Annotated in this window: 89 protein-coding genes, 3 pseudogenes and 3 riboswitches (2 of these 95 only partly in view); of the genes and pseudogenes, 84 read left to right on the top strand and 8 right to left on the bottom strand. The window is 38.7% G+C overall.

Annotated features, from left to right (window positions below; translation table 11 throughout):
* The 10 genes and pseudogenes from EM4838_RS11345 to EM4838_RS11295 form a co-directional block, all read left to right on the top strand.
* Positions 1-2,028 carry the 3' portion of an ATP-dependent nuclease gene (locus EM4838_RS11345; protein ID WP_071866916.1) on the top strand. 42 nt of this gene lie to the left of the window's left edge, so the window shows 2,028 of its 2,070 coding nt (coding positions 43-2,070); the start codon falls outside the window, past its left edge; the stop codon is at positions 2,026-2,028.
* Positions 2,010-3,926, top strand: a complete 1,917-nt coding sequence (locus EM4838_RS11340; protein WP_071866917.1) for a UvrD-helicase domain-containing protein — start codon at positions 2,010-2,012, stop codon at positions 3,924-3,926. The genes EM4838_RS11345 and EM4838_RS11340 overlap by 19 nt, the downstream gene beginning before the upstream one ends.
* Positions 3,927-4,607: 681 nt before the next feature.
* Complete coding sequence (locus tag EM4838_RS17005) at positions 4,608-4,967, top strand: reverse transcriptase domain-containing protein (protein WP_081367434.1); 360 nt, start codon at positions 4,608-4,610, stop codon at positions 4,965-4,967.
* Positions 4,968-4,989: 22 nt separating this feature from the next.
* Complete coding sequence (locus EM4838_RS11325; protein ID WP_071866920.1) at positions 4,990-5,220, top strand: hypothetical protein; 231 nt, start codon at positions 4,990-4,992, stop codon at positions 5,218-5,220.
* A gap of 1,420 nt (positions 5,221-6,640) precedes the next feature.
* The gene (locus EM4838_RS11320; protein WP_019723676.1) at positions 6,641-6,988 is read left to right on the top strand and encodes a hypothetical protein; all 348 of its coding nucleotides are present in this window, start codon (positions 6,641-6,643) and stop codon (positions 6,986-6,988) included.
* Complete coding sequence (locus tag EM4838_RS11315) at positions 6,979-8,331, top strand: T7SS effector LXG polymorphic toxin (RefSeq protein WP_071866921.1); 1,353 nt, start codon at positions 6,979-6,981, stop codon at positions 8,329-8,331. The genes EM4838_RS11320 and EM4838_RS11315 overlap by 10 nt, the downstream gene beginning before the upstream one ends.
* A 12-nt stretch (positions 8,332-8,343) precedes the next feature.
* Positions 8,344-8,829 (top strand): DUF2247 family protein, encoded by a 486-nt coding sequence (locus tag EM4838_RS11310; RefSeq protein ID WP_071866922.1) that lies wholly within the window; start codon positions 8,344-8,346, stop codon positions 8,827-8,829.
* A 397-nt stretch (positions 8,830-9,226) separates the two neighbouring features.
* Positions 9,227-9,847: a bis(5'-nucleosyl)-tetraphosphatase (symmetrical) YqeK gene (yqeK, locus tag EM4838_RS11305; RefSeq protein ID WP_071866923.1), complete on the top strand. Its 621-nt coding sequence runs from the start codon at positions 9,227-9,229 to the stop codon at positions 9,845-9,847.
* Complete coding sequence (locus tag EM4838_RS11300) at positions 9,832-10,035, top strand: hypothetical protein (protein ID WP_071866924.1); 204 nt, start codon at positions 9,832-9,834, stop codon at positions 10,033-10,035. The genes yqeK and EM4838_RS11300 overlap by 16 nt, the downstream gene beginning before the upstream one ends.
* 3 nt (positions 10,036-10,038) lie before the next feature.
* A pseudogene (locus EM4838_RS11295) lies at positions 10,039-10,164 on the top strand (family 1 glycosylhydrolase); the annotation flags it as partial.
* A 94-nt stretch (positions 10,165-10,258) separates the two neighbouring features.
* Here EM4838_RS11295 and EM4838_RS11290 read toward each other — a convergent pair.
* Complete coding sequence (locus tag EM4838_RS11290) at positions 10,259-10,894, bottom strand: VanZ family protein (protein ID WP_071866925.1); 636 nt, start codon at positions 10,892-10,894, stop codon at positions 10,259-10,261.
* Between the two features lie 461 nt (positions 10,895-11,355).
* Between EM4838_RS11290 and EM4838_RS11285 the strand changes: the two genes are divergently transcribed.
* The 15 genes and pseudogenes from EM4838_RS11285 to EM4838_RS11220 all read left to right on the top strand — a co-directional run bounded on the left by EM4838_RS11285 (position 11,356) and on the right by EM4838_RS11220 (position 29,372).
* The gene (locus tag EM4838_RS11285; protein ID WP_071866926.1) at positions 11,356-12,918 is read left to right on the top strand and encodes a hypothetical protein; all 1,563 of its coding nucleotides are present in this window, start codon (positions 11,356-11,358) and stop codon (positions 12,916-12,918) included.
* Positions 12,915-13,808 (top strand): hypothetical protein, encoded by an 894-nt coding sequence (locus tag EM4838_RS11280; RefSeq protein ID WP_071866927.1) that lies wholly within the window; start codon positions 12,915-12,917, stop codon positions 13,806-13,808. Before EM4838_RS11285 ends, EM4838_RS11280 begins: the two co-directional genes overlap by 4 nt.
* Positions 13,809-14,232: 424 nt before the next feature.
* Positions 14,233-14,409, top strand: a riboswitch (cobalamin riboswitch).
* A 186-nt stretch (positions 14,410-14,595) separates the two neighbouring features.
* The gene (locus tag EM4838_RS11275; protein ID WP_472312141.1) at positions 14,596-15,567 is read left to right on the top strand and encodes an ABC transporter substrate-binding protein; all 972 of its coding nucleotides are present in this window, start codon (positions 14,596-14,598) and stop codon (positions 15,565-15,567) included.
* Complete coding sequence (locus tag EM4838_RS11270) at positions 15,560-16,558, top strand: FecCD family ABC transporter permease (RefSeq protein ID WP_071866943.1); 999 nt, start codon at positions 15,560-15,562, stop codon at positions 16,556-16,558. Before EM4838_RS11275 ends, EM4838_RS11270 begins: the two co-directional genes overlap by 8 nt.
* 13 nt (positions 16,559-16,571) lie before the next feature.
* A complete protein-coding gene (locus EM4838_RS11265) occupies positions 16,572-17,096 on the top strand; it encodes an ATP:cob(I)alamin adenosyltransferase (RefSeq protein WP_071866945.1) in 525 nt (174 codons plus the stop codon).
* A 13-nt stretch (positions 17,097-17,109) separates the two neighbouring features.
* On the top strand, positions 17,110-17,886 hold the full coding sequence (locus EM4838_RS11260) for an ABC transporter ATP-binding protein (protein ID WP_071866928.1): 777 nt from the start codon (positions 17,110-17,112) through the stop codon (positions 17,884-17,886).
* Positions 17,887-18,164: 278 nt separating this feature from the next.
* The gene (locus EM4838_RS11255) at positions 18,165-19,157 is read left to right on the top strand and encodes a virulence RhuM family protein (protein ID WP_202976741.1); all 993 of its coding nucleotides are present in this window, start codon (positions 18,165-18,167) and stop codon (positions 19,155-19,157) included.
* A 595-nt stretch (positions 19,158-19,752) separates the two neighbouring features.
* Complete coding sequence (locus tag EM4838_RS11250) at positions 19,753-21,249, top strand: TIGR02677 family protein (protein WP_071866929.1); 1,497 nt, start codon at positions 19,753-19,755, stop codon at positions 21,247-21,249.
* Complete coding sequence (locus EM4838_RS11245; RefSeq protein ID WP_071866930.1) at positions 21,239-22,399, top strand: TIGR02678 family protein; 1,161 nt, start codon at positions 21,239-21,241, stop codon at positions 22,397-22,399. Before EM4838_RS11250 ends, EM4838_RS11245 begins: the two co-directional genes overlap by 11 nt.
* Positions 22,389-26,468 (top strand): TIGR02680 family protein, encoded by a 4,080-nt coding sequence (locus EM4838_RS11240; RefSeq protein WP_071866931.1) that lies wholly within the window; start codon positions 22,389-22,391, stop codon positions 26,466-26,468. The genes EM4838_RS11245 and EM4838_RS11240 overlap by 11 nt, the downstream gene beginning before the upstream one ends.
* A gap of 1 nt (position 26,469) precedes the next feature.
* The gene (locus EM4838_RS11235) at positions 26,470-26,973 is read left to right on the top strand and encodes a TIGR02679 domain-containing protein (protein ID WP_071866932.1); all 504 of its coding nucleotides are present in this window, start codon (positions 26,470-26,472) and stop codon (positions 26,971-26,973) included.
* Between the two features lie 18 nt (positions 26,974-26,991).
* Positions 26,992-27,153: pseudogene (locus EM4838_RS17070) on the top strand (hypothetical protein); the annotation flags it as partial.
* Entirely contained in the window at positions 27,136-27,723 is a 588-nt protein-coding gene (locus tag EM4838_RS11230; RefSeq protein ID WP_307725286.1) for a DUF2399 domain-containing protein, read from the top strand. The pseudogene EM4838_RS17070 and the gene EM4838_RS11230, both read left to right, overlap by 18 nt.
* Positions 27,724-27,873: 150 nt before the next feature.
* The gene (locus EM4838_RS11225; RefSeq protein ID WP_081367436.1) at positions 27,874-28,812 is read left to right on the top strand and encodes an exonuclease domain-containing protein; all 939 of its coding nucleotides are present in this window, start codon (positions 27,874-27,876) and stop codon (positions 28,810-28,812) included.
* Between the two features lie 14 nt (positions 28,813-28,826).
* Positions 28,827-29,372 carry a hypothetical protein gene (locus tag EM4838_RS11220; RefSeq protein WP_071866934.1) on the top strand — a complete coding sequence of 182 codons (546 nt, stop codon included), beginning with the start codon at positions 28,827-28,829 and terminating at the stop codon, positions 29,370-29,372.
* A gap of 102 nt (positions 29,373-29,474) precedes the next feature.
* On the opposite strand, the gene EM4838_RS11215 is transcribed toward EM4838_RS11220, so the two are convergent.
* Positions 29,475-30,467 (bottom strand): LacI family DNA-binding transcriptional regulator, encoded by a 993-nt coding sequence (locus EM4838_RS11215; RefSeq protein WP_071866935.1) that lies wholly within the window; start codon positions 30,465-30,467, stop codon positions 29,475-29,477.
* 182 nt (positions 30,468-30,649) lie between these two features.
* Here EM4838_RS11215 and EM4838_RS11210 point away from each other — a divergent pair, with 182 nt between their 5' ends.
* From EM4838_RS11210 to EM4838_RS11165, 10 genes are all read left to right on the top strand, one after another.
* Positions 30,650-31,969 carry an ABC transporter substrate-binding protein gene (locus tag EM4838_RS11210; RefSeq protein ID WP_071866936.1) on the top strand — a complete coding sequence of 440 codons (1,320 nt, stop codon included), beginning with the start codon at positions 30,650-30,652 and terminating at the stop codon, positions 31,967-31,969.
* Entirely contained in the window at positions 31,969-32,844 is an 876-nt protein-coding gene (locus tag EM4838_RS11205) for a carbohydrate ABC transporter permease (protein WP_065097084.1), read from the top strand. Before EM4838_RS11210 ends, EM4838_RS11205 begins: the two co-directional genes overlap by 1 nt.
* Positions 32,831-33,667 (top strand): carbohydrate ABC transporter permease, encoded by an 837-nt coding sequence (locus tag EM4838_RS11200; RefSeq protein ID WP_065097085.1) that lies wholly within the window; start codon positions 32,831-32,833, stop codon positions 33,665-33,667. Before EM4838_RS11205 ends, EM4838_RS11200 begins: the two co-directional genes overlap by 14 nt.
* Before the next feature lie 12 nt (positions 33,668-33,679).
* A complete protein-coding gene (locus tag EM4838_RS11195) occupies positions 33,680-35,185 on the top strand; it encodes an alpha-amylase family glycosyl hydrolase (protein WP_071866937.1) in 1,506 nt (501 codons plus the stop codon).
* Positions 35,140-36,093, top strand: coding sequence for a DUF1861 family protein (locus EM4838_RS11190; protein WP_233433734.1), 954 nt, complete (start codon positions 35,140-35,142; stop codon positions 36,091-36,093). The genes EM4838_RS11195 and EM4838_RS11190 overlap by 46 nt, the downstream gene beginning before the upstream one ends.
* A gap of 12 nt (positions 36,094-36,105) precedes the next feature.
* Positions 36,106-37,173 carry a BtaManbiosPhlase gene (locus EM4838_RS11185; RefSeq protein ID WP_071866939.1) on the top strand — a complete coding sequence of 356 codons (1,068 nt, stop codon included), beginning with the start codon at positions 36,106-36,108 and terminating at the stop codon, positions 37,171-37,173.
* Positions 37,170-38,888, top strand: a complete 1,719-nt coding sequence (locus tag EM4838_RS11180) for a phospho-sugar mutase (RefSeq protein WP_071866940.1) — start codon at positions 37,170-37,172, stop codon at positions 38,886-38,888. The genes EM4838_RS11185 and EM4838_RS11180 overlap by 4 nt, the downstream gene beginning before the upstream one ends.
* Before the next feature lie 876 nt (positions 38,889-39,764).
* A complete protein-coding gene (locus EM4838_RS11175) occupies positions 39,765-47,423 on the top strand; it encodes an isopeptide-forming domain-containing fimbrial protein (protein WP_100917280.1) in 7,659 nt (2,552 codons plus the stop codon).
* A 476-nt stretch (positions 47,424-47,899) separates the two neighbouring features.
* The gene (locus tag EM4838_RS11170) at positions 47,900-49,390 is read left to right on the top strand and encodes a glucosaminidase domain-containing protein (protein WP_071867226.1); all 1,491 of its coding nucleotides are present in this window, start codon (positions 47,900-47,902) and stop codon (positions 49,388-49,390) included.
* A gap of 346 nt (positions 49,391-49,736) precedes the next feature.
* Positions 49,737-52,766 carry a hypothetical protein gene (locus EM4838_RS11165; RefSeq protein ID WP_130029164.1) on the top strand — a complete coding sequence of 1,010 codons (3,030 nt, stop codon included), beginning with the start codon at positions 49,737-49,739 and terminating at the stop codon, positions 52,764-52,766.
* Between the two features lie 195 nt (positions 52,767-52,961).
* Here the strand turns inward: EM4838_RS11165 and EM4838_RS11160 are convergent, their stop codons facing one another.
* Positions 52,962-53,678 (bottom strand): UTRA domain-containing protein, encoded by a 717-nt coding sequence (locus EM4838_RS11160; protein WP_071867224.1) that lies wholly within the window; start codon positions 53,676-53,678, stop codon positions 52,962-52,964.
* 290 nt (positions 53,679-53,968) lie between these two features.
* Between EM4838_RS11160 and EM4838_RS11155 the strand changes: the two genes are divergently transcribed.
* Together EM4838_RS11155 and EM4838_RS11150 are read left to right on the top strand one after the other, a co-directional pair.
* The gene (locus tag EM4838_RS11155; RefSeq protein ID WP_071867223.1) at positions 53,969-55,252 is read left to right on the top strand and encodes a PTS sugar transporter subunit IIC; all 1,284 of its coding nucleotides are present in this window, start codon (positions 53,969-53,971) and stop codon (positions 55,250-55,252) included.
* Positions 55,253-55,264: 12 nt separating this feature from the next.
* Positions 55,265-56,167: a DUF7916 family protein gene (locus EM4838_RS11150; RefSeq protein ID WP_071867222.1), complete on the top strand. Its 903-nt coding sequence runs from the start codon at positions 55,265-55,267 to the stop codon at positions 56,165-56,167.
* Between the two features lie 114 nt (positions 56,168-56,281).
* Here the strand turns inward: EM4838_RS11150 and EM4838_RS11145 are convergent, their stop codons facing one another.
* On the bottom strand, positions 56,282-57,475 hold the full coding sequence (locus tag EM4838_RS11145; RefSeq protein ID WP_071867221.1) for an ATP-binding protein: 1,194 nt from the start codon (positions 57,473-57,475) through the stop codon (positions 56,282-56,284).
* A 338-nt stretch (positions 57,476-57,813) separates the two neighbouring features.
* On the opposite strand from EM4838_RS11145, the gene EM4838_RS11140 reads away from it, so the two are divergent.
* The 25 genes from EM4838_RS11140 to EM4838_RS11020 all read left to right on the top strand — a co-directional run bounded on the left by EM4838_RS11140 (position 57,814) and on the right by EM4838_RS11020 (position 79,671).
* Positions 57,814-58,251 carry a EutP/PduV family microcompartment system protein gene (locus EM4838_RS11140; RefSeq protein ID WP_071867220.1) on the top strand — a complete coding sequence of 146 codons (438 nt, stop codon included), beginning with the start codon at positions 57,814-57,816 and terminating at the stop codon, positions 58,249-58,251.
* A complete protein-coding gene (locus EM4838_RS11135) occupies positions 58,248-58,829 on the top strand; it encodes a cob(I)yrinic acid a,c-diamide adenosyltransferase (RefSeq protein ID WP_071867219.1) in 582 nt (193 codons plus the stop codon). The genes EM4838_RS11140 and EM4838_RS11135 overlap by 4 nt, the downstream gene beginning before the upstream one ends.
* Positions 58,830-58,877: 48 nt before the next feature.
* A riboswitch (adenosylcobalamin (AdoCbl) riboswitch) is annotated at positions 58,878-59,027 on the top strand.
* A 287-nt stretch (positions 59,028-59,314) separates the two neighbouring features.
* Positions 59,315-60,439 (top strand): 1-propanol dehydrogenase PduQ, encoded by a 1,125-nt coding sequence (locus EM4838_RS11130; RefSeq protein ID WP_071867231.1) that lies wholly within the window; start codon positions 59,315-59,317, stop codon positions 60,437-60,439.
* 159 nt (positions 60,440-60,598) lie between these two features.
* The gene (gene eutS, locus EM4838_RS11125; RefSeq protein ID WP_023520162.1) at positions 60,599-60,946 is read left to right on the top strand and encodes an ethanolamine utilization microcompartment protein EutS; all 348 of its coding nucleotides are present in this window, start codon (positions 60,599-60,601) and stop codon (positions 60,944-60,946) included.
* A gap of 26 nt (positions 60,947-60,972) precedes the next feature.
* A complete protein-coding gene (locus EM4838_RS11120) occupies positions 60,973-61,545 on the top strand; it encodes an ANTAR domain-containing response regulator (RefSeq protein ID WP_071867230.1) in 573 nt (190 codons plus the stop codon).
* The gene (locus tag EM4838_RS11115) at positions 61,545-62,972 is read left to right on the top strand and encodes a sensor histidine kinase (protein ID WP_071867218.1); all 1,428 of its coding nucleotides are present in this window, start codon (positions 61,545-61,547) and stop codon (positions 62,970-62,972) included. The genes EM4838_RS11120 and EM4838_RS11115 overlap by 1 nt, the downstream gene beginning before the upstream one ends.
* Before the next feature lie 82 nt (positions 62,973-63,054).
* Positions 63,055-64,479, top strand: a complete 1,425-nt coding sequence (gene eutA / locus EM4838_RS11110) for an ethanolamine ammonia-lyase reactivating factor EutA (RefSeq protein ID WP_071867217.1) — start codon at positions 63,055-63,057, stop codon at positions 64,477-64,479.
* A 16-nt stretch (positions 64,480-64,495) separates the two neighbouring features.
* Positions 64,496-65,860, top strand: coding sequence for an ethanolamine ammonia-lyase subunit EutB (locus EM4838_RS11105; RefSeq protein ID WP_071867216.1), 1,365 nt, complete (start codon positions 64,496-64,498; stop codon positions 65,858-65,860).
* A gap of 18 nt (positions 65,861-65,878) precedes the next feature.
* Positions 65,879-66,796 carry an ethanolamine ammonia-lyase subunit EutC gene (eutC, locus tag EM4838_RS11100; RefSeq protein WP_071867215.1) on the top strand — a complete coding sequence of 306 codons (918 nt, stop codon included), beginning with the start codon at positions 65,879-65,881 and terminating at the stop codon, positions 66,794-66,796.
* Between the two features lie 14 nt (positions 66,797-66,810).
* Positions 66,811-67,464 carry an ethanolamine utilization microcompartment protein EutL gene (gene eutL, locus EM4838_RS11095; RefSeq protein ID WP_071867214.1) on the top strand — a complete coding sequence of 218 codons (654 nt, stop codon included), beginning with the start codon at positions 66,811-66,813 and terminating at the stop codon, positions 67,462-67,464.
* Between the two features lie 13 nt (positions 67,465-67,477).
* Positions 67,478-68,017, top strand: coding sequence for a BMC domain-containing protein (locus EM4838_RS11090; protein WP_071867213.1), 540 nt, complete (start codon positions 67,478-67,480; stop codon positions 68,015-68,017).
* Positions 68,007-69,482: an acetaldehyde dehydrogenase (acetylating) gene (locus EM4838_RS11085; protein WP_100917279.1), complete on the top strand. Its 1,476-nt coding sequence runs from the start codon at positions 68,007-68,009 to the stop codon at positions 69,480-69,482. The genes EM4838_RS11090 and EM4838_RS11085 overlap by 11 nt, the downstream gene beginning before the upstream one ends.
* Before the next feature lie 48 nt (positions 69,483-69,530).
* Entirely contained in the window at positions 69,531-69,815 is a 285-nt protein-coding gene (locus EM4838_RS11080; RefSeq protein ID WP_010734677.1) for a BMC domain-containing protein, read from the top strand.
* 136 nt (positions 69,816-69,951) lie between these two features.
* Complete coding sequence (locus tag EM4838_RS11075; protein WP_071867211.1) at positions 69,952-70,530, top strand: hypothetical protein; 579 nt, start codon at positions 69,952-69,954, stop codon at positions 70,528-70,530.
* 3 nt (positions 70,531-70,533) lie between these two features.
* A complete protein-coding gene (gene eutD, locus EM4838_RS11070) occupies positions 70,534-71,166 on the top strand; it encodes an ethanolamine utilization phosphate acetyltransferase EutD (RefSeq protein ID WP_071867210.1) in 633 nt (210 codons plus the stop codon).
* 12 nt (positions 71,167-71,178) lie between these two features.
* Positions 71,179-71,787 carry a hypothetical protein gene (locus tag EM4838_RS11065; RefSeq protein ID WP_071867209.1) on the top strand — a complete coding sequence of 203 codons (609 nt, stop codon included), beginning with the start codon at positions 71,179-71,181 and terminating at the stop codon, positions 71,785-71,787.
* A 13-nt stretch (positions 71,788-71,800) separates the two neighbouring features.
* Entirely contained in the window at positions 71,801-72,061 is a 261-nt protein-coding gene (locus EM4838_RS11060) for a EutN/CcmL family microcompartment protein (protein WP_071867208.1), read from the top strand.
* A 12-nt stretch (positions 72,062-72,073) separates the two neighbouring features.
* Entirely contained in the window at positions 72,074-73,216 is a 1,143-nt protein-coding gene (eutH, locus tag EM4838_RS11055) for an ethanolamine utilization protein EutH (protein WP_071867207.1), read from the top strand.
* Positions 73,217-73,229: 13 nt separating this feature from the next.
* Complete coding sequence (locus tag EM4838_RS11050; RefSeq protein ID WP_071867206.1) at positions 73,230-73,673, top strand: cupin domain-containing protein; 444 nt, start codon at positions 73,230-73,232, stop codon at positions 73,671-73,673.
* 389 nt (positions 73,674-74,062) lie between these two features.
* Positions 74,063-74,947, top strand: coding sequence for a diacylglycerol/lipid kinase family protein (locus EM4838_RS11045; protein ID WP_071867205.1), 885 nt, complete (start codon positions 74,063-74,065; stop codon positions 74,945-74,947).
* Positions 74,948-75,297: 350 nt separating this feature from the next.
* Positions 75,298-76,320 carry a phosphate/phosphite/phosphonate ABC transporter substrate-binding protein gene (locus EM4838_RS11040; RefSeq protein WP_071867229.1) on the top strand — a complete coding sequence of 341 codons (1,023 nt, stop codon included), beginning with the start codon at positions 75,298-75,300 and terminating at the stop codon, positions 76,318-76,320.
* A 19-nt stretch (positions 76,321-76,339) separates the two neighbouring features.
* Positions 76,340-77,092, top strand: a complete 753-nt coding sequence (gene phnC / locus EM4838_RS11035; RefSeq protein ID WP_071867204.1) for a phosphonate ABC transporter ATP-binding protein — start codon at positions 76,340-76,342, stop codon at positions 77,090-77,092.
* 11 nt (positions 77,093-77,103) lie between these two features.
* The gene (locus tag EM4838_RS11030) at positions 77,104-77,901 is read left to right on the top strand and encodes an ABC transporter permease subunit (protein WP_071867203.1); all 798 of its coding nucleotides are present in this window, start codon (positions 77,104-77,106) and stop codon (positions 77,899-77,901) included.
* A gap of 1 nt (position 77,902) precedes the next feature.
* Positions 77,903-78,793: a PhnE/PtxC family ABC transporter permease gene (locus EM4838_RS11025; protein ID WP_071867202.1), complete on the top strand. Its 891-nt coding sequence runs from the start codon at positions 77,903-77,905 to the stop codon at positions 78,791-78,793.
* Positions 78,794-78,834: 41 nt separating this feature from the next.
* Positions 78,835-79,671, top strand: coding sequence for a PHP domain-containing protein (locus EM4838_RS11020; protein WP_071867201.1), 837 nt, complete (start codon positions 78,835-78,837; stop codon positions 79,669-79,671).
* A 310-nt stretch (positions 79,672-79,981) separates the two neighbouring features.
* Here EM4838_RS11020 and EM4838_RS11015 read toward each other — a convergent pair whose 3' ends face one another.
* Positions 79,982-80,671: an N-acetylmannosamine-6-phosphate 2-epimerase gene (locus tag EM4838_RS11015; RefSeq protein ID WP_071867200.1), complete on the bottom strand. Its 690-nt coding sequence runs from the start codon at positions 80,669-80,671 to the stop codon at positions 79,982-79,984.
* Between the two features lie 240 nt (positions 80,672-80,911).
* On the opposite strand from EM4838_RS11015, the gene EM4838_RS11010 reads away from it, so the two are divergent.
* The 16 genes and pseudogenes from EM4838_RS11010 (at position 80,912) to EM4838_RS10935 (ending at position 98,862) form a co-directional block, all read left to right on the top strand.
* On the top strand, positions 80,912-82,105 hold the full coding sequence (locus EM4838_RS11010) for an MFS transporter (RefSeq protein ID WP_071867199.1): 1,194 nt from the start codon (positions 80,912-80,914) through the stop codon (positions 82,103-82,105).
* Positions 82,106-82,502: 397 nt separating this feature from the next.
* On the top strand, positions 82,503-82,835 hold the full coding sequence (locus EM4838_RS11005; protein WP_071867198.1) for a nucleotide pyrophosphohydrolase: 333 nt from the start codon (positions 82,503-82,505) through the stop codon (positions 82,833-82,835).
* A 28-nt stretch (positions 82,836-82,863) separates the two neighbouring features.
* Positions 82,864-83,577 (top strand): class A sortase, encoded by a 714-nt coding sequence (locus EM4838_RS11000; protein WP_071867197.1) that lies wholly within the window; start codon positions 82,864-82,866, stop codon positions 83,575-83,577.
* A 713-nt stretch (positions 83,578-84,290) separates the two neighbouring features.
* A complete protein-coding gene (licT, locus tag EM4838_RS10995; RefSeq protein WP_071867196.1) occupies positions 84,291-85,139 on the top strand; it encodes a BglG family transcription antiterminator LicT in 849 nt (282 codons plus the stop codon).
* A gap of 118 nt (positions 85,140-85,257) precedes the next feature.
* Positions 85,258-87,129, top strand: coding sequence for a beta-glucoside-specific PTS transporter subunit IIABC (locus EM4838_RS10990; RefSeq protein ID WP_071867195.1), 1,872 nt, complete (start codon positions 85,258-85,260; stop codon positions 87,127-87,129).
* Positions 87,130-87,145: 16 nt separating this feature from the next.
* Positions 87,146-88,591 (top strand): glycoside hydrolase family 1 protein, encoded by a 1,446-nt coding sequence (locus tag EM4838_RS10985; protein ID WP_071867194.1) that lies wholly within the window; start codon positions 87,146-87,148, stop codon positions 88,589-88,591.
* Positions 88,592-88,880: 289 nt separating this feature from the next.
* Positions 88,881-89,582, top strand: coding sequence for a GntR family transcriptional regulator (locus EM4838_RS10980; protein WP_010734698.1), 702 nt, complete (start codon positions 88,881-88,883; stop codon positions 89,580-89,582).
* A gap of 278 nt (positions 89,583-89,860) precedes the next feature.
* Complete coding sequence (locus EM4838_RS10975; RefSeq protein ID WP_071867193.1) at positions 89,861-91,195, top strand: PTS sugar transporter subunit IIC; 1,335 nt, start codon at positions 89,861-89,863, stop codon at positions 91,193-91,195.
* A 24-nt stretch (positions 91,196-91,219) separates the two neighbouring features.
* Positions 91,220-92,308 carry a DUF871 domain-containing protein gene (locus EM4838_RS10970; protein WP_071867192.1) on the top strand — a complete coding sequence of 363 codons (1,089 nt, stop codon included), beginning with the start codon at positions 91,220-91,222 and terminating at the stop codon, positions 92,306-92,308.
* 9 nt (positions 92,309-92,317) lie between these two features.
* Complete coding sequence (locus EM4838_RS10965) at positions 92,318-93,430, top strand: amidohydrolase/deacetylase family metallohydrolase (RefSeq protein ID WP_071867191.1); 1,113 nt, start codon at positions 92,318-92,320, stop codon at positions 93,428-93,430.
* Positions 93,414-94,514, top strand: a complete 1,101-nt coding sequence (locus EM4838_RS10960) for a DgaE family pyridoxal phosphate-dependent ammonia lyase (protein ID WP_071867190.1) — start codon at positions 93,414-93,416, stop codon at positions 94,512-94,514. The genes EM4838_RS10965 and EM4838_RS10960 overlap by 17 nt, the downstream gene beginning before the upstream one ends.
* A 5-nt stretch (positions 94,515-94,519) precedes the next feature.
* Complete coding sequence (gene dagF, locus EM4838_RS10955) at positions 94,520-95,269, top strand: 2-dehydro-3-deoxy-phosphogluconate aldolase (protein ID WP_071867189.1); 750 nt, start codon at positions 94,520-94,522, stop codon at positions 95,267-95,269.
* A gap of 2 nt (positions 95,270-95,271) precedes the next feature.
* A complete protein-coding gene (locus EM4838_RS10950; RefSeq protein ID WP_071867188.1) occupies positions 95,272-96,279 on the top strand; it encodes a sugar kinase in 1,008 nt (335 codons plus the stop codon).
* 835 nt (positions 96,280-97,114) lie between these two features.
* Positions 97,115-97,689: pseudogene (locus tag EM4838_RS10945) on the top strand (LOG family protein).
* The gene (locus tag EM4838_RS10940) at positions 97,689-98,129 is read left to right on the top strand and encodes a nucleoside 2-deoxyribosyltransferase (protein WP_071867187.1); all 441 of its coding nucleotides are present in this window, start codon (positions 97,689-97,691) and stop codon (positions 98,127-98,129) included. The pseudogene EM4838_RS10945 and the gene EM4838_RS10940 overlap by 1 nt, the downstream one beginning before the upstream one ends.
* Before the next feature lie 16 nt (positions 98,130-98,145).
* Positions 98,146-98,862 (top strand): deoxynucleoside kinase, encoded by a 717-nt coding sequence (locus EM4838_RS10935; protein ID WP_071867186.1) that lies wholly within the window; start codon positions 98,146-98,148, stop codon positions 98,860-98,862.
* Positions 98,863-99,034: 172 nt separating this feature from the next.
* On the opposite strand, the gene EM4838_RS10930 is transcribed toward EM4838_RS10935, so the two are convergent.
* On the bottom strand, positions 99,035-99,217 hold the full coding sequence (locus EM4838_RS10930; RefSeq protein WP_071867185.1) for a hypothetical protein: 183 nt from the start codon (positions 99,215-99,217) through the stop codon (positions 99,035-99,037).
* A gap of 352 nt (positions 99,218-99,569) precedes the next feature.
* Entirely contained in the window at positions 99,570-99,986 is a 417-nt protein-coding gene (locus tag EM4838_RS10925) for a hypothetical protein (RefSeq protein ID WP_071867184.1), read from the bottom strand.
* A gap of 304 nt (positions 99,987-100,290) precedes the next feature.
* On the opposite strand from EM4838_RS10925, the gene EM4838_RS10920 reads away from it, so the two are divergent.
* The 4 genes from EM4838_RS10920 (at position 100,291) to EM4838_RS10905 (ending at position 105,971) form a co-directional block, all read left to right on the top strand.
* Entirely contained in the window at positions 100,291-101,685 is a 1,395-nt protein-coding gene (locus EM4838_RS10920) for a glycoside hydrolase family 1 protein (protein ID WP_071867183.1), read from the top strand.
* A 192-nt stretch (positions 101,686-101,877) separates the two neighbouring features.
* Positions 101,878-102,426, top strand: a complete 549-nt coding sequence (locus EM4838_RS10915; RefSeq protein WP_080674330.1) for a hypothetical protein — start codon at positions 101,878-101,880, stop codon at positions 102,424-102,426.
* A 312-nt stretch (positions 102,427-102,738) separates the two neighbouring features.
* Entirely contained in the window at positions 102,739-104,817 is a 2,079-nt protein-coding gene (locus EM4838_RS10910) for an LTA synthase family protein (RefSeq protein ID WP_071867228.1), read from the top strand.
* Between the two features lie 287 nt (positions 104,818-105,104).
* Positions 105,105-105,971 (top strand): helix-turn-helix domain-containing protein, encoded by an 867-nt coding sequence (locus EM4838_RS10905; protein ID WP_071867182.1) that lies wholly within the window; start codon positions 105,105-105,107, stop codon positions 105,969-105,971.
* Between the two features lie 181 nt (positions 105,972-106,152).
* On the opposite strand, the gene ndk is transcribed toward EM4838_RS10905, so the two are convergent.
* A complete protein-coding gene (gene ndk / locus EM4838_RS10900; RefSeq protein WP_010734714.1) occupies positions 106,153-106,587 on the bottom strand; it encodes a nucleoside-diphosphate kinase in 435 nt (144 codons plus the stop codon).
* A 143-nt stretch (positions 106,588-106,730) separates the two neighbouring features.
* Positions 106,731-106,903: riboswitch (M-box (ykoK) riboswitch) on the top strand.
* A gap of 341 nt (positions 106,904-107,244) precedes the next feature.
* Here ndk and mgtA point away from each other — a divergent pair.
* Positions 107,245-109,893 (top strand): magnesium-translocating P-type ATPase, encoded by a 2,649-nt coding sequence (mgtA, locus tag EM4838_RS10890; protein ID WP_071867180.1) that lies wholly within the window; start codon positions 107,245-107,247, stop codon positions 109,891-109,893.
* Between the two features lie 1,492 nt (positions 109,894-111,385).
* Positions 111,386-115,343, top strand: the 5' portion of a protein-coding gene (locus EM4838_RS10885; protein ID WP_081367444.1) for a WxL domain-containing protein. It continues 887 nt past the right edge of the window; the window shows 3,958 of its 4,845 coding nt (coding positions 1-3,958); the start codon lies at positions 111,386-111,388; the stop codon falls past the right edge of the window.

The raw sequence follows: 115,343 nt of genomic DNA, 5'->3' as shown, positions 1-115,343 counted from the left end.
AAGGATTTTGAAATTGATTTGAAAGAAGGTCTTTCATTAGTAGTAGGTAAAAACAATTGTGGTAAGACTTCTGTATTGACAATCATGGATAATTTACTCAATTGCAATAATAGTGTTTTCAAATGGGAAGACTTCAATTTAGAATTTCAAGAATCTTTTAGGCAAAAAATTTTCAAGTACGTGAAAAGAGAAGATGGAATCCAAGATTTTGGTGGGATAAAGATGACTATCTTTATAAATTATAATGAGAAAGACTCATTTCTGAATATTAAAAATTTTATGATGGATCTGGAAGAAGATAATAATTATGTTGTATTAGAGTTTTACTATTCTTGTAAGGAAGATAAGATTCAACAACTACAAAATGATTTAGAGATGATCAATATATCAAACACTGAAAATGATCAAATAAAATTTACTAAGTTTATGAAAAAGCATTCTTCGGAATACTTCACTATGCAAAGATATTCGAGAGGATATAATTGCTCAACCAAAGAACTTACAGATGAGATATCTGAGGAAATTAGAATGAATGAAATAAATAAACTTATTAAATTTAAGCATATTAAAGCTAATAGAGATGCTACAAACAAGGCTAACGATCATTCTTTATCAAATTTATCAGCAAAATATTACAAATTAAAGAATGATCCAGATACTTTAGTTGTAGATGAATTTCAAGAAGTAATTATGGAAATGGATGATCAACTTAATAGAGTTTATAACGGAGATAACAGCAAACAAGGGATTTTCTCGGACATCATAAAAAGTGTTAATGATTTCGGTGGGCAATCCAAAGAAACAAAAATTACTATACAATCTTCGATTGGAGATAAGGAGCTCTTAAAAGAAAATACAACGCTGTACTATGAACATTCAGGTAAACATCTGCCGGAAAGTTATAATGGATTGGGATATTTGAATCTAATTGGTATGATTTTTGAAATAGAAACAATAATATCTGAATTAGGGAATGAGGATAACGGCGTTTCGGATATCAATATATTATTCATTGAAGAACCTGAGGCGCATACTCATCCCCAACTTCAATACATTTTTATAAAGAACATAAAAAAACTAATTAAAACAAGATGCATGGAAGACAAGAAAATAAAATTAGTTTTGCAAACAGTTTTGAGTACACATTCTTCGCATATTGTTTCTGAGTGTGATTTCGACGATATTCGATATTTGAAGCTTGGTTCTAATGGGATTGAGTCAAAAAATTTCGAAATTTTGAAAAAAAAATACGAAGGAGATACACAAGCTTTTAAATTCGTGAAACAATATCTTACATTAAGTCGGTCTGAATTATTCTTCGCGGATAAAGCGATCTTCATTGAAGGTGATACAGAAAGAATTTTATTACCTTTTATGATGAAAAAAATTGATGAAGTGATACATGAAAATGGGGCAAAGGAGGATGATGAAGGGGTTGAGAATAACTATCTCCCACTTTCGTCACAAAATATCTCAATAATTGAGGCAGGGGCTTACGCACATAAATTTAAACACCTAATAGATTTTCTCGGCATAACGGTACTAATTATTACTGATATAGATGCTGCCAAAAAGAATAAAAACAATAGATTGGAAGGTTGTTCACCTTGTGATGCTACACATACGACCAATGCTTCACTAAAAGATTTTTTTAACTTAGATGATGATCCTGAACAGTTTAATAACCTCAGATCAAATGATCTCTCCAAAAAAATTTTTAATAATCAATACTGCGTTGTATACCAGACTTGCGAGAATGACTATCAGGCTAATAGTTTTGAAGATGCATTTATTTGCACTAATCTAGATTTTGTTATTGCCAACAAGGTTAACTTTGAGCAAGGTTTAAAAAATTGTACGAAAATTAATAATGGAAATCAAGACTATTACCTTATTGCTAAGGATTGTATAAATAAAAAATCAGCATTTGCCACAGAGATTCTTTATTTTGATGGAGTTACAGATGAGATAGAGTGGAAAGTTCCCGAATACATTAAGGAGGGGCTGATATGGTTGAAAAATCGTTAGAAGTTGAAGTTGAATCAGCTTTGAATTGTATTGAAAATAAAGAGAATTTTATTTTAACTGGAGGTGCAGGCAGTGGTAAAACATACTCATTAATTTCACTAATTGAACAGATTGGATTAATCTATCCTCAAAAGTCTATGGCGTGTATTACCTATACGAATAATGCTGTTGGTGAGATTCGCTCAAGAATCACTAATGATAAATTGTGGGTATCAACAATCCATGAATTTATTTGGAATATGATTTGTCGGTTTCAAAAAGAAATAAAAGAAACTTTAGTGGAGCTTATAAATGATTCGAGTGATGAAAGAAAAATGTTTAAAAAACCTCGAGAGTTTGATGAATCTGATGAGATTGACGTTAATTACTTTAAAAGAAACAAAATTATTTATGACGAGTATTATAATTTAAATTCCGATAAAGAGAGCAAAATAAGTCATGATCATATTCTTGTTCTAGCAGAAAGAATGTTTAAAAAATATCGAAAGTTATCCGACATATTGAAAGATAGCTTTAATTACATTTTTGTTGATGAGTATCAAGATACAAGCCCCCTGATAAAAGAGATTTTATTAACTCATGTAAGAAAAAATAGTAAAAAAGATTTTGTAGTTGGTTTTTTTGGGGATTCCATGCAAGCAATCTATGATACTGGTGTTGGTTCAATTGAGGATGAATCGGTGAGAAGAATTTCTAAAGTTCAAAATAGAAGAAATCCACAAACTGTTATTACTTTAACCAATAAGTTGAGAACAGATGAGATTGAACAGGTACCGTCTAATGATATTAGTGCTCCCAATATGAAATTCGGGAGGGTAATAGAAGGTACTACGAAATTTGTTTTTGGAGAAACACTAGATACACTTGAGGAAATGAGGCATAATACTTTCTTTTCGAATTGGGATTTTAAAGATGGTAAAACTGTAAAGGAATTATGGCTAACTCACAAATTAAATGCTGAAAAAGCGGGATTTCAGAATCTGTATGAACTTTACGATTCTGATCTGATTTTTGAGTTAATAACTAAAATTAATAAGAAAGTAAATAATGGAAATATTGATCCAGATTTCAAAACTTTTGAAATGATAGCTAGTGAAGCACAGATTCCAAAAGGGAGAGGTGTTTTACTATTAGAAGTAATTAGAATGCATAAAGTATATAGCAACCTTTATTCTTCATTAGCATCACGTTCATGGGAACAAGTAGTTGAAATTTATATTGACAAAGATTCTTTGCTTTCGTACAAATATAATGGATTAACAGGACAGTTTGAAGTCGGATCCAAAAGAGATATTATACTAAGAAAACTTGATATAGTTTATGAATTATTGGAGTTATATCATGCTAAAAAGTATAATTCATTTTTGAGAACAGCAAAAATTAGTATTGAAAAACATGATCAAAAAGTACTTTTAAATAAGAAAATGAATGAATTATCTGAGTCTGCAAAAAGGACAATTGGTGATGTAATTCTAACAGCAGATGATTTTTTGCCCATCAGAGATGAGATATTCAATAATTTTATTAATGGAAAAGGACATTATCAGTGGAATCGAATTAAAAATTTACCATTTGAAGAGTATACAAACTCAATTATGTACCAAAAGGAATTTTTACCTTTTGGAACACAGCATAGTGTTAAAGGGAGTGAATACGATAATGTTCTGGTTGTTTTAGATAATGGAAAATGGAATAAGTATGATTTTCGTACACTCTTTAATGCCGGTAGTACAAATGAATCTGTAAAGCAAAGAAGTGCAAAATTGTTTTATGTTTGCTGCACAAGAGCAAAAAGGAACTTAGTTGTTTTTATGCCAACTCAGAACAGTGATATTATTAGCAAGGCAATAGAATTGTTTGGAGAAGATAGTGTATTTGATGGCGACAAGTTAATTTGATAGTTTTATAGTGGACATTTTAAACATAAACAGAAAAAGGATTCACATTATATAACAGCTGATATAAAATTATGTGTGTGCCAAACTGAAATTTTCTAGGTGCAATCGCCTAGGTAGTAACTTTTGTTATGTTTATATTTATGACTTCACAATAAAGAAGTATTGTTGAGCAGCTCCAAGTAGAAAGAGGCCGTTGGCAGAAGAGATAAGACAGGTAGAGTTTGGCACACATATATTGATTGAGGTTTATTATGACTGAAAATAGCAAAGTAAAAAAATTTAAAGTTTAAATGGTTTCGAGAGTATCGCCAATTTGTTCAGTATTCCAGAAGTATCTCTATGGGATTTATTCATAAACCAAATGCCAAATCAATATGAACAGTTTGAGATTCCGAAAAAGGATGGTACGACCCGAATAAATTACTCTCCTAAACCAGTTCTAAAAAGGATTCAACGGATACTGGCTGATATTCTCAACGAGACTTATCGCGTGTATCCCATGGCTATGGGATTTGTTAAAAAACGTAATCTAGTTATGGGTGCCGAGTTTCACTTAAATCAGAAATCAGTGTTATCTATCGATTTAAAAAATTTCTTTCCAAGTATTAATTTTGCACGAGTTCGCGCGATGTTTAAACCTATTTTAAATTTAATACTAATGATGCCACTACATTAGCAAGTATTTGCTGCCATCCTAATGGGGAGTTACCTCAAGGAAGTCCAGTGTCACCGATTATTTCAAACATAATTTGTCATAAAATGGATCAACAAATAAATCGTTTTTGCCGAAAATATAAATGTGTTTATACTCGATATGCTTACGATATTTCAATTTCATATCACTATTTGAAAATTCCTCACCAAATTGCTAAAAAGAGCTCCGATCTTGTGGAAATTGCTACTGCTCTTGAGCAAATAATAAACGAAAATGGTTTTGAAATACAAAATATGAAAAATGAAATAACTGCCTATGGAATTGATAATTTGCTTTTTGAAAAAGATACTATATTACTTTACAGAGAAAATATAGTGATATTTTGAAAGCAAAGATTGGAATTATGATATGGATGTAGCAATCCTAATACCTGAAGAAAACCCAGAAATTGGTTTTCATTATAGTGAAAGATATTCTAAGAATGATGGAATCAAATTACTTGGATTTCCTGAATATAGACTTGGAAATACAATTCGAGGAGAAGAAGTAAAAGTTGATGGTAAAAGAGAGGGGAAAAGATTAACAGCATTTGAATTAATACTTGCTAAAATCCATAGTGGAAATTGCGGTGGCCAATAATTGATAAATCTAATAAAGTTATCGGAATTGCTGCAAAAGGATTTACTAAGGATGAAATAGTTCTAAACCAAGTTATTCCAGTAAAATATGTTTTGGATTTAGTTAATAATAATGTCTAATTTCTTAATGGTGATTTATTTTCGTTTAAAGCAATAATGAACTTTAATTTCGCTTCCTATATGCTCCATTTTTTACACCGAAATATACACCGAAAACACTTATAATATGTGATTTTAATTGAAGAAACTGTACTTGATAACTATTTCTTTTTATTAGTATGACAGTAAAAACCACATAATGATACCAGAGACTCTAAGTGGAAGAGCCAGTGGGGTAATAACTATGGCTCTTTGTCAATAAGAACTGCTGATGAGTTCAATCAAATAAAGAGTGTGGGACAATCATCAGAAAATATCTGATGACTGTTCCACTTTTTTTCGTTTTTTTTAATTTAAGGAACGAAAATTTTTTGAACTCATGATAAAGTTGAGCAAGAATGATATCGTTGATGTCAGTTAAATATATGAAATAATGATCATTTTAAAAATGTTAAAAGGTTTATTCTTTTTGTCAAAAAACTAATGCAGAACCTTGTGTATAAGAGTTTAAGCAACTCGTCAAGGAACGTTTGGGAATAAGTCGTTGTTGATGTCGTAATGGGATACTGTTGCGTATCAAGTGAGTATTCTTGGTGACAAGAAGAAAGCCAGTGTAAAAGCATTGGAACACAAAGAACGTGTGCAAAGTGTGACCAAATGTAAGGTAGCGAACTTGTCGGGACGACAATAGAAAGCTAAGTTGATAAGACTTAGCCTCTCCGTGAAGAGATTTGCTAAGGGATTGGCATTTCACACTGGCGGAAACATCCAAAGAAGTCCTTCGCCGTGAAGGGATTAGAAATAATCTATAAGACAAGAAACGCGTGAGAGTAGCAGAAGGCGGTATATGTTGATACTATTAATAATCAAAATATACCGAATGCTCCTGTGGAATTTGTAGGCTGTCATGCCTGACCACATCTCGTAAAGCTGCAATATGCCAGCGGTCGCTCCGACTGGTACGGTATTGTAGAATGTGTGACTGAACAACATTGCAATCGCATGGCGTAGAGAGAGACACTCCGCATAGTTTTTTGGTAAAGGGCGTAAGCCTTTTTCTTTTGCATTTTTATATATTCAAAAGAACAATTACAAAGACTTGCACGATTATGATATCAAAACTATATTTTATGAGATTTTTTATTTTTCGATTTGTATATTTGGTAAGCTTTACGTAGAATTCGCTTTCTTTGTAAAGATCGATAGTGATACGATTTATAGATTTATATCTTGGAAGTAGCGAAATGTTCTCTAAAGCGGTAAAAATCATTACTTCTAGGAAGGTTCAAATCAAATGTATGAGATGGAATGGAGGTAAGTAAATGAATGATGAAATTCTAAAAAATCAACAAGAAATTGTCAAAGTGGAACAACATCAAGAAAAATTATCGAATGAAAAACGTGTATTAGAAGAAAAACTGCTTCAGTTGCAAGAGGTACTTCAGAGAGGTTTTCGTCAATTAGCTGAATCAAACCATGAGGCATTGCAACGAGGTTATACCTCAACACAGTGGTTACATAAAAATAATGAAACAAAACAACATATTTTTCAACGTCAATTAAGACAAGCCAATGAGGAATTAAATGCTACATATAATAAAGCGATACAGAAATTAGAAGTAGAACGAGAAGAATTACAGGCGCAGAGGAGAAACCTCTCATGGGATTGATTTATGTCAGTAGTGAATCTTCGGACTTTATGTCTGCGCTTAAAAGTAATTTAGGAAGTGGTAAAGAAACTGTTAGTCAATTGAAGTCGGGTAGTCAAAAAGTTGTTTCAGCCGTGGACGGACAGCAATTATCTGGTGCGGCGTACACAGCAGGCAAAGGCTTGTTTGCGGACTTGATCATTCCAACGATTACACGCACAACAAATGCCATTGAACAGATTGAACAAGAATTGAAAAAATACCAAAATACCGATAAAATAGTGGCAAGTGAAGGCGAATTGAATGAAGATAAATTAAATCAACAAATACAAGTCACACGTACAATGAAAAACTCAGTAGACCAGACCTTATTTTTCGTCCGATTACAAACGACACTGAATCCAATTGCAAGTGTACTAGATACATTGTTGAATGTTCAAAGAGATTTGGAACGAATGACTGATAGCTTTCAACAAGATATCGATCATTTACAAAATCAACTAAGAAAACTACAGGATTTCAATACACAAACAAGCGGTTTATTTGCTAATAGTCTAAATGAGTTGAAGATAGCGATGCAAGGCGTATTAATATTAAATAATACGACAATCAAAAGTGATGGCTCATACTCATTACCAAAAGGTACAAATAAAAGTTATTTTGAGAAAAAAAAAAAAGACGTATCTTTGGTTATTGAATCAGGAGATCAAGAGATTGAGTTAATCAAAGGTACAGATAGTCTAGAAGAAATCAATCGCAAAACAATTGCTTGTGCGAATATAGGAATCAATCCTTATACAGGAAAGAAGATCAGCCAGGAAGAAGCAAAGAAATTCAAATATGCTGCATGGTCAGGAACTCTTACGAATATTGGCGATACTGTGATGGGTGCATATTATGGAAACAAAGGTGCTTCGAGAATAGATGGCATGGATGATGTTGGTAGTGTCAAGAAAAAATCTAATAGTGAGAGTACTGGTGGGGCTACTCAGAAAGTTATTTCTGAATTTAAGAGTCCTGTGTTAGATGGCAAGCGAGTCGGGGGTGGAACAACAGTTGATGATATAAAACCAATTTGGGGAAAAGATCCTTTAGACAAACCAATTATAGACAAGGAATTTCCACATGTTCCAAAAGAACATGGATTTAGCAACATTGTTGACAATTATCCAACTATTGCAAATGAGTATTCTTTAGTTGGTGGAGATGGAATTAGTAGAAGATTTTTTCAAATTGAAGGAAGTAACAATGGAAAAATAGGTGTTTTTGAATGGATTGTCGAACCTAATGGTAATATAAGCCATAGAAGATTTATAAATGGTGGTACGTTGACTGGAAAACCAAATCAAGTTCCTAAAAAATAAAAGGAGAAAATAATGAATTTAGCATGTTTTAAAGAAAAAGATGTGAACTATAGTTGGAAAACTATCTATGTTGGAGTAATTCAAAAATTTTTCGATCTAAAAGTAATTTCTGACTATGCGATAGAGCTAATGGATCAGGGAAATGATGATGATTTTATTAATGAACTTGCATGGGGAATAAAACCTGACGCATTACAATCAGTGTTATTTGAATTGAAAAGAAAGTACTTTCCTAATGTGGATGAAGGCGGTAATGATTACAAATTTGAAGAACAAAAACTTAGATTTATTTATTTATCTAAATTAAATGATACCATGAATGATGAAGATTATTTGTTAAATGGAATTGCAGAATTCTATAATAACAATGGGTATCCAGAAGATATGGTTAGCTTCATAAATTATATGCCTCAAGAAGTTCCTACTACAAAAAAAGATTTGATAGAAAGATTCCATCAATTCTTAGATTCAGAAAATGAAAAAATTAATGAAAGATGAAACAGCACTTTACTCCTAATTAAAATTAAATAGTAAAGTCTTGACCAGTAAATATACCACCTAGAGCAATCAAGTCGTCAATAGTTAATAACAAAAAGAAGCGATTCAAATTTATCGTTTCTTTTTCTACATATGAAGTTATTACACACTTATCAAGAAAAGTTATGAAGTGGAATTAAATTACATAAAACAAACCTTTGGCAAAGAAATCCAGTATTTAGGCAAGGCCGAGATAATTGTTAAATCAGGAGAAAAATTAAGAATATATTTAAAAGTAGAGTATAAAATATCTAATTCTCTATGTATATTTCTTCTATGTAAGGCTCGATTTTTCTAATAACCATAAGTAGTAAATAATTCATTTGAAAATACACATAGTAAGTAAATGGAGGAAAAAATGACAATAGTGAATAGTTTGGCATTAAGAGATGATGTTTATCGTTTTCTTGAAGAACATGATCATATAAAAACTTATGAACATTGTATAGCAGTCGGCGATTGTGCGGAGAAACTTGCTGTAAATTACAATACCAATGGAGAAAAAGCCAAAATAGCGGGTTATTTACACGATATATCCGCAATTTATCCAAACAATCATAGAATTACTATAGCAAAAGAAATGGGGATAGAACTAAATCAAGAAGAGTTGGTATTTCCAATGATCATTCACCAGAAGATCTCAAAAAAAATGGCAGAAAAGATTTTTGACATCACTGACAACGAGATTTTATCCGCAATTGAGTGTCATACAACTTTAAGGGGGAGGTATACTCAACTAGACTTAGTTGTGTTCGTTGCAGATAAAATAAGTTGGGATCAAGATGGAATTCCTCCGTATCTAGACAGTTTATTATCAGCACTTGAATGTTCTTTAGAAAGTGCTGCATTGTATTATATTAAATATCTATTGGATCAAGGCGTCAAAGTTGTTCATCCATGGCTAAAAGAAGCACATGAATCATTGTCTAAGGCAGTTAGTAAAGGAGAGGACGGGAGAGATATATGCCAGAATTTATAAATTTACCAAACTTTTATCATGATAGTGAAATTTTAAATAATGTTGATTTACCTGAAGAAGACCAGTCTTTACAAATCCAAAGAACTTTAAAAGAAACAGAGAAAATACAAAAATCCGTTTCTTCTCTGGAAGATAGTGAAGAAAAAAGAAAAAGAAGAAAACATCCGACCTTTCAAAAAGAACAGTAATAAGTGTCGAAACGGTATGGCTTCATCTATGTTGACTTGGATGATGAAGGGAAAGGCACCGGCAATAGATATAAAAAGAAATCATTTGACTGGTATAAAAGAGTGATTGAAACAAACGGAATAGAATGATAAAAAGCAAGAACCCCAAAAATTGGAAGAACAATTTTTGGGATTCTTATCTTTTTTTTAGAGGTGTTGTTTCTAAGGTAGTAAGCTTTAAGCATTAACTAAAAAATGTATTAGCGAAAGCAATAAAAACGACCAATACAGGAATTGACCATGAAAAATCAGACGTTTTATCAAGGATTTTATTTGACGAATGATTGATCATTCTTAAGATGACCTCAATCAGAAAATAACCTAGAATCATTCCTAGTACATTTGAAGTTAAATCGTCGATATCTGTTGCTCTAGCTACCGTAAACAGTTGACTCAGTTCAATCAATAAAGAAGTGCAAAAGCCAAACAAAAGAGAATAGCTGAATTTTCTATACGTGGGACTAATTAAAGGACATAAGAATCCGATGGGTATAAAACAAATAATATTGAGAATATACCCTGTATTTATTCCATCGATGAAAGGAACAAGATTGATATTCGGATTGAAAATATTTTCGCCGAACCCACTGATTCTGTTTAGTCCATAAAGCGTAGGAACACCGAACACATTGAAGAATGTCACACTCATATAATAAAACAATAAAAGTGATGATAGAATGCTTACCAATTTAAAAGAACCTTTATTTTTTCTGGTGAACCAAAATAAAAAACTTGCCAAAATTAGTAGTCCTACGAAGAATACAGGTTTTAAAGTCAAGATATCTACTATGGATTCCCAGAATCCGATTTGTTGTATCATCTTTTTCGCCTTCTTTCTTTAAGTTAATGATTATTTAGTCTGTATAATCATCTCATAGAAGGAGACGTTAGCCATCAGCCTGTAGACTTATTTTAGGAGTCATATGAGTATACTGATAAACTGGTAAATGATACAAGATGAAGACAGTTGGTATTAAATAATAATTGTGACACGTAGAAAAGATTGATAAAAATGAATAACTAGCAAAATATAGCCCTAGATACTTATCGAATGCCAATATCTTAGGGCTGTTTTCGTGTGCGTATAAGACTGAAAGTGTTCGTATACGACGTAGATGATTCTTATCCAAACGATTTTAATTTAAATAGGAAAAAATTACGTATAGTAATAATGAATGAAGTAGATGGGGTTAAATAAATAGAAGTGCAAAGAGAAAATACCATCAAGTACTACATTAATAATAGACAGCCATCACTTATCTAATTGAAAGGACAAAAATTATGGGATTAATCTATTCAGCAATCGAATCTTCTAACTTAATGAGTAATATGACCACTAATTTATCACTTGCTCGGACAACGATCGATCAACTACGAACAGGGAGCCAACAAATTGTTCAGGCAGTTGACGGAAAGACACTCTCTGGGGCGGCTTATCAAGCCGGTAAAGGACTGTTTTCTGAGTTGATTATTCCTACGATCAATCGGGTAAACACTGCGGTACAAGGGATTCAGACAGACTTGAATATTTACTCCGCCGCGCATCAAATTGTTGCTAGTGAAGGATACTTGGATGAAGAGAATTTAAGTGGACAGATTCGTGCTAAATCATTTGCTAAACAATCGATTGAAACCCATGCGCAGACAATCAGGCACATCGCTAATACAAGTATCTTACCAGGCATCACAGAAATGCTGACCGATTTCCATCGCAACCTGATGAGAATGTCAGACAGTCTGCAAGAAGACATCTATAAGTTGCAACGCAAACAGCAAAAACTCAATGCCTTTAACTCTCAAACCAGTGGACTGTTCAACAACAGTCTACTGGAATTAAAACTCGCTATGCAAAGTGTCTTAGTCCTGAATCAAACTACCGTAAAGGCAGATGGAAGTTATGTATTGCCGAAAGGAGTGGATGGGAGTTGGTTTGAGAAGTACCAACCAAACGGACAAGTTTTGTTGGAAGAATCTTCAAATAATGCCTACTTAGAACTGTATGCGGAGATTGAAAAATTGGTCCAACCCCTGAAAGAAGGGAAAACCGATGCAGTCAAACGGTTCGAAATGTTGATCAAAAATTATCCTGATGCATTGATAAACAAGCTGGCATCCAACGATGAATTTTGGATGCTTACCAATTATCTACCTTCAGGGGTGAAAACTAGATTATTTAGCTTTCTTACAAAATATGAAATGTTCGGTAAAACTGTTGCTCAAGGGAAATGGATTCCTAAAATCGATACGATAGGCAAAGCTTATCAAAATTTCACTAAATTTACCTCGCCCGTAAAAACCTACGTCAGCGAAGGGTTGAAGAACTCCCACTTGATACAAGGAGCTAAAAAATGGGGTATCGCCAAAGGAATAGGAACAGCAGGCCAAGTAGCTACTTATGCACAATTAGGTGTGACATTTGTTTCAAGTGCAGTAAATGAGTATGGAAAAACAGGTAGTGTAGGAAAAGCAGTAAAGGGCGGAGGGATTGATATGGTTAAAAGTATAGGACCGTTGGAGGGGATGACTATAGGAGCGAAAATTGGTGGAGTTGTGGGGACTATTGTACCCGGAGCAGGTAATGCTACTGGTGCTTTTGTGGGCTGTGTTGTTGGAGGGCTTTTTGGGTTAGGAAATTCAATTGTACAGTCAGTATGGCCCGACAGATATGATAAATGGAAGAATTCAGTTTATCAAAAAGAAGATAATGGAAAAAGTAAAAATAAATTAGAGTTGGATAATTTAAAGCTAAGAAGTACAAACTGGAATGTTATTGCTTCTGGAAAACCTTTTGGTAAAAAAATGAAGTCTGTATATATACCTAGTTATAGAGGAGTATCACAATGAATATCAAAAGATTTTTTTCAGCTACTTTTGAGGAAAGTTTACATTTAGAAGATGATCGTTTTGTTAAAGATTTGTATGCTGGTATTAAGATACAAGAGCAAGAGAAAAGAAAACTTCATCCTCTATTTCAATTAATTATTTATATACTTATGATTTTACTTATCTATGGATTGTACTACTTAATTAATTCATGGATGGAGACTGAAGTGTTACATCAATTATTTAAGGAACCAAAAGTTAATTTTGTTTCAATGACTATTTTTTGGTTTGGTTTGTTGATATTTTTAGTAATTAGTATTTTTATGATCACTAAAATGAATGATGGAACGAGATTTTACTTTATTTTTATTAATTTAAATAACTACATGATTTGGCTGATGCTAAGCATAAATTTGTTCTTCATTACATTCTTTATCGAACCACTTACGATTTTCGGCATACTTATTTTAATTTTGTTTCAGATTTTAAGTGGTTATATCATTTTTGAGAAAAAATTGTATCGTCTTGCTAAACAATTATTCGGTAACCACGATTCAAAAAATCATTTTTCAAAATTTATTGAAAGAATAATCACATTTTGCTATAAACTTGGTGGAATCTTTTGGGCAATAATAATACTTTTAAATTTTATTTTTCCTAGTGGACTAAATGATTCCTCGGATATTACTACTATTTCAAGTACTGTAATAATGTGGATGATTGTAAATATCAGTTTTACTGCAGCAGAGGTGCATATTTCCTTTCCGTATTTATTGTATGGATACTATAAAAATAAGTTTCAAGAAGAGTATCGTGATTGGGAAGGAAAGACGCAACTTGAATGGTATGGAGAAAAATATTTCAACAAGCATATCAAAGGAACAGCCAAAGAAGTGAATGAGAATAAATAGCCCAAACCCTTGGTCTCAACGTCTAACTAAATGTAAATTTTGGCTTGGATAGTAAAAATAAATCGACTGAAAAAGATAGATCTTTCCTTTTTCTAATGAATAACATATAAAATTTTTGCATGATTTTTAACAAATTCTTGTCCTTTTACCTTACACTTACATGATAGGGATGCCTATCAACAGCTTTGTTTTATTAAAATAAAAAACGTTAGATAAATCAACAAATGATACAGTGTCCTCAGTTTTTTATACTATGAATGAATGCCATTTTAAAAAACAGAAAATAATATATTTTTGTTGAAAATAAGGTGTTTTGTAGCTCTTTTCGCTTGATTTTCGTATATCTTTTATGAAATCCATATGTTAAAGTATTGGCGGAGATACTTTTGTTGATAGAGCTAAAATTTCCAAAAGATAAATGAGTGAATAAAAGTGAATTTAAAATAAAATAGCCGATTAGATGTCAGGGAAAGAGGTGAAAGTCCTCTACAGACCTACCTACTGTAAGGTGGATGAAACCAATAGGACCACAGATCATTCTGGAAGGGTTGGGAGTAAAAGGAAGCCAAGTCAGGAGACCGGTTTAACGGCAATCATGTTCTTTTGTAGGAGAAAGATCAAGCGTTTTTTTGTGTGATCAATCAAACTGTCTTCTCCTGTAAAAGGAAAGGCAGTTTTTATTTACTTTTAAAAAAGGTTGTTTGGTAAGAGTATGGAAATGAAAGGGCTATCGTAAACAAAGTGATCACTGGGAAAAGTAAAAATGAGTCAAAGAAAGTGGGAATAGATGATGAAAAAATTATCGAAATTAGTTGCTGTATTGGGATTGAGCGTAGTCTTTGGGTTGAGTGCTTGCTCAAATAATAACAACGAAACAAGCCAAACAGCAGAAACAACGACAGCTTCAGAAGTTGCTTTGCCGACAAAAGATCGTGGGGGTGAAGAAATCGAGATTCCTGAAGAAGTGGATAAAATGGTTTCTTTAGTTCCTTCAGTTACACAAGTGATCGATGATCTAGGACGTAAAGATCAATTAGTAGCTGTTGACACACAAAGTCCGGCAATGACGGAAGAACTTGATGAGCTGCCACAAATCGATATGATGGCTGTGGATGCAGAAACATTGATTTCATTGAACCCACAAGTGATCTATGTTTCAGATATCAGTCTGCATGGCTCTGAAAATGTCTGGTCTCAAGTAAAAGATGCAGGAATTACTGTCGTGAACATTCCAACAAGTAATACTATTGAAGATATTGCATTAGATGTCCAATTTATCGCGGATACTTTACAAGAGCATGAAAAAGGACAAGAATTAGTCGATACAATGAACAAAGAAATCGATGAGATTAAAGAAATTGGTGAAACGATTACAGATAAGAAAAAAGTATTGTTTGAAATTAGCGCATTACCTGAAATCTATAGCTTTGGTAAAGGCGTTTACTTGAATGAAATGATCGAACTTGTAGGTGCAGAAAATGTCTTAGCAGATCAAGAAAGCTGGATTCCAGTAACAGAAGAAGCTGCGATTGCTAGTAAGCCAGATGTAATTTTGACGAACGTAAATTACTTAGATGATGCCGTGCAAGAAATCTTAGATCGTGGAACCTGGAAAGACGTTCCTGCGGTGAAAAATGAAGCAGTATTCTATATCGATAACGCTGCGAGCTCTTTACCAAACCACCATATGACAAAAGCCTTAAAAGAAATGGCATTAGCAATCTACCCTGATGAATACAAATCGTTGGAAAATGAATAAACAAAGTCGGTTGCTGTTAGCAGTTGTCTTGAGTATCATCGTAGTATTCTTTGGGATCAAAATCGGGAGTGTATCCATTCCTTTTGATACATTGATACAAGCATTATTTTCAAGAGGAGACAAACAGCTAGATGCAACGATCGTCACCATTCTTTGGCAGGTTCGCCTGCCGAGAGTGGTTTTGGCGTTTCTTGTAGGAGCTGCTTTGGCTGTTAGTGGAACGGTCATGCAATCCTTATTAGGTAATCCGTTGGCTTCTGCTTATACGCTAGGTGTGTCATCAGGGGCATCACTTGGCGCTGCGTTGATCATTGTTTCAGGGATCACTTTACCGTTGTTCCCGAATTTCACATTACCTCTCACAGGCTTTATTTTTGGTTTAGCAACTGTGTTTATTGTTTTGGCGATGAGTCAAAGATTGGATCAGCAATTATCGAACCAAACAGTTATTTTAGTGGGAATGGTTATGACCTTATTTGTGGGCGCGATGTTGACGATCGTCACGGCATTGTTCAAAGATCATTTACAGCAGTTAGTTTTCTGGCAAATGGGCAGCTTTTCAGGAAGCACGTGGGCAAAAATCCAAATTTTTTTACCTATCTTACTATTTGGAACAATCGCTCTTTGGTTCTCTGCTAGAAGTTTAGATGTGTTATCTTTAGGTGAAGAAGAGGCGTTGATTTCTGGTGTAGATGTCCGAACAATCAAGCTATGGGTGATGGTCCTTGCGGCTTTACTTGCAGGAAGTGCGGTTTCATTTGTCGGCGTGATCGGATTTGTTGATCTGATTGCCCCCCATGTCATCCGCCGTTACTTCGGTGCCAGTCATCGTTGGGTCATTCCAGGAGCAGCACTATTAGGTGGCAGTATGATGGTGGTTGGGGATACGATTTCTCGAACGCTATTATCTCCCCAAGAAATTCCGATCGGCGCTGTTACAGCACTGATTGGTGCGCCATTTTTTGCCTATGTTTATTTCAAACGAAAGTGAGTGTTTTACAACTATGAAAGATATTTATCGAAGCCCTTATGAGGCTTATCCATTTTTAGCAGACGATGCAGATGATTTACGCTGCGATTATGAATTACACACCGATCGTTTATCTTCAGAAATCGGGCTATTACGCGCAAAGTGTGAAGATTCTCCTTTTTACGAAGAGTTAGAGAAAATCGGTGAATTGGTTTACCATGCCAATGCGTGCGTGCGTACAAAAATGACGATCACGCAAGAAGAAATCGACTGGTTAAAGAGTCGTGTCGATGAATTGAATGCGGAAAGAACAAACCAAAGCGGACCATTTTTCTTGCCTCAAGGAAGTGAACGAGGTGCGTTGGCTCATATCTTGCGTGTCGATTGTAAAGTAATCGTTCGTTTGCTGTATCGCCATCTTTATCAAGGGAAAAAAGTCGATTCAGGCTTGCTAGACTTTTTCAATTTATTGTCGGGTTATTTCTTCATGATTGCGATGAAATTCAACCGAGAAGACGACGTAGCAGAAATTCCTTTTGTCAGCAGAAATTACCGCTAAAGGAGGAAAAGTGATGACCTTGAAGCTATCGCAAGTCACAGCTGGCTATGGCTCAGTAAAAATCATCAAAGAAGTCTCCTTCGAGCTGAACAAAGGTGAGAACCTATGTATCCTAGGACCTAACGGCTGTGGCAAGACGACCGTATTGAAATCAATTTCAGGCATCCTTTCCTACGAAGGATCGATCACGATCGATGGAAAAGAAGTCCGCACAATGAAGCGTAAAGAAGCCGCACGGAAAGTCGCCTTACTCAGCCAGTTTTCAACCATTGCTTTTGATTATACCGTCTATGAAACCGTCATGATGGGGCGTTATACGCACATCAAACATGGGCTATGGTCAGTCACCACAGCAGAAGACCGAGAAAAAGTCATGGAGTGCTTGGCTCTAACCAATTTGTTAGAATTGAAAGACCACCCAGTCAACCAACTTTCCGGTGGCCAAAAGCAACGCGTCTTCCTAGCCAAAGTATTAGCTCAAGATCCAGATATCTTATTACTAGACGAACCCAATAATCATCTTGATATCAAGCACCAACTCGAACTCATCGGCTATTTAAAAGACTGGGGCAAGAACCAAGACAAAACAATCATTGGAGTCTTCCACGATATCCGCTTAGCCCTTTCTTTAAGCGACCAAGTCTTGTTCATGAAAGCAGGCCAAGTCATCAAGCAGGGCCCATTTTTGGAAACAGCTTCAAGAAAACTACTCAAAGATATCTTTGATGTGGATCTAGTGAAGCATTTTCAGGAGCAGAGTGAGATTTGGGAGAAGTTGGGGGATGGGTAAGGAAAAGAACAAAAGTTGATATGTAAAAAACTAAGACTTTGAGCGAAGTCTTAGTTTTTTTATACATAATCGTTTTATCGCATTATTTGGCGTATATATAAGTGACATGATTTTTTGCTATAATACAAATAAATCAGTTGAAGATATTATTTTTGGGGAGTTGCCGAGTAAGAACAATGTTCATTCGATTTACATATGATTTGAATTAAGTATCTTGACAATTTTAGCAACTATTTTTATAAAATACAGGTGGAATCAAGAAGGGAGAATAAGTCAAATTGAATGAAATCCAATTTTTGATGTATGAAGACAGTGAGAAAGTGGAAGTAGTGGTGCAAGATGAAACCATTTGGGCAACACAAAAGACAATTTCGAAGCTTTTTGATGTTGGCATCCCAGCAATTAGTAAACATCTGAAAAATATATTTGATTCTGGTGAACTGATAGAAGATCGAACTATTTCCAAAATGGAAATAGTTCAAAATGAGGGTGGAAGGTCAGTAAAAAGGGCGACCACATTTTATAATCTTGATGTCATTATTTCTATTGGCTATCGAGTCAACTCGCAAAAAGCAACGAAATTTCGTATTTGGGCAACGGACGTCTTAAAAGACTATATTCGAAAAGGATTTAAAATTGATGTCGAACGAATGAAACAAGGTGAACATGCGTTTAGTAAAGACTACTTCCGAGAGCTACTCGAAACAGTTCGTTCAATTCGTGCAAGTGAACGCCGTATCTGGCAACAAATCACTGATGTTTTTGCAGAAATTTCTTATGATTATGATAAAAATGCAGAGGTAACAAAGCAATTTTATGCAACTGTACAAAACAAATTCCACTATGCGATTACAGGAAGAACAGCCGCAGAAATCATTTATGATAGAGCGGATAAAACGAAAGAAAATATGGGACTCACTACTTGGAAACATTCACCAGATGGCCGGATATTACAATCGGATGTCGCAATAGCTAAAAACTATTTGACTGAAAAACAAATTCGTAGTTTAGAGCGAAATGTTTCCTCTTACTTTGATTACGTAGAACGTCTCTTAGAAGATGAGATATTACTTAGCATGGAAGACTTTGCAAAAAGTATTGATGAATTTTTAACCTTCAATCGTTATCAGATCCTTGAAGGAAATGGACAAATCAGTAGTAGTACAGCCAAGAAAAAAGCAATTGATGAGTATAAGGAGTTCAATAAGCATCAAAAAATCGTTTCTGATTTTGACAGAGAAGTGATGAAAATCAGGGGAGAGATGGAATAGTTCAAAATATGGAAATTTGAAGAAATAAATAATTTAATAACTGTCAACTAAAAGTAATAGTTATATTATAGTAACCAATGTGGTTGGTGTTTTTTTAATGATTGAATTTTTAAAGATAAATAGCATGGCGTAAACCAGATCTATATACATGAAATACATTTAATTAAATACTTGACCAGTCAACATTTGGAGTGATACCCTTATCTTAGATGAAATACCCCTTCCAAGAGGGTAGATAGTAACGGGTAAAAGCGAAGCTATTTTTAGGATTAATGATGTTAAAACTAAGTATTGTCTTTTGGACTTAGTTTTAACATCATTTTTTTTAATTTATTGCTTCATAATCCAACTAAATAGATTTTATATTCAAGGATAAGTTTGTAATCTCTTCATAGTAGTGCTGGAAATACGATGTTATTTTTACTGCCATTGATAATTTTAAAAATTACTTTAATAAATCACATTCAAATGATTTAAGAATTTAAGTGATTAAGAAGCCCATCAAATATGTCCAGTTTAAAAAAACTATAAAATAGTTACTCAATTATCCATCCCATGCTATACTAAAATTATCTAGACCAAGGAGAAGATGCAGATGCCCCAATTTTTTGAACAGCCTTCTGATTACAAAAAAATAACGGAAGTTGCATATTTGAATGCAGATATGAATCATCTGCGGTATCGTTTGATTATGCGTTATTTTTTTGTGCAGCATGAAAGAATGCGTGATTTCATTTATCCAGAAGATATCTTGAGCTTTATTCAATCAGAATACTTACCAGAGTATACAAGTGATCAACTAACGCAAGATTTGAAACAATTGGTTACATGGCAGAATATCAGTGAGAGTTATGAAGTAAAAAATCCTCGAACGATTGCTGAGTTCAATCGGCGGAATTCTCGTTATCAAATTTTACCGATCAGTGTGGAAGTGGAACGGATGATGCGTGTGCTGGAGCGCCAAGGAGATAGCTTTAAAGGGTCACTAGATGTCCGTTTATTTGAAAAATTATACCGAAGTTTGCAGGATTTTATCATGTTGAATAAGACGGATCAACAGTTATTAGATTCGTGGGAAGAAGTGGTCCGCCGTTTTAAACTAGTTCGTGAAACAACTGCGGATTATATGGCGTATTTAAGTTCTGAAGATGCAATTTTTAGTTCGCAAAAGATTAAGTTGCTTGAATTTAAAGAGAAGTTTATTCGATACTTACGGGACTTTATTCTAGGATCTCATCAAATGGCTGCTAAAATTAGTGATTTACTGATTCAAGAGGAGACTATTCAAAAATGTTTGCTTCAATTGAGCTATGTGCCGGAGTTTGTGCCGCGATTTGAGGTAGATGTGCAACAACCAGAAGAGAAGCTAGTGGAGACAGAAGAGATTTTCCAAAGTATCAAAAACTGGTTCATTGATCAACCACAACATTTATCTGAGTATTCGTTATTGAATCAGCGAACAGATGAGATGATCCGAAAGATTACACGAGCAATCCGGGATATTGGTGAAGAACGAAGTCAGCGATCTAGTCGTAAAAAAGATTATTTGCATATGGCAAAATGGTTTTATCAATGTGAAGATATAGCGGAAGCACATTGTTTATCTGCAAGGGTATTTGGCGTAGAAAGTGCGAGATATTATTGGGTGGAAGAAATAACGACGAGTGATATTTATGGGGATATTTGGCAACAAGAGCCAAGTGTTTATTATTTAAGAGGAAGAGTACGTGAGTATCGAGAAGCAACTAAAAACAAGTCATTTACATTGAACCAAGCGGAAAAAGAAAAGCTAATGCGAGAGTATCAAAGTCAACAGGAAAAAGTGCTACACTTATTGAAAACATTTATTCATCAAGGGGAAATTCATCCTAGCACACACGAATTTATTCCAAAAGAAATCCGTCGCCTTTTCCTAAAATGGTTTGCTCAAGGAGTATTAAGTAATGAAGGCGTTTTCTCGACTGAATTTGGACAACGGATGAAATTATTACGTATCGGTGGGATAGTAGAGTTGAGATCAGATGACGGTATCTTAGAGATGGAAGATTTTAAATTTAGTATAATCACACGAGGAGAAGTTAATGAAGTATGATGAAAAAATCAAAATAGCCATGAATCTTCTTTTTAGTCATTTTTGGATTCTCCGAGAGCATCAACCAGAGGAGTACGCGTTGCTTAAAAGTGTTGAAAAAGAAATCTGTCGTTTAATCAAAGACCGTTTTGGTTATGCAATTCGCTATACGCATGAGTATATAAAATTAGAAAAAATACCGGTTGTAGAAAAACCTTGGATGGGTATACAAGACTTTCAGCAACCGATGGATTATGCCTTGTTTTGTTGCTTACTTGCTTTTTTGGAGGAACGGCGTCAGGCACCGTATTTTCTTTTAAGCCATATTTGTGAAGATTTACTTCGTTTATTTCCGGTCAAAGACATGATTGATTGGCAACAATTTACTTGTCGAAAATCGTTAATTCGAGTGTTGAAAAAAGCGGCTACCTTTCATTTGATTGAAGAACGTGATGGGGCAACAGAACATTTTGGTCAAGATGAAACCGTAGAAGTTTTGTATTATGCAACCAATTATGGTCGGATGTTCATGCGACCATATCCGGAAGACATCTCGAGCTATAAAAATATTCAGGAACTAGTCCCTATTGATCACAAATTTCTTCAACAAGAAAATGCTCAACGCTATCTTGCTTATCGGCAGTTGTTTTTAGAACCGAGTATTTTACGAACAGATATTGACGAACAGTTACTTTATTATTTGCGAAATCAACGTAAGGGCATTGCAGATTTTGTTGCGAATTACACAGATTTGACGTATGAAATTTACAAAGATTTCTTTCAGCTGACTGCGAATAATGGTACTCAATCAGGTGTTTTTCCTGGAACAAAAATGTTGGATGATCTGTTACTGCAATTAGCGACTTTCGTGCGTAAAAGAGTGGTAAATAAACAACTGGTACCTGAAACAACAGGAATCATCCGAATCAGTTTCCAAGAGTGGGCTGAATTAATTGAAGTATTTTATCAGGAATATCATCATGGTTGGTCAAAAGAATTTAGAGAAATGAAGACCACTCCTGTCATTGGAATGGAATTATTAACTTATGGGAGGCAATGGGCGTTGCTATATAATGACGTTGATGAAGTAATGATTCTGCCACAATTGGCTCGTTTTTCAGGGGTATACAACGAAGACTTCAGTAAAGAGGAGGTCCGCAATGGCGAATGAACGTTGGCATTTACATCGAGCGTGTATTGTAAACTATTGGTATTTTGATGAAGCATATTTTGAGTTTTCGCAAGGAAAGTTACTTTTGCGTGGAGCAAATGGTTCAGGAAAATCAGTGACTACGGCAAGCTTATTGCCTCTGCTATTGGATGGGAAGACGAATCCTTCACGATTGGATCCATTTGGTTCCACTTCGCGAAAAATTGAGGAATATCTTTTAGGTGAGAAAGATATCGCACGACATGATGACCGTACAGGCTATTTAGTTTTAGAGTATAAATTTGGCGAACACGACATTTATTTTACGAGTGGATTAGGTATTCGTGCCCGACGAGGAAAATCATTGGATCGTTGGTATTTTATTTTACCTGAGAATCAGCGAGTCGGTATCGATTTCCCATTGTGGCATGACCTAGGAGGTAATGAACGAAGGCCTTACTCTGAGAAAGAACTTGCTGGCCGTTTGGCAACTGGAGGGCGGTTGACAAGAAAGCAAGCGGAGTATGCTGAATGGATCAATAACTACTTATTTTCTTTTGAAAGTATGGAAACATTTAATCAGATGATCCAACTACAATTGGATATCCGTAAGCCTAAATTGTCGAAGGATTTTGCACCAACCGAGATCTATCGTATTCTAGAAGAAGCCTTGCCGCAATTAAAAGATGAAGATCTGCACGAAGTATCCGATAGTTTAGAAAATATAGAAACGGCAAAAAATCAATTAGACCAAGCACAACAAGATTTATTGGAATTAACGGAACTTGCAGATGTCTTTGAAATTTACCATCGACAAGTTCGAGGAAAGTATGCAAATTATACCTTGATGATGAAAAAAAAGGAAGATGAAGCAAGCCGGTTGTTCCAAAAGAAAAGTCAACAATTTCTAACATCTCAACAGAGGTTAAAAGAATATGAAGAACAGCGGAACATTTTAGCTAACGAGATCAAAATAGTCACAGATAAGATTCAAAAATTGCAGCATCATGATATTTTCCGACTTGAAAAAGAGCAACATCAATTTCTTGAAGAGGTGCAAAGGAAACAAAAGCGAATCAAGCGAATTACAGAGGCAATGGAGTCGGATAAAACGAGACACCAAAAATATCAAGAAGAGCTAGATCGTTATGAATTAAATCTGGCTACTTTCAATAAAGAGCAACAAAAATATTTAGTTGAACTAGCCGAGCATGTTGAGGGAACGGGCTTCATGGAACATCCACAACTAGTTGAAGATTTCAACTTTTCTGGTTATCAAATGAACATGGATTATTGGAAGCGCCAATTACGTGAATATCGTGAAGCATTTGCGAGAATACTTGAAGAAGTACGTCATTTGAATCAAGTCAAACAGCAACAAGTGATGATTGAAAAGAAACTCAGTGAACTAGCAAAAGACTATGATCGAATCAATTATGATTTAACGCATTATCAAGAAATGTTTCAATCGGAATTGACAAAGACCGAAATAGCCTTAGGTCAGTGGCAAAAGTCTCTGCCTTTTTCATTTTCTGATGCGGATTGGCAATTGATGTTGCATCGCTTGAACACTCTATTTACAGAGACCACTACTTATGAACAAGTCAAAGAACCACTGGTTAATACGCACCAACAGTATGAATTAGGACAACGTCGACTAATCCAAGAAAAATCAGTTATGAAACAGCAAGTAGAAAAGCAACTTGAAGACCTCCAAGAAGAATTAATGAACTGGCGGCAGAGAAAATTGCCTGAGCCACAGCGACGCATGGCACAAGTTGACGATCGTAAGCGACTGTTGGTGGAGAATAAGAAATTTGTATCATTTTATGAAATCATTGATTTTTTCGATGAAGTACCACAAATTGAGAGAAATCAAATCGAAGCTGCGTTGTTAAATAGTGGGATGTTAGACGCGCTAGTTTGTGAAGAAAGGTTAGCGTTAGAAAACGAACAACAATTGATCCCTAATCCCCAAATGCTTGTGCCGACGTTAGCGGATTATTTGCAGCCAAGAGTGGGAGGAACTGATATTTCAGAAGGCTATGTAATCGATCTTTTGCAATCGATCGTGTTAGACACAGGGGATCAAACGGCTTCTGCTGTTAATTCAGATGGATCATATAATCTAGGGATTTATCGTGGGAAAACGACAAATAGTCCGAAAAGTCAGTATATTGGGAAAGAAAGTCAGAAACGTTTTTTAAAAGAAAAAATAACTGAAGTGGAAGAATTGATTTCAATAAAGGAAATTGAAATCATAGAGTATAGTGATTTTATTCAGGAGATTGAAAGAAATCTTGAGCAAACAAACCAACGATTTAACGATATGCCAGATGATAGTGAACTGCAAGATATTCAACGAGATATCAGAGAGCAACAGCAATTAGTATATGATAATCAACAAGTAGCTGTTCGTCATCAGGAAATGTCTAAAGAGTTAAATCAACAGTATAAAACTATTTATTTGACCATTCAAACATTTCAAGAAAAGCATGAATTTATTTTTAGTGAAACATTTGAAGAGATGGAAAGGATTCGTCAACAATTAAGTGATTATGCAGCTACTTTTGATGACTTGTATGAGGCGTTTACAAAAGGGAGAAGCTTGCCGGATCAGATCAATCGACAAAAAGAATATCTCCATGATATTCAGAGTCGTCAGTTAGAAGCAGAAGAAGAAATGCAAGAAGTCAGCCAACAACTAACAACCTTGAATTATCAACTTCAAACGCTTGCTGAGCAACTAGCAGTCGAAGGGATAAAAGAGATTCGTCAAGAGGTCAAGCGCTCATTGTCATTACAACAAAAAAAAGAACAAGAATTACGAAATTTAAATAACGATAAAATCCCATACGAAACATCTCAAATTGCATTGTTAGAAAAAGATGTTTCAGAAAATCACATGAGAAGAGATTTTTATCAAATCTTATATGAATGTTGGTTGGAGACAGGGAAGAGAGAGAATCGACGCTATCAGCAAGAAGAACAATCACTCAACGAAATTGTTAAGCACTATCGCGGAGAAGAAGAGTTGAGAAAAGCTGCGACAAATCTGAAAAGAGTTCAGCGAGAAAAAATGGTTTCTTTAGGTCAATATAGTCCCGAACTTGTAGAATGTGAAAGCACTGATTTTCCTGAATCAACTCATGAATGGACAGATAGCTTATTGAGTGAAGCACAATTATTGCAAGCAGACAGTTCGAATGATCTTTTGTACTTGATTGATGAGCAAAATCGACGTACTTCTGTTCAAGCGATTTGTCAACAACTTAGCGCTTCAATCGAAGAACAAGAAGTGTTTGTGGATCAAGAGGATCACCGTTTGTTTGAAGAAATCCTGCTTAATTCCATCGGTAATAATATTAAGGGATTGATTTCAAAGACGGAGCAATGGGTGAAAAAAATGAATCAAATTCTCCAAAATACAAAAGATGAAAATCGCCTTCGATTATCTATCCGCTGGATAGCGAAGATTGCGGAGAGTGAGCAGGAGATGAATACGAAAGATTTAGTTCGTATTCTACGTCAGCCGTCAGCGATGTTGACATCGGAGGATCTAGAGCGGATGATTCGCCACTTCCGTGAAAAAATCAACTATGCAAAAATTCTTCGAGATAAAGATGAAGAGGAAGCAGGACAATCGTTACATGAAGTGATGAAGGATGTTTTAGATTATCGTCATTGGTTCAAATTTTTATTGGAGTACCAAAAAGACAATGAGCCGAAACGAGAATTGACGAATCCACGTTTTTATAAATTGAGTGGTGGCGAAAAAGCTGTAGCAATGTATTTACCTTTATTTACAGCCATGTATGCTCGGTTTGAGGATGCAAAAGCTGAAGCTCCCCGGATTGTTTGCTTAGATGAAGCGTTTGCTGGGGTAGATGAATTAAATATTGCGGATCTATTCGGTACATTGGAGGATTTAGGTTTTGACTATTTGTTGAATTCGCAAGCATTGTGGGGGGATTATGATACTGTCTCATCTCTCAATGTGTATCAATTGTTAAGAAAAGCCAATAGTACAACAGTAGGAATGGTACGAAGTCATTGGAATGGTAAGCGGCAAGAAATGCTAGGTGATTAAGATGAAACAAGAACTACATGATTTTTTTAAAGCGAATAGTAGTTATCGTAAGGTGATGGAGGAAATTGCTTTAAAATACTATCGATACGGAAAAATTACTGGATCGATTTCCTTAAAAAAATTCTCTGAAACTGAACAAGCAGATATTGCTGATTTTTTAGGGTGTGACTTAGCACGATTAAAAGAAAAAAAACAGTTTTCTATTAAAACATGGCAGAAAGTCTATGAACAGAGTCGCTTTCGCAGTATTGATTTTACACAAGCCGTGGAGTTGGTAATTGGGCATGATTTGCAGACAAAACGAACGGAGCAAGCGATTGAACAAGCAAAAAAGGAACGCTATATGCAACTATTTTCACAAAAAAAAGAATTGGCTTTTGTATCATCTGAGCGTCAGTTGGATTTTTATCGAAAACAAGTGACAGAAGAAGAGTTGTGGACGCTGGCAGACTTGTTTCGAGAACGCCCGGATTCATTAATCTATTTACCGGTGTTTGCGCAATAAAAGCTAAAAAATCCTCATGGTCTGGATCGTAAAACTCGGCTTGGAAAACTCTTTTACACCTTGTTAAGCGATAAAATTCAGCTGTTAAGAGAGCCTGATGAATCGCAGACAGAGTATCGTAGTCGGATCTATAATCAGCAAAACTTAGTTGTTGATGATTTGATGAACTTCGTTACCGTTAGCAACTTATTAGGAAAAGTGGCAACAGATAAGATTCATTCGATGTGGCAAGGTGCTTGTGATAATCAAGTGATATGGAATGTACCAATCAAAGCGTTATTGGACGTGAAAGAAGTGATTCCAAAAGTTGGAAATGAAGTTTTTGTTTTTGAAAATTCTTCTTTGTATTCTTCACTAATGACTGAATTTCCAGACTTACCGGCTATCTGCCATCAAGGTCAATTTCGTTTAGCGATGTGGCGATTGTTAGAACTTTTTTCAAAAACAACTCGTTTCTATTACGCCAGTGATATGGACCCAGAAGGACTTCAAATGGCTGACAAGATAAAAAGTCGTTATGGTGATCGTGTGGTTTTTTTGTATATGGATGTTCAATCCTATCGCAAAAAACAATCTGTCAAAGATATTTCTCGTAGCATTTCTAAATTATCTACCTTAAACGATCCTGATTTAATAGATGTAGCAGAAGCAATGAGGGAAGAAAAAGTAGCGAGTTATCAGGAGAGTTTTTATCAGGAATACGTTAGGTTTATTGAAGAATGGTATAAGCTAGATGAAATATTACATTAGAAAAGACGCAAAAAATATTTCTAATAAACTTTGTGACAAATGAATTTTTTTTAAAATGAGAATGGTTACAATCGTTTGTGGATGTATTAAAGAGTGCATGTTCTAAATATTGAAAATTAAAAAAATATTTACAAAATGGAGGAGAATTAGATGAGTATAAATTTTGTCGCTATTGATTTTGAAACTGCGAACCAATATCGTGCCTCAGCATGTTCTGTAGGGATGGTAAAGGTTGAAAATGGCAAAATCACAGACACCTACTATTCATTGATTGATCCTGAAACAGAATTTGATAGTTATAATATTTACATTCATGGAATTACGCCAGAGATGGTGGATGGTGAAAGAAACTATGCACAAATAGCAAATGATATTCTAAGGTTTACTGAGGGACTTCCATTGGTCGCTCACTATGCCCCATTTGATATGGGCGTCATCAAGGATTCTAATGAGAGGTATGGTATTACAAATTTTAATAGAGAGTATTTTGATAGTTATTATTTATCGATACAATACGTAAAGGCGCTGAGTTATAAGCTTAATCATTTAGCTGAGTTGATTGATTTTACATTCGAGCATCATCATGCTTTAGAAGATGCAGCAGCTTGTGCGACTCTTATTTTGTACTTATGTAAAGAAAATCAGTTTTCTAGTATTGAAGAGTTGATATCAGCAGCAAATTATAAAAAATTTGGTGAAATTAATGGATTTTCAAGACGGGGGTTTTTAAAAAGTTCAAAATCACACTTGTCAGTTATCCAAATTCAATCAATCATTGATTCAGTGGAAGGAGAATCAATTGATCCTACTCATGTTTTTTTTCAAAAAAGTGCTTGTTTTACAGGAAAATTGAAGAGTTTAACTAGAGTTGAGGCGATGGAGAAACTGGCTGGTTGTGGTGGTATCCCAGAAAAGGGAGTAACAAAAAATACACATTATTTAGTAATGGGGGATCAAGATCTACGGGTTGTTGGGGAAGGGGGGAAATCAGCAAAGATAAAAAAAGCGGAAAAACTGTTAAAGAATGGACAGTCGATTCAACTACTTGGTGAATATGAATTTCTTCAAATGATAAATAGTAATCTATAGGGAGTTGAGATTAGTTGAAAAAAATCACATCTGTAAGTGGACAAATCTTTCTATTTAAAGAGATACCAAATAAAAGAAGAAATGAAATGGGAATTGCTTCAGGAGAATCTGTTTTGTTATCTATTTATGAGAACGATCAGTTTTATTTTTCTCAGGGAATCAATCTTATCAAGTATAAAAATATTTCTAAAGAAGAAGTACCAACTAATTTAGAAATCGATTTTTTTAAGCTAGTAAGGGAAGCTAAAGAATTGAAATATAAGAAGTCATTAGTAAAGGAGTATGGAATCGAGCAGTTTATCCATTACTTACCTAAAATAACCTTTAAACAAGTAAGATTATCGAGTGAGCAGATTGAAATAACGGGTTCTATTCGATATCCAGAGAGTGTTCATGAAAAAGAAGTACCGATTGTTTATTTTAAAAAACAGGAACTTCCATTAGAAGAGGATACATACTTTACAAAAATAATTTCACCAATTCCAAAAAACAAAGAAAAAATCCCGTTTACTTTTCAATTGTCCAAGCAAGTGATTACAAAATCATGTACTATTCATTAAACTGGATATTGGTAATAAGAAAAGTAGATGCATCTCTTAGTCAAAAGATCACACAAAAAACCGCTGAACAGCCCCTTTCCCTCTAGCTGTCCAGCGGTTCCTTCATTTATCCACTATCCTCACCGACCCCCAAATATTCAACTCCGGTACAATCTGTTGATGGATGATCGGCTCGTCTGGGTGATTGATACGGTGTAACAAGGTTCGCACAGCGAGTTTCCCCATGAATTCCAAGTTGGTGGCAACGTTGGTCAATCGTGGAATCGCCATGCGTGTGAATTCTGTTTCGTCAAAACAAATGATACTGATGTCATCTGGTATTGTATAGCCAGCGGATTGGAGATAGCTGTTGAGCATAAAGGCTAATCCGGAATTGACACAAAACCAAGCATCGGGCATTTGCTCGATGCTTTTTAGGCGACTGAACAAAGCGCCTTGGGATTCCTCGATTTCGGTGATCTCGATTTCTAGTTCTTGTGAGATGCCGTGTTCTGCTAAGGCGCGATGGTAGCCCCGGTGGCGTTCGAGGTAGCTTGGCGAAAAGGAGGTGTCGCCGATGAAGCCGATTCGTTTCATGCCATTTGTAATGAGTAATGAAATGGCTTGGAACGTGCCGTCGGTATTTTTGGATAAAATGGCATCCGCGAGTAATTCTGGATCGTGATGATCAATCAAAGTTACGGGGATTCCTGTAGCAATCACTTGTTTTATGTAGTCATTGTTACTATGAGAAAGCACTAAAATACCGTCATATTCATTGATGTGTTCTGGCAGGATCATTTGTTGTAGTGTTTCATCGGTTAAGGTATACGTGTCTAATTTAATATGTGCGCGTTGTGCGGCAGATTCTGCGCTTTTCACGATTTCGCCGAAGAAACTTGTTTGGGAAAAGGCAAATTCGGTTGCCATCAAAAGAAAGCTCATGGTGGTGTCTTCTGTGACGGTTTGGTAGCGATAGCCTAGTTCGTCGGCTTTATTTTTTACTAGTTGTTTGGTTTGTTGGCTGACGCCGGGTTTGTTTCGTAGTGCTTGCGAAACGGAATTTTTAGAGATTCCTAGTGCATCAGCGATGTCTTGCATCGAAGCTTTTTTCATAAGTTCACCTAATTTCTCGTAATGTTTATATTGATTATAACATAGTACATCTAAAATAATCACCTAAAAAGATTACAAATGTAACTTTGTAATGTTAATTACGTAATGTTGACAAACGTAATTACGGATGGTATGATTATCGCAGTTATAAGAAACCGTTTACAAACCAAGGAGGAAGATTCATGAAGATGAAGAAAATATTTTTGGGACTTACGACTGTATTAGCAGGAACTGTTTTACTTGCGGGCTGTGGCAATCAATCAACGAGTGGGGATTCCGGCTCAGATGATGGGAAAACGAAAATCACTTTTTGGGCGGCACCTAATCCGACGCAATTGAGATATTGGCAAGAAATGGCGACAGAATTCGAAGCACAAAATGACGAGATCACAGTCGAAGTGACCCAGATGAAAGAAAGTCCATCTTCTGAAGCGACGATCCAAAGTGCGATTGCATCGAATACAGCACCGACATTGTCTGAAAATGTGAACCGTAGTTTTGCGGCACAATTGGCGGCTAGTGAAGCGATTTTACCATTGAATCAACAAAGTGGATTTGATTCGATCGTGGAAACAAGACACATGGATCAAACGATTGAAAGCTGGAAATTTTCTGACGATAGTCAATATGTATTACCAGTGTATTCAAACCCGATTTTATTTGGTTGGCGCATTGATTTACTAGAAGAACTTGGCTTTTCGGAGGTTCCAAAAACATATTCTGAATTGTTAGACGTTGTAGAGAAAGTGCAAGAAACAGATAAAGCATTATGGGCGAAAAGAGACTTGTCTGACCCAACAGCTTGGATGCGTTGGTTTGATTTCTTCCCGTTGTACAATGCGGCGAGTGAAGGTGGCAGTTTTGTAGAAAATGAGAAGTTTTCTGTGGATGAGGCTGCAATGACGGATGTATTTGATTTGATGAGTCAATTAGCAGATGCGAATGTTTTGCGAACAGGTGAAGCAACTGATCCATTTGAAAATGGGGATAGTATCATGACTGATCTTGGTCCGTGGACATTCCCGAATTGGGACGAAAAATATCCTGAGTTGACGTTTGGTGAAAACTACACAGTGGCGACACCTGTTGTGCCTGATGCTTTAGCAGATGTGGAAGAAGTTTCAACTTACGCAGATGCGAAAGGGATCGTGATGTACGCGCAAGCAACAGAGGAAGAACAGGCGGCAGCGATGGCGTTCTTAGAATTTGTTTATTCGGATGATGAACATGACATGAAGTTACTAGAAATGACGTCATTGATCCCTGCGAGAGACGATGCGAAAGAAAATGAAATTTTTGCTGCATACTTTGAAGAGAATCCAGCGATGAAAGTATACGCAGAAAATGTTCCGTTTGCTGTCCCGGCAATGGATAATGAAAAATTCAATGAGATTCAACAAGCTTTTGGTGAACAAGCGTGGGTACCAGTGATTCGTGGAGAAAAGGATGCGAAAACTGCAACAGCAGATGCCAAATCAGCGGTTGAAGGGGCGCTTCAATAATGAACAAAAATACAAAGTTGGGCTGGTTATTTACCAGCCCATACCTGATTTTTACTGTCATCTTCTTTTTGTTACCGCTTTTATGGTCGTTTTGGTTAGCGCTGACAAGTTGGAATATGATTTCACCAACGGTTGAATTTGTTGGTTTCAAAAATTTTATTGATGCGTTTCATAGTCCGGCGATTCGAGCAGCATTTGTGGTGACCTATAAATTTCTACTGGTCTTTGTTCCGATGGCTTTGATTTTATCGATGACGATTGCGTTGTTAGTGAATAGTTTGCCTAAGTTTAAAGGCTTGTACATGGTAGCATTCTTCTTACCTTATCTTTCGAGTGGGGTCGTGACCTCATTGATCGTGAAAGGATTGCTTTCGTACAATGGTCCTTTCAATACGTTTTTACGTACGAGAATGGGTTGGGATATTGATTGGTTGGGAAATCCGCAGACGTCGATTTTTATCGTTTCACTGATGATTGCTTGGAAGATGTCCGGTTATTATGGGTTGATTTTGATTTCTGGTTTGGGAAATATCAATAAAGAAGTCTATGAGGCTGCGGCGATCGATGGTGCAAGTGCATGGACGCGTTTTTGGAAGATCACATTCCCGATGCTTTATCCTGCGTTTTTCACGGTGACGGTGCTTGCTGTGGGGATTAGTTTTGGGATCTTTACGGAAGTGTATCAATTGACGGGGGGCGGGCCGAATTTTGCTACGAATACGTGGCAAATGGAGATCTATAATCAAGCGTTTGTCAATCTTCGCTCGGGGTATGCTTCAGCAGTCGCGTTAATGGCTTCTGTGGTGACGTTTGCTTCGATTGGTGTGATTCGTAAACTATTAGAAAAATGGGGGGAGAAAAATGGTTGGTCATAAACGGACAAAAGGCAAAAATACGATTCTTTATCTTGTAACGACCCTCGTAATGCTGATCATGACGTTTCCTTTTGTGTACTTAGTCATGCATTCTTTTGCAGTTTGGGATCAAGTGGATCGTCGCATTATCCCGACAAATTTTAGTTTACGTTCTTGGACGTGGCTTTTCGGAGGTTCACCGACTTCTGCGGATGTTCCGTGGTTGGGGGCTTTTGTCAATACGACGATCGTGGCGACGGTAGCAACTGTTTTAATGATGTTGTTTGCTTTGATGGTCGGTTATGCGTTGGCAAAGATCGAGTTTAAAGGGAAAAAATTAGTAAACAATTTTATTCTTTTCCAAATGTTTTTCCCAGCAATCATTTTACTGATCCCGCAGTTTTTAATGGTGACGAGAGTGGGGTTACTGGATTCATATGCAGGAATGATCATTCCTACAGCGATCAGTTTATGGGCGATTTTTATGTATACAAACTTCTTTAAGGCAATTCCCAATACATTGATTGAAGCGGCGAAGTTGGATGGTGCCACGGAGATGCAAGTCTTGTTCAAAGTCGTTTTGCCGATGTCTAAATCGATTACGACGGTGATTTTCTTGTTCTTGTTTACGGATCGTTGGACGAATTTATTGTGGGATATGATCGTGTCGAAAAGTGATAGTACAGTGACGTTGAATGTCTTGATTTCGCAAATGTTCGGCCCCTATGGCACGTTTCCAGGACCGATGTATGCGGCGTCAGTATTGTTGACTTTACCATTGATCGTTTTGTTTTTGATTTTCTCAAAACGATTCCAAGATGGTATGCAATTTACATTGAAGTAAGAGGACAGAACAATGTGGTGGAAAAATGCAGTTTTTTATGAAATCTATCTCGCTTCTTTTGCAGATAGTAATGGCGACGGGATTGGCGATATCGATGGTGTTAGAGAAAAGTTGCCTTACCTCAAAGAATGTGGCATCGATGCCTTATGGCTCACGCCATTTTATCCTTCGCCAAGAGTCGATAATGGGTATGATGTTTCGGATTATTGTGCGGTTGATCCGCAATATGGGACTTTGGAAAACTTTCGATCACTTTTGGAAGAAGCACATGCATTATCGATAAAAGTCATTATTGATGTGGTTTTAAATCACACGTCAACGGCACATCCATGGTTTATGGAATCCAGTGCGAGCCAAGCGAGTGCAAAACGTGATTGGTATATTTGGCGAGACCAGTCGAATAATTGGGAAAGCTTTTTTGGTGGCAGTGCTTGGAAGATGGATCGCCGAACCAATCAGTATTATTATCACAGTTTTGCAGAAGAACAGGCAGATCTGAACTGGCAGAACCCTGAAGTGAAGCAGGCGATCTATGATGTCTTGTCTTTTTGGCTGGACATGGGTGTGGATGGGTTTCGTTTTGATGTGATCAATAATCTAACGGTGAATGATACTTTTACAGATAATCCTAGGGATGAAGAGGGGAAACAGGTGCATCTCTATGATGTCAATCAGCCTGGAGTGATGCCAGTTCTTAAAGAAATGAATCAATGGCTCAAAACAGTCGCTCCAAATATTTTTACAGTGGCTGAGATCAGTTCGGATCAGTTATCAGTGATTTCAAGTTATGTGGAAGAAGCAGGATTCGATACGGCGTTCAACTTTAATTTAGGAAGTATTGAAACGTTGGATCTAACGACATTGACCCACGAATTTCAAGAGATGAATGCACGTAAACATCTTCCAACTTTATTCTTTAATAGTCACGATATGAGTCGTTCGTGGAACCGGTTGGCACAAGAAGATCGTGAGACGTATGAATTGTTGTCTGTCTTTCTGTTGATCAATCGGGGTGTGCCTTTCTTATTTCAAGGAGAAGAACAAGGGGTAAGCGATTTTTATCCGACCCATATTTCAGAGATTCGCGACATCCAAGCGAAGAATAAATACCATGAACAATGTCTCTTTGTAGAAATACGACAGGCACTTTCAGCCGCCAATGAAGTGAATCGCGACCGTTCCAGGGGGATGATTCCTTGGGGAGAAAGTCAACGACTTGGGTGGATCGGGACGAGCCCAAAAAATCCAGAAGGGGAACTGATTTCTTCTGTCTATCAAGAATTGATTCGTTTGCGTAAAGCGGAGGGGCCTTTTCAAGAAGTCACGAATATTCAGTTGGAAAAAGGATGTATACGCTATCAAGTAGAGCATTTATCTGTAGTGCTGAATTTTAGTGAGTCATCTGTAGAACAGAACATCTCAGAAAATGTTCAAATGATTTATGGCAAAGGAATGCTTAGTGAGGATCGTAAATGGGTCAACGTGCCATCAAAAAGCTGTTGGATTGGAAAGGAATAGTAATGATCAAAATAAAAAATTTAATTGAAAACTATCGAAAAAATAAGCCTGAACAAATGAAAAAAGCGGAATTTTTGACATTTACAGGTGTGGGGACGAAGGATGTCTATAACATTACTGCACCCTTTGAGTTAGCGGGAGAAGTCGTATTAGCTGGGCGTGTGGAAGCTAGAGAGAGCGAAGATTCTACTGTCTACTTGTTTAGAGAAATAGCTAAAAATACGTGGGCAAAGATTTCTGATGGCATCGAATTACCATTACAAGATCCTTTTTATACGGTGATCGACGGGAAAGTGATTTTAGGTGGGGTGGAAGTTATTTTCTTGCCAGAAGGTCAGGCGCAATGGCGGACCATTTTTTATCACTTAGAAGATACAGCAACTGCCCACCACTTATTTGAAGGACCATGGGGAATGAAAGACTTACGGTTGAAGCAATTGTCAACTGGTGAAATTTTAGTCATGACACGTCCACAAGGAGAAAAAGGCGGTCGTGGCAAGATTGGTGCTTGTCTGATCGATCAGCTGGCTGATCTATCGATCCAAAAAATCGAAGAAGCGCCATTGTTAGCGAATCAATTTTCTGAGGAAGAATGGGGCGGCGCAAATGAAATTTTTGAGATTGATGGAGTGATTTGGGTTTTAGGCCATATTGCGAATTTTGATGAGCAAGGTGATCGCCATTATTATGCGATGCGTTTTTCTTTTGATCGCAGAAACCATGCAATGAAAGATGTGCGCATCCTTGCAGAAAGAAAAGATTTTGCTAAAGGACCGACGAAACGACCGGATCTTGTAGATGTGGTCTTTAGCGGAGGCTTGGACCTGTCTTCTGAGCATGGTGTTTTATATGCCGGGATCAGTGATGCAGGCGCACAAAAATTAGAAATCGAAAATCCATTTAAGTAGAGGTAAATACAGATGAAAATAGACCGTTTTAATGAAAATCCATTGATTACACCAGAAGATATCAAACCGTTACACGACGGATATGAAGTGATTGGTGCATTCAATGGGGGAGTTTCTTACTATCAAGGGGAAGTCTTACTCTTATTGAGAATCGCAGAGCGACCAATCTCGGAAGGTCCAAAGGTGATCAAAGCGCCAGTTTATGATCCAGCCACTCAAACGATGGAAATCTTATCTTTTGATCGTGAGGATGAAAGTTATGATTTTGAAGATCCACGAATGATCCGTAAAAAAGATCAGTTAGATCGTTTTGAATATTTGACTTCTTTGTCTTATATTCGGATTGCCCGGAGTAAAGATGGACATCATTTTACGATCGACGAAGATGCGTTCTTGTACCCGTTTAATGAATACCAAACGTACGGCATAGAAGATGCGCGTTGTACGCAAATTGGCGATACCTACTACGTCAATTTTAGTTCTGTCTCACCGATGGGGGTCTGTGATTCTTTAGTTTCAACGAAAGATTTCAAGTCTTATCAAGATCTTGGCAACATATTTGCGCCAGAAAATAAAGATGTGTTGATCTTCCCAGAACAAATCAATGGGAAGTACTATGCGTTGCACCGTCCGTCGCTAAAAAGTATTGGGAATTATGATATCTGGATTGCGTCTTCACCAGATTTAGTGAGTTGGGGGAACCACCATCATCTGTTAGGTGTTCGAGAAAATACATGGGATAGCGGTCGGATCGGCGGCGGTCTAGTGCCTATCAAAACGGATCAAGGTTGGTTGATCATCTATCATGGCGCAACCGCACAACATCGCTATTGTATGGGTGCCGCACTTTTAGATTTAGATGATCCAACCAAAGTGATCGCGCGCAGTCATCAGCCAATCATGGAGCCAGAAGCGGATTATGAAAAGAATGGTTTCTTTGGGGATGTTGTCTTTGGCTGTGGGGGATTACTTGATGGCGATCAGTTGACGATGTATTACGGTGTAGCTGATACATCAATGGCTGGTTGTACCCTTTCGATCAATGAGATTTTAGATCAAATGAAAGAAGAACGTCCATGAGCTGGCAACAAAAATATCAAGAATGGCTAAATGAAGGATCTTTAGAAGAAGCGATGAAAGAGCAATTAGCGGCTCTTTCTGACTCGCAAGAAATCGAAGATCGCTTTTATCAGTACTTGTCCTTTGGCACAGGTGGGATGCGCGGGGAACTCGGAGTCGGTACGAATCGGCTGAACAGTTACACGATCAAACGCGTTGCTTTTGGTTTAGCTACTTATATTCGTGAAAAAAATGCAAGCCAACAAGGCGTAGTGATCGCATTTGATAACCGTCATTGCTCAAAGGAATTCGCTGAATGGACGGCGCGAGTATTAGCCAGTCAAGGGGTCAAGGTTTATTTATCTGATTGTTTACGTCCAACACCGCAATTGTCGTTTCTTGTTCGCCATTATCAAGCGTGTGCAGGAGTGATGATCACGGCTAGTCACAATCCAAAAGAATACAACGGATTTAAAGTTTATGGACCAGACGGTGGGCAGATCACTTTAGAAACAGCAGAGAGACTAACGGAACTTTTAGCGCATGGACCCAATGAGTTGTCGATTGAAGCAGACGCGTTGTCTGTTTATAGAGAGACTCAGCTGATTCATCTTTTTGGTGAAGAAGTCGACACTCTTTATTTAGAACAGTTGACGGCAGTCATTCAAAATAAAGAAAACATCCGACGATTTGGCTCGCAGCTTAACATGATCTATACGCCATTACATGGAGCTGGAAATATTCTTATGCAAAAAGCATTTGAGCAACTAGGATTTGCTAATCTCCACGTCATAAAAGAGCAAGCGTTGCCTGATCCAGATTTTTCAACAGTAGCGTCACCTAATCCGGAAGATAAAGAGGCTTTTGCGCTGGCATTAACAGAAGCAAAAAAACAGGAGGCACAGTTGATATTAGCAACGGACCCAGATGCAGATCGTTTAGGTGTCGTGGTTTTGAAAGACGGAGAACCAGTATTTCTTACAGGTAATCAAATCGGGGCTTTATTACTGGACTACTTGATTCGAAGCAAACAACAGAACCAACAATCCTTGACGTACTTCTTTATAGCCAAAACGATCGTCACTTCGGAACTAGGTGCAAGAATTGCTCAGGCACATGGGATCGAAACAAGAAATACGTTGACTGGGTTCAAATTTATCGGGGAACAAATCCAACAAGCAGAAGAACAAAAAGGGAAAGATTTTTTGTTTGGGTACGAAGAAAGTTATGGCTATCTAATCGCCCCTTTTGTTAGAGACAAAGATGCGATCCAAGCGGCGGTATTGTTAGCGGAAGCTGCGTTAGACCGCCATTTATCAGGGCAGGATTTGATCGATCGCTTACATGAACTTTATGAAGAATACGGCTACTACGAAGAACATTTGGAAACGCAAATTTTTTCCGGAAAAGATGGAATCATCCAAATGAACCAACGACTGGATCGTCTGAGAGAACAATCATTTTCACACTTAGGAGAGTTTGTCCTTTCCTGTACAGAAGATTACGCTACTTCACTAAGAACGATGCCAAATCAACAATCATCTACGATTGACCTACCCACTTCCAATGTCTTGAAGTATATATTCACAGATGGTTCATGGTTCTGTCTACGACCATCAGGTACAGAACCGAAGTTTAAGATTTATTATTCAGTGAAGGATAAATCTCAACCTTCTGCACAAGAGAAATTGCTGCGCTTGCAGAAGGGATTTCAGGAACTATTGGATCATTTATAAACAATATGAAAAGCCAAGCTAGACTTCTGAACGGAAGAGTCGCTTGGTTTTTTTGTAGAAAGAATTAAGTGACTTTAAATACTCAAACATAACGTTATTAGTGTAGAAACCTAACGCACATAAAATTAATGGACGATTAGAGAAGAGGAAAGTTTTCTTATTGATTATAAATTGTTATCTAATGACTAGACATTTACGCTCTGTTTATTATTTATTTTGTTATTATAAATCAGGAATAAATATGTATATATTTGTTTTTTTATCTTTTGTATTCAATGATATAAATAATTTTTTGAATAGTAATTCAAAGTGGATCGGTTTGTGAAGAATGATATCATTAATAACATATCTAATAACTTCAGCTAGACAGATGATTCGATTTGTCTAAAATCAGCGGGTATCTAATTCTTAATTTTGATTGACATAACAATCTATCGTTTTGTTCATAACGTTATGACGTGTGTGAATTGTAGATTCGGTTGGTTGAATAGGAGAGAATACAGCCTTTTACCTTTAAAATAAGTATTTATAATCATTTTATAGTTAGAAATTTCTGACTTTTTCTTTCTTTACGTAAATCATTGCACACTTTCTTTTACTAAAAAAAATTGGTATCAACGAGAAATGATTCGCTTAATAGGCAGTTTGATTTGTAGTTTTTTTATACATATATATAGGAAGAAAGTTCTTTTTCAAGAAAATAAAATAGCATATTAGTCATTAATCTCCTTCTTTTTTTCACTAAAATACTCGTATTATAGGCGTATATATATGGTGTGTGATTTTATATATGAGAAAATACTCATCTACAAACCCGTTTTCTTTGTGTTATTTAAACAACGATTATATAGTGGGGTGAAGGAGGTTATTTTAAAAATGAAAAAAGTGTATAGAGTTCCATTCAATTATTTAGCTGTTGTTATGTTGTTGGTAGCGAATCTGCTGCCTGTGACGAGTGTGTTTGCCGAAGGGGTGGCACCACCGAATGAGAATATATTCGACTCTCCAAGTTTATCGATCAAAGCAGATGCTGAAGCGAATACGGAGAACCAACAATTAGTGGATGTGACGTATGAAGTGACGAACAAAAGTGAGGCACCCATCAATCAGTTGATCATCCATCAAAAAAATGAAAACGATACACCTGTTAAATTTGATGAGCAAACACTAAAAAATAATCAGAAGTTAGTCGAATCAACCGATCCAATCGTTTCGTTTGAAAAGATGGAAAAAGCAGAAGGAACCCAATTACGAATTGCTACCCTTCAACCAAATGAAACAAGAAAACTTTCCATCACCGGGGAACAAACGAATCGATCCGTGGATCAATTAGCAGTTGAAGTCAAACAGTCAGAAAAACAATTAGGGGAGCTCAAGCTCAACTTACCCAGAAAAGAACTTGCACCAACTAGCACTACCTCATCACCTATACAAGAATCTACCGCACAACAAGAATCATCGACACCCAGTCAACCAACCAAAGAAACAACATCAGAGTCAGAATCGACTGTGCCAACAGAAAAAACACAAACAGAAGAATCACAGTCAACAAGTGAAGAAGCAGAGGACCCCGACCCTGGATTACCTCAAGCACCTATGGCTCAAGGCCCTCGACTTGCGCCGACACCAGGACGAGGCTTCGAAAAGCCAATCTATAATAGTGTGCACAAAGGCGAACTTTTTTCTACAGGAAATACTAATCTAAAGATCCTTGATGAAAAAGAGTATCGAGCAAATATTTTCTTGAATACTAAAGCGCCTAGTAGTGGCTATTCGATCAATAACTTTGTTTTAGAATTTGCTGATGTAGATGGCGACCCGACAACATATAATTCTAGTCGCGCATATATCGATTTAGATGGTGCGAAAGAGATTGCATGGGCGGGGTTATTTTGGAGTTCTTCTCGTTATAAAGGCCCTACATTTGGCACAAATCTTTCGGATGAAGAAATCAGTGCACCAGTCAAATTTACTACGCCAAATGGCACATCACAAAGAGTTGCCCCTCAGTATTATCATCGAATTGACCAAGATAAAACTGATCCTGGACAATACTTTGGCTATAACAATACAGGCTTTTCAAATTATGCAGATGTGACATCGATCATTCAAGGAGATGGCAGTGGAACTGGTGGCTATACCTTAGCTGATATCCCTATGACAAAAGCGCTAAACCAGAAAGCTCAATACTATAATTTCAGTGGCTGGAGTCTATTTGTCGTAACAAAAGATCAAGCAAAACATTCTCGAGCATTCAATGTTTACTACGGTGCTAGAGGAAATAAAGCTGGGACAAATAATGAGTTTGTCATGAAAGATTTTATTACAGCCAAACAAGGAAAACTAGAACCTATTGTCACCTGGTTCACTGTACAAGGGGATAAATTGTTTACTGGTGACAATGCGCAAATCAAAAATAGTGCAGGAACTTTTGTCAATATCATCAACACGATCAACCCTGTAGGAAATGTGATGAATGCCACCGTTTCTGATAACGATCAACATATGGTTGACAAGTATCCTGGACAGTTCAATCCAGGACATCCCAACTTTTTGGATATCGATATCGATCGGCTTTCTCTACCAGAGGGGCTGATCAGTAATGGCCAAAATCAAATCAGTTTCAGAACGACTAGTATTGGCGATGACTTCTCTACGAATGCTGTCGGTTTCTCTGTCAATGCTGAGATTCCTGAGCTAGAGATCAATAAAGAAATCGTGAATCCTAAAGAGACCTACAAGATCGGAGAGACAGTCACCTATCGTGTGCACGTAAAAAATACAAAAGAAAATTCAGAAGCCGTCAATACGTTGTCTAAGGATGTCTTAGATAGCCGTTTGGATTATGTTCCTGGCTCTTTATCAGTCGTGAGTGGTCCCAATGCTGGTCAAAAAACTGATGCGTCTGGCGATGATCAAGCAGAATACACAGCAGCTAACCGAACAATGACTGTTCGTGTCGGTGAAGGCGCAAATGCTACAACAGGAGGCAGTTACAAAGGAACGACGACTGAAACAGTGTATGAATTCCAAGCGAAAATCAATGGTACAGCCGTTGCCGAGCAATTGATCCCCAATCGTGCAACTGTGCAAGGGACAGATGCAGCAACCAATACAGCACTTGAAAATCAATCGAATGTGGTTGAAGTAAAAGTAGAAAAAGAAGAGTTACCAGGAAAGATTGAAAGCACGAAAACGGTCAATAACCAATCGCCGAAGCTTGGTGAAGAAATCGACTATACGATCAACTTTAAGAATACGGTAGAAAATGGTGTGCTGAATCAAGTGACGATCACGGATAGCTTGCCTAAAGGCTTGACGTATGTCGAAAATAGTATCGCAAGTAGTGGCAATGATCCTAAACCAACATCAATGACTGTAGTGAATGGAAAAGTAACTGCTGTATATCCAAAAATCACTGATACAGCTACGCGATCAATCACTTTTAAAGTCCGAGTGAATGAAGAAGCGGTCGCAGGACAAGCGATCATCAATCAAGCCATCGTCGACGATGACGTGAACCCACCGATTGAACCTGAAGTTCCTGTAACACCTGTAGAAACACCAGGAGTATTGGAAAGCAATAAGTCTGTGAATGATCAGTCACCGAAACTAGGAGAAGAGATCGAATATCGTATCACTTTCCGCAATAAGATCACAAATGGTGTCTTGAAACAAGTAACGATCAAAGATACCTTACCAACAGGCTTGACCTATGTGGAAGGTAGTTTGACTAGCGAAGGGGATGATCCTCAACCGACTAATCTGACTGCTAAAGACGGTACGATCACCGCTGAATATGGCAAGATCAGTGATACGAAAACTCGTACGATCATCTTTAAAGTGAAAGTCAATGAAGAAGCGAAGGTCGGCGAACCGATCATTAATAAAGCAACCATCGATGATGGAACGAATCCGCCAGATGAACCGGAAACCCCAGTGACACCAGAAGAAACACCAGGAGTATTGGAAAGCAATAAATCGGTGAATGATCAATCACCGAAACTAGGAGACGAAATCGAATATCGTATCACTTTCCGCAATAAGATCACAAATGGTGTCTTGAAAAAAGTAACGATCAAAGATACCTTACCAACAGGCTTGACCTATGTGGAAGGTAGTTTGACTAGCGAAGGTGACGATCCCCAACCGACAACTCTGACTGCTCAAGAGGGCATAATCACGGCCGAATATGGCAAGATCAGTGATACGAAAACTCGTACGATCATCTTTAAAGTGAAAGTCAATGAAGAAGCGAAGGTCGGCGAAACGATCGTCAATAGAGCGACCATTGATGACGGCACGAATCCGCCAGATGAACCGGAAACGCCAGTGACACCTGAAGAAACACCAGGAGTGTTAGAAAGTACAAAAACAGTAAATGATCAATCACCAAGAATCGGTGATGAAATCGAATACCGGATCACGTTCCGTAACAAGATCCAAAATGGTGTCTTGAAACAAGTAACGGTGACAGACAACTTGCCTAAGGGCTTGACGTATGTGGAAGATAGTTTGACTAGTGAAGGCGACGATCCCCAACCGACGAAGTTAGTGATGGAAAATGGGAAATTGACAGCCGAGTATGGGACGATTTCTGATACGAAATCCCGTACGATCATGTTCAAAGTAAAAGTGAATGAAGAAGCAAAGGTTGGTGAACAAATCATCAATAAAGCAACGATCGATGATGGCACGAACCCACCAGATGAACCGGAAATACCTGTCACACCTGAAGAGACACCAGGAGAGTTAGAAAGTACGAAAACGGTCAACAATCAATCACCAAAAATTGGGGATGAGATCGAGTACCGCATCATGTTTCGTAATAAGATTCAAAATGGTGTCTTGAAGCAAGTAACGGTGACAGACAACTTGCCTAAAGGTTTGACGTATGTCGAAGGTAGCTTGAAAAGTGAAGGAAACGATCCAAAACCGACAAAATTAATAATGGAAAATGGAAAGTTGACTGCCGAGTATGGCTCAATCACTGATACCAGTACTCGTACGATCGTCTTTAAAGTAACTGTCAACCAAGAAGCAAAAGCGGGTGAAACAATCGTCAACAAAGCCTCAATCGACGATGGCACGAACCCACCAGACGAACCAGAAACGCCAGTCACACCAGTAGTGACACCTGGTCAATTAGAAGTAACAAAAACAGTTAACCATCAATCACCAAAAATCGGTGACGAAATCGAATACCGTATCAGCTTCCGTAATAAAGTAACCAATGGAGTCATCGACCAAGTAACGATTACCGATACGTTGCCTAAAGGCTTGACGTATGTCGAAGGCAGTTTGACGAATGAAGGTGCTGATCCGCAACCAACTAGCTTAGAGATAGAAAACGGGAAAATAACCGCTGAATATAGTAATATCACCGATACTACTGTACGTTCACTTGTCTTTAAAGTGAAAGTCAATGAAGAAGCGAAAGTTGGCGAGCCAATCGTCAATAAAGCAACGATCGATGATCATATCAATCCGCCGGACGAACCAGAAACACCAGTGACGCCAGTGGAAACCCCGGGAGAGCTAGAAAGTACGAAATCGGTCAATCATCAATCACCAAAAATCGGTGAGGAAATCGAGTATCGTATCAACTTCCGTAATAAAGTCACTAATGGCGTATTAAATCAAGTGACAGTGACTGACAAGTTGCCTAAAGGGTTAACTTATGTGGAGGGGAGTTTGACAAGCGAAGGGGACGATCCACAGCCAATAAATCTGACAGCAAAAGATGGAACGATCCTCGCAGAATATGGCAAGATCAATGATACAAAAATTCGCTCGATCGTCTTTAAAGTGAAAGTCAATGAAGAAGCAAAAACAGGTGAAACGATCATTAATAAAGCAACGATCGATGATGGCACGAATCCGCCGGACGAACCAGAAACGCCAGTGACGCCAGTGGAAACCCCTGGTGTATTAGAAAGTACAAAAGTAGTGAATGATCAATCACCGAAGCTGGGCGATGAAATCGAATACCGTATCACCTTCCGTAATAAAGTGACGAATGGTGTCTTAAAACAAGTGACAGTGACGGATAATTTACCAAAAGGCTTGACGTATGTGGAAGGTAGCTTGATGAGTGAAGGGGATGACCCCCAACCAACAAGCTTGACTATGGAAAATGGCAAATTGGTTGCCGAATACACAGGGATTGCCGATACGAAAGTACGCTCGATCGTCTTTAAAGTCAAAGTCAACGAACAAGCAAAAGTCGGCGAAACGATCGTCAATAAAGCGAACATCGATGACCATATCAATCCGCCAGATGAACCAGAGATTCCAGTAACTCCAGAAGAAACACCGGGCGAACTGGAAACAACGAAAACGGTGAATAACCAATCGCCAAAACTTGGGGAAGAAATCGAATACCGCATCACCTTCCGCAATAAAGTGACGAATGGTGTCTTGAACCAAGTCACCGTAACGGATAACTTGCCTAGAGGCTTGACCTATGTCGAAGGTAGTTTGACGAGTGAAGGGGATGACCCCCAACCGACAAGTTTAGACTACAAAGACGGTACGATCGCCGCAGAATATGGCAAGATCAGCGACACAAAAGTACGCTCGATCGTCTTTAAAGTGAAAGTCAACGAAGAAGCGAAAGTCGGCGAAACGATCATCAATAAAGCGAACATCGATGACCATATCAATCCGCCAGATGAACCAGAGATTCCAGTAACTCCAGAAGAAACACCGGGCAAACTGGAAACAACGAAAACGGTGAATAACCAATCGCCAAAACTTGGGGAAGAACTCGAATACCGCATCACCTTCCGCAATAAAGTGACGAATGGTGTCTTGAACCAAGTCACCGTAACGGATAACTTGCCTAGAGGCTTGACCTATGTCGAAGGTAGTTTGACGAGTGAAGGGGATGACCCCCAACCGACAAGTTTAGACTACAAAGACGGTACGATCACCGCAGAATATGGCAAGATCAGCGACACAAAAGTCCGCTCGATCGTCTTTAAAGTCAAAGTCAACGAACAAGCGAAAGTCGGCGAAACGATCATCAATAAAGCGAACATCGATGATCATATCAATCCGCCAGATGAACCAGAGATTCCAGTAACTCCAGAAGAAACACGGGGAGAACTGGAAACAACGAAAACAGTCAATAACCAATCGCCGAAACTTGGGGAAGAAATTGAATACCGCATCACCTTCCGCAATAAAGTGACGAATGGTGTCTTGAACCAAGTCACCGTAACGGATAACTTGCCTAGAGGCTTGACCTATGTTGAAGGCAGTTTGACGAGTGAAGGCGACGATCCACAACCAACAAGTCTAGGCTACAAAGATGGCACGATTACCGCCGAATACGGCAAGATCAATGATACAAAAGTGCGTTCAATTATCTTTAAAGTCAAAGTCAACGAAGAAGCGAAAGTCGGCGAAACGATCGTCAATAAAGCAACCATCGATGATCATATCAATCCGCCTGATGAACCAGAAGTACCCGTGACCCCAGAAGAAACACCAGGGAAATTAGAAAGTACAAAAACGGTCAATAAGCAAAAAACAAAGGTTGGTGAGGAACTCGAATACCGAATCACCTTCCGCAATAAAGTGACAAATGGTGTCTTGAACCAAGTGACAGTAACGGATAACTTGCCTAAAGGCTTGACCTATGTTGAAGGCAGTCTGACAAGCGAGGGAGACCAGCCGGAACCAACAAGTCTAACCTACAAAGACGGTACGATCACTGCCGAATATGGCAAGATCAGCGATACAAAAGCTCGCTCAATCGTCTTTAAAGTGAAAGTGAACAAGAACGCCGTATCAGGGAAAGAAATCTTGAACATTGCCACAGTGGATGACCATGTGACACCACCAGATAAACCAGAAGTACCAGTGGTTCCTGAAGATCCAGATCAACCCAAAGTTCCAGATGGTAAACTGGTAAGTGAGAAAACTGTTAATCAAAAAACAGTAAAAATCGGAGAGGAACTTGAATACCGGATTAGTTTCCACAATACGGTAGAGCATGGTATCTTGAATCAAGTGACTGTCACCGATAAGTTACCGAAAGGTTTGACGTATATTGAAGACAGTTTGACAAGTGAAGGCGACGAGCCACAGCCGACAAGTGTAACCTACAAAGACGGTACGATCACCGCTGAATATGGAAAAATCAGCGACACAAAAGTTCGTACGATCGTCTTTAAAGTGAAAGTGAATAAAGAAGCGGTGGCAGGGAAAGAAATCTTGAACATTGCTACAGTGGATGACCATGTGACACCACCAAGTGAACCAGAAGTACCAGTCATTCCGGAAAATCCAGATAAACCAGAAGTTCCAGTCGTTCCTAATCAACCGAATAAGCCAGACGTACCAGTTGTACCAGAAAAAGAAGTACCTAACCGACCAGAGCCTAGAAAACCTGCTCCAAAGGAAAAGGAAGCAAGAAAGTCATTTCTTCCTAAAACAGGCGAAGCAGTTTCTTATACGCTGATCGCTTTAGGTGGTATCCTAGTAGTAATCGTATTGGTCGTGGCAGTAAAGAAAAGAAAACAATGATTCGCCAGAACGTAAAAAACTGAATAACTGAACTGTATTTAATTTGTAGCAACCTTAATTCAGATGATTGGTTACTCTATCTTTTTTTCGATAGCAAATTTAGCAGAGACCGTCCTCCAAATAGGTGAATAGCAATATTTGGAGGGCTGTTTTTATAGATTATTTGATACTACTTGATTTAAAAAAAATGGGGAAAAATTACTGTCAAGTTCAAAAATTGCACTAAATTATGAAAAAATATGGACTGCTTAATCCTTCTTATTCCTGTTAAAATAAACTATAATAAAGTAAAAGTCTGTCGTATTATCTCAGTGTTTGCTAGATATTTTCACTTAACGTTAGTTATTAGTAGTGGATCAAAGTACAAATATGAGATAAATAATTGTTATTACTTTATAAAAATTATTATTTTTTTAACAAAAAATTCATAACTAACATGTATCTTAATAATAACTAAAGAAAAGGATGTAAGAAAATTGAAAAAAAAGTCTACGTATAAATTAGTTTCATTTGTATTTCTTTCACAAATGTTACTAACTACGCCTTTACAAGTATTAGCAGATGAACAAGTTTTTTCTGCGGATCAACCAGTAACAGCGGAAGCACAAACAGAAACAACGACGGATTCGTCTGATACTACAGGTGAAGGTAACACAACAGATACAACAACGGATGGTTCAGAGGAAACAACGCCACCGTCTACTGGTGATTCAAGTGAACCAACCACACCTGACACTTCAGAACCGACGGAGCCAAGCACACCGGAAGAGACAAAACCAACAGAGCCAACGAAACCAACAGAACCGACGAAGCCGACAGAGCCAACACAGCCGAGTCAGCCACAAAAACCAACGTCACCATCAACTGGCGGTTCTACTGGAGAAACACAACCAACTACACCACAGCCGAGTCAGCCGACACAACCAGTGACACCACCAGCTGCACCTGTGGCACCAACGCCTGCTCCTGCAGCGTCAGTTGCTCAAGAGGTACGTCAACCTTCTGCAACTACACCGATCCAAGATCTTGTACCATCAAGTCAAGAAACGGATGAAGGATCGATCCATTTTGAAAAAGATGAATCAGTTGAGAGCTTCATTCGCAAAATCGGTGAATCTTCTCGAGAAATCGGGCAAGAACATGATTTATACGCATCAGTAATGATCGCCCAAGCGATTTTAGAATCAGCTAGTGGACAAAGCCAGTTGGCGCAAGCGCCTAACTACAATCTTTTTGGGATCAAAGGTACACACGAGGGCAATGGCGTGACATTTGCCACACAAGAAGATGCTGGTGATGGTACATTATATACGATCCAAGCAACATTCAGAAAATATGCCAACTATGAAGAAAGTCTTGAAGACTATGCTAAATTAATGACTGAAGGCTTGACTGGAAATAGCGAGTTCTATTCAGGTGCTTGGAAATCCAATGCAGAAACTTATAAAGAAGCAACAGAATTTTTAACAGGTCGTTACGCAACAGATACAAGATATAACGAAAAACTAAATGGTCTGATCGAAACTTATGATTTAGAACAATATGACAAAGAAGTTGCCGGACCTGAAGTGAATAAAGAAGGATATATCGTGCCCTTAAGAAATTATACGATTTCTAGCCCATTTGGTCCTCGTGGTGGTGAATTCCACCGTGGATTAGATTTTGCAGCACCTCAAGGGGAGCCAATCTATGCTAGTAAAGCAGGTACTGTGATCAAAGCAGAATTCCATCCTTCATGGGGAAATTATGTTGCCATTGAACATGAAGATGGCACAACAGCGCTTTATGCTCATCAACAAGAATACGTCGTGAAAGTTGATGATGAAGTTGAACAAGGACAAATCATTGGGTTTGTCGGTTCTACTGGTAATAGTACAGGCAGCCATCTGCATTTTGAGATCAGTCGTGACAACAGCTTATCTCAAGCGCAATTGATTGATCCTGAACAAGTATTGTTTGGCAGATAAGAACTAAAAAACAAACGTTTTAGATTAAATTTTTACAAAGAAAAGATATTGATAGATTCAACAAGGTAAGCCTTTGATTGTCTTACGTTGCTTGAGTTTTAGATATCTTTTCTTTTTTTTTCGTCTTCCTATTTTTTAAATCAATCAAGGAAACTTTATGGTATTTTTTGAGTTCTGAATTTCAAACCCGTATACTTTTATGTGTAACAGAGGAGAGGAGGATCGATTTTAGTTCGAAATGTATACGCTTTCTTTGTATCTGTTGGAGTGCTGGAAAGAGAATGTCTTTGGCGACAGTAGAATCCTAGAATGCTGTCAATCGTAGGTTGCTGTGGTGATAAAAGAAATGGGGAGACGAATGTTAGAGCAGACGTTTTTAGTAAATAATAAAGAAACTAGCGTAACGCAAGCACCAGGTCCTAAAGTCCCGGTAGATGAAGTGATTATGGAGGATTTTACACAAGATCGCGGCTGGACACTAACAAATGCAGAAATAACTTACAGCTCTGTTGGTGCTAATATCACATTGACTGATACAACTGCCCGTTTAGCAAAAGTATTTACTTATTCTATTTGGCAATACTCTGACTTGATGGTCCATATCCGTTCGATCACAGAAGGATTGACTTGGGCATTGTCTGTTCAAGACATGGAGAATGAAAGACAAGAGATCGTATTACAAGGGGAATCCTCAGCAGCAAATAGTCTTTTTCTGGAAAAGTTCAATTATTCAATCAAAGGGATTGCAGGGGCAGAAGCATTATCTAATTGGAATGACCAAACTGTCATTGAAAAAACGTTCATGCTTATTTTTACCTTTAAAGGAAATGTGGGAGAAGCAATTGAGCTAGGAACAATTATTAGAAGTCAACCAAGTTACGAAATCCCTTTAGCGTTGCCATCTCAAGTGACGGGAATAGTTGGAGGCGTTGATTTTGGAGGAGACCCAACAATCAATGTCGATGAGTTGAAAAATGACGATCCAGTAAATTCAACGAGTATGAAAGAACATCGTAACCTGACCTTGCCATTTAGTCGTTTGGTGACGAATCCGGAATACAACTTTGATAATCAAGCAATCACACCGGTAGAAACGTCTCTCGATCTGCGATTTGGTGCTTATTACGGCATTCGTGGAAACGCAAATAAGACAACGATGAACGGTGTGAATATCAGGGAAAAGAAATCTGGGTTTCAAGATTCGTCATTGAATTCCCTGTTGAGTATTGATGGGATACAAGTGAGTGCTGAAAGTTTACGGTCTGCTTGGTATCCTCATAAAATCGTTCTATCGGGCGAGGTAACAAATCTTGGTCAAATTTCAACAACCGATTTCTTTATCGATGAATCAACACTTGGACGAATGCTTACGTTAACAGAGGTTTCTGGTGAATTTTTTGAGATTGAAATAAGAGATTCAACAACTTCAACCACCGACTATCAAACGAATAATTTAAGGTGTACATGGGAATCTTCCAATCAAGTCGTCGTAAAAAATGATACACAATTTGCTGATTGGCATCAGAATTTATTCCATACAGCGATCAAAGTAGTTGCGTTAACAGAAAGTGGACAAATAGATACGGCTGCAACTGCACAAATCATTCCGCCCAACTTTGTGGATGGTCGCGGAAAATACCAAATACCGTCAACAATTTCCTCCATTGCGTTAGTGATCGGTTATGCTACAAGGGAGGAAGGTGTATCGACGGCGATTACACGAGCGTTGCGTGGTGTGGGGATTGGAACGGATGCGTTGTCGATCCATGAATACTATACAGCACGAAAAACGTATTGGGACCAGTTGTTAGCGAGTGTGCCAGTTCCGCAAACATGGAGCGTTTCTGATACATCGGTCTATCACAATGAGGTAGTGACAACAGAAAATCATCGATTACTTTATTATGCCGGTTGGACCCATTTGATAGGGAATATTCTTGCGCCGACTGAGGAAACTGGCTATGCATACACGCAACAATCTCTTGGAAAACCGAGTAGACAGTGTGCGGGAGCTGCGATGACACCTGCGAACAATTGTTGGGAAGGATTACTGCAAATTCAAGACTTGATGTATATCAATCCGTCGATTGCTTGGAGTGGAATGGAAGGCTTCATGTCAATGATCGATGCTAATGGATTTCTTTCTGGTGAGGTTTTACCTGTTCGAATGGCACAAACAATCTGGATGATCCATTCAGTTTCACCAGATTTAGCTAGGCTCGCAGCAATGTATCCTGCATTGAAACGTCATTTGGATTGGAAATTCGATAATCCAAGATGGGTGTATGAGACAATCAATGTGAAAAATGAAATTGATTCTGAATTCATGATTTCTGTACTGTATGACACGAAGTTCATGATAGAGATATGTCAGGAATTAGGTGGAGAATATACAGCAGAAGTTGCTTATTGGGAAGGACGCCAGAAAGAAAATCTTGCGAATTATGCAGAGTGGATGTTTTGTGATCCGATGTCGCATGAAGCGTTATATTCTTATCCACAAAATAGCACAAATAGTGAAACGAATAGAAAAGTCCTTCGCAATGGTGCAAATCTTCCTGATGCCAACTATCAACGTGGTATTTGGCAATATATTTTTCTTGGATGTGTGGACATTGATCCTGATAATATGGATGAACGCAAATTCATCCATGGAGACAATGGACATCTCTCTGATCCACCAGTGACAAGGGATACGACCGATTTGCCACAAATGATTGGTAGTGGGCTTGTTTTATCTGATTTACCTACATTACAAGCAACTCAATTGACTCAGTTTGTGATGGATATTATTGATCCTTCCTTGGCATTGTGTGGCTTTCCGGTATTAAAGTGGGCGCCTAGCTCTCTATTGACTTATGGTGTGATCAATCGCGGGTTCTATGATGAAGCGAAAGTATTGATTGGAAGTTCCATTGTACGTAGTATTGAGATTTGGCAGTTTTGCGAAAATTATTTTTGGAATGCTGCAGGACCTAAAGGAACATACCCAACTTCCTTTGGGGCTAGTCAAATCATTGATAATACGTGGATGATGAACGGAATGATCAATGATGGGAGTGGAGTTCGTGAAATTTCCAATTGGCAAACAGGGCAGAATAAGCCAACGAATGGTTTGATAGAAATAACAACGGATCAATCAATTGATCTAAATGACCCTGAAGGTACACTCGATCGTTTAGAGCTACCAACAGAAATCCGTCAAACATACGAACTTGTCAATAGCTTGGGAGAACCGTATCAAATCGACAAAATTGCCGCTGTGATTTGGGATGCGCGTTCATTACAAGAAGAAAGTACCAATAGCTATACGATTACAGGCGAAACAGAAGCGCATAATCCAGTTCAAGCACATATCACGACTACATCGTTGTGAAAGTGAGCATGACTGAAGCTACTGGTGACCGTTTCCAAAAAAAGAGAAACTCGTCTCAACGAAAAACATACGCTGCTTCAAATATATGAAAAATGTCATCAAATCAAGAGCCCTTGGTTTGGTGACATTTTTAGGTGTTCTCACTACTTTATTGCTCCGTCTTGAAACGGTTCGTTACAATCAGGCGTTCACTGCTCAATTCATCGGCCGATCAGCCAACAAAACGAATTTGAATGAATCGACTTGATGCCAGCTTTCTGTGTATTGAAAGTGGGTATAATTAGTCAAATATGCCCAGTTCCTAACAACAAAGATGTTTTTTTCATGTTTTCCTAGATCTAAATATTGAGCGATTGGAGTGGTGATATTCTCAACAGAAATTTCTTTTTTTGAACAGTTCAATTTCAAATGTAATTGATTTTCAAGGTAACGATATAGCGATTGGTTGATGATTTCTTTTGTTAGTTCTGGAACGACAGCGGTGCGCAGATAATCTACTTCCAAAATCAATGCACGACCATTCAACAAGCGGCGACGCAGCAAATACCAGACGGATTCACCTAAACTAAAACCGGAATTTTCTCTAAGTTGTTCGTCCACGATCATTTTTTTCAATGATAAGATCTCTGTGTTGAAGGAATGATTTTCGGAATGATATTTTTCTGAGGTTCCTGACAGATCACTAACGAAAAAATCGATTTTGTCATGAGCAATCACTTTACTGCCTCGTGCAGGTATTTTTTCGATATACCCTGTAGATTCCAAACTCTTTAATGCTGAACGGATCGTGTCACGCGTTACGCCAAATTCTGCCATTAATTTTCTTTCACTTGGAAGAAAGGAATCGGGAGGATACTCTTCTTGATGGATACGTTCGAGAATCAGATTCGATAGTTGTTCATATTTATTCAAATTTTAGTTCCTTGCCTTCCTATAAATAATCATGAGGAAAAATTTATTCTTTGCTATTTGGTATGAATTATATCATACCAGTTTCTTTTTAGATGGCGGATTTAGGACTTAATTTTAGTTTAAGAACGACATGTACCTACTTTAGATTAGAATATGATTATAAAAATTAAATTATTTTTCATTTTGTAATTTGTAAGGGCTTTATTTTTCCGCTATAGTACGTGGTAAGAAATGCTATTTTTGGAAAATCAAAAGTAGCGCCACAATCGTTAAGATAGGAGAAGATAAAGATGAACGAGTTTATAAATAATAAGATGTTGCCGATTGCTGCAAAAGTTTCAAACAATAAGATTTTGATTGCGATTCGAAATGGGATTACCTTAGCTTTGCCGCTGATCATTACTGGATCATTGTTTTTGATTATTTCCTCATTTCCAGTGGATGCTTGGACTGATTTCTTAAGTGCCCATGGGATTGATGCTTATTTGAATAAAGGTGTCACGGCTAGTTTTGGGATCATGGGTCTCGTTGCTGCTTTTGGAATTGCGAATGCGTTGGCTGTTCAGTATGACAAAGACGGAGTATCTGCGGGCGTCATTTCTATATCCTCATTCTTACTAGTCACACCGAATCTCGTATCAGATGACGGTGTCGGAATTCCCACTGCATTTATGGGCGCTCAAGGACTTTTTGTGGCCATGGTGATTGCAATTATTTCGACATTGATCTTCAAATGGTTTATTGATCACAACATCCAAGTCCGTTTACCGGATTCTGTCCCGCCAGCTGTTGCGAAAAGTTTTTCTGCTCTGATCCCAGGAGCATCGATTCTTACTTTTTGGTTGGTCATTTATGCAGTATTCCAAATGACTGATTGGGGTTCAGGAAACATTCACCAATTATTGATGGAAATCTTTGGTGGACCTCTAGGGTTGTTAGGGGGAACATTAGGTGGTACGTTAGTGTCGATCTTCTTAGTTTCATTGTTTTGGTTCATGGGTATCCATGGTGCCAATGTCGTGAATTCTGTGATCATGCCGATCTGGTTGATGAATACGGATGCGAACCGTGTAGCTGTTGAAGCTGGTGAGAAATTACCACATATCATTACACAACCCTTCATGGAAAACTTTGTTTATATGGGTGGCGGAGGAGCTACGCTAGGTTTAGTGATTGCGGCAGCAATCGTTGGTTTGAGAAAAAATTCGTCGAAAATGACAAAAACGATGGTTCCATTAACATTGACACCAGGTATTTTCAATATCAATGAACCGGCAATGTTTGGGATGCCGATCGTGTTGAATGTTACGTTGTTGATTCCATTTATTTTGGCACCGATGGTCAATGCTGTGGTGACGTATTTTGCGATGTCCCTTGGTTTTGTTCACGGTACGGTAGGAATTGCTGTTCCTTGGACCATGCCTCCTGTTATCTCAGGTTTTCTAGCTACAGGGGGGCATATCTCAGGTTCAATTATCCAAATCATTTGCTTGATTTTGAATATTTTGATTTATTTACCATTCTTTGGAGTGATGGAAAAACAAAACCGCATGAATGAAATGCAAGAAATTTAAGGAGGAAATAACATGGTGAAACGATTTATTAGCGCGCAAACATCAGAGATCATGAAGATGTCAGGGACAGAATTGAAACAATCGATCAAAGCAAGTGAAGGACGTGTGATTTGTTCAGAAAATGTGGTCATCAGGGACAGTAATATTGAAGATGTCACCAACTCTGAAATTGCTCGTGCGTATGGCGCTGATTTGATTTTATTGAATGCTTTTGATGCATTAAAACCAGTTGTTTCAGGTTTGAAAGGTAAGGAAGAAGAGCCAATCATTCAAACGTTACGAAAAGTAGTCGGCAGACCGATTGGTGCGAATCTTGAACCGGTTGATTTAGAGGCGAAGATGGCAGAAGATCGCCTGGATATCCCAGCGGGGCGTCAAGCGACTCGTGAAACAATGGAAGCAGCCAAAAAACAGGGATTAGATTTTATCTGTTTGACAGGAAATCCAGGAAGTGGTGTGACGAATGATGCCATTACAAAAGCAATCTCAATGGCAAAAGAACATTTTGGTGGCATGATCATCGCTGGGAAAATGCACGGTGCCGGAGTCGATGAACCAGTAGCAGATCTGGAAGCAATCAAATCCTTCATCGAAGCAGGTGCCGATGTGATCTTAGTCCCTGCGGTAGGAACGGTTCCAGTTTTTGATGATGTTGAATTAAAAGCGGCGGTCAAAGTGATCCATGCAGCAGGCGCGCTAGTGATGTCAGCAATTGGTACGAGCCAAGAGTCATCTGATTCTGACACGATCAAACAAATTGCAATCCAAAATAAAATTTGTGGTGTAGATATCCAACATATCGGCGATGCTGGTTATTCGGGAATCGCTCCAGTAGAAAATATCATGGCGATGAGCCGTGCAATCCGTGGAAATCGTCATACGATCGCGATGATGTCACGCTCGATTGTGCGTTAGGAAGTAAAAGAAGTTTGATGCTAAAGGATTAAAGTTTATGAGTAAGTAAATACGCCTAGCAAAGTAGTCATTAGTGATTGCTTTGCTAGGCGTTCGTTTATTTAGCTGAGCTGCTTATTTATCAAGTAACCAGTCCACGATGTATTGAATCAGAATACCATCTACTTGTTTGATCTCATAATATTTACCGGTAATCACTATTTTTTTATGATTATCTTTGATGTGAAGTAAATTGTCAGTTTCACGATTATTGTTGGGAAGCTCATAAGTTACTTGGATATAGAGTGTTTCATCTAGTTTTTTTGCAACAAAATCGATTTCCTGATTGTCAAGACGGCCAACATCTACTAGATAACCTCGTCTTAGTAACTCGACGTAAACGATATTTTCTAGACGATTACTATAATTACCGTCTTTTCTTCCTACCGCGTTTCTGCGAAGTCCAGAATCAATAATGAAATATTTTCCATTCGTTCTTAAATATTCTCGGCCTCTAATATCATACTGTTGTGCACGATAAAAGAGATAACCATGTTCCAATAGGTCTAAGTAGCGATTGATGGTATGCGTGCTCGTTGTGATTCCTTCACTCTTTAATGTGTTCGCAATTCTTGACGCATTGACGAGTTGGCCAACATTATCTGATAAAAAACGAATCAGCGCTTTTAACACTGTTGCATCTTTTAAACCGGCACGCAAGGCAACATCGTTCAGGACGATCGTATCAAAGATCCCTGATAAAATCGTATCTTTGATTCTCTCATCAGCTAATACTACACTGGGAAAACCACCATATTGTTCATATTCCTGATATGCTTGATCAACAAACCGAGAGTCTTTTGCAATGTCCTTAACAGCTAAAAATTCATCAAACGACAAGGGATAGATAGGAATCTCAATGTATCGGCCACTAAGTAAAGTGGCAAGTTCTCCAGATAACATATTCGCATTTGAACCAGTGATGACTAGCTCGCAATTAAAGCTAGTTTTTATGCCATTGACGACACGCTGCCATCCATCGACAAGCTGGATCTCATCAAATAAAAAATATACTTTTTCTTCATCTTGAGGAATCAATGGTGCTAACACGTCCCTAAACTTCTCTGCATCTGTGACTACTTGATAATTGAATGATTCAAAATTGATATAAATAATATGATTTGGTTCCACACCCTGTTCCAATAAATAGCGTTGGTAGAGCATAAGTAACACAGATTTACCAGACCGTCTAACGCCAGTAATGATTTTGATGAAATCAGTGTTCTGTAAATCGATCAATTGATTTAAATAATCAGGTCGTTGAAACAAAGTTATCCCTCCTCCAATATCCTATTGTTGGTGTAAGTATACCATATTTGAAGTTAACTTCAAAAAAATCATTATTTTCATTAAATTTGAAGTTAACTTCAAAAAAATGTTTTTTTACCGTAAATTAGAAGTTAACTTCAAATTTATGTACATGATATAATAGATTTTTCATTGTTTTTCGTTATTATAGAGCAAGATTTATTTTGACAAACCTGAGAGAAGCGATTACACTAGTGAAAAGAAGCACACAAAGATGTGTGCGGTTGAATATGGCAATGCCGCCTAAAAAAGTAGAGATTATTCTGCTTTTTTAGGCTTTTTTTATGGAGGAGAGGTAAATGAGGAGAATCATTTTAATGGGTGCGATTGGCTGTGGAAAGACCACTCTTTGTCAAGCCTTGCGAGGAGAAGCAATCGTTTATGATAAGACCCAAGCGGTAGAATTTCATCCTGAGATGATCGATACACCAGGGGAATTTATTCTACATCGCCAATACTACGCTGCTTTGACTGTGACAGCGGCAGAAGCAGATGTCATTGGTTTGATGCAAAGTGCGTTAGACCAAGAACAGATTTTTTCACCAGGCTTTGGCCACATCTTTCCAAAAGAAGTCATCGGGATCATGACCAAAGTTGATCTAGTGAAAGACGAGAAAGAGTTGGCGCGTGTACGTGAACAATTGCTTGCAGCTGGAGCAACGAAACTGTTTGAAGTCTCATCAGTCGAAAAAACGGGACTAGCAGAATTGATTGAGTACTTAGGAGGAGAATCATGAAAATCTACACAAAAACAGGCGACAAGGGAATGACGAAACTAGTTGGTGGTCATAGTGTATCGAAAGATTCAGATCGTGTGGAAAGTTATGGGACGATCGATGAATTGAACTCATGGTTGGGCTATACGATCAGTCAATTGTCAAAAGAACAAGACGTTTTTAAGGAGGAATTGGAAGAACTACAACAATTTTTATTTGATGTAGGGACTGATCTATCAACGGTCTTGGAAGATGGAAGACCGCTTAAAGTCCAACAAGAAAGCGTAACTTGGTTGGAAGAACGGATTGATTTTTACACACAGCAATCGCCGGATATCGAACGATTTATTTTACCAGGGGGCTGTCAAGGAGCGAGCATGGTCCATGTGGCACGAACGATTGCTCGTCGCGGGGAACGTCATATCGTCCGTTTAAGTGCGACTGCGGCGATCAATCCTGAAGTGATCGTGTTTGTGAATCGCTTGTCTGACTATTTTTATGCGTTGGCGCGTTATATGAATGTGCAAATGGGGCAAGAGGATGTTTTTTATACAAGAGGAGAGAAGGTCTTCCATAAGATAAAAGAAGAAGGTTTATAAAAAAGTGTTTGATTTTTCACAAACAGTATGGTAAAGTGCTGTTAGATTAATCAAATGTTTATGAAAGATACGAATGGAAGCCAGTGAGATGCTGGCACGGTCCCGCCACTGTGATAAAGCGTTCAAGCTTTTAAGTCAGGTCTTTTCTTATTTTTCATTATTGGGCAAACTGTTTCGAGGCAAAACAGGGTGTTGCTAAAAAAATGACGTTTTTTGAAAGTCAGCCCAAGAATATTTGATTCAATCCCACACATAGCACGATGATGTGTATGGGAATATTGGGCTGGTCTTTCAATGGGGAAAGAGATTTCAAGTACAATGGCGTACTGCTGATTCCCAGCGCATGTGTTGATTAATAATTACAGAATAGACACCATACACTGTTGTATGGATTGTAAAAGAAGCAAAGGGGCTTCAGACAAATGGATCTTTTGATTTCCATTGGTTTGAAGTCTCTTTTATTTTGTTTTCAAGGAGGAATGTTCGTGGAAAGTATACAATTCTCGACACAGATCATTGTGGGGGAAGATGCGTTACAAAGTCTTGAGAATGTTAAAGATAAGCGTGTTTTCATCGTTACTGATCCCTTTATGGTAGAAAATGGCATGGTAGAAAAAGTCACGACTTATTTAAATCAGTATCACGTATTTAGTGATATTATTCCTGATCCACCACTTGATAAAATCGTTTCAGGCATCAAAGAAATGGAAAGTTTTCAAAGTGAAATCATCGTGGCAATCGGTGGCGGTTCAGCCATCGATGCAGCGAAAGCAATGAAATATTTTGGGCAAAAGACAATGGGTCTCTTGACTGCCCAATTTATTGCAATCCCAACAACCAGTGGGACAGGGTCTGAGGTGACAAACTTCTCAGTGATCACGATCAGTGAATTGGGGTTGAAAATCCCTTTAGTAACAGAAGAGATCCAACCGGATATTGCGATATTAGATACCGGATTAGTCATGAGTGTTCCACCTAAAATCACTGCTGATACAGGAATGGATGTGCTGACCCACGTCATTGAATCCTATGTTTCCACAGAAGCGAATGGAGTAGCAGATGCCTTATGTGAGAAAGTGGTTGCGTTAGTTTTTGAATATTTAGAACGAGCCTACAAAAATGGCCAAGATAAAGAAGCGAGAGAGCAAATGCACGTAGCTTCTTGTATGGCAGGGATGGCATTCAATTCGACTTCACTAGGACTAAATCATGGAATCGCTCATGCGGCTGGCGCTCGTTTACATGTGCCACATGGACGGATCAATGGGATCTTACTGCCAGAAGTGATTGCTTACAATAGTGGTTTAGGAAATGGTCAAGTGACCGAAATCAAAGTGGCTGAACGATATACGGCATTAGCAAACTGCATAAGCAATACGCAAACAAAAAATCCTCGTTTAGGTGTGCAGAATTTAATTCGTATGATCAAACAGCTACGAGAAAAATTAGAGATGCCAGCGACGTTGAGTGAATACGGCTTGTCTTCAAAAGAAGTATTAGTACAAGAAGAAGCGATTGCCACCGCTGCCTTAGCAGATGGTTGCACGAGAACGAATCCTCGTAAAGCAGATGAAAAAGGCGTTAGAGCAATATTAAAAGCCATTTTATAAAGATTGACATCGTGAAAAGGTTAACATATAATGAATGAGCACAACGGAGTGCTTCAAAATTTAAGAGCAATGGGGCCCTTAATAACAAGCGTAAAGTGAACACTTTATGGCTTATTATTGAGGATTTTTTATTGCTTAAAATGAAGGAGCGAGTCTTGTTTGGAAGAAAAACAACGAATGATCCAAGAATACGTCCCAGGAAAACAAGTCACTTTAGCCCACATCATTGCAAGTCCCGACAAGGAAGTCTATACAAAATTAGGATTACCGGCAGGCACAAGCAATGCGTTAGGGATTTTGACGATCACGCCAAGTGAAGCCGCAATCATTGCTGTGGATATTGCAACGAAAAGTGGTGACATTACGATTGGTTTTATCGATCGTTTCTCTGGTTCAGTAGTTATTTCTGGCGACGTGAGTTCTGTTGAAGCAGCATTACATGCTGTATTGGATGGACTCAAACAGATTTTGCAATTCTCTGTGACGTGTGAAATTACAAGAACTTAGTTCGGGGGAGACAAAGCGTATTGAATATGAAGGGCAGAATTGTGATAGTAGACGATGAACCAATCACACGATTGGACACTCGAGATATTCTACTGGAAGCTGGTTATGAAGTTGTTGGGGAAGCCGCAGATGGATTTGAAGCAATCGAAGTTTGTAAAGAGACTAAGCCGGATCTCGTATTGATGGATATCCAAATGCCGATTTTAGATGGTCTAAAGTCCGGTAAAAAAATCATCCAAGATCAGTTAGCAGGGAGTATCGTGTTTCTTTCTGCTTACAGTGATCATGAGAATACGGAGAAAGCGAAGAAATTAGGAGCAATCGGTTACCTGGTAAAACCATTAGATGCAAAATCATTGATCCCAACCATTGAAATGGGGATCGCCAGAGGGAAAGAAACCCAAAACTTGCTGCAGCAGATCGACAAACTACAGTTGAAACTGGAAGAACGAAAAGTTGTGGAGAAGGCAAAAGGGATCTTAGCAAAAGAAAATAATATTTCTGAAGAAGAAGCTTACCAGATGTTACGTACATTAAGTATGAACAAACGCGCACGGATGAGTGACATCGCAGAATTGATTATTATGGATGATGAATAATGAAACGAATCAATACATTATGTCAGCGTTATACCAACCTAACCCAGTCAGATATCCAAGAGCTTTGTCGGACGAGTGCTTATTTAGCAGAGTCTAAGCATTATGAGATGGCAGATGTGTTCATCGATGTCTTTAATGAAATGACCAAAGAAGCATTAGTTGTCTATCATAAGAAGCCAAAACATATCCCCTCATTATATAAATATGAAGTTGTCGGAAAAGAAGCGTTACTAAAAAATGAACCTGGCGTCTTACGGACGATGGAAACAAGCTTGAATAGCATTGGGTTGTTAGCAGTCACGCAAGAAAATCGCTTGATCAAGCAAAACATTTTTCCGATTCGCAATGAACAAAGAACGATCGGTGTGATCATCGTAGAAGAGGGAGTCGAGCAACCGATTGGGGCAGTTGAACGACAAGAACTACAGTCAAACGAGCAAGGGACAATAGCGGTCGAATCCACATTCGATCCTTTGATCATGGACCAGCTAGCCGAAGCAGTCTTGATTTTTGATACGACCACAGGAAATCTGGTCTTGGCGAATCATCGGGCCAAAGAATTATACCGAAAACTAGGCTATCGCGAAATGATCAATGATTTACACTATGACAATCTCTCTCTTGATTATACAACGTTCGAATATGTTCTTTATCAGATGAACGATCAGACCGAAAATCGGTTGATCGAATTAGAGACCGCGTATTTAAATTATTACTTTAATATTCGAAAAGTTTGGATTGATGCAGGATCGAGAGTAGCAATGATTATTCAAGATAATACAGAAGTGAAAAAGAAAGAAGATGAAATCGTCTCAAAATCGGTGGCGATCCGCGAGATCCATCACCGTGTCAAAAATAATTTACAGTCCGTCGTTTCATTATTGAGGATCCAAGCACGCCGTACCACTAGCAAAGAGGCTAGTAAAGTACTAAAAGAAAGTGTGAACCGGATCATGGCAATCGCGATGACACATGAATTATTGTCGAAGCAAGTGGAAGATAATGTTTCCTTGCGTCAAATGCTTGAAGCAGTGATGTACAATTTCCGGCATATTTTCAATCCGGAGAAAGTCCGCTTGACTCTAACGGTTGATCCGACGATCACTGTTTCTAGCGACCAAATGGTTTCCATTTCCTTAGTCGTCAACGAGTTACTCCAAAATATCTTTGACCATGCCTTTGAGGCAGATCAACATGGCATAGTTGAAGTCAGAGGAGAAATCGAAAATAAAGTCATTACGATCACTGTTACAGATGACGGCAATGGCTATGATGTCAACCGAAACAAAGAGACCAGTTTAGGTTTGATGATCGTGAATAGCTATATCAAAGATAAGCTAAAAGGGAAAGTGAAAATTGAATCATCCAATAAAGGAACAAAAACTTGTTTCTATTTTGAACAGAACACCAAAGATGTTGTTCGGTGAAAAAGCAACGATGCTTAAAGATGCGTAGAAGAAATTCTAGGCTGTCTTTAAGCATTTTTTGTTTGTAGAAAGGAGAAAAAAGATGGCAAAAGAAAAAATTCTTACTGTAGGGATCGATTTAGGTACTTCAACGACCCAGCTTGTTTTGTCGGAGCTGACGATCGAAAATTTCGCCTCTGCGTTTTCCGTTCCGCGGATCACGATCTCAGATAAGGAAGTGATCTACCGTAGTGAAATCATCTTCACTCCTTTGATCAATCAGACAATGATTGATGATGAAGCAATCAAAGCGTTTGTTTCCCGACAATATCAACAAGCAGGAATCGAGAAGCAACAAATCCAAATGGGTGCGGTGATCATCACCGGTGAAACAGCTCGTAAAGCCAATGCGAGCAAAGTATTACAAGCGTTGAGTGGTTTTGCTGGGGATTTCGTGGTCGCGACAGCTGGCCCAGATCTTGAAAGTATCATTGCCGGAAAAGGGGCAGGCGCGCAAGAGTATTCGACAAAGCGTCATGCTTCGGTCGTCAACATCGATATCGGCGGTGGCACGAGTAACTTAGTCGTCTTCACTGATGGGGAAATCAATGATACCGCATGTTTTGATATCGGCGGTCGACTAATCAAGGTCGATCAAGCAGGGATTATTTCGTATATTTCACCAAAGATCACAGAAATGATCGAGCAGTTGAGATTGCCGTTAAAAGTTGGAACAAAAGCTTCTGTTCCCGCCATCCAACCAGTGATTGATGAGTTAGTAAAAGTTTTGGCGAATAGCGTGGGGATCGGAAAACGAAGTCCATTTTATGAGTTATTCATTACGAACCGAGGGTTACGGCTAGATGGCGAACTACCAATCGTCACTTTTTCTGGTGGTGTAGCGGATTGCTTGATCGAAGAAGTGACAGATATGTTCAAGTATGGGGATATCGGTCTGTTATTAGGTACGGCTTTACGAAAATCGCAAATTTTCGCGGAAAAAGAAATCTTACAAAGTAACGAAACGATTCGGGCAACGGTGGTCGGGGCAGGTTCACATACTGCTGATATTAGCGGCAGTACGATCGCTTATCATGAGCAGATCCTGCCAATCAAAAATATTCCGATCTTGAAAGTTTCCCAAGAAGATGAGTCCTTGCCTGCTGAAGCAATGAGTGAGCGCATCAATGAAAAGCTGGCTTGGCATCGGTTGGAAGAAACACCACAAATCGCTTTAGCGATGAAGGGAATCGTGAACCCAACGTTTGCGGATGTCCAACGATATGCGGAAGGTATCGTTCGAGGGTTATCTGCCTTGATCACTGAAAATATCCCACTCGTCATCATGGTGGACGAAGACATGGCAAAAGCATTAGGTCATGCCTTACATGCGTATTTACCGGGGAATTATCCGTTCATCTGCATTGATTCCGTCAAAGTAGAAAATGGGGATTACATCGATATTGGTCAACCTGTCGCCGAAGGTGCAGTGTTACCAGTAGTTGTCAAAACATTAGTATTTAATTAAGGGAGCGACAAGAAAAATGATTTTAAAAACAAAATTATTTGGCAAAACCTATCAGTTTTCTTCAGTCAAAGAAGTGTTGGCTAAAGCAAATGAAGAAAAATCAGGAGATAAATTAGCGGGTGTGGCAGCAACTTCTGCGGAAGAACGTGTAGCAGCAAAAGTCGTGTTATCGCATCTGACTTTAAACGATCTATTCAACCATCCAGTGGTTGATTATGAGGAAGATGAAGTCACACGTATCATCATCGACCAAGTCAACATGCGTATTTTCGGCATGATCAAACATTGGACAGTTGCAGAATTAAGAGAATATATCCTTTCAGACAAAACAGGAGATTTTGAAATCAAATATATCTCTCGTGGATTGACTGCGGAAATGATTGCGGCAGTCTGCAAATTGATGTCGAATATGGACTTGATCGTGGGCGCAAAAAAGATCCACATTGAAAAAACAGCCAATACAACAATCGGTCGCGCAGGCACTTTCTCCAATCGTCTACAACCCAATCATCCAACAGATGACGTAGACGGGATCATGGCTTCTGTGATGGAAGGATTATCATACGGAGCTGGCGATGCACTGATCGGATTGAATCCAGTGGATGATTCGACAGAAAGCGTGAAACGTTGTTTAGATAAATTTGAAGAATTTCGTAGCGAATGGGAGATCCCAACTCAAACCTGTGTTTTGGCTCATGTGACGACCCAGATGGAAGCCATGCGTCAAGGCGCACCGACTGGTTTAGTTTTCCAATCCATTGCTGGATCAGAAAAAGGAAACACTGCGTTTGGTTTGAATGCGGACATATTAGCTGAAGCGCAAGCATTAGCATTGAGCAGTGGTCAAGCAGCTGGACCGAACGTGATGTATTTTGAAACTGGTCAAGGTTCTGAGTTATCATCTGAAGCTCATTTTGGTGCAGACCAAGTAACGATGGAAGCACGTTGCTATGGCTTAGCGAAGAAATTTGATCCATTCCTTGTGAATACTGTTGTCGGTTTTATTGGACCAGAATACTTGTATGATTCAAAACAAGTCATTCGTGCAGGTTTAGAAGATCACTTCATGGGTAAACTAACAGGTTTATCAATGGGTTGTGACGTATGTTATACAAACCACATGAAAGCAGATCAAAACGATATGGAAAACTTAGCTGTGTTACTAACATCAGCTGGTTGTACGTATATCATGGGTATTCCTCATGGAGACGATGTGATGTTGAACTATCAAACGACAGGTTTCCATGAAACAGCGACCGTCCGTGATTTGTTCGGTTTACGTCCAATCAAAGAATTTGAAGGTTGGATGGAGAAAATGGGCTTGATGGAAAATGGAAAATTAACAAGCTTAGCCGGCGATGCTTCAGTATTTATCAAATAAGTGGGGTGCAAGAAAAAAATGAACGAACAACAATTGAAAGAAATGATCACTTCCATGCTAAGTGAGATGGTAGCCGGTGAAAAACCAACAGAACAATCAACAGAACTACCAAAAACACCAGCCACAACAACCAATACGATGACAACAACCATGCCAGTAGTAGAAGAAGGCATGATCGACGACATCACAGAGGTAGATCTACGTAAACAGCTTTTGGTCAAAGATGCAAAAGATGAAACAGGATACTTGCGCATGAAGGCATTTACACCTGCTCGTATTGGAGTGGGACGTACAGGCACTCGCTATATGACTGATTCTACCTTACGTTTCCGTGCGGACCATGCAGCAGCACAAGATGCCGTATTTTCTGATGTTGATCCGCAATTGGTTGAGGAAATGGGCTTCATCTCGACGCAAACGATTTGTAAAACAAAAGACGAATACTTGACTCGTCCAGATTTTGGTCGTCAATTTGATGAAGAAAATAGCACAAAAATCAAACAACAAACGACAGCAAAAGCCAAAGTGCAGATCGTTGTTGGGGATGGATTAAGTTCTGCGGCTATCGGAGCAAATATCAAAGAAGTACTACCAGCAATCAAACAAGGGTTGAAAATGTATGGCCTAGATTTTGATCAAGTCATATTCGTCAAATATTGTCGTGTACCATCAATGGATCAAATCGGCGAGATCACTGATGCAGAAGTAGTATGTCTATTAGTTGGTGAACGTCCTGGTCTTGTAACAGCAGAATCGATGAGTGCGTATGTTGCTTACCGTCCGACTGTCGGAATGCCGGAAGCTCGTCGTACCGTGATCTCAAACATCCATAAAGGTGGGACGCCAGCGGTTGAAGCCGGTGCATATATTGCGGAATTGATCAAGAAAATGTTAGATAAGAAAAAATCTGGGATTGAATTGAAAGAAGCCGAATAGGAGGAGAATCATCAATGAAAAATGACCGTTTAGGCGCAAACGTCTTGAGTGTTCAAGTCATTCCTAATGTAGATGCTGCGTTAGCAGAGCAATTGGGTTTGACACCAGGGATGCGCTCATTAGGTATCGTGACATCAGATTGTGATGATGTGACTTATGTGGCTTTAGATGAAGCAACAAAGGCGGCGGAAGTAGAAGTTGTTTATGCGAAAAGTATGTATGCAGGAGCGGCGAATGCCTCTACGAAACTAGCAGGTGAAGTGATCGGGATCATCGCTGGGCCAAGTCCGGCTGAGATCACCAGTGGACTATCTGTCGTGACACAAGTCATTGAACAAGAAGCAAGCTTTATCAGTGCAAATGACGATGACAGCATCGTGTACTTTGCCCATGTGGTTTCTCGTTCTGGAAGGTACTTATCAAAAGAAGCCAACATTCGTGAAGGCGAAGCAATTGCTTACTTGATCGCGCCACCTTTAGAAGCGATGGTTGCACTAGATGCAGCACTGAAAGCAGCGGATGTTGAGATCTGCAGTTTCTTTGGACCACCATCTGAAACAAACTTTGGTGGGGCGCTTTTAACGGGTAGTCAATCAGCATGTAAAGCAGCTTGTACTGCTTTTGAACAAGTCGTTCAACGGATCGCAGAAAATCCGTTGAGTTACTAAGGGAGTGTCACGAATGAATGCGATTGGAATGATTGAAGTTCGCGGATTTTTAGGCGCTGTCAGTGTCAGCGATGCTGCGTTAAAATCCGCAGATGTGACCTTGTTGAATGCGGAGATCATCAAAGGTGGACTAACCACTGTCCAACTAAGTGGTGATGTTGCTGCTGTCAATGCAGCAGTCGATGCAGGGGTAGTCGTAGCGAAGGCATTGAACTGTCTGATTTCACATCATGTGATTTCACGGGTGGATGAACAGACGCACATCCTTTTTCAACAACCGAAAACAGAAGAACGTGTCACTGAAGTAACACCTGATTGTTTAGAAGAACCAGCCGAGCCGACAAAAGTCGAAACGAAGGTTGAAGCCACGCAGATCAGTGAAACAAACGATCGTCGGGCAGAGCTACAAGCAAAACGTGTGGCTGAGTTACGAAAAGAAGCTTACAAATTGAATGTGAAACAATTAAAACCATCAGAAATCAAATCTGCAAGCAAACAAGCATTAGTAGAGGCGATCATGGCAGAAATTAAAGGAGTGACCCATCGTGGATAAAGATTTACGCTCGATTCAAGAAACTCGAGATTTGATCGCAGCTGCAAAGAAGGCACAACAAGTGTTAGAAACATTTTCGCAAACGCAGATTGATCAAATCGTCAAAGCCGTTTCAGACGCTACATTTTCACAACGTGAACGTCTAGCAAAAATGGCGAATGAAGAAACTGGCTTCGGCATCTATGGAGACAAAATCATCAAAAATGCTTTTGCTTCAAAAATCGTTTATGAAGAATTCAAACATACGAAAACAGTGGGCGTCATCAATGAAGACCCACAGAAAAAGGTAACGGAGATTGCCGTACCTGTTGGTGTAGTTGCTGGGTTGATCCCATCGACAAACCCAACTTCAACAGTGATCTACAAAGCCTTGATCGCATTGAAAGCTGCGAATAGTATCGTCTTCTCCCCACATCCAAACGCCTTACAATCGATCCAAGCGACCGTTGAGATCATTCGTTCAGCGATTGAATCTGCGGGGGGACCAAAAGAGAGTGTGTCAGTGATCACGACACCAACGATGCAAGCAACAAAAGAATTGATGACCCACAAGGATACGAACTTGATCTTAGCCACTGGTGGCAATGCGATGGTCAAAGCGGCGTATTCTTCAGGAACACCGGCGATCGGCGTAGGTCCAGGAAATGGTCCAGCATATATTGAACGTAGCGCATTGATCCCAATGGCGGTGAAACGGATCATGGATTCTAAAACATTTGATAATGGAACGATCTGTGCATCAGAACAGTCCATCATCGTGGAAAAAGTCAATCGTGAAGCAGTAAAAGCTGAATTGATCAAACAAGGTGCTTACTTCTTGAGTCCAGACGAAGCAGATAAATTGTCTCGCTTTATCTTACGACCTAACGGCACGATGAACCCACAAATCGTTGGACGTTCGGTTCGTCATATCGCTTCATTAGTTGGGTTGAATATTCCATTTGATCGTCGTCTGATCGTGGCAGAAGAAAGCAACGTTGGCATCAAGTATCCATTCTCAAGAGAAAAATTAGCACCGATCATTGCTTTTTACACGGTAGAAAACTGGCAAGAAGCTTGTGATCTATCGGTAGAGATCTTAAAAGGTGAAGGTGCAGGACACACGATGTGTATCCATACTGAAAACAAAGAAGTCGTCCGTGAATTCGGCTTAAGAAAACCAGTTTCTCGTCTGTTGATCAACACCGCAGGTTCATTAGGCGGAATCGGGGCTTCAACTGGCTTAGTACCAGCTTTGACACTAGGCTGTGGCGCCGTTGGTGGAAGTTCTACATCTGACAATATCGGAGTAGAAAATCTATTCAACGTTCGTCGTGTCGCTTACGGTGTCACTGATCTAGCGGACATCCGTCAAGAATTTGGCGCTGGCGCTCAAATGCCAGTCCAAGAAACAAACAACCAAGGGGGCAACAAAGATGAGTTGATCGATACACTCGTTGCCCAAGTATTAGCTCGATTACAATAATATGTAATATATATTAATTGAAAACACACACAATAGGAGGAAATTATAATGTCAAGTACAAACGCTTTAGGAATGATCGAAACTCGTGGATTAGTAGGTGCTGTTGAAGCAGCAGATGCAATGGTGAAAGCAGCAAACGTAACATTGATCGGCAAAGAACAAGTAGGTGGCGGCTTAGTAACAATCATGGTTCGTGGTGATGTTGGGGCTGTAAAAGCAGCAACAGATGCAGGTGCGGCAGCAGCTGAGCGCGTTGGCGAATTATTATCTGTACACGTGATCCCACGCCCACATACTGAAGTAGATGCGATTTTACCAAAAGTGGCTGAATAATCATCGTAAGAGACGTCTAAAATGAAACAAGAGCCAAATGAACCGAAAATACTCCTTATATTTTTGGCTCATTTGGCTTGTTTCCAAGACGAGATCAATGCTTGGAAATAATCCATTGGAGAAAGGAGAGCGTTAAATGGGTGTGATTACAGAAGACCAGTTACGGCACATGTTTCGGAAGAAAGAAATACAAACAGGAATCACTTTCATTGTGCCAAAGGATTGTCTTTTGACTCCCGCAGCCTCCAGCTATTTACGTGAGCATCATATTCCGCTTATGCGAGAAAAACTCGTTTCTTCTCCAATGGAGAAACCTAAGCAACCGATGTTTGAACAAGAATCGTTGATGCCTAGTGTGCGACGAAAAATTGGCTTAGAAATAAAAAAACTGAAAAATCTACTCTTCTTTCATTTATTGGAAGAAAACGATATTTATGCCGAAGGTTGGTTGTATTTAGAATATCAGCAAAAGTGGTTAGCAAGCTTTAGTCGATTGGATGGGAAAAAGCGCTCAACTCATCCAAAACGACTTTCAGGAATGATGTATCGTTCCTCCTTGCAAAAAAGAACCTTACGCTATTCAATCAATGAGATCGAGTATCAAATAGAGAAAATCAGTCAATTGTTAGAAGAAGAACTTCCGACAGATTTAGCTATTTTTATGTTATGGGCAGAAGAATTGCAACGTATGATTCAACTGCCGAAAAATGAGTAGGAGATGAACCGATTGGATCATTTAAATGAAATTATCAATGAAGTGGTACAACGTATCCAGTCACAACAACATTCTTTCGAAGTAGAAGCTTCAGGAAGACACGTGCATTTGAGTCGCAAAGATATCGACGCATTATTTGGTCCAGGATACCAATTGACCAAAGTCAAAGAATTGTCTCAACCCGGTCAGTATGTCTGTAAAGAGCGGATCACTGTCGCAGGTCCCAAAGGCTTATTCCAAAATGTGGTCATTTTAGGCCCAGAACGAGCGGAGTCACAAGTTGAAGTATCCATGACGGATACACGTATTTTAGGCAGTCGCGTGCCTGTCAGAGAAAGTGGCAAAACCGAAGGAACACCAGGCGTTATCTTAATGAACGGTGAGTCAGCTGTTCAATTAGATAAAGGCTTGATCGTGGCAAAGCGCCATATCCATATGACACCAGAAGATGCAAACAAAAACCAAGTAGTGAATGGCCAAACGGTAAAAGTACGTGTGGAAGCAAGTCGTCCGCTGATCTTTGATGATGTGGTTGTCCGTGTCAGTCCAGATTTTGCGACGTATATGCACATTGATTACGATGAAGCAAATGCTTGCGGCTTGAACAAAGGAGATCGTGGTTACATTTGTAAATAGGGAGGGGATTTCGTGAAGGTAACGGAGATCGAAAAAGTCATTCAGCAAGTCACAGAAATGCTGATGAACCGATTGCCCACAGCTGACTATCAGTTAGCATGGATGGACGAAAAAGCAAGTTATCCTAAAACGTTATTTGCTGAACGATCGATGGTCGATTGGATAGAAACACAAGATCCAACGAAAAGCGATGGCTTAGTCGTCCAACATGTCAGTTTTCCTCAATTGGCCGCGATTGCTCAGTTGCTACCGACTGATCGTAAAACGGCGAGTATCCTTTCTTTTTTGTTCGCAGGAAAGCCTGTCTTGGTTCTGCAAACAGAGACAGCGAACCATTCGAGCCAAATGAAATATCACCTCAAAAAGAAGGTCAGTGAGCTATCCGAGCAATGTCAACGTTATGGGATGTATTTTTTCGAGGAAGAAAATGCAAGCTATGACTCATTTTTAACGGCTTGCCGAAAAAAGGTGTTAGCAAAAGAGTTGCCAAAACGAAAGTATGTCACAGAGAAGCAATTGATCCAGCGACTACAACAAACGAATGGAATAGATCTAATGAATCAGGAACGGTTGACACCTTTAGCTGAGGAATATGCGCTAAGAAATCGTTTATTCAAATGAGGAGGGATCACAGATGTTATTAGGGAAAGTGACTGGAAGTCTATGGTCGACCAGAAAAGATGAAAAACTAAATGGTTGGAAATTACTGATGGTCGATGTATTAGATGAGAAAGAAACGAAAATCGGGTTTATTGTCGCAGCAGACAATGCCGGTGCCGGTGTCGGTGACAAGGTATTGATCAGCAAAGGACAAGCAGCTAGAATTTCAGCTGGTGATCCAGATACACCTATTGATGCAATGATTGTCGGTGTGATTGATTCAATTGAAGAATAAAGGAGATTTACGATGAGTATCAATGAAATCATTATGTATGTCATGGTTCTTTTTATGGTTATCGGCGGGATCGATAAATGTATCGGGAACAAATTAGGTTTAGGGGAACAATTTGAAGAAGGCTTGATGGCAATGGGTTCATTAGCCTTATCAATGGTCGGGATCATCACATTAGCACCTGTTCTTGCAACAGTTCTTAGCCCAATCGTTGTACCTGTATATGAATTCTTAGGAGCAGATCCTTCGATGTTTGCGACGACTTTGTTAGCCAACGATATGGGTGGCTTCGCTTTAGCACAACAAATGGCGCATGACCCACAAGCTGGCTTGTTTGCCGGTGCGATCTTAGGCGCAATGATGGGACCAACTTTAGTGTTCACGATCCCTGTTGCTTTAGGAATCATTGAAAAAGAAGATCAACAATACTTAGCAACAGGTGTGCTGAGCGGAATCATTACGATTCCATTAGGTTTGTTAGCAGGTGGCTTAGTTGCGGGTATGCCAATGAGTATGATCTTACCAAACTTATTGCCGATCGTGATCGTTGCCGCTTTGATCATTGTAGGTCTATGGTTAGCGCCACAAGGAATGATCAAAGGATTCAATGTCTTTGGTAAAGGTGTAGTGATCGTTGCAATTGCTGGCTTGGTCATTGGTGCGATCCAACAATTAGTTGACATCACATTGATTCCAGGAATTGCTCCGGTGACAGAAGGTATCGAAGTAGTGGGTGATATTGCGTTGACATTGGCTGGCGCATTCTGTTTAGTGGCAGTCATCACACGAGTGTTTAACAAACCTTTGATGAAATTAGGAAAAGTTTTAGGTATGAATGAAATTGCAGCTGCCGGCATGGTGGCTACATTAGCAAACAATATCCCGATGTTCCAAATGTTAAAAGACATGGACCGTCGTGGAAAAATCATCAATGTGGCATTTGCAGTCTCGGCTTCATTTATTTTAGGTGATCATTTAGGCTTTACTGCGGGCGTGGCGAAAGAAATGATTTTCCCAATGATGGTTGGAAAAATCGTTGGTGGGATCACTGCGATCTTTGTTGCAGTATTCATGGCGAATCGTTTATTAGGAAAAGAAAAAGAAGTAATCGTAAGTGAGCAAACAACAACGAAACAAGAGCAAACGATCGTAGAATAGGAGCGTGGCGAAAATGGCAGAATTAGATCGTCAAATGATCGAAAACTTAGTACGACAATTAGTGATGGAAAAATTGATGCCGGCAAAACAGGTCGATCCTAGTGGTGTTGCTTCCATTAGACTAGCAGAAATGACAGTGTCTGAAGAAGATCGCCTTGATACAGGAAACCCTGCTGACCGTGTATATACAAAAGATCTTTTTTCATTACAAGAAAGCCCACGTCTGGGTTGCGGCATTATGGAAATGACCGATACGACTTTTGATTGGACGTTAGAATATGATGAAATCGATTATGTGATTTCTGGTCAACTAGATATATTGATTGATGGACGGAAAGTCTCTGCGAAAGCTGGAGAACTGATCTTGATCCCGAAAAGCACGAGTATCCAGTTCTCAGTAACTGGGGAAGCACGCTTTATCTACGTGACTTATCCAGCCGATTGGCAATCACAATAAACAAAGTATTTCGGAAGTACCGGTTATTTGGTTTTATGGCTGGTCGGGCTTCATGATCTCAGGTAACAATGGATAGGTGCAAATAATCAATTTAAGTGAGTGTTTATTTTTTATTTCAAGTATCGTTACATGAGAGTGCGGAAGAAGGTCTAGAATGTACTAAAGCCGAATAACCGGTGCTTCTGAATGGTTTTGGTTTAATGAGTCAAGTGGCACGTTTGAAGTGGCAGTATTTTTTTCGAATGAATGATCTGAAAAGTGAAGTGGTAAATTCTGTTGATTCAGAGTTTATCGCTTTTTTGTTGCTTTTCCCCATAGCATCATTCCTTAGAATTTTCTTGTTTTATGTTATTGTAAGAGAAAGAACAAACTAGAAAGGAAGAAATCGGATGAAAAAAGCGTTGTTGATCGTTAACCCTAGTTCTGGAGGAGAAAAAGCAAAAGAATATGAAGAAATGGCAGAAAATAAATTGCGTACCATTTTTGAGGAAGTCCAAGTCTTGCACACTGAAAAAAGTGGCGATGCGACGAATTTTGCTCGTGAAGGGGCGCTGGAAAAAATCGATAGTGTCTTTGCGATGGGCGGTGATGGTACGGTGAATGAAGCTATCAGCGGCTTGGCAGAACAAGCGCATCGTCCAAATTTTGGCTTCTTCCCTTTAGGAACGGTGAATGATCTAGCACGAGCGTTGAATATGCCGATTGATCCAGAGGAAGCCATCCAACAATTCTCGATCGAACACACGAAACCGTTAGATATCGGGAAAATCAATGATCAATACTTTATGAACGTCGTTGCCATTGGAACGATTCCAGAAGCGATCAATGACGTTGATCCTGAAAAGAAAACCAAACTAGGAAAGATGGCTTATTTTATTTCTGGCTTCAAACAACTGACAAATACCCAATCCTATACGTTCCATGTGGAAGCTGATGGCGTAGAGGAAGAAATCGAAAGTAGTACCCTGTTGATCGGTTTGACGAACTCGGTTGGTGGTTTTGAAACACTCTTGCCAGAAGCAGAAATCAATGATGGCAAGCTTCATTTTGTATATTTAAAAGACCGCTCATTTTTTGATACCTTAAAAGCAGTGCCTGATTTGATCAAAGGAGTCGATGCGACGACGGAGAATCTTGCGTATCAGACAGCAGAGAAGTTAGTGATTTCTTTAGTAGACGAAGAAGAACTAGCAACAAATATCGATGGGGATGAAGGGACAAAACTTCCAGTAACGATCCAAGTATTACCATCACATTTATCCGTTTATTGTTAGAATCAAATTAAGCAAAATCAACTAGACCAACTACCTAAAACCACGAATATGAAAGATAAAAGATAGAAAAGGGCGACTCGGTGATGAAACAAATCAGCCGAGGCACCCTTTATTTTTTGCGCTTTTTTGTAAATATTGGATGAATTTGTTAAGAGGATTTCTTAAAGGTTTTATTTATTTCAAAAAAAAACGTAGGTATACCAAGGTGTTGGATGATCAAAGAAAAGAGACCTTGTTTTACAAATGATTTACAATCTTCATCTACTCCTATCGTGAAGTCCATTAGAAATTTACATTGAGTCCATAAAATGAAAGATGTACCAAATAAAAAACAAGGGAGTTTACCACACATGTTTTGGAATAAAAGACGATTGAAAGTTATTAGTGCGATGTTTTTCATGACCGGTTTATTTTTATTAGCTGGGTGTAATTCCAATGCTCAAGCAGATGGCGAAAGCCAGAATTCTGCCGAACCAATCAAGATTGCTTTTTATCCCAATGAATCAGCAAGTGAATTTGAACAATCAAGAAATGAGATCCAAACGATCGTATCGGAAGCAACAGGTAGAGATGTCGAGATCGTCATTAGTACAGATTATAATATCGTGATCGAATCGATTGCGAACGGACAAGTAGATTTAGCGTATATGGGACCAGATGGCTATATTGAAGCCAATCGCAAAAATGAAAATGTTCAAGCGATTTTAACAAATTCGGGTGCAAGTGGCACTCTGGAAGATGCTGTTTATTACAGTTTTATTGTCGTCAATGAAGAAGATACAGCGGAGTATCAAGAGGGTGATGGCTATACGTTGGAACCGATTGAAGGCAAAACGTTTTCCTTTGTCTCTAATTCTTCCACTTCTGGGTTTAGAGTACCGAGTCAAGCAATCGTTGACCAATTTGGACTTGGTAGTTCGGATGAATTGATCATTGATGGTGACTTCTTCAATAAAGTACTTTTCGGAGGTTCTCACCAAGGTTCTGCGGTGAACTTACTTAAAGGCGATGCAGACGTAGCGGCATTTATGAACATGGCTCAATATTTTGATGTCGTGGAAGGTGAAGAAAATAAAGCGGGTGTCGTTTACCAAGTAAAAGCAGATGCAGAGGCACCATTTGATACAGTAAGAGGCGAAAAAGTACGTGTGATCCATTCGATCCCAGTGTTAAATGGACCATTTGTTGTCAACAGAGATAATCTGGATGAAGAAACAGTCGATAAAATCACTCAAGCCATGATGAGTGAAGAAGTGACGAATAATGAAGCGATCTTTTCACCAAAAGACTCAGAATCTGTGGGTCTATATCAGAAAGAAGCGGATGAACAATTCGTTGAAGTCACTGATAGTTTCTATGACCCACTTCGCTAAGAAGTAGAAAGGACGAGCCATGCTATTACAAGTAGACTCGATTTCAAAAACCTATAGTAACGGGAAACAAGCGTTAAAGGACATTTCCTTTCAACTAGAAAAAGGAGAATTTGTTTCGATCATCGGACCATCAGGTGCAGGAAAATCCACGATTTTGCGTTGTATCAATCAGTTGATTTCTGCGAATGAAGGGGTTGTTCTCTTTGAAGATGAGGACATGCAACGTCTAAAGAAGAAGCCTTTACGCTTAAAAAGAAGAAGAATCGGTATGATTTTCCAGCATTATAATCTAGTCAGTCGCCTCACAGCTGTTGAAAATGTCCTTCACGGTAGACTTGGATACAAGTCTGCTGTGAAAGGCTCGATTGGTGTCTACAATGAAGAGGAAAAACAGGAAGCCTTCGATTTGCTAGAAAAAGTCGGATTATCAGAGTTTGCTTACACACGTTGTGATGAATTGAGTGGTGGACAAAAGCAACGTGTTGGGATTGCCCGAGCATTGATGCAACGTCCTGCGTTGATCTTATGTGATGAGCCGATCGCCTCCTTAGACCCCAAATCTTCAAAAGTCGTTATGGATTATTTACGGCAAGTGACGAAAGAATTAGATATTGCTTGTCTAGTGAATCTTCACCAAGTAGAAGTTGCGATCGATTATTCCGATCGGATCATTGGCGTGAATAGTGGCAATGTCGTGTTCTCTGGAAACCCAGATGAACTGACAACAAATCAAATCAATCAGATTTATCAGTCTGATGAATTGTTAGTATAGGGAGGGCTTGGATGGATAAAACACTGAATCAAGATCTCTTTCGTAAAAAGAAGCAGTTTTTATTTGTGACACTCTTTAGCTTTGTTGTCGTGTACATTGCCTTTTCACAATTTGTTGGCTTTCAATTTGGTGCAGCTATTGCGGCGATTCCCCAAAGTTTTTTCTGGTTGTTCACCAATTTTATCCCAACGGAAAATTCGATCCAATCCTTGCCATTGATCTTATCTAAATTACTTGAGACGGTTTTGTTGTCGATCACAGCAACGATGACTGCCACAGTATTTTCATTGATTACGGCAATCATTGGTTCAGAGACAACTGGCCTGAATAAGGGAACAAAAACAGTGGCGCGGGTCTTTGCTAGTTTTTTTAGAAATATCCCGATTGTGGTTTGGGCAATGGTCCTACTGTTGAGTTTCAAACAAAATGAATTTACTGGTTATTTAGCCATCACCTTTACAACGTACGGTTACTTGACGCGCTCGTTTATGGAAACGATCGATGAAGTGGCAGGAAGTATCACAGAAGCGATGACGGCGACTGGTGCTTCTTACTTTGCGCTCATTTTTCAAGGCGTCTTACCGATGGTCTTTGGTCAGCTGATCAGTTGGATATTGTTCATGATCGAAAACAACATCCGTGATGCAACATTAGTCGGCATATTGACCGGAACGGGGATCGGTTTTCTGTTTGACCTCTATTATAAGAAATTTCGCTACGATATGGCAGGAATGGTCATCTTGACGATCGTCATCATCGTGATCGCACTGGAACTTTCGTCCAATAAAATTAGGAGGATGATTCATTGATATGGTCCAACGACAAAGTGAACTTGAATTAGCGGTGACAGAAACCGTCTTAGCCCAACCGACAAAAATCAGACGAAATGCTAAAAAGAAAATCCGGATTCGCGTGTGGAAAACCTATCGGATCGTCCCTTGGGTCTTGTTTACGCTACTGACTAGTATATCGATCTACACCTTATTCACGATGAATTATGGAGAGGTCGTCTTGCTGGATGCGACGCGACAATTTTTTACAGACTTGCAACGGATTTTTCTCCAGCCAAGACTCTCAGGACGTTTTCCCTTTGAAGCATTGCTTCAAGCATTAGGTATGACTATAGGTTTAGCAGTGATCACCACATTGCTCGGTGGAGTGACAGCTTTCTTGATGGCATTGTTTACAGCAAGAAATATCAGCCATTCAGGCCTATCAAACGCGATCCGAACAGTAATGTCATTCATCCGTGCGGTTCCAACGATCTTGTGGGTCATGATTTTCTCGATCTTGATTGGATTGGGTGCGAATGCGGCAATCATTGGCATGTCTTTTCACACGATTGCTTATCTGATAAAGGTCTTTTCTGAGAGTATTGAAGAAATCGATTCTGGTGTGATCGAAGCATTACGTGCGTGTGGGGCAAGTTGGTGGCAGGTGGTGTTCCAAGCAATTTTACCTTCTTGTATGACCGCTTTGCTTTCTTGGTTGTTCATCCGTTTTGAGATCAACTTTACTAATGCGATTGCCGTAGGTGCCGCCGCAGGAGCGGGTGGTTTAGGGTTCCAACTTGCGATGACAAGTAGTTTTTATTTTGATTTTCATGAGATCGGCGTATTAGTGTATATGATTTTAGCAGTAGTTGCGATCTTAGAAGTCGTGGCGATCAGACTACGAAAAAAATATATCATTCACGCTTGATTGAGATGAAATTGACTGGAAAAAAGGAGAGGGGACGTCGAGTGAAAGCAGATTTGCATGTCCATAGTTACTTTTCAGATGGCAGCAGTTCACCAGAAGAACTACTCAAATTAGCATTGAAGCATCACATGAATATCCTGTCCGTCGTAGATCAAGATACCTCGGCGGGATTAGCTCATATAAGACAGGTCTTCGCTCCTTCCCCAATCAATTTTATTGAAGGCATCGAAGTGACCGCTTATGATTTCAAACGCCGGCAACAGGTACATATCTTAGGGTATAATCTACTGAATTATCAGTATATCGAACAGTTATGTGAACCGTTGCGTGCGGCGCGAACAAGAAATACCTTACGTCAGTTGAGACGTATCCAAACTGAAGGATTTCGTATCAAAGAAGAGCAGGTGAGACAGTTTGCGAAACAGGCGACCGCTCTTTACAAACAACACATCATGTCTGCGTTGATCAAAGCAGGATATGATACATCGATTGATGGACATCTTTACCGTAAATTATTCAAATATAATGATTTTGGTCAAGAAGAGACAGAAATGATCGATGTCTACGAAGTGATCCAAGCAATCAAGCTCGGTGGCGGGATGTCCGTCGTTGCCCACCCAGGAAAGCTCGAAAGTTTCGAGTTGATCCCGGAGCTGGCTTCGTTTGGTATTGATGGTATCGAAAAATATCATCCAGAACATAGTTTGAAAGATCAACGAAAAGTACAGGAATTAGTTGATCGTTTCAATATCCGCTGTTTTGGAGGATCTGATTTTAAAGGGAAGAACGGACCAGATTATTTTGGCGAGTGTGCCATGGCTGATGTACGTGAATTTCCTGACGAGTTATTACTCGATGCACATATGAAAGCCAACTAAATTTTTTTCTTTTTTATCCTATATTTTATTTAGCCCCCCCCGGCTGAAAAGACGGTCTTTCCATTCGTGCGATCATCCTTGCACGTGTTGAAAGACCGTTTTTGTGTAGGCAAAAAGTATCTAGGGGAGTACGCCATTACTGTCTAAGATAGAATAAACGTCGTTCAAGAAGGGGCACTTCAATAATAAGAGGTTACTTCTGTTCCCGCCGTTTATTCGGTTATAGGTGGGGGGAGGTGAACGAATGGCCCACTCCCTGATCAGCGTGAACCGTTACTTAAAGACAGTGGTTTTTTGTTTTCAAGTGTTGTCAATCTAACGCAGCAACAAATCGTTGAGTGATTTCTTGTGGGCGGGTAATGGCGCCACCAACCACGATACCAGCTACACCTAACGCTTGGATTTCTTTCGCTTGTTGGGGTGTGTGGATCTTTCCTTCTGCAATCACACATACATCGGCTTCAAGAAGTCGTTTGATCAACTGCACATCAGGCCCTTCTGTTTCTTCACTTTCTTCGGTATAGCCGCTTAATGTCGTCCCAACAAAATCGATCCCGGCTTTATAAGCATTGATTCCTTCTTCAAAGGTCGCAATATCTGCCATAAATAATTGATGAGGATATTTCGTTTTGATTTGTTCAATGAATGCGCTGATCGATAAGCCATCGTGTCGTTTACGCAGGGTACAATCAAGTGCAATCACTTCGACGCCAGTGGCGACTAATTCATCCACTTCTTTCATCGTTGCAGTGATAAACGGTTTTTCAGGGGGATAATCCCGTTTGATGATACCAATCATCGGTAAATCAACTTTTTCTTTGATCTCTAAAATATCTCTGACTGAATTTGCCCGAATACCGACTGCGCCAGCTTTCTTTGCAGCTAGTGCAAAATAAGGCATCAAGCCACCTTCTTCTGAATAAAAAACTTCGTCAGGTAATGCTTGGCAAGAAACGATCAATCCATGACTGATTTGTTCTAAAAATTCTTGTTTGTCCATTTGTCAAAAACTCCATTCTGAAAACAATAGTAAGCCATTTCTACCAAGAAATATAGCATCCGCTTTCATGAGTGTAAAGAGAAAGGGCTATATTCACAGCACCTTCCATTGGAAAAATCATTCGTTTACAAAAGAAGGATCAAAATTTTTTCGCATATACTGAAAAAGTTCTTGATTTTTTCTTGGATTTTGGATATGATTTTAACAATTTAGGGTGATTTAAAGAAAAGGGGAAGAAAAATGACGAAGTATCAACGAAAGGTATTATTATCAACATCGGCGGGTATTGCTTTAGAAAATATGGATATTATGTTTTTAGCTTTTTCATTATCTTCAATGATCGCAACTTTTAATATTAGTGGAACGCAAGCAGGGTTGATTGCAACAATCACTAATTTAGGGATGCTCGTTGGAGGTATTTTTTTTGGATTGATGGCGGATAAATATGGGAGAGTCAAAGTATTTTCGCAAACAGTCATTTTGTTCTCAATTGCTTCTTTACTCATGTATTTTGCATCGAATATTTATCTTGTTTATCTGTTTCGTTTTATCGCAGGAATCGGCGCTGGTGGGGAATACGGCGCATGTATGTCTTTGATTTCTGAAAGCTTTTCAAAGAAACAAATCGGGCGTGCATCTTCTGTCGCTGCAATCGGCGCACAAGTTGGTGCAGCTTTGGCAGCCATCTTAGCAGCGGTGATCATTCCTTTGTTTGGCTGGAAAATGCTTTACGTCATCGGTGTCTTGCCGGTCTTGATGGTTTTATTTATTCGAAGAGGGCTAAAAGAACCAGAGGCATTTGAAGAAACAAAAGAAACTGGGAAAAAGACAAAGCTTAGTCATTTGTTCCAAACGAAACACATGGCATGGCAAACGACAGGTCTTAGTCTGATGGTTACTGTACAGATTGCCGGCTACTTCGGATTGATGAATTGGTTGCCTTCAATCATGCAGGCACAATTAGGTCTATCAGTATCGGGGTCCTCTTTATGGATGATCAGCACGATTTTAGGGATGTCATTAGGGATGATGACGTTTGGGATCATCATGGATAAAGTTGGTCCAACCCTCGCATTTGGCTTGTTTCTGATTTGCTCCTCTTTGTCTGTCTTTTTACTCGTACTTGCACACAGTCAATGGAGTTTAGTTGCGGCAGCAGTAGTCGTAGGTTACTTCATCAACGGAATGTATGGCGGGTATGGCGCGATCATCAGTAGTTTGTATCCAACAGAGATCCGTGCAACAGCGAATAATTTTATCATGAACCTAGGACGAGCAGTAGGCGGTTTTTCATCAATCGTGATCGGCTTTCTAATGTACCATTATAGTTTGACGGCTGTTATTCTATTTCTGAGTGGAATTTATTTAATCAGTTTCCTTGTCTTGTTGACTTTATCAGGAGTAAGAGATCTGAAAACAAGTTTACAACAATAGTAAATGGATCAAAGGGATATTCTAACATATGATTAAATTGAGGCTGTGATAGAAGCGTCTTGACCTGAACAGTAAGAAAAAATTGAAAAATAGTTATTCATATTTTACAATTGTCTAACTTATTGTTGAAGGTCAGCTTCTGGAACACCGTTTATTCGATTTTAAAGGGCATAAGATGACTAGTGTCTCAGGCCCATTACATAAAATACGTACCTATGATTTGTAATAGCAAGGCATTGAAGAAACTCAAGTTGTCTTTTATCCTTGATGAAAAAATAATACGCATATTTTCTCCACATAATAAAAAATATAAAACATTATTAAAATAAGTCTAAACTATTTTTACTTTAAACATGGTATGATTAATTTAGCTTGATTTAAAAATAGGAGAAGATCAATGGAAAAAAGCATGGCAAAAATCAATCAATTTAGAGATGATCGCAATTGGCGACAATTTCATAATGAAAAAGATTTAGCAATTTCGATTTCTTTAGAAGCCTCAGAGTTATTAGAGTTATTCCAATGGAAGCAACCAGAAGAAGTCACCACCACTCAGCTTGAACGAATCAAAGAAGAACTAGCAGATGTGTTGATATACTCTTATATGATGGCCGACAATCTAAATTTAGATATCGATACGATCATTGAAGAAAAATTAGAAAAAAACAATCAGAAATACCCAGTAGAAAAAAGTAAAAACAGCAAAGAAAAATATACAGAATTATCATAGGAAGATAAGCGTGGAAGGTGGAAGATACATGAAAAAAAAAGGAAGAGCCAAAAAGTGGCTGGTCAATTTCCTATTGTTTCTACTATTATTAGTAGGATTAGCCTTGATCTTTAATGAACAGATCAAAGATTTTTTTGTTAAAAATACGGGAGATGCGTACGCTATTTCTAATGTGACTCGTGATGATATTGTCAAAAATAATCAAAAAGAGGCAAACTTTGATTTTGATTCAGTTGAATCAATGAGTTCAGAAGCGGTGTTAAGAGCCCAATTGAATCGACCAGATCTACCAGTCATTGGAAGTATCGCCGTCCCATCCGTCTCGATCAATTTGCCGATTTTTAGAGGGTTAGATAATGCAAACTTATTGTACGGTGCCGGAACATTAGACCCAGATCAAGAAATGGGAAAAGGCAACTATGCCTTAGCAAGTCATCGTGCCAACAATCCGGAATTACTTTTTACTCCGTTAGAAAACCTAAACTTAGGTGATAAAATCTATATCGTCGATTTGGAAAACGTCTACACGTACAAAGCGACATTCAAAGAAAAAGTCGACCCTTCAGCAACAGAATTATTGAACATCGAAGAAGGAAAAGAATTGATCACCTTGATCACTTGTGGTGATATGGATGCCATTACACGCCTAGTCGTCCAAGGAGAACTCGAAAGCATCACACCAATGAAAGAAGCCACCCAAGAAATGAAAAACGCCTTTGACATGCCAACGAGAACGTTTTAGGTAAGGTTGTGAAAAAGCCGTTCAGCTCCAAGTAATAAGGGTCTCCCTGAGAAAATAGTTTTCTATATTTTCTCAGGGAGACCCTTATTATCGTAGGAGTTGGCTTTTGAACACTGTTTGTCAAGGTTATGAAAGAAGCGATCAGCACTAAGGCATAAGACAGAAAAATTGAAAATGGCTTTTTCATTTTTGATTTTTTTGGCTTATGACCGAAGTGTTGCTTCTTGAACACCGTTTATCAAGGTTGTGAGAAAAACGTTTTGATCTGAGCAGTAAGATAGGAAATTGAAAAATAGCTTCTCATATTTTACAATTTTTTAGCTTAGTGTTGAAGATCAGTTTTTCGATCACCGTTTATCAAGGTTGTGAGAAAAACGTTTTGATCTGAGCAGTAAGATAGAAAAAAGCTTTTCATATTCTGATCATCAACATCACAATAGAGGAAAAAGGATAGAAATGGCTCGTTCATTTCTATCCTTTTTCGTTACTCTCATCGCTTGTATATTGGATTCATTGTGTCAAGATGCTTAAAGTTATTCTCCTTTTAAAAAAAATAAAAACTATGAAAAGGGTTGCATAACGAATGTGATAGTGGTATAGTAAACGTAGTTAATCAATGGATTGTTACTGTTCGGCAGGCAAAACCAGAATTCAGCTAGTAATTACGGGCGGATTCTAGGTTTTTTTATTTTATAGTTGGGAGGTCGATGTAGATGGTCATAGAAAAAGTCTTGAATAATAATGTTGTCATTTCAAAAAATGAATTAGGCGAAGAAATCATCTGCATGGGAAAAGGTCTTGCTTTTCAAAAAAAATCAGGCGATACGATCTCTGAAGAATCGATCCAAAAAGAATTTGTGCTAAAAGATTCTTTTACTACGCATCAGTTCCAACAATTGATGGCGGATGTCCCATTAGAAGAGGTCGATCTTGTGAAGCAGATCGTTGACCTTGCCGAAGAACAACTAAACATCCAATTATCGCCAAACATCTATTTGACACTGACCGATCATATCCATTACGCGATCAGTCGAGCAAAGGAAAACATCGAATTACCGAATCCTTTATTATTTGAGACAAAAAAGTTTTATCCTAAAGAATATCGAGCAGCCAAACAAGCCCTTCAACTTGTTGAAGAAAAGCTCGGTGTGACCTTACCAATGGATGAAGCAGGCTTCATAGCCTTTCATTTCGTCAATAGTGAACAGGGAAATGGCGACATGCAAGTAACGATGGCGGCAACGAAAATGGTGCGAGATATCCTAAGTATCATCAGTAAATTTTTCGGCATCGCCTTTGACGAAGATTCCTTGAATTATCAGCGGATCATTACACATTTACAATTTTTCACACAACGATACTTAAAAGATGAAACTTCGGATGAGAAAGATGAATTTCTTTATGCACTTGTCCAAGGAAAATATCCAAAAGCATTTCGCTGTGTGGAACGGATCAATGAATACCTGATACAAACACAGCAAAAAGAGATGGGACCAGGGGAACAAATCTACCTGACGATCCACATCCAACGTGTAGTAACTGAAAAACAAACCCAATCATAAGGATTGTTACTGGATCAAGCAGGCAAAACCTAGATTGAAAATATGGACACGTCTAATCACGTGACCGTTTTTTCAATCTAGGTTTTTTATTTTTATCAAAAAGAAAGAAGGAAAGAATATGGATAATCAAGCAGTAGGACGGAGAGTCTGGGAAGCCGTAGGTGGAGAAAAAAATGTTAATAGTTTAGTGCATTGTGCGACCAGACTGCGTTTCAAATTAAAAGATGAATCAATTGCAGATACGCAGAAATTAAAAAATGACCCCGATGTCATCCAAGTCGTTCAAAGTGGCGGACAATATCAAGTCGTGATCGGCAGCAATGTGTCTGATGTCTATCAAGCAATTGTGGATGAACAAGGCTTAGGAGAAGGGGCAAGTTCAGAAAGTGAGGATACTAGTAAAAATCCTTTGAATCGCTTGATCGATATTATTTCAAGTATTTTCACTCCATTCTTAGGTGCCATGGCAGCTGCTGGGATTTTGAAAGGTTTCTTATCACTGGCGACAGTTCTCGGTTGGCTGGCAGCAGAGAGTGGCACTTACCAAATCTTGTTTGCAGCAGCAGATGGGGTCTTTACTTTCCTACCAGTGATGTTGGCCTTTACAGCCGCGAAGAAATTCAAGACCAATCAATTTTTGTCCGTAGCAATCGCGATGGCATTAGTTTATCCAACGATCACGCAATTAGCAGGATCAGGTGTTGCAGTTGATTTCTTTGGTCTTCCAGTGATCTTGTCTCAATCAGGCTATACTTCTTCTGTTATTCCAATCATCTTAGCGGTTTGGGTACAAAGTAAGTTTGAGCCACTTGTGAAGAAAGTTATTCCACAATTTTTACAAATGATTTTTGTACCAATGATCGTCTTGTTAGTCATGGTGCCTTTGACATTCTTAGTATTAGGACCAATTGGAACCGTTATCGGTAATGCCTTAGGTGGGTTGTTCAATTCGATTTATAGCTTCAGTCCATTAGTTGCTGGGGTTATCATGGGTAGCATGTGGCAAGTGTTGGTTATGTTCGGGATGCACTGGGGCTTTGTGCCAATCATCTTCTTGAATATCGAACAATATGGCTTTGATGTTTTGATGCCAATGCTTTTACCAGCAATTTTGGCACAAGGTGGTGCAGCATTAGGTGTAGCTTTACGTACGAAAGATTCAAAATTACGCTCATTAGGGATCTCTTCAATGATTACTTCGTTCTTTGGAATCACTGAACCGACTGTTTACGGTGTGACGTTACCTTTGAAAAAACCATTTATCGTTGCCTGTATTTCCGGTGGGATTGGTGGAGGAATCATCGGGTTTGCTGGCGTAAAAGCATTCTCTAGTGGTTTGATCAGTTTACTGACCATCCCAACATTTATCAGTACCGATCCAGCGCTTGAATCAAGTGTAACCATGGCGATCATTGGTACAGCAGTTGCTTTTGTTCTTGGTTTTGTCGGTACTTACTTGATTGGTTTTGATGAAGAAGTACAAGATGAAAAATTAGAAGCAACAGAAACAACAACAGGGGATACGATCAGCACAGCACGTCAGAATTTGAAAAGTCCATTGACTGGAAAAGTCTTACCACTGACAGAAGTACCAGATAAAGTCTTCTCTTCTGGGGCAATGGGAAAAGGGATTGCAATCGATCCTGAGAAGGGCGAATTAGTTGCACCGGCAGATGGCGAAATCACGACGATTTTTCCAACAGGTCATGCAGTTGGTTTGACAACCACAGATGGTGTAGAGATTTTGATGCATATCGGAATGGATACTGTCGAATTAAACGGTGAAGGATTCTCAACATTTGTGAAACAAGGAGATAAAGTAAAAGCAGGGGACTTGCTTGTCCGCTTTGATATTGAGAAAATAAAAGCAGCAGGTTATAGCGTGATCACCCCCGTAGTCGTAACGAATACCGATCACTTTGCAGATGTGTTAGAACTTAATCAACAAGAAATTATTGCTAATGAAGATTTTCTGGCAATTGTAAAATAAAAGGAGGAAAACAATCATGACAGCACGATTCAAAAAAGACTTTTTATGGGGTGGCGCAACAGCCGCAAATCAATTAGAAGGTGCGTTCGACCGGGATGGAAAAGGCTTATCTGTCGCCGATGCAATGCCTGGTGGCAAACAACGTTTTGCAATCATCGGAAGCGAAGAATTTGATTGGACGATCGATGAGGAGAAATACCTTTATCCGAATCATCGTGGAATCGAACATTACGATCACTTCAAAGAAGATATTGCATTATTTGCAGAAATGGGCTTTAAAAGTTATCGTTTCTCCATTGCTTGGACACGAATTTTCCCCCAAGGTGATGAGCAAACACCGAATGAAGCGGGCTTAGCTTTTTATGATGAATTGATCGATACGTGCTTGAGTTATGATATCGAGCCAGTCATTACGATTTCTCATTATGAAATGCCATTACATTTAGCAAAAGAATACGGTGGGTGGAAAAATCGTCAGTTGATTGAGTTTTATGAACGTTTTGCTCGCACCGTGTTAGAACGTTACAGCAGCAAAGTGAAATATTGGATGACGTTCAATGAAATCAATTCAGCTTTCCATTTCCCAGCATTGAGTCAAGGATTGGTCAAAAGCAATGGCGCAAGTGACTACCAAAATATTTTCCAAGCATGGCATAATCAGTTTGTCGCTAGCAGTAAAGCGGTGAAGATCGCACATGAGTTGCGTTCGGATATCCAAGTAGGCTGTATGATCATTTATGCAACGACCTATAGTATTGATGCAAACCCGATCAATCAAGTGGCTACATTGATCCAAAATCAAGAGTTCAACTTCTTCTGTACAGATGTGCAAGTTCGCGGCGAATATCCAGCCTATACAGCACGTACGTATAAGAAATATGGTGTGGACGCGGAAAAACTAGAACAAACAGAAGAAGATTTCCAATTATTAAAAGAGTATCCAGTGGATTATATCGGGTTTAGTTACTATATGTCATCAGCTATCGATGAAACCAATCCAGATGCCGATACATCGAATGGAAACCTACTAGGCGGCGTGAAGAATCCATTCCTTGAAGCAAGTGAGTGGGGCTGGCAAATCGACCCTGAAGGATTGCGCGTGGCGTTGAACGAATTATATAACCGCTATGAAAAACCACTGTTTATTGTTGAAAATGGCTTGGGTGCGATCGATAAAGTGGAAGAAGATGGCTCAATTAATGATGATTATCGGATCGATTACTTGCGTCGTCATATCGAAGCAATGGCTGAGGCAGTTGCTGATGGGGTCGATTTGATGGGCTACACACCATGGGGCTGTATCGATTTAGTTAGTGCATCTACAGGGGAAATGAGTAAACGCTATGGATTTATTTATGTCGACCTTGATGATGAAGGAAATGGGACGTTAGCACGTACCAAGAAAAAATCTTTTGACTGGTACAAGGCAGTCATTAAAACGAACGGCGAAGAATTAGGATAAATAACGACTGGGCCATTTTTATAGAAAGGCCTTTCACCACCAAAGTCCTTACAAATTTAATGATTGTTTGAAATTTCTGATAAAATTCTCCTTGTTTTTATAATCGGCAATTATGTTATTAAAACAAGGATATAACAAAGGTACGAAAAAAGTAGGGTAATAAGCTTAGATGTTTTGTTATGTCTAAGCTTATTATTTGTACATAGGTAGACCAATTATCAAGATTTCTATTCTTTTTTTTGTTTATTTATGTTATTCTTTTACTAACATAAAGGTGAAAGGTGAAGCTATGAAAAGAACGCGTGTATTATATTTAGAAGTAGCAGACAAGATCAAAGAGGATATTTTTTCAGGAAAGTATCCGGTGGGGAGTATGTTACCGACGGAAAATGAGTTAGAAGAATTGTTCCAAGTGAGTAAAATCACTGTGCGAAAAGCCATCGAGTTATTAGCTACAGATGAATATGTCGAAAAGAAAAGTGGTCGGGGAACGACAGTATTAAGCAATCGTCCTTACAATCGTTTATCTAAAGCCGAAAGTTTTACTCAGATCTTAAAAGATTCCCAATATGAGGTTCGCAAAGAAACGATTGGTTTAGAAAAAATCAGTATCAAAAAAGATCATCCATTATATTCGATGTTTGGTTCAGCTGCAGTATGCTTCAAGCGTTTGTACTATTTAAATGACCAACCATATATCTATTTTGTTCACTATTTACCAAAAGACATGAATAAAATGAAACAAAAAGAATTTGATAAAGAATCTTTGTACCGGTTGCTCACACAGAACAATCACATTATCGACTCTTTTTCAGATGACTTTTCTGCTACGTTTTTAACAGATGAAGAAAAAGCACTATTAAAGACGACTTCAGAAATCGGGATCAAGCGTGTACGTCGATCAACGACGGAAGATCGAGAAGTAGTCGAGTATTCAGAGGCAATTTATCATACGGATCTACATCCTTATCATATCAACTACGAAACATAGACAATCGCAATGAGGTCGGGGTAGAAGTGTGTAGCCTCGAGAAATAAGGCGTCATCCATGAAAATTGTTCTTCAAATTTTTGTGGATGGCGCCTTGTTTCTCGAAGAGGATACTTCTGTTCCCGCCGTTTATTCGGTTTCAGGAGGTGGGAGAGGCTGATTGTCTCAGTCTCTTTTTGTCAGAATAATCATATATTTTAATGAAAATGTTTACATTATATCATTAATATGTTATCTTTTATTTAAACATTATAATGTTTAAATAAGGGGGAGTAACAAATGGATAAATTTGTAGGGTTGATCGAACAAAAAATCATGCCTGTTGCGAATCGGATTGGTACACAGCGTCACATGACAGCGATTCGAAAAGGAATCATTGCGACAATGCCATTAACGATCGTTGGTTCATTTTTTACGATATTGTTGAACATCCCGATTGCGTCGGTCGCAGCAGTCATTGAACCATATCGGGCAATTTTAGATATCCCATTTCGATATACAGTGGGAATCTTAGCTTTATACGCCACATTTGGGATTGCCTCTTCATTAGCAAAGAGCTATCGTTTAGATTCATTAACTGCCGGTATTTTAGCCTTGATGTCCTTTCTGATCGTAGCTGCGCCACCAACTCAAGTGTTGGAAGATCTTGAAGGGATAACCGCTGGACGCTATATCAATATTGCGAATCTTGGTTCAGGTTCTTTATTTGGGGCAATCGTAACAGCGATTTTGACTGTAGAGATCTATCGTTTCTTTATTGAAAAGAAAATCACGATAAAAATGCCAGATGGTGTGCCGCCAGAAGTGACGAATTCTTTTGTCGCATTGATCCCAGGAGCAGTGATCTTGATTTTCTTTTGGGTCATCCGTCATTTGCTTGGCTTTGACTTGAATGGTTTCTTGAGTCAATTGTTGATGCCACTTAAAGGCGTGTTAGCAGGGAACAGTTTATTTGGTGGACTACTTACGGTTTTCTTGATTTGTTTCTTCTGGGTATTAGGGATTCATGGACCGGCTATCATGGGACCGGTGATTCGTCCGTTTTGGGATATCTCGATTGCTGAAAATATCGACGCATTCAATGCAGGAACCAATGCACATGATATGCCAAATATCTTTACAGAACAATTTTTACAATGGTTTGTCTGGATTGGTGGGGCAGGTACGACTCTTGCATTAGTCGTGCTATTCATGTTCTCCAAATCCAAGTATCTGAAAAGCTTAGGACGTCTGTCGATCCTTCCTGGTTTGTTCAATATCAATGAACCAATGATTTTTGGGGCACCGATCGTCATGAATCCAGTATTGGGCATCCCATTTATTGTCGCACCCTTAGTAACGACAACAATTTCTTATGTCCTTACGGTAAGTGGTTTAGTGCCAATGATGGTGGCACGGTTGCCTTTCGCGATACCAGCGCCATTTGCGGCTTGGATGAGTACCAATTGGAGCGTCGCTGCGGGTGTCTTAGTCGTGTTCAACTTCTTTATCACTTTAGCGATCTATTATCCATTCTTCAAAGTATTTGAGAAACAACAGCTGGCACAGGAGAAAGAAGAAGAACAAGCAGAGCAAGCCTCTGTCCAGATCACAGATGGTATCACGAACGAGTAAATAGAAAAGAAAGCAGGAGTTAATATGAAACGTTCACTAGGAATCTCTCTTTATCCTGATCACAGCAATCCGCAAGAAGATCGTGCCTATCTCGAAATGGCACATAAATATGGATTTACTCGAATTTTTATGAGTATGCTAGAAGTGACGGAGGGAACAGAACAAGTCAAACAGAAATTTCAACAATTGATCGAATACGCTGCATCACTTGGGTTTGAAACGATTTTAGATGTCGCACCATCGATTTTCGAACAGTTGAATATTTCATATGATGACATGAGTTTCTTTCATGAATTGGGTGCAGATGGGATTCGTTTAGATTTAGGCTTTGATGGCCGAAAAGAAGCGCTACTGACTTACAATCCTTACCAGTTAGCAATTGAATTGAATATGAGCAATGATGTGGCTTATTTAGAAAATATTTTGAGCCATCAAGCGAATACCCCTTTTTTATACGGGTGTCATAATTTTTATCCTCAAGCAGGAACTGGACTTCCTTATGAATTTTTTGAAACATGCAGTCGCCGATTTAAACGCCAAGGCATCCGTACTGCCGCTTTTATTACTTCTCAAACGGGCACAATCGGTCCTTGGGATGTGAACGATGGCTTACCAACATTGGAAATGCATCGCCAGTTAGGTGTTGTTCCAGCGGCTAAACATTTATTTGCGACTAATCTTATCGATGATGTCATTATCGGCAATGCGTATGCTTCAGAAGAAGAGTTGCAAGCGTTAGGTGCAGTTGATCGGTATCAGACTGTTTTTGCTATTGAGTTTCTTCCTCAGACCAATGAAGTCGAACGAACGATCGTCTTAGATGAGCAACACGTTCGCAGAGGAGATATCACGTCGCAAGTGATCCGTTCAACAGAAGTGAGAAAAACGTATCAAGCTGATGCTAATCCTCCTCATGACAATGAAGAAATGTTTCAAGTGGGAGATGTCGTTGTTGGAAATGATCGCTTTGGGAAATATAAGAATGAATTGCAGATCGTATTAACGCCACATCAAGATCCAAGAAAAAATAAAGTGGGTGCCATTGTGGCGGATGAACAACTGTTACTATCCTTCGTCCACCCTTGGTCAAAATTCAAATTTAAAGAAAAGTAGGCGTTTGTCATGTTTGATTTAATTATAAGAAACGGCAAGGAGTTAGGCAAAGAACCTGTTGATATCGGTGTGAAGAACGGCAAGATCGCCTTGATCAGTAAGTACATCGAAGAATCCGGGAAACAAGAACTGGTACTTACAGATGAACAGTATCTCTCTGCAGGGTGGATCGATGATCATGTCCATTGTTTTGAAGAAATGACATTATATTACGACTATCCCGATGAAATCGGTGTGGATAAAGGGGTAACCACGGTCATTGATGCTGGAACGACAGGTGCGGAAAATATCCACACATTTTATGAACATGCAAAGCAAGCAAAGACAAATGTTTTTGCTTTACTGAATATTTCAAAATGGGGAATTGTGGAACAAGATGAGTTGGCAGATTTATCAAAAATCCAAACAGATCTGGTTCATCAAAAACTAACAGAATTGCCTGATTTTATTGTAGGACTAAAAGCTCGGATGAGTAAAACAGTCGTGGGGGAAAATGGGATCACGCCTTTAAAGTTAGCAAAAGAAATCCAAAAGCAAAATGCTGGATTACCATTAATGGTCCATATCGGTTCTGCGCCTCCACGTTTAGATGAAATTTTAGCGCATATGGGAAAGAATGATGTGATGACCCATTGCTTCAATGGAAAGCCTAATGGCATCATTGATCCAGCGACCAATGAAATCAAATCCTTCGTCAAAAAAGCCATTGCTGACGGTGTGGTGTTCGACATTGGACATGGGACCGATAGTTTCAATTTTGATGTGGCAGAAACTGCGCGCCATGCGGAAATCAAAGCCGATTCGATCAGCACAGATATCTATATTAGAAATCGTAAAAATGGTCCGGTATATGATTTAGCAACGACGATGGAGAAACTCTACGTTGTCGGTTATTCTTGGCAAGAAATCCTTGAAAAAGTGACCAGCGCACCAGCGAGACAATTCAACCTAGCGACAAAAGGCAACATCAAAGAAGGCTTTGATGCAGACTTTACGATTTATAATTTTCTCGATCAAGAAAAGCAATTGACGGATTCGAATGGCAATACACGAACGACCACACAGCAAATTATTCCTGTAAGCGTTATTATTGGAGGTGTCAGTTATGACTGTGAATCATGAGAAATTTGGCTTGAATGAAGTGATTAATGCTTCTGGTCGAATGACGATCTTAGGCGTGTCCACTTTGAGCGAATCGGTGTTAGAAGCCCAGCGTTTTGGGGGCGAACATTTTTTTGAAATGGCTGAATTGATGAAGAAAACCGGTGCATACTTGGCAAAACAATTAGCAGTAGACGATGTTCAAATCGTTTCTTCCGCATCTGCTGGAATTGCGCAATCCGTTGCTGCGGTGATCGGTCAAGGATCGATGTACCATGTGCATCACCCTTATGACGAAACGATCAAACGCAGAGAAATCATTTTACCAAAAGGTCACAATGTCGATTACGGTGTGCCAGTGGAACTAATGATCCAACAAGGTGGTGGACATGTCATTGAGGCAGGGTATGCCAACCAATGTTCACCTGACCACATCGAGGCGATGATCACCGAGCAAACAGCAGGTATTTTGTACATCAAAAGTCATCATACCGTCCAAAAAAGTATGTTGGATGTGGCAGAAGCGGTAACAGTGGCTAATAAATATGAACTGCCTTTGATCGTTGATGCAGCAGCCGAAGAAGACTTACTTAAATATACCGCATTAGGCGCTGATCTAGTGATCTATTCAGGTGCCAAAGCGATTGAAGGTCCAAGTGCAGGGATGGTGATTGGTAAAGATCCGTTCGTTTCTTGGGTTCGTCTGCAATCACAAGGCATTGGTCGATCGATGAAGATCGGCAAAGAAAATGTTTTAGGCTTTGTCCAAGCAGTCGATGATTATTTGATACATGGTAGTGAATCAGGTGAATCGATGAAAAAAAGAGTTCAGCCATTTGTCGAAGCACTTGAAAAGTTGCCAGGTATCAAGGCTAAAGTCGTCCAAGATCCAGCTGGGAGAGAAATCTATCGTGCCAGTATCCAAGTCGTTACAGGCTCTGCCAGGACGATCATCGAGCAGCTAAAAGCAAAAGCCCCAGTCATTTATACCAGAGAGTACCAAGCGAACAATGGGATCATTGAGTTCGATATTCGCTCAGTGACGCAAAAAGAGATGGAACAGATCATCCAACGTTTAAATGAAATCTTACAACCAAAGGAGTAATCATGATGTCATTGACCCCAAATTATCTTGAAGATAGAATCTGTTTGAATGTGCTAGCCAATTCTGTCGAAAATGCAAAAGAATGTTATGAAGCAGCCGAAGGGCATATCTTATTAGGTGTTTTATCTAAAAATTATCCGAGTGATGATGCAGCTATCACAGACATGAAAAAATACCAAGAAGCAACGAGTAATGCGTTATCGATCGGCTTAGGAGCCGGCGATCCAAAGCAAAGCCAGATGGTGACTCGCTTGGCGAAAGTATTACAACCGCAACATGTCAACCAAGTTTTCACAGGTGTTGGCGCTTCTCGTGCGGTCTTAGGACAGTCAGACACGATCGTCAATGGTTTAGTTTCTCCGACTGGAAAAGAAGGATACGTCAATCTTGCAACTGGTCCTTTAAGTAGCCAAGGCCCTGCTGCGATGGTGCCGATCGAAACAGCCATTCGTTTGTTACAGGATATGGGTGGAAGCTCGATCAAATATTTTCCAATGAAGGGATTGGCGCATAAGAAAGAATATGAAGCTGTTGCAGCAGCTTGTGCAGCGTTTGATTTTTATTTAGAGCCAACGGGTGGAATCGATTTAACGAATTTTGAAGAAATCGTTCAGATTGCATTAGATGCAGGAGTCAAAAAAATCATCCCCCACGTCTATAGTTCGATCATTGATCCAGAGACAGGTGATACTCGACCACAGGAAGTCCGTCAGTTGTTGGCTATGATGAAAAAATTAGTGAAAACAGGTGAGTGACCATGAAAATCGGTGCATTTGGTGAAGTGATGTTGAGGCTGACACCCCCTGAATATCTGATGTTGGAACAAACGCACACTTTGCGTATGGCTTATACTGGAACAGGTGTGAATCTAGTTGGTAATCTAGCACATTTTGGAGTGGAAAGTTACTTGTTGACGGCACTACCAGCCAATCGTTTGGGAGATGCAGCGTTAGCTAATTTGAAGAGTTTAGGCATCAATACCTCCTATGTCATTCAAAAAGAACAACATATCGGCACTTATTTTGCTGAGATGGGCTATGGGATCAGACCAACAGAAATTACCTATCAAAATCGTAAAAATAGTTCTTTTGGTTTAGCTACAGTGGCTGATTATACCATCGAGGACTTTATCGATACAGTTGATTTAGTCCACATCTGTGGCATCAGTTTGAGTTTAAATGAGCATTCAGCGGAAGTGGCACTTGCTGTAGCAAAAACAGCGCATAGGAAAGGGAAAAAAGTTTGTTTTGATTTTAATTTTCGTCCGAGTCTAAACCAAGAGCCAGATAAAAAAAGAGTGATGAAGGAACGTTATCAAGAAATACTGCCCTATTGCACGGTCATCTTTGGTTCTGTTCGTGATTTGTCTGAATTGTTAGAGAGGCCAATGGACCTTTCCAGTCGTTCTGCCAAAATTCGTTCGTTTCAAGAATTTTTAAGTGATTACCAAATCGACTGGTTTGCTGGTACGACACGGCAATCAACCAGTGAAAAGAAACAACTAAGTGGCTATCTGATGACTTCGACAGAATGGATCGAAACAGAAGCGTATCCACTGGATAGTTTAGATCGTATCGGAGCAGGTGATGCCTTTGCTGCGGGGATTTTATTAGGCTATAGTGAGAATTGGTCATTGGATCGAACCGTCCAATTTGCATTAGGTAATTCACGCTTAGCCCACACGATCCAAGGGGATGTGCCACTGACGACCAGAAAGCAAGTGGACCAATTATTGACGCATCCAACGATTGATTTGAATCGATAAAATAAGTTATACAAAAAACTGGGCGAAAAATGGTACAGTTTTTCGTAGCTTTTCAGATTCGCTTGACTCTCTATCTGGGAATCAGTATCATAAATGGCAGATAGAAACAGTCAAATAAAAAAGGCCCCCCAATTTTTAGTGGCAGCTAAAAATTGAGGGCTTGAGTAGTCAACGCATTGACCAATCAAGTTTGCCATAGTCAATGGAAACCATCGACCGAGTTCATTGTATCGAATCTTAAAGGAGATTGCTAGCTTTTTTGTCGATTAAATGAATAAAATGTATGGGCTTTTATTTACTGTGCCAAAAGAGGAGGGACAATCGTGCCCTCTTCTTTTTTGTCCAACACGTATACCCAAGGACGATTGATCAAACAGTAAGTCTGAAAGAACAAGTAATGATCCACAACATCGTTTATTGCTTTTTTAAATGCTTTCTTATCAATGATCAAGGCAAGTCATGCGTTTTGACCTCATGGATCGTTTGACTGTTTTCTATCTTCTATCGGATCAGCCGTTGAGAATTCGTTGATCGATACAAATAAAAATAACAAAAGAAACAAAATGGATTTCTTTCTTCAACAGAAGTCAAATGTTATTCGCAAGAAAGTCGAAAGAAAGAGAATATCACAAAGTAAGACCATACGTTTTTTTAGTTTTTAGTTATTTAAAAAATGGTATTAAAACATAATATATTGAAATTTCACCCGAAGACAAAACACTATATATAGTGTTTTTTATTTTGTATAACACTAAAATACAACTAAATCTAGTCTTTTATTTTAAAAAAACAAGAGTAGAATAAGGGTAGATCGATTAGTAAGGATGTGTTTTTTTTGAAGTTGACTATTTTTTGTGGTTCACGTTTTGGGCAAGATCAGAAGTATCTTCTGTTAGCTGAAACGATTGGAAAATATATGGCAGAAAAACAAATTGAATTGGTTTATGGTGGCTCAGATTCGGGTATCATGGGTGTTTTTAGTCGCACGATCTTACAAAATGGCGGACGAGTAACAGGGATCTATCCAGTCGGGCTATTTTCTGAAGAATTACCAAAAACAGATGTTACCACGTTTATACCAACGGAAACGATCGATAAACGTAAGGAACTACTATTCGAAAAAGGGGAGGCAGTGCTGGTGTTTCCTGGAGGACTAGGTACACTCGAAGAATTTTGCAGCTACTCTCCTGGATGGCAATCGGCTTGATACCAGAAAAACCAATTGGTATCCTTGATGTTCATGGGTATTATTCAGGATTGAAAGAATTGATTGGGAATTTCGCGAGAGAAGGATTTATGGCTGAGAAATGGCTCAACCATCTTTATTTTTCAAATGATCCTTTTGAGCTGATCGATCAATTATGTGCAACAGAAAAACAAACGAAATCAATGATGCAGGAGATTAAATAATGAGTTATATTTATTTAGCAGGACCTTTCTTTTCAGAGGAACAAATCGAGCGGATTGCTCAGGTTGAAAGGGCATTGACTGCCAATCCAACGGTGGATAGTTTCTACTCACCAAGACACCATCAACACAGTAATTATGAGATGTTTAGTGGCGGCTGGGCGCAAGAAGTCTACGAGAGAGACATGAAAGAACTTGCCTCGGCAGAGCAAGTCGTAGCAATCCTAGATTTTGAACATCAGACGATCGATCCTGGCACTGCCTATGAATTAGGCGTTGCCACGATGATGGACAAACCGATCATCATTTTTCAAGAAGAAACGGTACCAACTAATTTGATGATCACACAAAGTTTACATTCATATGTAAAAACGTTCGAAGCGATCCAAGCATATGATTTTAAGATGTTACCCAAAAGTGCTTATAAAGGCGAATATTTATAGAATGAGAAGGGATTAGATGTCAGTGATATTGATTTCAGGAACAATTGGCGCAGGAAAGAGTAGTTTGACCGATATGCTTGCCAAAAAGATTGATTCAACACCATTTTATGAAAATGTAGAGGACAACGAGGTACTACCTTTGTTTTACTCTAATCCAGAGCAATATGCGTTTTTATTACAAATCTTTTTTTTGAATAAACGATTTTTAGCTATGAAAAATGCATTGAACCATGATGATAACGTATTGGACCGTTCGATTTATGAAGACAGTTTATTGTTTCATCTAAATGCTGATCTAGGTCGTGTGTCAGATATTGAAGTCCAACAATACGATAACCTCTTAGATACGATGCTTCATGAATTAGATGATGTTGCACCTAAAAAAAGACCCGATCTACTCGTGCATATCAAAGTCTCTCTTGATACGATGTTGGCACGAATCAAAAAACGTGGGCGAGACTATGAACAATTGGATAGTGATGAAACGCTTTATCAGTATTACCGCTCATTGAATGAACGGTATGATCAATGGTACGAAGACTTTGATGTTTGTCCAAAAATCCAAATAGATGGTGATGCCTTTGATGTTGTTGAAAGACCTGAAGATGCACAAGTCGTGATAGAGCAGATCCAAGCAAAATTAGCTGAATTAGAAGAACAGCAGTCTGGAAGTTACTATACCGACAATCAACATGCTAAAGGACAGCAATTAGATTCGTCAGGTGCTATGTAAGGCGAGACAAAAGCAAAATTCGCTTTTGTTTTCAACCTGTAACTGAATAAATGCTGGAGCTAGAAGTTATCTCTTAAAAAATAAGGCAACAACTACAAAAAAAGGAAGAATGATTTTTGTAGTTGTCGCCTTATTTTTAGAGACTAAACACTTCTGTTCCGCGCTCTTTTTTTTAATTATTTGTTTCTTTGTTCGACTCTTCTCGGTTTGTAAAAAACTCAAAAGGTTGATTCGAACCCTCGATCATTTTATGGCAATGGTCACAAAAATTGGCTCTTCCTTGGTCGTTGATCTCTGTGTGTACATTTTGGTTCGTCGTACAGGTACAGTAATCTTGAGTATTTGCTGTCTGCATATTCTTTCTCCTTAGTATATCAAGTGCTTCTTTACTATAGCAGAAACACAGGATAGAAACAAAATTAATTAAGAAAACTTAGAATTTTTAGCGATTAGCACGTGTCAGAAAATTGACTCATCATTGTGGGCTTTCATAGTGAAAAATGGCTAAAAGATGCACGATCTAATGAAAAGAAACATGAGTGGGACAGCATATTCTAAAACTGAATAAACGGCGGAATAGAAGTTACCACTTCGAAAAATAAGGTACCATCCACAAAAATTAGAAGAACAACTTTCGTGGATGGCGCCTTAATTTTCGAGGTTAAACATTTTTGTCTCGACTGTTGCTTTTATGTTGTGCACTCACACTATAACGTATAGATATTACCTTCTTCATCTTCTATACGAAAATTACCGATTTTTCTAAAATGAAAAGTCTGAGTCGAACCGTCTTTTTTACCAACAATCGTATACTCCTCATTTTCAGTTGTGATCTTGACATCGGTTAACACGATTTTCTCTGGAGATGCGTTTGCTGTATCAGTTTCAGACTCAGCATATGTTCGTGTCCATTCCATCGTGTCATCTTTAAATTTGATCTCTGCATTGGCAAGGTCCATGTTTTTTCGGACCTTCAGTGTATAGGTGCTATTTGTTATATCAGATTTATCCGCCTGAAAAGTGGTCGTATTCGTTGTTTCTTCCGTTGAGTGATTTGATTGATTACAGCCAGAAAAAGCGAATAAGGCAAAAATCAACGAAAAGTAAATCAATGTTTTTTTCAAAATAATGCCCCCAGTTGATTGGATAAAGTGATTATACCATTGAATCCAGCAACATGAAATAAATGGCTACAAAAAGTAAGTTTTTGAAGCGATTGGTGTTTTAGAGTGGTTCTAGGAGAAGTTTGCTGGGAAGTAAAGTAAACATTTTTAGTCTCATTGATTCAATTTTATTATTTATCTTAATTGGTCTAGTCTTTTTTGAGAAAACGGTTTATAATAATGATTGTAAGCGGAGAAAACGTTTGCTGTATTGTGATATGCGACATAAAAAAACATAAATGAAAAGAATCAACGAGGTGCAAAAATGACAACATATCAATTTCCAGAAAAATTTTGGTGGGGTTCTGCAGCAAGTGGACCACAAACAGAAGGACGGATACCTGGCGATCATAAAGGAGACAATATTTTCGATTATTGGTTTTCCAAAGAGCCAGAAAAATTCTTTGATCAAGTCGGTCCGGAAAAAGCGTCGCAAGTCTATACCAAATATAAAGAAGACGTCCAGTTGATGAAACAAACCGGACATAATTCATTTCGGACATCTATTCAATGGAGTCGCTTGATTCCAGATGAAACAGGTGCAGTCAATCCCCAAGCAGTCGCATTTTACAATAGCTATTTTGATGAACTGATTGCACATGGTATTGAGCCATTTGTTAACTTGTATCATTTCGATATGCCGATGTACCTTCAAGAAAAAGGTGGTTGGTTAGCTCGTGAAACTGTCGAAGCTTATGAAACGTATGCCAAAACTTGTTTTGAATTATTTGGAACGAAGGTAAAAAAATGGTTCACGCATAATGAACCCATCGTTCCTGTTGAAGCTGGTTATTTATATCGTTGGCATTATCCTGAAGAGTCGGATATGAAAAAAGCAGTTCAAGTTGGCTATCACGAGGCACTATCTTCTGCTTTAGCTATCAAAGCTTATCATGAAACAAAACAAGACGGTAAAATCGGGATCATCTTAAATTTAACACCTAGCTATCCAAGAAATGAGAACGATCCTGCCGATGTGAAAGCTGCGCAAATCGCCGATGCCTTTTTCAATCGCTCATTTTTAGATCCCGCTGTTAAAGGAGAATTTCCACAAGAATTGATCGAGATCGTAACCGAGCTAGAGATTCTTCCGGACATGCAAGAAGAAGATCTAGCAATCATCAAAAATAATACGGTAGATCTTTTAGGAATCAATTATTACCAACCACGTCGTGTCAAAGCCAAAGAAACAGCAGTCGATACAACAAACGGCCCAATGCCCGAAGATTACTTTGATAACTATGAAATGCCGGGACGTAAAATGAATCCTTATCGCGGGTGGGAGATTTATGAAAAAGGTATTTACGATATTTTGATCAATGTTCGAGACAACTACGGCAACATCGACTGTTTTATCTCAGAAAACGGTATGGGTGTTGAAAATGAAGCCCGCTTTATTGAAGCTGACGGAATGATCCATGATGATTATCGCATCGAATTTGTCCAAGAACACTTAAAATATGTGCATCAAGCAATCGAAGAAGGTGCGAACTGCTTAGGTTATCACATGTGGACGTGTATGGATAACTGGTCATGGACGAATGCGTATAAAAATCGCTATGGCTTTATTTCAGTCGATCTAGCTGATGGCAAACGGACGATCAAAAAATCTGGCTACTGGTTCAAAGAAGTAGCTGATACAAATAGTTTTTCTATTTGATTAGAAATTTGTTCTTTTTTGAAATTTTTTAATTTTAAAAATGATCCCGAGATTCACGATGATCTCGGGATTTTCACTTTTATAAAACATTAATATGTGTTATTTTTTATCTTTTTCTTTAATTTCTTCGCTTAACGTTTCATTTTTTGTATATAATAGATTAGGTAAATTTGAATGGGAGTGGAAGAAGGTATGCGAAAAAAAAGGCCTTTTCTTCTCTTTTGGTTAATTGGCTTTTTTATAATACTTATGTTATCCGCAGTATTTTCTGGTAAAATGACCGCTGATCTTGCGCACAAAGAACCAGAAACAACCATTGCAAATAAAGCTTCAGTAGATGAATTCAAAAAAGAATTTTCAACCTATTGGTGGGCGGACTACGAAGTTGTAGCGAACTATGAAAAGGGAGAATTAGAGATTTATCTGCCAAAAGACAAGGAAAAAAATCAATTCATCAATGTGAATGATGTATTAAGTGCCATTTCAATCAGGCAAGTCCAACACGGAGACAAGCACTTGAGTGTGCTGCTTTTGACCGAAGATAAACAGAAAGTCGCACGGTTAAAAAATGGAAAGGTATCTTCTAGTTATTCTGAAAAAGTAGACCCAGAAATGGTCAATCAACGCTTGACTGAATGGCGGAAGACGACAGAAGAAATCCAAGAAATAACTGAAACCACCACCTCTTCCTCTGAAGAGACGTCCAATACGACTAATTCTAGTGTAGTAACTGGACCGTAACAGCAACAAGCGCATAAACAAGTGAAAAAAGTTCAAATTTTCGAACATAAAAATATTGAGATCAGCTAGTTGAAGAGTTGGCGCAAGAAATGTTCAGCTCTGATCAATAAGGCGGAATCTAGGCAAATTAAAGCAATTTGCCTAGATTCCGCCTTGTTTTTGAAGCATTTACTTTCCGGAAAGCAGAAAAGCATCTGTAGAACACCAGTTATTAATTTATAAAAAAGAGTAAAAAATCAGACTTTTTTAGCAAAAACGAAATGTTTAGGAGCAAAATAGACAGGAACAATAATTTAGAGAGAAGTGGTGACTTTGACACAACTAAAAAAAATTGGCCAACATCAAGTACTCATTGTTTTGATTGCTGGCTTTTTCTTTTGGATGAAAACGATTTTTGCTTACTACACTGATTTTTCTTTAGGCGTAGAAGGAAGCATCCAAACGTTTATTTTATGGATCAATCCAATAGCAACAACACTATTATTTTTTGGTATTTCCTTGTATTTTAAGAAAGTCAGAACAAGTTTGATCGTTTTATTTATCATCGATTTTTTAAACACATTATTGCTATATTTGAATATTATTTTCTATCGTGAGTTCACCGACTTTATTACTGTTAAATCAGCACTAGGTTTCTCCAAGGTTTCCCAAGGATTGTCTGGTAGCTCTTTTTCTCTGATGAAGCCACATGATATTTTCTATTGGATCGATATCGCTGTCTTTGCTTTTTTGCTGATTCGCGTATTTATAAAAAAAATACCATTGAAGGCACCCCCTGTGCGTAAGCCAGTGGCGGTTGCGGTGACTTGTTTGTCTGCTTTGATCTTCTCTGGGAATCTGGCAATGAGTGAAGCGAATCGCCCTCAATTATTGCAACGGACATTCGATCGTTCTTATATTGTCAAATATCTTGGACTTGATGCCTATACGATCTATGATGGGATAAAAACGGGGATCACTAGTAGTGTCAGAGCGCACGCAAGCAGCAATGGCTTAGATGAAGTTCTCGATTACACCAAATCTCACTACGCTGCTCCTGATCCAGAGATGTTTGGACTTGCAAAAGGAAGAAATGTGATCGTATTGCATTTGGAAAGTTTTCAACAATTTTTGATCAATATGAAAGTAGATGGACAAGAAGTCACTCCTTTTTTAAATAGTCTCTTTACCGACCAAGGAACAATCAGTTTTGATAACTTTTTCCATGAAGTTGGCCAAGGGAAAACTAGTGATGCTGAAAACATGTTGGAAACTGGAACGTTTGGGTTGCCTCAAGGTTCGTTGTTTACAGAATTAGGTTCAGATAATGTGTTCCAAGCTGCTCCAGCCATCTTGGATCAGACACAAGGCTATACCAGTGCGGTTTTTCATGGGAATGTCGGTAGTTTCTGGAATCGTGATCATGTATACAAAAATCTAGGGTATGATAATTTCTTTGATCGCTCATATTTCGATGATTCAGATGAGATGCTTGGCTATGGTATTTTAGATAAAAATCTATTTCGAGAATCCGCAAACTATCTCGAACATTTGCAACAACCATTTTATGCGAAGTTTCTTTCTGTCACGAATCACACCCCTTATTATACAGATGACAAAAACTTTGATTTTCCTTCGTTGAATACAGGAAATAGTACCGTTGATAATTATGTGCGAACGGCTCATTATTTAGATCAGTCTCTCAAACAGTTCTTTACTTATTTGAAAGCTTCTGGGATTTATGACCATTCGATGTTCGTGATTTACGGGGATCATTTTGGTATCTCGAATACGGACAATAAAGACCTTGCTTCAGCACTAGGAAAAGATCCAGAAACATGGGGCGATTTTGATAATGCGCAGATGCAAAGAGTACCGCTGATGTTCCATATTCCAGGTTATACAAAAGGAACAGTCAAACATGAGTATGGTGGTGAAATCGATGTTTTACCAACTTTACTCCATTTATTAGGAATCGAGGATAAAAATTATATCCATTTTGGTACAGATTTACTTTCACCTCAACATGATCAAGTCGTGGCATTTAGAAATGGAAATTTTGTCGCGCCGGATTACACCGTACTAGGTGGAAAAATCTATGATACGAAAACAGGGGCATTACTTGAAGAAAACCAAGCAGCGGAACAAAAAGTCGCACAAGAACAAAATCAGGTAAAAACAGCTTTGAGTCTTTCTGATAAACTCAATCAAGAAAATCTCTTGCGATTCTATGTGCCAAATGGATTTACGACGATCGATCCTGCAAAGTATGACTATAAGAATCAAGTGCAACGGAACCAACAAATTGAAAAAGAAAAAGGTGCAGCCTCAACAAGTGTCTATTCTAAAAATCATGATCAAACAACAACCAATCTATACCCTACAGAGGATGGAACGGCGGACAAACCATAGACATGGCTAGATGTCGGTGAAGGAGCAAGCTATCTGAAGGCTTCTTTCACAACCTATGATAAACGGTGTTCAGGTCAAAGCGCTTCTTTCACAACCTTACTAAACTTCTAAAAAGTTGTAATTTTCACTTTTTAGAAGTTTTTTTATTGTTCTTCAAATATTTTTTTTATTTATGCGTACTTAATTAGTGAATGCAATAAATATTTCGATAGTTAGTTCTCTTTTTCGGTTGTTGTTCTGACGAAGAGGATCTTATTGGAAAATGCACACACTAAAGGAGGCATATTATGCACGATGGAGAATTGATCAAAAAATTACGGGTAAGTCGCAAGTTGACACAGTCACAATTGGCAGAGGGAATCTGTTCAAAAACTTCGCTTGTGGGGATCGAGAATCGTACGATCAAAAAAATTTCTTTTTTAACACTGATGGCATTCCTTGATCGATTGAATATCACACTTACTGAATACGAATCGCTACGAAATCAAGTGGAAGAACCACGGAAAACGAGAAAAACACGCAATCTATTGAATAAAGTACAGGAGGAAGATTTTGATCCCTACAAAGAAATTGCCGACAATCGCAAGCAATTTAAGCGAACGGCTGATCTTTACTATCTTGTATTGAATATACATATGTATTGGAAATCAAGTGTGAAGCCAGATATCCAATTGGAATTTTTGGGATATGAGATACGAATGATCGAAGATTACTTTATGAAAATGAAAGAATTTGGTCGATATGAACTAGACTTATTAGCAGAGTTTCCCTTTATTTTCAGTGATTCCTTTATCGAAAACAATTATTTGAAAATTAAAAAAAGAATGCGTAAAGCAATGAAGTCAGGTTATGATCAGTGTTTGTTTCTTTTTTTGAAGAATTTGACTGTCTATTATATCGACAAAAAAAGATATAAAAAAGCACGAAGTATCAATGAAGATATGTATCGTTGTCTAGGTTTGAAATCAAAGACAGCAGTCATTTACGAGAGTTTGATGTCCGATTATTATCGTCGATTGATCGCTACAGCTTTAGGGGAACCCATCAAAAAAGAGGAATTTGAGTCATTATTTGCAGTGATCGAGTATACCTTAGGCAAAGAAGAGCGAGATGAATTAGAAGAAAAACTATGGTCTATCCAAGCACAACGCTAGAGATTTGGTGAGAGCGGCTATTTAGTGGGTATTTGACTTAATACAAAAGGAAAACCAGTCCCTCTAGTATTGAGTCAATACTCTCACTAAACGTGTGACGTATGACCCCTATCAGAAGGACTGGCATATCAATATTTTGATCAAAAAAATGATGCACATAAAAAGTCAGTGATCAAAAAATTCATTTTTTCGCATCTTCTACTTTCTTTGTATCGAATGGCGGAAAGAAACGTGTGATCTCAGTATTGGCTGCATCTCGTGAATCCGAAGCGTGAATGATATTTTCTGTTCCAGGTAAGGCAAAGTCGCCTCGGATCGTTCCAGGAACAGCATCGGCTGCTTTTGTTGCACCGACCATTTTGCGTACGAGATCGATCACATCTTCACCTGTTAATACCAGATAGACGACTGGACCAGAAGTCATATAGTCGATCAAGTCATCGAAAAAGCTTCGATTAGATAGATGTTGATAGTGTTCTTTTGCTAGTTTTTCAGTCATCGTCGCGAATTTCATTTCAGCGATTGCGAATCCTTTTTCTTCAAAACGCTGGATGATTCGGCCAATCAAATGACGTCTTACCCCATCAGGTTTGATAATAACAAGTGTACGTTCCATATCCTTCACTCCGATCTGTTGTGATAAGCTCATTATACCTAGAGAAAGAAAACATGACAAACGAATCCCTTATAGTTTCAATTTTTTTGAAAATGTGTTTGACATTCCAGCCAATAGTTGTTACATTAGGTGAGGAAAAACTGAATAAGATTTGTTAGGTGAGGCTCCTATACAAACATAGGCTACTGCCCAAAAATGTCGAGAGACGCCAATGGGTAGAACAGGAATTGTCGAGATAAGGCTTTTCATAAGGTAGCTAAAAGCTCTTTTGCTTTTTACGTTGTATAGTGCCAAAACTCAACGAGTAGATCATCCATGCTTTTTTTTGTGCACTTTTTTGACCTTTCGCTGAGTTTTGGCGAAAGGTTTTTTGTTTCTCACCAATCTGTTTTTTCAAATAAAAAGGTGTTAGAGGGTGATCAAGTTGGGAAGTTGAAGTATCCAGTAGTAGGCCAAGGAAGTAATTTAAGTAAACGAAAGGAGATGAGAACAAATGGATGAAAGTCCGGTGTACAAGGAGACAAAGGGTTGGTATGTTGAGACTATTATCTATCTGTTCTCAGCGCCTTTAAAACACTCTGTCTCCGTTGATTAGATAAACGATCAAGCGCACAGCGATATAGTATGTGCTTGATAAGATCAAAGGAGGAACACGAGATGGAAAAAAAGAAAGAAACAAGAAAAGTCTACGCTGGTTTTGCTAGTAAAAATAAGCAACAGTTATTTGACTTATTTCAAACAACACAAAAAGGCTTGTCTTCAGAACAAGTTGAAAATTTAAGAGAAACTTATGGAAATAACAGTATTTCATATGGAAAGAAAACGCCGTTTATTGTAGAAGTGATCAAGGCGTTTATCACCCCTTTCACATTAGTATTGATTGCTTTAGGAATTATTTCTTTTATCACCGAGTATCTATTAGCTGCTCCAGCAGATAAAGATTTGTTCGGTGTAATCATTATTTTTGCCATGGTGTTAGTCAGTGGCACGATGACCTTGATCCAATCCGTACGTTCGAACCAAGCTGCTGAAAAGTTGAAATCATTGGTGAAAGTAACAGCTGCCGTAAAACGAGATGGTGAATACAAAGAAATTCCTATGGAGGAAATTGTTTGTGGCGATCAAGTTCGTTTGTCAGCGGGAGATATGATCCCAGCAGACATGCGATTGCTTTCTGCTAAAGATTTATTTATCTCACAAGCGGCATTAACGGGTGAAAGCTATCCTGTTGAGAAACATGCGACTGTGTGCTCTGGAAGAACACAAAGCGAAACGAGTTATGAAAATATTGCATTCATGGGAAGTAACGTGATCAGTGGTAGTGCAGAAGGTATCATCATCTCTGTCGGGAACGACACGATGTTTGGACATGTGGCACAAAACTTGTCACAAAAACCGATAAAAACAAGCTTTGAATTAGGTATCCAAAAAACCTCAATGTTGTTGATCAAATTCATGGCATTGATGGCACCAACTGTGATCGTGATCAATGGATTTACAAAAGGAGACTGGTTAGAAGCATTCTTGTTTGGCTTATCAGTCGCTGTTGGGTTAACACCAGAAATGCTACCGATGATCGTTACGACAAATCTGGTCAAAGGTGCCAGTGCCATGGCGAAAAAAGGAACAGTCATCAAAAATCTGAATGCCATTCAAAATTTTGGCGCGATCGATGTCCTTTGTACAGATAAAACAGGTACATTGACTCAAGATAAAATTATTTTAGAATACCACATGGATTGTGAAGGAAATGAAAATGACCGAGTACTGCGCCACGCCTATTTGAATAGTTACTACCAAACTGGATTAAAGAATCTTTTAGATGTTGCCATTATCGATGAAGCAGTTGAGACGTTAGATACAGAGAAGATTCGTTATCAAAAAGTAGATGAGATCCCCTTTGATTTTGAACGTAGAAGAATGAGTGTCGTGGTGGCTGACCCAGCTGGGAAAACGCAAATGATCACAAAGGGTGCGATCGAAGAAATGTTAAGTATCTCTTCATACATCGACCTTGGTGGTGAAGTCAAACCATTGACTGCTGAACAAAGAGAAACAGTTTTGGCGAAAGTGAAGGACTTGAATGAAGATGGTTTGCGTGTGATCGGTGTCGCGCAAAAAACGAATCCAAGTGTGGTTGGAGAATTTTCAGTGAAAGATGAGTCAGAAATGGTCTTGATTGGCTATCTTGCTTTCCTTGATCCACCAAAAGAAACAACCAAACAAGCCTTGAAAGCTTTGAAAGATCATGGTGTTGCTGTAAAAGTATTGACGGGTGACAACGAGTTGGTTACACGTTCTGTTTGTCGACAAGTAGGCTTACAAATCAATGAATTGATCACTGGCGAGAAAATTGCTGAGATGTCTGATAAGGAATTAGGAAAAGTTGCTGAGGCACATGATGTCTTTGTCAAATTGAATCCGCAACAAAAAGCACGATTAACCACCGCCTTACGTAACAATGGCCACACAGTAGGTTTTTTAGGCGATGGTATCAATGATGCACCAGCAATGAAAGTGGCAGATATCGGTATTTCAGTAGATACAGCAGTAGATATTGCGAAAGAATCAGCGGATGTTATCTTGTTAGAAAAAGATTTGATGATTTTAGAAAAAGGATTATTGTCAGGTAGAGAGACTTTCGGCAATATTATGAAATACATCAAAGCAACAGCTAGTTCAAACTTTGGCAATATGTTTTCTGTCTTGGTAGCTAGTACATTCCTTCCATTTTTACCTATGCTACCGTTACAAATTTTATTTTTAAATTTGATTTATGATGTATCTTGTATCTCATTACCATGGGATAGAATGGATAAAGAATATTTGCATGAACCAAAAAAATGGGAAGCATCAAGTATTGGCAAATTTATGGTGTACTTCGGACCTACGAGTTCCGTTTTTGACATCACGACCTATCTGTTGATGTACTTTGTGATTTGTCCAGCAGTGGTTGGTGGAAGTTACCATACGTTGACTGGCTCACAACAAGTTCTATTTATCGCATTGTTCCATGCTGGTTGGTTTGTTGAATCTTTATGGACCCAAACCCTAGTACTACATGCGTTACGGACACCTAAAGTGCCTTTCTTGCAAAGTAATGCCACTTTTATTATGTTTTCAATTACAACATTAGGCATTCTAGTAGGTTCGGTTCTTCCATTTACTAATTTTGGTGAAGGACTAGGTTTGTTACCATTGCCAGGTAACTATTGGATCTGGTTGATCGTGACAGTTATTGCATATTTAGGACTAGTTACATTCATGAAAAAAATCTATATCAATAAATTTGGAGAACTATTGTAAAAGAAAGTCTTTTCTGCACTTTAGTACGAGGATTTGAGCATCCTTCAGGTAAGATTTCAATAAAAAAATAAACTTCATTTAAATGGTTCGCTTATTCTATAAAATTTTAGTGAATCGCTGCATCGTTCCATCAATAGTAAAACGCTAATAGATTAGGTATTTTAAATACCTAATCTATTTTTTTTCTGCGCTACTAAAAAAGTCAAGTACGCGCGTAAGTTATATTTAAATAATTTTTCAAAAAAGAATAAATTATATTTAAATATAACGGAAACAAGCGTTATACAATATGTTTGAACGATTGTTTAAAAGCAATCTATTATTACCCGTTGTTAGCTATTGTTATGTTGGATAAAGAAAATCTATGATTCGATGAAGAGTCAAAATGCTTGATTTTAAGAAACACTAGATAACGATAAACCATTGATATAGCAGTTCGATCAAACATTGAATCAAATGGATCATTTGTCTCATTTCTTGACTCGCAACGGGATAAGGGGGTGAAGAATGGATCAATTGAAGCAATCCGACGGGGAAATACTCTTGGAAAATACGATCATAAGAGTATGCTGGGAATCGTGGCTTCAATAGAAGCGGGAATGATATATTGTCGCAGTTACTCTAAGCAGATTTAAGCGAATAACTAATTATTAGTGAGTGTAGTTGGGGTTGCGGTCACGAATAGTTGTGCTATCGTTTTAAAAAAATAGCTGTTTGTTTAGATCAGTAGCTAATATTGTTAAGACAGGTAGATAAAATTTTTGTTACAGAGGTTTGAGTAGAAAACAGTGGAGTCTAAAATTGATCCTTTGAGGTCGGAACATAAGTGTCCAAACGAAATAAGCCATCATTCATGAAAAATTGTATTTTACAAATTTTTATGAATGATGGCTTATTTATGAAAATGGTGTTTGGGAATAGAATGTATTCATTTTTGAAGAGATGACGCATGGCTATTGGCGAGAAGAAAACAATTAGAGAAAGTTGATGAAAGAAATTTAACTGTGATTTATTATGCTTGTTGAAGCAAACACTAGCTTCATAGTAAAGCGAGCATGGTGATTCTATGAGTATAAACAAAAAAAGTAAGATTATCATGCGAAAATCGAAATAAAAAAACAACAAAAAACACTCTGGAAAATAGCCGTTGAAAAAATGGCGGGTTCTTTACTACATTATAATTCATGAAAATTTCATCCGTTTTTCATGACAGAAAATTAAATAAGAAGAAAAAGGGAGATCATGCGAATTAGTGACACGTGATTAACGTTGATATAACAGCTTTTTTCACTTTCAAGTGAATTATTAAAATCACTTGTTATTTTTTAAAGTCAAATAATATGCTCTGAAAAAAGTTAATCGTTTTTCAGTAATCAAGAAATATTTTTTAAAAATAACTGGATTTTACATTATACAATACAAAAAGAATCAAGCAAGCAATAATAATTATCAATAAGTTAATTTTGTTGTATGAAGCAGAAGGGAAGATAAAATGAAAAAAAATATTGTTATGTGTGTTGCCGCAATGCTTCTTTTTTCAGGGATAACTTCTCCATTGTCAATCGTCGTGCAGGCAGTGGATGCTGAAAATGATGCAGTCACTCTATCACCCACAACTGAAACAGAAGAGTCGATTGATCAAACCATGCAAAGTGAAGAGACAGTCACACAGACAACAGAATCAGTAAAAGAGGAGGTGAAACAGTCAGAGGCACAGACACAAGAATCGATGACTGAAGAAAAACACTTTACTTTAACTTTTATGACAGATAGCACTCATTTATTTGAATCAGGAGCGGAAGTTAAAGAACTGACAGTTAAGGAAAACGAAAAATTAGCAAGTAGTGATATCCCGATTTTTGCGGATGAGCAACCATTGAACGGTTGGGAAGTTGAAGGCAAACTCTATACAAATGAAGAAATCAGCGAATTAACAGTGACGAAGGATCTGCAACTAAAAGCAGTATTCAAACAACAGGCATTCCGTTCTTTAAAAAGTACAGATGCTTCGATCAAAGATACGATTGCTACAGCGGATAAGACGAAAGTACTTGTTGTACCAAATCCCACAGATAGCACACAAGCTTACCAAACATATGCTGCATCAGATGCCGGAGTAAAAGCGGCATTAAATGATTTGTATCATGCGGGCAATATGCAAGATTACGCCATGTATATTGGATCAAACGTCACATTAACAGCTGCTACAGTCGCTAACAATATTCCAAGTACGGTCGATGCAACTAACGCTACGTTTGCCTCATTAAAAGATAAAGTAAATCAACTAGTGATCACTGGCCATTCAGATGATCCAATCACACAAGATTTAACGGTACCATCTGGTGCAAAAACACTTGCTTTTACAGCGAATGCTTACTTTGGTTCAACGATTACTTTACGAAATATTAGCTATACCGGCTCTTACTTCTATATGAATGGACACAGCTTGAATTTGAATGGAGGAGCAAACGGTAACGGTATTTCAATTTATGGTGGAACCAATTCAGGAGATGTCGTAGGGAATCCGGTGATCACTATCAATACGACAGGTTCTTATACATGGAATATCTTTGGTGGTAATCAAAATGGTGGCACGCTGAAAGGGAATACGAGTATCGTTATCAACAATACGAATAATGGGGGAATCAATACACTAGCAGGAGGAGCTAATATTGGTACCATTGATGGAAACGTCTCTACGATCATCAATAATGCTGGTGGACGAATCACGAATTTGTACGGTGGTGGAAATGGAACCAGTGCGACAAATACAGCAAATGTTACGGGAACTGTATCTACTACTATCGGGATTACCAATAGTGCAACAGGGTTTCAATTAAGTACCTTTTATGGTGGTGTCATCTACGGGAATATTGGTGGAAAAGTAACCAATAACATTTCAGGTTATGGTCGTTGGTACGGCGCAGGGGAACGATTCATCGGTGGGTCCTCTCGAGGAAATATCGGAACCAATCGTTCAACTGACGGAATCGAAACAAATTTGGATAGTAGTTTATACAGTGCTGGACGGGCAGAATTTGAAGGTGGCAATCGTTATACCGGTACGGTCACTGGGAATATCACAAATACGATCAAAGCAGGAACCCCATCTGCCGGTGGAATCAATGACTTCAATGGGGGCGCCGGCAATAACGTTGTTAAATTCAATAAAAGTGGGATTGGGGCATCAAATGAAACAACCTATGATGCGTATACACCACAACAAAGAGCTGATTTAGCCAAAGCTGCGGCAGAGTTCAAAGTCTTCGGTAACATCACCTCAAAATTAGTCAGTGGTTCATTCAATAATGGCGCCATTTGGACAACAGCAGCAGGTCGCGGTGGCTACATCGAAGGCAACACAACGATTGAAGTTGGGACGGCTAATGCAGATGGTTCAATCGGCGGAGCTGGCTTTGCCTATTCCGGATCAATGCCAACCGATTTAGCCTATTCGACCACGAAGAAAAATCGTGGAGAAGCTTCGGTTTGGGACGTTGTAGGTGGAGGTGGCTATCCTGCTTCAAATGATACATGGGACATCTACATTAAAGGAGATACACAAACGATATTGAATAATACCGTAGCGCGATGGACATATGGTGGTTCTTATTCGGGGGTTATTGAAGGAAATAGCTCAAACATATTGAATGGTGGAATCGCTGATACGTTAGAAGGTACGGGCTATGCAGGGACACGTGTGTATGGTAACGGACAAACCATCGTCAATGATGGTCAAGTAGACTGGTTCTTATCTGGTGGCGGATGGGATGACAAAAAAATTGTCGGAAACGTAGGAGTGACCGTTTATGAAGGAGTCATTAATGCTTCAATGGGTGCATCCTATGGCGCAAGTGCTGGACATACTGTTACTGGGAATTCAGATAATCGCATCTATGGTGGGAACTTCTCTGGTACTCCTCGAACTGGTTCTAACGGCTTTTCTGGTGGTATCACAAACTATGGGTCACTACTTGGAAATGCTAGTTTACTCATTGATTTACGAAACTATGACGGTGAATTCAAGTTACCAGGTAACACATATATCACAGGGGGGCGACCATATGGACAAAACACGAATTTGGGGACAAATACGGACAATACGATTACGCTGAATATCTTTACCAAACCAGGTGTGGATTCATTAAATGGTGCGAGCATTTATGGGGATGGTGGTAGTTATGCTACCTACACCCAAAATGGTTCGATCCAGATGAATATCCAAGCGGAGGGCTCTAGTATTGGTAATCTGTATGCTACACAGTATTCCAATATCAGCAGTGGGAAAATTTTGAGGAACGTTACCGCTAATGTTCAAGGAGCTGTTAGTATCAATGGTTTATCCGGTGGTTCAGCCAGTGATAACTTTACGAATACGATTGCTAATGCCAGTACAAACAAAGTCGTGTTCAATTTTGGTGAAAATGTCGATGGTACAAACAGCTATCAAACAGATCCAATCAATCTTACTGGACTAGGCATCGTCAATTTCACCGAATTAAATGTAACAAATGGATTGAAATTAATGGCAAATGGCGGAAATATCAAAAACGGCTTATCTGCGACTGCTGCCAATCATGCAACGACCTATCATTCATTTGGAAACATCCATTTGTCAAAAAATGCTGGGATCGGCGTTTCAACTTCTAGTAACTTAATTTCTGCAGCTAAGTTGACTATAGAGGATGAAGCCACTTTAGAAACGATTCCTGGAACAGGAAAAGTCAATATTTCAGATGTCGAGTTTCCTGATCCTGCAAAAGATGAAATAGTCTGGATCAAGTCAACTACTGGAGATTCAACAACGCAAGTAGATAGTACCGGTACATGGTTCGGCGCAAATAAAGCCTATCAAGTTTTGACAATCAATCCAACGATTGCCAATGCAACAAAGCTAACACCTTTGAATTTCAGAGGAACTGAAAAAGCAACTGGAAAAAGCTTCATCGGGGATAACGATGTCTCAAAATCCGGTAGTGGTTATGGTATTGCAATACCTGGTTCAGTTATCGATTATGAAGTAGAAAATCCTGGAATCGCTCAAGGCGAAGGAAGTATTTTTCATAACGTCAGTGAAGTGAAAGAAGGGAATGCGCCATTAGTCTTGAATGCATGGGGAACAGAAACCGCAGGTACAAAAGTTCAAAAAGGACGCTTGGTGATTCCATCAGGAAAGGGTATCACGCCAAAATTGAGCTTTGCGCCAGAAACACAAACAACTGGTTCATGGTTGTACCAAGCAGAAATCAACAGTTCAAAAATTGGCGACACACCTACAACGATTGCTGAACAAAAAGATTCATCAACGATCGATTGGCAATCGCCAGATAGCGAATACAGTTATGAAGTCAAAGTGAAGTATTCGAATGCTGCTGAGCTTTCTGCTAGAAATGTGATCATTTCTGAAAAAGAAGCACAAGATTTAGTCGATCAACAATCAGTTTTATCAT

The sequence above is a fragment of the Enterococcus mundtii genome (genome assembly GCF_002813755.1).
Classification (GTDB): Bacteria; Bacillota; Bacilli; order Lactobacillales; family Enterococcaceae; genus Enterococcus_B; species Enterococcus_B mundtii.
The sequence above is the reverse complement of the archived record's forward strand: the minus strand, read 5'-3'. Positions and strand labels throughout refer to the sequence as shown.

Excerpts from the sequence above, each read along its gene's own strand:
- EM4838_RS10930 (WP_071867185.1), bottom strand. The coding sequence starts at position 99,217 with ATGCAGACAGCAAATACTCAAGATTACTGTACCTGTACGACGAACCAA.
- EM4838_RS10980 (WP_010734698.1), top strand. The coding sequence starts at position 88,881 with ATGAAAAGAACGCGTGTATTATATTTAGAAGTAGCAGACAAGATCAAA.
- EM4838_RS11325 (WP_071866920.1), top strand. The coding sequence starts at position 4,990 with ATGGATGTAGCAATCCTAATACCTGAAGAAAACCCAGAAATTGGTTTT.
- EM4838_RS11225 (WP_081367436.1), top strand. The coding sequence starts at position 27,874 with ATGAGTATAAATTTTGTCGCTATTGATTTTGAAACTGCGAACCAATAT.
- EM4838_RS10990 (WP_071867195.1), top strand. The coding sequence starts at position 85,258 with ATGGATAATCAAGCAGTAGGACGGAGAGTCTGGGAAGCCGTAGGTGGA.
- EM4838_RS11300 (WP_071866924.1), top strand. The coding sequence starts at position 9,832 with ATGCCAGAATTTATAAATTTACCAAACTTTTATCATGATAGTGAAATT.
- EM4838_RS11230 (WP_307725286.1), top strand. The coding sequence starts at position 27,136 with ATGAACTTCGTTACCGTTAGCAACTTATTAGGAAAAGTGGCAACAGAT.
- EM4838_RS10985 (WP_071867194.1), top strand. The coding sequence starts at position 87,146 with ATGACAGCACGATTCAAAAAAGACTTTTTATGGGGTGGCGCAACAGCC.
- EM4838_RS11215 (WP_071866935.1), bottom strand. The coding sequence starts at position 30,467 with ATGAAAAAAGCTTCGATGCAAGACATCGCTGATGCACTAGGAATCTCT.
- EM4838_RS10975 (WP_071867193.1), top strand. The coding sequence starts at position 89,861 with ATGGATAAATTTGTAGGGTTGATCGAACAAAAAATCATGCCTGTTGCG.
- EM4838_RS11015 (WP_071867200.1), bottom strand. The coding sequence starts at position 80,671 with ATGGACAAACAAGAATTTTTAGAACAAATCAGTCATGGATTGATCGTT.
- licT (WP_071867196.1), top strand. The coding sequence starts at position 84,291 with ATGGTCATAGAAAAAGTCTTGAATAATAATGTTGTCATTTCAAAAAAT.
- EM4838_RS11240 (WP_071866931.1), top strand. The coding sequence starts at position 22,389 with ATGGCGAATGAACGTTGGCATTTACATCGAGCGTGTATTGTAAACTAT.
- EM4838_RS11265 (WP_071866945.1), top strand. The coding sequence starts at position 16,572 with ATGAAAGATATTTATCGAAGCCCTTATGAGGCTTATCCATTTTTAGCA.
- EM4838_RS11275 (WP_472312141.1), top strand. The coding sequence starts at position 14,596 with ATGATGAAAAAATTATCGAAATTAGTTGCTGTATTGGGATTGAGCGTA.
- EM4838_RS11260 (WP_071866928.1), top strand. The coding sequence starts at position 17,110 with ATGACCTTGAAGCTATCGCAAGTCACAGCTGGCTATGGCTCAGTAAAA.
- EM4838_RS11030 (WP_071867203.1), top strand. The coding sequence starts at position 77,104 with ATGGATAAAACACTGAATCAAGATCTCTTTCGTAAAAAGAAGCAGTTT.
- EM4838_RS11280 (WP_071866927.1), top strand. The coding sequence starts at position 12,915 with ATGAATATCAAAAGATTTTTTTCAGCTACTTTTGAGGAAAGTTTACAT.
- EM4838_RS11150 (WP_071867222.1), top strand. The coding sequence starts at position 55,265 with ATGGTGAAACGATTTATTAGCGCGCAAACATCAGAGATCATGAAGATG.
- mgtA (WP_071867180.1), top strand. The coding sequence starts at position 107,245 with ATGGAAAAAAAGAAAGAAACAAGAAAAGTCTACGCTGGTTTTGCTAGT.
- EM4838_RS11200 (WP_065097085.1), top strand. The coding sequence starts at position 32,831 with ATGGTTGGTCATAAACGGACAAAAGGCAAAAATACGATTCTTTATCTT.
- EM4838_RS10935 (WP_071867186.1), top strand. The coding sequence starts at position 98,146 with ATGTCAGTGATATTGATTTCAGGAACAATTGGCGCAGGAAAGAGTAGT.
- phnC (WP_071867204.1), top strand. The coding sequence starts at position 76,340 with ATGCTATTACAAGTAGACTCGATTTCAAAAACCTATAGTAACGGGAAA.
- EM4838_RS10915 (WP_080674330.1), top strand. The coding sequence starts at position 101,878 with ATGCGAAAAAAAAGGCCTTTTCTTCTCTTTTGGTTAATTGGCTTTTTT.
- EM4838_RS11005 (WP_071867198.1), top strand. The coding sequence starts at position 82,503 with ATGGAAAAAAGCATGGCAAAAATCAATCAATTTAGAGATGATCGCAAT.
- EM4838_RS11175 (WP_100917280.1), top strand. The coding sequence starts at position 39,765 with ATGAAAAAAGTGTATAGAGTTCCATTCAATTATTTAGCTGTTGTTATG.
- EM4838_RS11060 (WP_071867208.1), top strand. The coding sequence starts at position 71,801 with ATGTTATTAGGGAAAGTGACTGGAAGTCTATGGTCGACCAGAAAAGAT.
- EM4838_RS11210 (WP_071866936.1), top strand. The coding sequence starts at position 30,650 with ATGAAGATGAAGAAAATATTTTTGGGACTTACGACTGTATTAGCAGGA.
- EM4838_RS10960 (WP_071867190.1), top strand. The coding sequence starts at position 93,414 with ATGACTGTGAATCATGAGAAATTTGGCTTGAATGAAGTGATTAATGCT.
- EM4838_RS10940 (WP_071867187.1), top strand. The coding sequence starts at position 97,689 with ATGAGTTATATTTATTTAGCAGGACCTTTCTTTTCAGAGGAACAAATC.
- EM4838_RS11000 (WP_071867197.1), top strand. The coding sequence starts at position 82,864 with ATGAAAAAAAAAGGAAGAGCCAAAAAGTGGCTGGTCAATTTCCTATTG.
- EM4838_RS11245 (WP_071866930.1), top strand. The coding sequence starts at position 21,239 with ATGAAGTATGATGAAAAAATCAAAATAGCCATGAATCTTCTTTTTAGT.
- EM4838_RS11285 (WP_071866926.1), top strand. The coding sequence starts at position 11,356 with ATGGGATTAATCTATTCAGCAATCGAATCTTCTAACTTAATGAGTAAT.
- EM4838_RS11135 (WP_071867219.1), top strand. The coding sequence starts at position 58,248 with ATGAAAATCTACACAAAAACAGGCGACAAGGGAATGACGAAACTAGTT.
- EM4838_RS11340 (WP_071866917.1), top strand. The coding sequence starts at position 2,010 with ATGGTTGAAAAATCGTTAGAAGTTGAAGTTGAATCAGCTTTGAATTGT.
- EM4838_RS11040 (WP_071867229.1), top strand. The coding sequence starts at position 75,298 with ATGTTTTGGAATAAAAGACGATTGAAAGTTATTAGTGCGATGTTTTTC.
- eutC (WP_071867215.1), top strand. The coding sequence starts at position 65,879 with ATGAACGAACAACAATTGAAAGAAATGATCACTTCCATGCTAAGTGAG.
- EM4838_RS11045 (WP_071867205.1), top strand. The coding sequence starts at position 74,063 with ATGAAAAAAGCGTTGTTGATCGTTAACCCTAGTTCTGGAGGAGAAAAA.
- EM4838_RS11310 (WP_071866922.1), top strand. The coding sequence starts at position 8,344 with ATGAATTTAGCATGTTTTAAAGAAAAAGATGTGAACTATAGTTGGAAA.
- eutL (WP_071867214.1), top strand. The coding sequence starts at position 66,811 with ATGAAAAATGACCGTTTAGGCGCAAACGTCTTGAGTGTTCAAGTCATT.
- eutD (WP_071867210.1), top strand. The coding sequence starts at position 70,534 with ATGAACCGATTGGATCATTTAAATGAAATTATCAATGAAGTGGTACAA.
- EM4838_RS11315 (WP_071866921.1), top strand. The coding sequence starts at position 6,979 with ATGGGATTGATTTATGTCAGTAGTGAATCTTCGGACTTTATGTCTGCG.
- EM4838_RS10970 (WP_071867192.1), top strand. The coding sequence starts at position 91,220 with ATGAAACGTTCACTAGGAATCTCTCTTTATCCTGATCACAGCAATCCG.
- EM4838_RS10965 (WP_071867191.1), top strand. The coding sequence starts at position 92,318 with ATGTTTGATTTAATTATAAGAAACGGCAAGGAGTTAGGCAAAGAACCT.
- yqeK (WP_071866923.1), top strand. The coding sequence starts at position 9,227 with ATGACAATAGTGAATAGTTTGGCATTAAGAGATGATGTTTATCGTTTT.
- EM4838_RS11165 (WP_130029164.1), top strand. The coding sequence starts at position 49,737 with ATGGGGAGACGAATGTTAGAGCAGACGTTTTTAGTAAATAATAAAGAA.
- EM4838_RS11105 (WP_071867216.1), top strand. The coding sequence starts at position 64,496 with ATGATTTTAAAAACAAAATTATTTGGCAAAACCTATCAGTTTTCTTCA.
- EM4838_RS11320 (WP_019723676.1), top strand. The coding sequence starts at position 6,641 with ATGAATGATGAAATTCTAAAAAATCAACAAGAAATTGTCAAAGTGGAA.
- eutH (WP_071867207.1), top strand. The coding sequence starts at position 72,074 with ATGAGTATCAATGAAATCATTATGTATGTCATGGTTCTTTTTATGGTT.
- EM4838_RS10950 (WP_071867188.1), top strand. The coding sequence starts at position 95,272 with ATGAAAATCGGTGCATTTGGTGAAGTGATGTTGAGGCTGACACCCCCT.
- EM4838_RS11205 (WP_065097084.1), top strand. The coding sequence starts at position 31,969 with ATGAACAAAAATACAAAGTTGGGCTGGTTATTTACCAGCCCATACCTG.
- EM4838_RS11185 (WP_071866939.1), top strand. The coding sequence starts at position 36,106 with ATGAAAATAGACCGTTTTAATGAAAATCCATTGATTACACCAGAAGAT.
- EM4838_RS10920 (WP_071867183.1), top strand. The coding sequence starts at position 100,291 with ATGACAACATATCAATTTCCAGAAAAATTTTGGTGGGGTTCTGCAGCA.
- EM4838_RS11075 (WP_071867211.1), top strand. The coding sequence starts at position 69,952 with ATGGGTGTGATTACAGAAGACCAGTTACGGCACATGTTTCGGAAGAAA.
- EM4838_RS11270 (WP_071866943.1), top strand. The coding sequence starts at position 15,560 with ATGAATAAACAAAGTCGGTTGCTGTTAGCAGTTGTCTTGAGTATCATC.
- EM4838_RS11080 (WP_010734677.1), top strand. The coding sequence starts at position 69,531 with ATGTCAAGTACAAACGCTTTAGGAATGATCGAAACTCGTGGATTAGTA.
- EM4838_RS11050 (WP_071867206.1), top strand. The coding sequence starts at position 73,230 with ATGGCAGAATTAGATCGTCAAATGATCGAAAACTTAGTACGACAATTA.
- EM4838_RS11115 (WP_071867218.1), top strand. The coding sequence starts at position 61,545 with ATGAAACGAATCAATACATTATGTCAGCGTTATACCAACCTAACCCAG.
- EM4838_RS11010 (WP_071867199.1), top strand. The coding sequence starts at position 80,912 with ATGACGAAGTATCAACGAAAGGTATTATTATCAACATCGGCGGGTATT.
- EM4838_RS11120 (WP_071867230.1), top strand. The coding sequence starts at position 60,973 with ATGAAGGGCAGAATTGTGATAGTAGACGATGAACCAATCACACGATTG.
- EM4838_RS11190 (WP_233433734.1), top strand. The coding sequence starts at position 35,140 with ATGGGTCAACGTGCCATCAAAAAGCTGTTGGATTGGAAAGGAATAGTA.
- EM4838_RS11195 (WP_071866937.1), top strand. The coding sequence starts at position 33,680 with ATGTGGTGGAAAAATGCAGTTTTTTATGAAATCTATCTCGCTTCTTTT.
- EM4838_RS11250 (WP_071866929.1), top strand. The coding sequence starts at position 19,753 with ATGCCCCAATTTTTTGAACAGCCTTCTGATTACAAAAAAATAACGGAA.
- EM4838_RS11155 (WP_071867223.1), top strand. The coding sequence starts at position 53,969 with ATGAACGAGTTTATAAATAATAAGATGTTGCCGATTGCTGCAAAAGTT.
- EM4838_RS11025 (WP_071867202.1), top strand. The coding sequence starts at position 77,903 with ATGGTCCAACGACAAAGTGAACTTGAATTAGCGGTGACAGAAACCGTC.
- EM4838_RS11090 (WP_071867213.1), top strand. The coding sequence starts at position 67,478 with ATGAATGCGATTGGAATGATTGAAGTTCGCGGATTTTTAGGCGCTGTC.
- ndk (WP_010734714.1), bottom strand. The coding sequence starts at position 106,587 with ATGGAACGTACACTTGTTATTATCAAACCTGATGGGGTAAGACGTCAT.
- eutA (WP_071867217.1), top strand. The coding sequence starts at position 63,055 with ATGGCAAAAGAAAAAATTCTTACTGTAGGGATCGATTTAGGTACTTCA.
- dagF (WP_071867189.1), top strand. The coding sequence starts at position 94,520 with ATGTCATTGACCCCAAATTATCTTGAAGATAGAATCTGTTTGAATGTG.
- EM4838_RS11235 (WP_071866932.1), top strand. The coding sequence starts at position 26,470 with ATGAAACAAGAACTACATGATTTTTTTAAAGCGAATAGTAGTTATCGT.
- EM4838_RS11140 (WP_071867220.1), top strand. The coding sequence starts at position 57,814 with ATGAGGAGAATCATTTTAATGGGTGCGATTGGCTGTGGAAAGACCACT.
- EM4838_RS11290 (WP_071866925.1), bottom strand. The coding sequence starts at position 10,894 with ATGATACAACAAATCGGATTCTGGGAATCCATAGTAGATATCTTGACT.
- EM4838_RS11180 (WP_071866940.1), top strand. The coding sequence starts at position 37,170 with ATGAGCTGGCAACAAAAATATCAAGAATGGCTAAATGAAGGATCTTTA.
- EM4838_RS10905 (WP_071867182.1), top strand. The coding sequence starts at position 105,105 with ATGCACGATGGAGAATTGATCAAAAAATTACGGGTAAGTCGCAAGTTG.